Annotated in this window: 84 protein-coding genes and 1 rRNA gene; 49 read left to right on the top strand and 36 right to left on the bottom strand. The window is 39.7% G+C overall.

Translation table 11 applies throughout. The annotated features are described in order from the left end of the window. A 16S ribosomal RNA gene (locus ACRD69_RS00005) occupies positions 1-93 on the bottom strand; the annotation flags it as partial. Between the two features lie 1,020 nt (positions 94-1,113). Here ACRD69_RS00005 and ACRD69_RS00010 point away from each other — a divergent pair. Further along, on the top strand, positions 1,114-2,706 hold the full coding sequence (locus tag ACRD69_RS00010) for an OstA-like protein (RefSeq protein WP_430812997.1): 1,593 nt from the start codon (positions 1,114-1,116) through the stop codon (positions 2,704-2,706). A gap of 39 nt (positions 2,707-2,745) precedes the next feature. On the opposite strand, the gene ACRD69_RS00015 is transcribed toward ACRD69_RS00010, so the two are convergent. The 3 genes from ACRD69_RS00015 to ACRD69_RS00025 all read right to left on the bottom strand — a co-directional run bounded on the left by ACRD69_RS00015 (position 2,746) and on the right by ACRD69_RS00025 (position 4,735). Then, positions 2,746-2,967: a DUF2795 domain-containing protein gene (locus tag ACRD69_RS00015; RefSeq protein ID WP_143304314.1), complete on the bottom strand. Its 222-nt coding sequence runs from the start codon at positions 2,965-2,967 to the stop codon at positions 2,746-2,748. A 199-nt stretch (positions 2,968-3,166) separates the two neighbouring features. Further along, positions 3,167-3,871, bottom strand: a complete 705-nt coding sequence (locus ACRD69_RS00020; protein WP_430812998.1) for an ABC transporter ATP-binding protein — start codon at positions 3,869-3,871, stop codon at positions 3,167-3,169. 75 nt (positions 3,872-3,946) lie between these two features. Beyond that, entirely contained in the window at positions 3,947-4,735 is a 789-nt protein-coding gene (locus ACRD69_RS00025; protein ID WP_430812999.1) for an O-methyltransferase, read from the bottom strand. Between the two features lie 86 nt (positions 4,736-4,821). On the opposite strand from ACRD69_RS00025, the gene ACRD69_RS00030 reads away from it, so the two are divergent. Both ACRD69_RS00030 and ACRD69_RS00035 read left to right on the top strand, forming a co-directional pair. After that, the gene (locus ACRD69_RS00030) at positions 4,822-5,256 is read left to right on the top strand and encodes an FKBP-type peptidyl-prolyl cis-trans isomerase (protein ID WP_430813000.1); all 435 of its coding nucleotides are present in this window, start codon (positions 4,822-4,824) and stop codon (positions 5,254-5,256) included. 83 nt (positions 5,257-5,339) lie between these two features. Further along, entirely contained in the window at positions 5,340-6,578 is a 1,239-nt protein-coding gene (locus ACRD69_RS00035) for a hypothetical protein (RefSeq protein WP_430813001.1), read from the top strand. Positions 6,579-6,864: 286 nt separating this feature from the next. Here ACRD69_RS00035 and ACRD69_RS00040 read toward each other — a convergent pair whose 3' ends face one another. Together ACRD69_RS00040 and ACRD69_RS00045 are read right to left on the bottom strand one after the other, a co-directional pair. Next, a complete protein-coding gene (locus ACRD69_RS00040; protein ID WP_430813002.1) occupies positions 6,865-8,070 on the bottom strand; it encodes a hypothetical protein in 1,206 nt (401 codons plus the stop codon). After that, positions 8,060-9,178: a hypothetical protein gene (locus ACRD69_RS00045; protein WP_430813003.1), complete on the bottom strand. Its 1,119-nt coding sequence runs from the start codon at positions 9,176-9,178 to the stop codon at positions 8,060-8,062. The genes ACRD69_RS00040 and ACRD69_RS00045 overlap by 11 nt, the downstream gene beginning before the upstream one ends. A 356-nt stretch (positions 9,179-9,534) precedes the next feature. On the opposite strand from ACRD69_RS00045, the gene ACRD69_RS00050 reads away from it, so the two are divergent. The 4 genes from ACRD69_RS00050 (at position 9,535) to ACRD69_RS00065 (ending at position 16,307) form a co-directional block, all read left to right on the top strand. Further along, a complete protein-coding gene (locus ACRD69_RS00050) occupies positions 9,535-11,109 on the top strand; it encodes an arylsulfatase (protein WP_430813004.1) in 1,575 nt (524 codons plus the stop codon). A gap of 276 nt (positions 11,110-11,385) precedes the next feature. After that, complete coding sequence (locus ACRD69_RS00055) at positions 11,386-12,900, top strand: arylsulfatase (RefSeq protein ID WP_430813005.1); 1,515 nt, start codon at positions 11,386-11,388, stop codon at positions 12,898-12,900. A gap of 350 nt (positions 12,901-13,250) precedes the next feature. Further along, a complete protein-coding gene (recG, locus tag ACRD69_RS00060; RefSeq protein ID WP_430813006.1) occupies positions 13,251-15,350 on the top strand; it encodes an ATP-dependent DNA helicase RecG in 2,100 nt (699 codons plus the stop codon). 138 nt (positions 15,351-15,488) lie between these two features. Further along, the gene (locus ACRD69_RS00065; protein ID WP_430813007.1) at positions 15,489-16,307 is read left to right on the top strand and encodes a CPBP family intramembrane glutamic endopeptidase; all 819 of its coding nucleotides are present in this window, start codon (positions 15,489-15,491) and stop codon (positions 16,305-16,307) included. Between the two features lie 230 nt (positions 16,308-16,537). Here the strand turns inward: ACRD69_RS00065 and ACRD69_RS00070 are convergent, their stop codons facing one another. The 4 genes from ACRD69_RS00070 to ACRD69_RS00085 form a co-directional block, all read right to left on the bottom strand. After that, positions 16,538-18,502, bottom strand: coding sequence for a DUF3858 domain-containing protein (locus ACRD69_RS00070; RefSeq protein ID WP_430813008.1), 1,965 nt, complete (start codon positions 18,500-18,502; stop codon positions 16,538-16,540). 141 nt (positions 18,503-18,643) lie between these two features. Beyond that, a complete protein-coding gene (locus tag ACRD69_RS00075; RefSeq protein ID WP_430813009.1) occupies positions 18,644-20,488 on the bottom strand; it encodes a DUF3857 domain-containing protein in 1,845 nt (614 codons plus the stop codon). Between the two features lie 129 nt (positions 20,489-20,617). Further along, positions 20,618-21,307, bottom strand: a complete 690-nt coding sequence (locus ACRD69_RS00080) for a head GIN domain-containing protein (RefSeq protein WP_430813010.1) — start codon at positions 21,305-21,307, stop codon at positions 20,618-20,620. Positions 21,308-21,379: 72 nt separating this feature from the next. Further along, a complete protein-coding gene (locus ACRD69_RS00085; protein WP_430813011.1) occupies positions 21,380-22,732 on the bottom strand; it encodes an alanine/glycine:cation symporter family protein in 1,353 nt (450 codons plus the stop codon). A 259-nt stretch (positions 22,733-22,991) separates the two neighbouring features. Here ACRD69_RS00085 and ACRD69_RS00090 point away from each other — a divergent pair, with 259 nt between their 5' ends. The 6 genes from ACRD69_RS00090 to ACRD69_RS00115 all read left to right on the top strand — a co-directional run bounded on the left by ACRD69_RS00090 (position 22,992) and on the right by ACRD69_RS00115 (position 28,935). Beyond that, entirely contained in the window at positions 22,992-24,596 is a 1,605-nt protein-coding gene (locus ACRD69_RS00090; protein ID WP_430813012.1) for a fumarate hydratase, read from the top strand. A gap of 104 nt (positions 24,597-24,700) precedes the next feature. After that, positions 24,701-25,237 (top strand): methylated-DNA--[protein]-cysteine S-methyltransferase, encoded by a 537-nt coding sequence (locus tag ACRD69_RS00095; RefSeq protein ID WP_430813013.1) that lies wholly within the window; start codon positions 24,701-24,703, stop codon positions 25,235-25,237. 470 nt (positions 25,238-25,707) lie between these two features. Continuing rightward, positions 25,708-27,324, top strand: a complete 1,617-nt coding sequence (pckA, locus tag ACRD69_RS00100; protein WP_430813014.1) for a phosphoenolpyruvate carboxykinase (ATP) — start codon at positions 25,708-25,710, stop codon at positions 27,322-27,324. A gap of 253 nt (positions 27,325-27,577) precedes the next feature. Beyond that, complete coding sequence (locus ACRD69_RS00105) at positions 27,578-27,805, top strand: hypothetical protein (protein WP_430813015.1); 228 nt, start codon at positions 27,578-27,580, stop codon at positions 27,803-27,805. Between the two features lie 124 nt (positions 27,806-27,929). Beyond that, the gene (locus ACRD69_RS00110) at positions 27,930-28,544 is read left to right on the top strand and encodes a DEAD/DEAH box helicase (protein ID WP_430813016.1); all 615 of its coding nucleotides are present in this window, start codon (positions 27,930-27,932) and stop codon (positions 28,542-28,544) included. Position 28,545: 1 nt separating this feature from the next. Next, on the top strand, positions 28,546-28,935 hold the full coding sequence (locus ACRD69_RS00115) for a YchJ family protein (protein ID WP_430813017.1): 390 nt from the start codon (positions 28,546-28,548) through the stop codon (positions 28,933-28,935). Here the strand turns inward: ACRD69_RS00115 and ACRD69_RS00120 are convergent. Further along, entirely contained in the window at positions 28,932-29,387 is a 456-nt protein-coding gene (locus ACRD69_RS00120) for a nuclear transport factor 2 family protein (RefSeq protein WP_430813018.1), read from the bottom strand. The two genes, ACRD69_RS00115 and ACRD69_RS00120, sit on opposite strands and share 4 nt — an antisense overlap. A 209-nt stretch (positions 29,388-29,596) precedes the next feature. On the opposite strand from ACRD69_RS00120, the gene ACRD69_RS00125 reads away from it, so the two are divergent. The 7 genes from ACRD69_RS00125 to ACRD69_RS00155 all read left to right on the top strand — a co-directional run bounded on the left by ACRD69_RS00125 (position 29,597) and on the right by ACRD69_RS00155 (position 35,145). Next, positions 29,597-29,869 carry a DUF493 family protein gene (locus ACRD69_RS00125; RefSeq protein WP_430813019.1) on the top strand — a complete coding sequence of 91 codons (273 nt, stop codon included), beginning with the start codon at positions 29,597-29,599 and terminating at the stop codon, positions 29,867-29,869. A gap of 167 nt (positions 29,870-30,036) precedes the next feature. After that, on the top strand, positions 30,037-30,801 hold the full coding sequence (locus tag ACRD69_RS00130) for an SCO family protein (RefSeq protein WP_430813020.1): 765 nt from the start codon (positions 30,037-30,039) through the stop codon (positions 30,799-30,801). A 10-nt stretch (positions 30,802-30,811) separates the two neighbouring features. Then, positions 30,812-32,425 carry a cytochrome c oxidase subunit I gene (locus ACRD69_RS00135; protein WP_430813021.1) on the top strand — a complete coding sequence of 538 codons (1,614 nt, stop codon included), beginning with the start codon at positions 30,812-30,814 and terminating at the stop codon, positions 32,423-32,425. Further along, a complete protein-coding gene (locus ACRD69_RS00140; RefSeq protein ID WP_430813022.1) occupies positions 32,422-33,030 on the top strand; it encodes a cytochrome c oxidase subunit 3 family protein in 609 nt (202 codons plus the stop codon). Before ACRD69_RS00135 ends, ACRD69_RS00140 begins: the two co-directional genes overlap by 4 nt. 11 nt (positions 33,031-33,041) lie before the next feature. Continuing rightward, the gene (locus ACRD69_RS00145; protein WP_430813023.1) at positions 33,042-33,329 is read left to right on the top strand and encodes a cytochrome C oxidase subunit IV family protein; all 288 of its coding nucleotides are present in this window, start codon (positions 33,042-33,044) and stop codon (positions 33,327-33,329) included. Between the two features lie 2 nt (positions 33,330-33,331). Then, positions 33,332-34,285 carry a cytochrome c oxidase subunit II gene (gene coxB, locus ACRD69_RS00150; RefSeq protein ID WP_430813024.1) on the top strand — a complete coding sequence of 318 codons (954 nt, stop codon included), beginning with the start codon at positions 33,332-33,334 and terminating at the stop codon, positions 34,283-34,285. Further along, positions 34,282-35,145, top strand: a complete 864-nt coding sequence (locus ACRD69_RS00155; RefSeq protein ID WP_430813025.1) for a protoheme IX farnesyltransferase — start codon at positions 34,282-34,284, stop codon at positions 35,143-35,145. Before coxB ends, ACRD69_RS00155 begins: the two co-directional genes overlap by 4 nt. A gap of 218 nt (positions 35,146-35,363) precedes the next feature. On the opposite strand, the gene ACRD69_RS00160 is transcribed toward ACRD69_RS00155, so the two are convergent. The 14 genes from ACRD69_RS00160 to ACRD69_RS00225 form a co-directional block, all read right to left on the bottom strand. Beyond that, positions 35,364-35,813 (bottom strand): GatB/YqeY domain-containing protein, encoded by a 450-nt coding sequence (locus ACRD69_RS00160; RefSeq protein ID WP_430813026.1) that lies wholly within the window; start codon positions 35,811-35,813, stop codon positions 35,364-35,366. Between the two features lie 46 nt (positions 35,814-35,859). After that, positions 35,860-37,353 (bottom strand): cell division protein FtsZ, encoded by a 1,494-nt coding sequence (ftsZ, locus tag ACRD69_RS00165; RefSeq protein ID WP_430813027.1) that lies wholly within the window; start codon positions 37,351-37,353, stop codon positions 35,860-35,862. A gap of 19 nt (positions 37,354-37,372) precedes the next feature. Then, positions 37,373-38,713 (bottom strand): cell division protein FtsA, encoded by a 1,341-nt coding sequence (gene ftsA, locus ACRD69_RS00170; protein ID WP_430813028.1) that lies wholly within the window; start codon positions 38,711-38,713, stop codon positions 37,373-37,375. Positions 38,714-38,718: 5 nt separating this feature from the next. Next, entirely contained in the window at positions 38,719-39,447 is a 729-nt protein-coding gene (locus ACRD69_RS00175; RefSeq protein WP_430813029.1) for a cell division protein FtsQ/DivIB, read from the bottom strand. Between the two features lie 98 nt (positions 39,448-39,545). Further along, positions 39,546-40,931, bottom strand: coding sequence for a UDP-N-acetylmuramate--L-alanine ligase (murC, locus tag ACRD69_RS00180; protein ID WP_430813030.1), 1,386 nt, complete (start codon positions 40,929-40,931; stop codon positions 39,546-39,548). Between the two features lie 4 nt (positions 40,932-40,935). Beyond that, on the bottom strand, positions 40,936-42,030 hold the full coding sequence (murG, locus tag ACRD69_RS00185; protein WP_430813031.1) for an undecaprenyldiphospho-muramoylpentapeptide beta-N-acetylglucosaminyltransferase: 1,095 nt from the start codon (positions 42,028-42,030) through the stop codon (positions 40,936-40,938). Beyond that, on the bottom strand, positions 42,005-43,213 hold the full coding sequence (locus ACRD69_RS00190; protein WP_430813032.1) for an FtsW/RodA/SpoVE family cell cycle protein: 1,209 nt from the start codon (positions 43,211-43,213) through the stop codon (positions 42,005-42,007). Before ACRD69_RS00190 ends, murG begins: the two co-directional genes overlap by 26 nt. Before the next feature lie 14 nt (positions 43,214-43,227). Then, a complete protein-coding gene (murD, locus tag ACRD69_RS00195) occupies positions 43,228-44,565 on the bottom strand; it encodes a UDP-N-acetylmuramoyl-L-alanine--D-glutamate ligase (RefSeq protein WP_430813033.1) in 1,338 nt (445 codons plus the stop codon). A gap of 5 nt (positions 44,566-44,570) precedes the next feature. Next, positions 44,571-45,803 (bottom strand): phospho-N-acetylmuramoyl-pentapeptide-transferase, encoded by a 1,233-nt coding sequence (mraY, locus tag ACRD69_RS00200; RefSeq protein ID WP_430813034.1) that lies wholly within the window; start codon positions 45,801-45,803, stop codon positions 44,571-44,573. A 10-nt stretch (positions 45,804-45,813) separates the two neighbouring features. Further along, positions 45,814-47,271: a UDP-N-acetylmuramoyl-L-alanyl-D-glutamate--2,6-diaminopimelate ligase gene (locus tag ACRD69_RS00205; protein WP_430813035.1), complete on the bottom strand. Its 1,458-nt coding sequence runs from the start codon at positions 47,269-47,271 to the stop codon at positions 45,814-45,816. Positions 47,272-47,274: 3 nt separating this feature from the next. Next, a complete protein-coding gene (locus tag ACRD69_RS00210; RefSeq protein ID WP_430813036.1) occupies positions 47,275-49,377 on the bottom strand; it encodes a penicillin-binding protein in 2,103 nt (700 codons plus the stop codon). Continuing rightward, on the bottom strand, positions 49,378-49,758 hold the full coding sequence (locus ACRD69_RS00215; protein ID WP_430813037.1) for an FtsL-like putative cell division protein: 381 nt from the start codon (positions 49,756-49,758) through the stop codon (positions 49,378-49,380). After that, complete coding sequence (gene rsmH / locus ACRD69_RS00220) at positions 49,755-50,663, bottom strand: 16S rRNA (cytosine(1402)-N(4))-methyltransferase RsmH (RefSeq protein ID WP_430813038.1); 909 nt, start codon at positions 50,661-50,663, stop codon at positions 49,755-49,757. Before rsmH ends, ACRD69_RS00215 begins: the two co-directional genes overlap by 4 nt. A gap of 5 nt (positions 50,664-50,668) precedes the next feature. Then, a complete protein-coding gene (locus tag ACRD69_RS00225) occupies positions 50,669-51,136 on the bottom strand; it encodes a division/cell wall cluster transcriptional repressor MraZ (RefSeq protein WP_430813039.1) in 468 nt (155 codons plus the stop codon). A gap of 241 nt (positions 51,137-51,377) precedes the next feature. Between ACRD69_RS00225 and glsA the strand changes: the two genes are divergently transcribed. From glsA to ACRD69_RS00300, 15 genes are all read left to right on the top strand, one after another. After that, positions 51,378-52,214 (top strand): lyso-glycine lipid O-acyltransferase GlsA, encoded by an 837-nt coding sequence (gene glsA / locus ACRD69_RS00230; protein ID WP_430813040.1) that lies wholly within the window; start codon positions 51,378-51,380, stop codon positions 52,212-52,214. 31 nt (positions 52,215-52,245) lie between these two features. Beyond that, positions 52,246-53,193 (top strand): glycine N(alpha)-acyltransferase GlsB, encoded by a 948-nt coding sequence (gene glsB, locus ACRD69_RS00235; RefSeq protein ID WP_430813041.1) that lies wholly within the window; start codon positions 52,246-52,248, stop codon positions 53,191-53,193. Positions 53,194-53,282: 89 nt separating this feature from the next. Then, positions 53,283-54,782, top strand: coding sequence for a dihydrolipoyl dehydrogenase family protein (locus tag ACRD69_RS00240; protein ID WP_430813042.1), 1,500 nt, complete (start codon positions 53,283-53,285; stop codon positions 54,780-54,782). Positions 54,783-55,181: 399 nt separating this feature from the next. Continuing rightward, on the top strand, positions 55,182-56,429 hold the full coding sequence (locus ACRD69_RS00245; protein WP_430813043.1) for an aspartate aminotransferase family protein: 1,248 nt from the start codon (positions 55,182-55,184) through the stop codon (positions 56,427-56,429). A gap of 2 nt (positions 56,430-56,431) precedes the next feature. Further along, entirely contained in the window at positions 56,432-57,415 is a 984-nt protein-coding gene (locus ACRD69_RS00250; RefSeq protein ID WP_430813044.1) for a CoA transferase subunit A, read from the top strand. A 19-nt stretch (positions 57,416-57,434) separates the two neighbouring features. Then, the gene (locus ACRD69_RS00255; RefSeq protein WP_430813045.1) at positions 57,435-58,208 is read left to right on the top strand and encodes a CoA-transferase subunit beta; all 774 of its coding nucleotides are present in this window, start codon (positions 57,435-57,437) and stop codon (positions 58,206-58,208) included. A gap of 58 nt (positions 58,209-58,266) precedes the next feature. After that, entirely contained in the window at positions 58,267-59,091 is an 825-nt protein-coding gene (gene kce / locus ACRD69_RS00260; protein ID WP_430813046.1) for a 3-keto-5-aminohexanoate cleavage enzyme, read from the top strand. 78 nt (positions 59,092-59,169) lie between these two features. After that, positions 59,170-60,210, top strand: coding sequence for an L-erythro-3,5-diaminohexanoate dehydrogenase (kdd, locus tag ACRD69_RS00265; RefSeq protein WP_430813047.1), 1,041 nt, complete (start codon positions 59,170-59,172; stop codon positions 60,208-60,210). A gap of 55 nt (positions 60,211-60,265) precedes the next feature. Beyond that, positions 60,266-61,549, top strand: coding sequence for a lysine 2,3-aminomutase (kamA, locus tag ACRD69_RS00270; RefSeq protein ID WP_430813048.1), 1,284 nt, complete (start codon positions 60,266-60,268; stop codon positions 61,547-61,549). A 59-nt stretch (positions 61,550-61,608) separates the two neighbouring features. Next, complete coding sequence (locus ACRD69_RS00275) at positions 61,609-62,484, top strand: hypothetical protein (RefSeq protein WP_430813049.1); 876 nt, start codon at positions 61,609-61,611, stop codon at positions 62,482-62,484. Continuing rightward, complete coding sequence (kamC, locus tag ACRD69_RS00280) at positions 62,474-64,057, top strand: lysine 5,6-aminomutase reactivase ATPase KamC (protein ID WP_430813050.1); 1,584 nt, start codon at positions 62,474-62,476, stop codon at positions 64,055-64,057. The genes ACRD69_RS00275 and kamC overlap by 11 nt, the downstream gene beginning before the upstream one ends. 12 nt (positions 64,058-64,069) lie before the next feature. Further along, positions 64,070-65,632 (top strand): lysine 5,6-aminomutase subunit alpha, encoded by a 1,563-nt coding sequence (gene kamD, locus ACRD69_RS00285; protein WP_430813051.1) that lies wholly within the window; start codon positions 64,070-64,072, stop codon positions 65,630-65,632. Positions 65,633-65,636: 4 nt separating this feature from the next. Next, entirely contained in the window at positions 65,637-66,371 is a 735-nt protein-coding gene (gene kamE, locus ACRD69_RS00290) for a lysine 5,6-aminomutase subunit beta (RefSeq protein WP_430813052.1), read from the top strand. Between the two features lie 154 nt (positions 66,372-66,525). Continuing rightward, entirely contained in the window at positions 66,526-67,707 is a 1,182-nt protein-coding gene (locus ACRD69_RS00295; RefSeq protein WP_430813053.1) for an acetyl-CoA C-acetyltransferase, read from the top strand. 476 nt (positions 67,708-68,183) lie between these two features. Continuing rightward, positions 68,184-69,443, top strand: a complete 1,260-nt coding sequence (locus ACRD69_RS00300) for a M28 family metallopeptidase (RefSeq protein WP_430813054.1) — start codon at positions 68,184-68,186, stop codon at positions 69,441-69,443. A gap of 743 nt (positions 69,444-70,186) precedes the next feature. Here the strand turns inward: ACRD69_RS00300 and ACRD69_RS00305 are convergent. The 3 genes from ACRD69_RS00305 to ACRD69_RS00315 form a co-directional block, all read right to left on the bottom strand. Continuing rightward, the gene (locus tag ACRD69_RS00305) at positions 70,187-72,088 is read right to left on the bottom strand and encodes an amidophosphoribosyltransferase (protein ID WP_430813055.1); all 1,902 of its coding nucleotides are present in this window, start codon (positions 72,086-72,088) and stop codon (positions 70,187-70,189) included. 114 nt (positions 72,089-72,202) lie between these two features. Beyond that, the gene (locus ACRD69_RS00310; protein WP_430813056.1) at positions 72,203-72,685 is read right to left on the bottom strand and encodes an SPOR domain-containing protein; all 483 of its coding nucleotides are present in this window, start codon (positions 72,683-72,685) and stop codon (positions 72,203-72,205) included. Positions 72,686-72,689: 4 nt separating this feature from the next. Beyond that, positions 72,690-73,532, bottom strand: coding sequence for a universal stress protein (locus ACRD69_RS00315; RefSeq protein WP_430813057.1), 843 nt, complete (start codon positions 73,530-73,532; stop codon positions 72,690-72,692). Positions 73,533-73,745: 213 nt separating this feature from the next. On the opposite strand from ACRD69_RS00315, the gene miaB reads away from it, so the two are divergent. Together miaB and ACRD69_RS00325 are read left to right on the top strand one after the other, a co-directional pair. Beyond that, positions 73,746-75,107: a tRNA (N6-isopentenyl adenosine(37)-C2)-methylthiotransferase MiaB gene (gene miaB, locus ACRD69_RS00320; RefSeq protein ID WP_430813058.1), complete on the top strand. Its 1,362-nt coding sequence runs from the start codon at positions 73,746-73,748 to the stop codon at positions 75,105-75,107. A gap of 125 nt (positions 75,108-75,232) precedes the next feature. Continuing rightward, the gene (locus ACRD69_RS00325) at positions 75,233-75,580 is read left to right on the top strand and encodes a carboxymuconolactone decarboxylase family protein (RefSeq protein ID WP_430813059.1); all 348 of its coding nucleotides are present in this window, start codon (positions 75,233-75,235) and stop codon (positions 75,578-75,580) included. 20 nt (positions 75,581-75,600) lie between these two features. Here ACRD69_RS00325 and ACRD69_RS00330 read toward each other — a convergent pair whose 3' ends face one another. Continuing rightward, positions 75,601-75,945 carry an STAS domain-containing protein gene (locus ACRD69_RS00330; RefSeq protein WP_430813060.1) on the bottom strand — a complete coding sequence of 115 codons (345 nt, stop codon included), beginning with the start codon at positions 75,943-75,945 and terminating at the stop codon, positions 75,601-75,603. 234 nt (positions 75,946-76,179) lie between these two features. Here ACRD69_RS00330 and ACRD69_RS00335 point away from each other — a divergent pair, with 234 nt between their 5' ends. Continuing rightward, a complete protein-coding gene (locus ACRD69_RS00335; RefSeq protein WP_430813061.1) occupies positions 76,180-77,322 on the top strand; it encodes a 1-acyl-sn-glycerol-3-phosphate acyltransferase in 1,143 nt (380 codons plus the stop codon). 76 nt (positions 77,323-77,398) lie between these two features. On the opposite strand, the gene ACRD69_RS00340 is transcribed toward ACRD69_RS00335, so the two are convergent. Beyond that, positions 77,399-78,076, bottom strand: a complete 678-nt coding sequence (locus ACRD69_RS00340) for a VOC family protein (protein ID WP_430813062.1) — start codon at positions 78,074-78,076, stop codon at positions 77,399-77,401. 227 nt (positions 78,077-78,303) lie between these two features. On the opposite strand from ACRD69_RS00340, the gene ACRD69_RS00345 reads away from it, so the two are divergent. The 8 genes from ACRD69_RS00345 (at position 78,304) to ACRD69_RS00380 (ending at position 88,586) form a co-directional block, all read left to right on the top strand. Then, positions 78,304-80,172, top strand: a complete 1,869-nt coding sequence (locus ACRD69_RS00345) for an ABC-F family ATP-binding cassette domain-containing protein (protein WP_430813063.1) — start codon at positions 78,304-78,306, stop codon at positions 80,170-80,172. A 57-nt stretch (positions 80,173-80,229) separates the two neighbouring features. Continuing rightward, on the top strand, positions 80,230-82,287 hold the full coding sequence (locus ACRD69_RS00350) for an ATP-binding protein (protein ID WP_430813064.1): 2,058 nt from the start codon (positions 80,230-80,232) through the stop codon (positions 82,285-82,287). A gap of 337 nt (positions 82,288-82,624) precedes the next feature. Next, positions 82,625-83,524 carry a prephenate dehydratase gene (locus ACRD69_RS00355; RefSeq protein ID WP_430813065.1) on the top strand — a complete coding sequence of 300 codons (900 nt, stop codon included), beginning with the start codon at positions 82,625-82,627 and terminating at the stop codon, positions 83,522-83,524. Between the two features lie 4 nt (positions 83,525-83,528). Continuing rightward, on the top strand, positions 83,529-84,707 hold the full coding sequence (locus ACRD69_RS00360) for a pyridoxal phosphate-dependent aminotransferase (protein ID WP_430813066.1): 1,179 nt from the start codon (positions 83,529-83,531) through the stop codon (positions 84,705-84,707). A gap of 2 nt (positions 84,708-84,709) precedes the next feature. Further along, the gene (locus tag ACRD69_RS00365) at positions 84,710-85,807 is read left to right on the top strand and encodes a chorismate mutase (protein WP_430813067.1); all 1,098 of its coding nucleotides are present in this window, start codon (positions 84,710-84,712) and stop codon (positions 85,805-85,807) included. A 105-nt stretch (positions 85,808-85,912) separates the two neighbouring features. Beyond that, complete coding sequence (locus ACRD69_RS00370) at positions 85,913-86,689, top strand: prephenate dehydrogenase/arogenate dehydrogenase family protein (protein WP_430813068.1); 777 nt, start codon at positions 85,913-85,915, stop codon at positions 86,687-86,689. A 267-nt stretch (positions 86,690-86,956) separates the two neighbouring features. Beyond that, positions 86,957-88,003 carry a tRNA 2-thiouridine(34) synthase MnmA gene (gene mnmA, locus ACRD69_RS00375; protein ID WP_430813069.1) on the top strand — a complete coding sequence of 349 codons (1,047 nt, stop codon included), beginning with the start codon at positions 86,957-86,959 and terminating at the stop codon, positions 88,001-88,003. Positions 88,004-88,052: 49 nt separating this feature from the next. Next, positions 88,053-88,586 carry a peroxiredoxin family protein gene (locus ACRD69_RS00380; RefSeq protein ID WP_430813070.1) on the top strand — a complete coding sequence of 178 codons (534 nt, stop codon included), beginning with the start codon at positions 88,053-88,055 and terminating at the stop codon, positions 88,584-88,586. A gap of 71 nt (positions 88,587-88,657) precedes the next feature. On the opposite strand, the gene ACRD69_RS00385 is transcribed toward ACRD69_RS00380, so the two are convergent. From ACRD69_RS00385 to ACRD69_RS00395, 3 genes are read right to left on the bottom strand one after another with little or no spacing between them, the layout of a single operon-like run. Then, positions 88,658-88,984 (bottom strand): hypothetical protein, encoded by a 327-nt coding sequence (locus tag ACRD69_RS00385; RefSeq protein ID WP_430813071.1) that lies wholly within the window; start codon positions 88,982-88,984, stop codon positions 88,658-88,660. Between the two features lie 24 nt (positions 88,985-89,008). Next, the gene (locus tag ACRD69_RS00390; protein WP_430813072.1) at positions 89,009-89,629 is read right to left on the bottom strand and encodes a thioredoxin domain-containing protein; all 621 of its coding nucleotides are present in this window, start codon (positions 89,627-89,629) and stop codon (positions 89,009-89,011) included. Continuing rightward, entirely contained in the window at positions 89,622-92,615 is a 2,994-nt protein-coding gene (locus ACRD69_RS00395; RefSeq protein ID WP_430813073.1) for an AsmA family protein, read from the bottom strand. The genes ACRD69_RS00390 and ACRD69_RS00395 overlap by 8 nt, the downstream gene beginning before the upstream one ends. Positions 92,616-93,036: 421 nt before the next feature. On the opposite strand from ACRD69_RS00395, the gene ACRD69_RS00400 reads away from it, so the two are divergent. Next, complete coding sequence (locus ACRD69_RS00400; RefSeq protein WP_430813074.1) at positions 93,037-94,671, top strand: hypothetical protein; 1,635 nt, start codon at positions 93,037-93,039, stop codon at positions 94,669-94,671. 456 nt (positions 94,672-95,127) lie between these two features. On the opposite strand, the gene aspS is transcribed toward ACRD69_RS00400, so the two are convergent. Beyond that, the gene (aspS, locus tag ACRD69_RS00405; RefSeq protein ID WP_430813075.1) at positions 95,128-96,885 is read right to left on the bottom strand and encodes an aspartate--tRNA ligase; all 1,758 of its coding nucleotides are present in this window, start codon (positions 96,883-96,885) and stop codon (positions 95,128-95,130) included. A gap of 194 nt (positions 96,886-97,079) precedes the next feature. Between aspS and ACRD69_RS00410 the strand changes: the two genes are divergently transcribed. After that, the gene (locus ACRD69_RS00410) at positions 97,080-97,526 is read left to right on the top strand and encodes a nucleoside deaminase (protein ID WP_430813076.1); all 447 of its coding nucleotides are present in this window, start codon (positions 97,080-97,082) and stop codon (positions 97,524-97,526) included. A gap of 90 nt (positions 97,527-97,616) precedes the next feature. On the opposite strand, the gene ACRD69_RS00415 is transcribed toward ACRD69_RS00410, so the two are convergent. Next, positions 97,617-107,711 (bottom strand): DUF8693 domain-containing protein, encoded by a 10,095-nt coding sequence (locus ACRD69_RS00415; protein WP_430813077.1) that lies wholly within the window; start codon positions 107,709-107,711, stop codon positions 97,617-97,619. Positions 107,712-108,162: 451 nt separating this feature from the next. On the opposite strand from ACRD69_RS00415, the gene ACRD69_RS00420 reads away from it, so the two are divergent. After that, the gene (locus tag ACRD69_RS00420) at positions 108,163-108,519 is read left to right on the top strand and encodes a response regulator (RefSeq protein WP_430813078.1); all 357 of its coding nucleotides are present in this window, start codon (positions 108,163-108,165) and stop codon (positions 108,517-108,519) included. A gap of 597 nt (positions 108,520-109,116) precedes the next feature. On the opposite strand, the gene ACRD69_RS00425 is transcribed toward ACRD69_RS00420, so the two are convergent. Further along, positions 109,117-114,987 (bottom strand): DUF8693 domain-containing protein, encoded by a 5,871-nt coding sequence (locus tag ACRD69_RS00425; protein WP_430813079.1) that lies wholly within the window; start codon positions 114,985-114,987, stop codon positions 109,117-109,119. Positions 114,988-115,343 lie beyond the last annotated feature (356 nt).

Below are 115,343 nucleotides of genomic sequence, written 5' to 3' on the forward strand. Positions count from 1 at the left end.
CGCCTGTAGCAAGCTACATCGTTACCCCTCGACTTGCATGTGTTAGGCCTGTCGCTAGCGTTCATCCTGAGCCAGGATCAAACTCTTCGTTGTATTAAAATTTTAAATATCTCTAGAAATTTTAATAGCTCTAATTGACTTCAGGTTTCACTTTTTACCTTTTCTATTTTATCGTTTAAAATAGGTACTATCCAATATTTTCAAAGATCTTTTGAGCTTTTCGCTCTTGTAAAAGTGAGTGTTTCACCACTGTCCTTTTCTTTTCATTTCAACCTCTCTCGTTTGAGAAGCGGCTGCAAAGGTAAGAAGTTTTTATTCTATTTTCCAAAATTATTTTTGAAAATTTTTTGACTTATTTTTTGACGCGAACTTGCAAGATAACATACCCGGCTTTTGTTGTCAATACTCCCTTTCACTTTGCCTGTCATTATGTGTCGATAAACGAGCTAAATCCCTTATCAACTGGGCCTTTCAGATGAACCGTTGTTCTCAAAAGCGGGTGCAAAATAAGGGAGTTTTTTCCGTATCTCCAAATGTAAAATCACATTTTTTTGAAGGAATCTTTCCCGGTCGGCGCTTAAGAGTTGATTTGATGGTGATTATCGGTGGAATATTTTTTTTAAGAAATTTGAGGGTGCTTGATGGAGCCTTCTTCAGTCAGCTTATCAATGCTGTTTTTAAGAGCTAGTCGCCTGTTAGTTCTTTCCAATTAAACTCAAATTAAACTCAGACTAAACACATACCAAACTCAGACTAAATTCGACTCAGGCTGAATTTAATCTGTATTTGGTATGTGTTTATTATGTGTTTAAACTGGGTTTAGTCAGAACGAGAATGAAAAGTACCCCCTATGGTCAAACAATAAATTGATCGGACATCTGAATGAATAATAAACAGTAAGATCAATTTTTCAGTTCCTATCTAAAGGGTGATCTTCTCTGTTTGAAAACGAATTATTGACTATTTATTACGTGTATCTAATGAAGTAATGGTCTATAAATTAAGCTTAGGAATTAAAAAGTAGTTGTATGCAGCAATATTGATAACATGATACAACTTTAAATAACGCATAATTTTTAGCAACTTTACACCCTTCAAATAATATCAGACAGAATGCAGATAAGACTTTTATCTATACTTACAGTAATAATTACTCTTGGATTTAACTTCACTATAAGCGCTCAAAAGAAAGGCAGAGTAACCATTGAACATGCCAACTCAGGAGGTGGCAGACCAGATTTGGGTAAAAACGTTACACTGCTAACAGGCAACGTAAAACTTAAACATCAAAACACATTGATGTATTGTGACAGCGCCTATCATCACAATTACAATGATTCGACCTTCATTGAAGCATTTAATAATATCCATATCATACAGAACGATTCCATTCATTTGTATGGTGATTACCTAACTTACAACAGCAACGAAGGGATTGCCAGGGTGAGGGAAAACGTTCGAATTGAAAAGCAAGACATTACTGTATTAACTGAATTTCTTGATTACGATCGTGTCAATAACTTTGGTTATTATTTTAACGGCGGAGAAGTACTGAGTGGCAATAACACATTAATTAGTGACCTGGGCTATTATTACCCGAATTTGAGTGAAGTACATTTCAAAGATTCTGTTGTTGTTCACAATCCAAAGTATACAATTTTCTCTGACACTCTTAAATACCATACGGTCACGGAAGTCGCCAGCATATTAGGCCCGACCTTTATCCACAGCGATGAGAACCTGATCTATAGTGAAAACGGAGAATACGACACTATGAATGATAAAGCAAAGCTCTTTAAAGGAGATACTCAAAGCTATGTTCAGGGCAAAGAAAATCTGCTTAAAGGAGATACTATTTATTATGACCGTCGCGAAGGCTTAGGTGAAGCCCACCAGAATTTTGAATTACATGACACAACCAATAACATGATAATTACAGGAGACTATGGTTTCTACAACGAATTATCACAATATGCCTTAGCAACTAAAAAAGCCCAGCTACTCCAGATTTACCAGAACGACACCTTATACCTTCATGCAGACACGCTGCAGGCAATACCATTACCTGAAGAACAGAGCAGACTGGTAAAAGCATACTATAATGTGAAGTTTTTCAGACCTGATATGCAAGGACGATGCGACTCCATGGTTTACGACATGCGCGATTCGACCAATACATTTTACAACACTCCGGTCATATGGGCACAGGGCAATCAAATGACTGCTCAGACAATTAAGATGTATAGCAGAAATAACGCATTGTATAAGACTGAACTCATTAATTCGGCATTTATTATTGCCCCGGAGGATAGCCTTAGCTTCAATCAAATTAAAGGCCGGAACATGACCGGTTATATTAAAAACAACCAACTATACCGGATTGATGTTGACGGCAACGGACAAACCATATATTACCCTAAAGACAGAGAAGCTGTCATTGGTGTTAACCGTGCTGAAAGCAGCTCATTAACTCTATTCCTTAAGAACAGGCAAATAACAGGCATAACGTTAAAAACAGACCCTAATGGCAACCTGAATCCTCCTTACCTATTGCCTGATGAAGATGTAAAACTAAAGGGATTTGTGTGGCTTGAGTTGATACGACCCAAAAACCGATGGGACATTTTCAGACATGTTGAAATGCCTAAGATGGACGCCCTGGAAAATGACTATGATGAATATGAATTTGGAGACACAGAAAATTAAATAAAAAAAGGGGCATAAGCCCCTTTTTTTTTTGCTCTCTTAATATTCGTCTTCATTGAAAAAGAAGTCTTCTTTACTAGGATAATCTGGCCAGATATCCTCAATACTTTCAAAAACTTCCCCTTCATCCTCTATTTCTTGAAGATTCTCGATTACTTCGAGAGGTGCACCTGAACGAATTGCGAAATCAATCAATTCATCCTTTGAAGCTGGCCATGGCGCATCTTCCAGTTTAGAGGCAAGTTCGAGTGTCCAATACATAGCAACTCAATTTAACATTAATAAAATTGTGTTCTTTCTTGTTTTAGTTATCTGCGAATATAAAAAAAAATTCCAATCCTACAACTTCGTATTGAATGGAATTTCTTCTACGGCATAAATGTTTGATTAATGAAGCTTAATCAGGGTTAAAAAAAGCTCTTTAATAATTTTCCACGACCTGATAAATAAAAATTACTACTTATAAGGCCATTACATTATTATTAACCAGGTCTGATTCAATAAGCCCATCGCGCAGTCGAATAATACGGTGTGCATGTTGTGCAATATCCTCTTCGTGCGTAACCAAAATAATGGTATTCCCCTGTTGATGTATTTCATCAAAAAGGCGCATAATATCTACCGATGTTTTTGAATCCAGGTTTCCGGTTGGCTCATCGGCAAGGATAATGGAAGGATCATTGATCAATGCACGGGCAACGGCAACACGCTGCCTTTGTCCACCAGACATCTCATTGGGTTTGTGATGCATCCTGTCAGTAAGGCCAACACTTTTCATAACGCTTTTACCACGGGCAAGACGCTCATTTTTCGAAACACCTGCATATATCAATGGTAACATTGCATTTTCGAGTCCCGAATAACGGGGCAATAAGTTAAACGTTTGGAAGACAAAGCCTATTTCTTTATTGCGTATTTCGGCCAGGTTATCGTCTGTCAAATAACTAACATCTGTTCCGTTTAACACATATCTACCTCCGGTTGGTGTATCAAGTGCTCCGATAATATTCATCAGTGTAGATTTACCTGAACCAGAGGGTCCCATAATGGCAACATACTCTCCCCTGTTAATAGTCAGTGACACTCCTTGCAGCGCCTTCACCACCTCTGTTCCTACCTGGTAGAATTTTTTAATTTCGTTGATCTCAATAACTTGATCTTTCATCAGCTCAAGAATTTTCAGTTGTTAGGTATTAAGCTTAATTATTACAAATATAACTTTTTACGTAAGTATAAAAAGTCAATAACGAACAACGAAATGCTGCTTCTGACATTCTTTCCTGAAAAAAACTATACCCAACTGAAACAGATCCATGGAAACAGTAACATTTGGATGCGAACAAATAATCTCCCATGCTTCCTCCATCCCCTTTGACCAGTGTATGTCATCGAATACAAATACAGAATCATTGACAGCATATGGTAAACAGTTATTAAAATAATTAAGGGTCGCATTTTTTTCATGGTGTCCATCAAAAAACACAAAATCAAGCTGTTTCAATTGTGCACACAGGTCTGGTAAAACATCCTGAAATTGCCCAACCACCTGATTAACATTATGGCAGGCCATATCTTCAAATGTATTTTTCGCGACATGGGCGGTATTGTCACATCCCTCTATGGTATACACCGGTCTTCGTTTGTCAGATAAGGATAAATAAAGAGAGCTTATACCAATTGAGGTGCCAAGTTCTAAAACACTTACAGGTTTAAACTCCTGCAGTAAACGAAACAACAGTTCCCCATATTTTCCTGCAACAGAAGACTTGTAAACCATATCAGATACCTTTCTTGATTTATTGTGAAAGGCAACACTACCGGCACCATAATCGACCGGTTCAATTTTAACATCAGACTGTTTCAGCTTTTCCCGGTAGTCATTAATGCTATCAAACGCATAATACCTGTATGTACTGTAAAACACTTCGCGAACAAGATTAAACACAAACGGACTGTGCAAGCCATAGCCTTTTTTATAGCGAGCTTTAAGCCGGTATTTTATATAACTTTTTATCTGAAATAAATTCATTCGAGGCAACTATTTGAAAGTATAATCACAAGCCCTTTTTATTCAATTATAGAAAGCACTTATCTTTGCACCAAACTATATATTAAATGGGAAAAGGCAAAGGTAAAAAACAAAATAGTGGTTCAGCCGGTCAAAACCGTAAAAAGTCAGAAGAGTTTTTAACACAAAACAGAAATAAGGATGGTATTTTTGAAACATCCTCTGGTTTGCAGTATGAAATAATCAAAGACACATCAGGAACTAAGCCTCACTCAAGCTCCACCGTTAAAGTTCATCAGCGCGCTATGCTTCTTGGCGGAAAAATGCTGGACGACACTTATAAAGATGCTACACCCCTTGAATTCAATTTAGAAGAAACAATCGAAGGATATGCAGAAGGCTTGCAAATGATGTCAGAAGGAAGCCGTTATAAATTTTACATTCCATCGGAATTAGGCTGGGGTAAAAAAGGGTCGGGCGGAAGAATTGGTCCCTACGCCTTAACTATTTTTGATGTTTCACTGCTCGAGGTCATCGACTAATTGCACTTCTTTTCGCTCGGTTTTAAACACTTTCAGGCAGGAGTTGTTTAGCTAATAAGAAAACCGAGAATAGAACAACCTGAATGAATACATATATTCAACAATTATTAGAACTTATAGAGGAGGCAGAAAATAAAGCTGTAAAAAATGGCAAAGAACATGAACTTGAGATCGAGCCACATTTTGCTGAAGAATTCCTGCAGGGTAAGCCAGAGATGATATCATCAGTGGTGGGCATTGACAAATTTAACTTTCCCGCGCCTGATAAACTATCTGAGACACAACTATCAACCCTGCTGCAGGCTATTGAAAAACTGCTACTGGCCTACAATTGGGAATTCATGTTTCCGGAAAACGTTACTGACACGGTTAAATATGAGTTTATTATCGACCACTGGAGCTCAGAACATGTATATTGTCAGCAAGGCATTGTTCAAATAGAAACATGTAAGTTTGACGAGAATAAATGCCCCTTTCCAGGACATTGCAATGTTTGCCAGAGCTTTAAAGATGATTCGGACTGCAACCATCACTTAAGTAAAGGACTGATAGATTTCAACAACCTGATTCCTAATTATTCTGAAGAAGAAGAGGCTTCTATGCGTGAAGATATAGAACGTGTAAAGTCAATCATGAAAGAGCCTCGGGCTGACCATTTTATCACTGGCATTCACAACTATTGCGATGGTCGATGTAAAAATTGTTCCTTTACAGATCGCTGCAGCTCGTATTCGTTGAATACTGAAATAGATAACCTTCATCAAAACGATAAGGCAGAAAGCGAAAAACAACTCAAAGTTATTTTCAAGGCAACAACAGAAATTCTGGAAGAAGAGCTTAGCAGACAAGGTATCACCATTGATGACGCCCTATCAGAAATGGATGATGAAAACATTGTCACAAAACCAAAGCATGCGCTCGAAAAGCAGGCTGAATCATATGCCGAAAAGGTAAAAAGGTGGTTGGAATCTAACCAGATGGAGCTGGAAAGCAGAATTATTACACACTCTGATTCCAGCATAGAAAAAGACACGGAAACGGTCACCTGGTTTCAACTTTTTATTCCGGCCAAGGTTAACAGAGCTATTAACGGCTTGGCTAACGAAAACGACCTTGAGCATTATGACGCTAAAGGTTCTGCTAAAATTGCGTTAATTGCCATTGATGAATGTATTTGCGCCTGGGAAAACATTATGGGATACATACCCAACAAAGAAGATAGCGTATTGAACCTTCTGAGGCATTTATCAAAATTAAGAAACGAGCTTGAAGAATTAATTCCTGATGCAAGAGCATTTGTCAGACCAGGATTTGATGAATAAAAAAATCTGAGAGAGGCTTTAGTGGAAAATTTAAGAATTACGACAAATTCTGTTTGCATCTCTCAGATATTATCGCATTTAATAATGCGAAAAAAATTACCTCCCGTTGCAGGTAAACCAATGACACCATTGGATACGGTTATTTTTAAACCGATGTAAAACTATCATTTTATTTGAGAGTTCAATAGCTAAAATGTATTTTTTTGTATAAAAAAATTAAAAATTCATGATACTTGTCACCTTTTGAATTTAAACGGCCCTAATTCGCAACTTATACTCACGCTACTCAAAGTCTGTCAAGGGTTTGCTCAATGACATCAAAAACCTGGTGATCTTTCTCAAACACCCTTTCAAAATCTTTCTTCGCCTGTTTGATCATACTTTTAGCTTTTCTTTTTTCACCACTTTTATAAAGCAACTTTCCATAATGGAAACGTATATTTCCGCAGGCTTCATAATTGCCTATGATACCGTCAAGCACCTCATCGTAAATAGAGCTTAGGAGTTCCCCCCTCTCTTCCTTTAAAAATAAACTGTTGAATTCTTCGGGAACTTCAGGCGAGTAAGGGGACCTTATTAATATCTCAATCCCTAGCTTTTCACAAACTGAATCGTTACCCATTAACAATGAAGACTTTAACAAATACATTTGATTGGGTTTATAATTGGGATGAAGTAAATCTGCCTTTTCAAAGTAATCATTAGCCAGCTTAAGCTGTTGATTCTTCATATATAAGATCCCCGTTATGCGTGCGGCATCTGACTTGCTTATTGAATCATTATAAAGCTCATAGGCCCTTCTACTAAAGCTTATTCCTTTTTGCGGTAATCCGTCAAATAAATATGTTACTGCGAGGCTATAGTTTGTCAAAGCCACATCAGGATTCATTTTTAATGACTTGAGAAACCAATTCTGGGCTTCAAAATAATTTTGAAACACCGACTGAAAATAGCCCAGTGCATACAGGCTGTAATAATCAAATACACCGTGCTCATAAGCCTGCATATAATAGCTATTACTTTTTTTGAGCAATGCTTCTGCTCGTTCGCCCCAACTATCGCCAAAATCATAATACACACGGTTATAAAAATCACCTAATGCCTTGGCGACCCTGTGATCATTGGGGTAGCTATCATATAGTGCCAGCAAGGCAGTATCGACATGAAACTTTACCGGCGTTGCTCCATAAACATTATCTTTTCTTAGTTCGTCAAGGCGCTCTCCCTGACGTAAATCCGCAAATGAAAATTGCCGGTAATACTGACAATTCAAATGGTAATTCATGGCCAGGTCAACCTTTTTCAGGCTTTGGTCCAGACTCAATGAATCAGCATTGTTCAGACGCTCAAATGCAGACAGATACTGCCCCTTTGAAATAAGCGAGTCAACTTTACTTTGCGCTTCGGCATACCTTGATGACAAAAGTGCCATACAAGCTATCAACAGGTATTTTATCCTGCTCTGTATACGGTTGTTTTTTTTATAATCCAAATCGGTATTGTAAACCTAAAATAAGTTGTTTCCGTGCTCCCAGAAATCCAGTTTCGGCCCGTAACATTATATTTTTATTATACTGAAATTGTGTACCAACAATAAAATTCCACATTTTCTCCGGACGTTTATCCAGGTCATACTGAACAGATTCGGCACGAGAGGCAGCATCAAGTGCTGTTCCGGCCAAACCAAGTTTGGCTTTCGTAGTGGTATAAGTGCGAATATTTTCAGGCAACAGTCGCTCCCAATCCCTTAATCCGTTCCACCATTCATCAACCTCCTGGTGTCGCTGATCGACTTTTTCAAGACCAGCATTAACCATATCTTCAAAACCAGGAATTAACTCATTGATCAATAATGAACCACTGGTTCCTGAATTCATCTTCACTCTAAAGCCACCAACCCAGACAGCAATACTTTGTCCGGGTTTCCTGAACTGGAAGTTCTTTCCAAAACGAGGGCCAAAAATAAAGATCTTTGCGGGTTTATCAAGCTCCGGGATATCAGTCCATGTAAAATTCATATCCAGAGCCAGGAAACCACCTCCAACACCCATGGTAGGAGTTATTCCAAATCCAAAGCTGGTGGCATCAAATTTAGCTGTTGTACCTGTTTCCAATACACTGGTCCACTCCCAGTTAAGCTCGCCGTCGACAAGCTCAATGTTTCCTGGTGCATATACACCAAAATCTACCGCCGTTTGATTTTCTGATTTAGCGAATATACCATATATGTTTAAGAAGGGGAAAAGCCAGAAATCGGGGCGAAAGTTCACACCGTTTGTGATTGCCATAGCATTACTAAAACGAACTATTTCATCTAAGGCGAACAATTCTCCATTATTAAACCCGACTCTTAAATTATCGATTAAAATATCCGACTCTTGCCAGACGTATTGCACACTTAAACCTGCTGAATAAGGCAATTCAAATCCCATTTGAGCTACTTTTTCGCCCCAAATGGGTAATAAATAGGGATAGCTGGTAGTACTTAAACTGTCAATTTCTTCAACATTTTCCTTCCCCACTACTTTATTACTAAATGTTTGGGCCTGCGCAACAACAACCGCCAGCAGTAAGATGATCAATAAGAAGCTTTTTCTCATAGCCAAATAATTTTTCTAAACTACAATGTCTGTTAAAAGATTAGATTAATCAATTCTAAAACTAAAAATCAGTTTTCTGACATATTAAATTTCAAGGTTCTGACAGATACTTAATGATGAAAGAAAGACATGAAAGCTCACCTTAGCTCACCCAACACGCTTACTAATCGACTTGTTATATCTATATCATACATTCACGTCACTTATATTTAATGATAGCAGGCATTATTATTTTTTATCCTTTAAAATATGCAATGCTTGACAATTACTGCATTTTTCATCTACCTTAAATAACTAAATGAACAATCAATATTCGTAATCGTTTAATTATCACTATTAATATAACTTTTAGCCACATGAAAAATTTAATAATTCTGGTCGCTGTTTTAATGATGGCACCATTGATGAACGCCCAAAAAAGCAAAAAACCAAACATATTAGTTATTTGGGGTGATGATGTTGGGCGCTCCAATATCAGTGCATACACAATGGGAATGATGGGATACACCACACCCAACATTGATCGCATTGCAGACGAGGGAATAATATTCACCGATTATTATGGTGAGCAATCGTGTACAGCAGGGCGCTCAAGTTTTATAATGGGTCAAAGTGTATTCAGAACAGGTCTCTCAAAAGTTGGCTTACCAGGCGCTGAACTTGGCATGCAGATAGAGGATCCGACAATTGCAGGCCTGCTGAAGGATAAGGGCTATGCAACCGGTCAATTTGGTAAAAATCACCTTGGAGACCGCGACGAACACCTGCCTACCAATCATGGCTTTGATGAGTTTCTGGGTAACTTATACCACCTTAATGCAGAAGAAGAGCCTGAAAATGAAGATTACCCGGGTGATATGGTTCTGGCAGACGGCACAACCTTCCGCGAAAAATTCGGTCCTCGTGGCGTCATCAAATCTTCAGCCGACGGAAAAGTAGAAGATACAGGTCCTTTAACAAAAAAGCGCATGGAGTCAATTGACGATGAAACGGTTTCCGCGGCTCTTGATTTCATCCGTCGCCAGGAAGAAGCAGGGATTCCTTGGTTTGTATGGTGGAGCGGTACACGTATGCATTTCAGAACGCACGTGAGTGAGGCAAAAATGGCTCAGATCAAAAAGCAATATCCCAATGCAGACGAGTATACATGCGGTATGCTTGAACACGATATGCACATTGGTCAGTTTCTTGATTTACTCGATGAATTAGGCATCGCTGACAACACGATCATACACTATTCAACAGATAATGGTCCTCATTATAACACATGGCCTGATGCTGCTGCCACGCCATTCAGGGGCGAAAAGAATACCAACTGGGAAGGCGGATGGCGTGTACCATGTATGGTGAGATGGCCAGGCGTTGTTAAGCCGGGCTCAATAAGTAACGGTATTGTTCACCATATGGATTGGCTACCAACATTCCTTGCTGCTGCAGGAGAGGATGATATCAAAAGTAAACTGCTTGAAGGTCATGAGTCAAAAACATTAAACAGAGATTATAAAGTACATCTGGATGGTTATGATCTTACTGAGCATCTTAAAAATCCTCAGGGTGTACCAAGTCCGCGAAAAGAAATTTTCTACTTTTCAGATGATGGTGACCTTACCGCTTTACGCTATGAACAATGGAAGTTGATCTTTATGGAACAACGTGTTGAAGCGACATTACAAGCCTGGATGGAACCATTTGTACCTTTACGTGTTCCTTTGATCCTGAATTTAAGAAGAGATCCGTACGAAAGAGCACCTATAACATCAAACACCTATTATGACTGGTTGATAGACCGGGTATTCTTGTTGGTTCCGGCACAAACCTATGTGGGTAATTTCTTAATGACATTCCAGGAGTATCCTCCACGTCAAAAAGCCGCCAGCTTCTCTCTTGATCAGGTTATGGAGAAACTCCAGACCAGTTCGGGTTCGAAATAGCAAACAATAAAAATTACGTATAAAGATGCCTGGTTAATCAGGCATCTTTTTTTTGCTATCACATTACCTTAGGTTAAAGGTCGCATAAACATCATTTAACACAAAAACAGTTCTCATTAATTGACATTTACAGTTCGTCTATGGAAATTTATTCTCCTTAAATTAAATTTTTGTTTAATCCTGAGTAATAATTATCTGATACATCTCTTTACAAAAGGCACAACTACCAATACACAATTACCCTTCAGATAATCATTCATCTCAAATACATGTACTATGAAGAAAACACTTTTCCTTCTTGCATTAATCGCAATTGGTATAAGCATTAATGCTCAAAAAAACCAAAAGCCCAACTTTCTGGTTATATGGGGTGACGATATTGGCTGGGCTAATATCAGTAAATATAACCATGGCATGATGGGCTATAAAACGCCCAATATTGATCGCCTGGCTGAAGAAGGTGCCATGTTTACCGATTGGTATGCACAGCAATCATGCACTGCTGGTCGTGCTGCTTTTGTATTGGGTCAGCACCCGTTCAGAACCGGTTTATTAACCATTGGAATGCCAGGTTCTAAGCAAGGCATACAGGATAATCAGGCAACAATAGCTGAGCTATTACGCCCACTGGGTTATACATCCGGTCAATTTGGTAAAAATCACCTTGGCGACCGGGATGAACATTTACCTACCAATCATGGCTTTGATGAGTTTTTTGGCAACCTGTACCACCTGAATGCTGAAGAAGAACCAGAAACTTATTACTACCCCAAGAATCCTGAATTCCATAAAAAATATGGTCCTAGAGGTGTTTTACATTCTTATTCTGACGGAAAAGTGGAAGACACAGGTCCACTTACCCGCAAACGAATGGAAACGGCAGATGATGAGTTTACTGACGCGGCCATTGCATTTATTGAAAAAGCCCACAATGAGGGCAAACCTTTCTTTGTTTGGTTAAGTGCTACCCGCATGCACGTATGGACACACCTTAAAGAAGAAAGTGTAGGTGTAACCGGCATTGGCTTATACCCCGATGGTATGGTAGAGCACGATAAACAGATCGGTCGCGTATTGGCCAAACTAGAGGAGCTTGGCATATATGACAATACCATGATCATGTATTCTACAGATAATGGTGCCGAGAAATTTACCTGGCCCGATGGCGGTACTACTCCTTTTGCAGGGGAAAAAGGTACTACCTGGGAAGGTGGCTTCAGAGTTCCATGTATGATCAAATGGAAAGGCGTTATTGAACCTGGCACAATATTCAATGATATTCATTCCCATGAAGATATGCTGCCAACAATGTTAGCTGCTGCAGGTGTTAAAGATGTGAAAGAACAACTTCTCACCGGCTATCAAGCCGGAGACAAAACTTTCAAACTCCATCTGGATGGTTATAACATGCTAGATTTCTGGCAAGGCAAAGCAGAAGCATGCCCACGCAAAGAGATATTTTACTTTGATGCCGGTGGTAATCTTAATGCGGTGCGATATAACGATTGGAAACTGCACTTTACTTTAATGGAAGGCTCCATCAACGAAGCTTACAGAAAAACTCCTTCCTGGCCAATAGCTATCAACCTGAGGGCCGATCCTTACGAAGTATCATGGAAATCTGCCTTATACATCCGCTGGTTTGCTGACAACATGTGGTTATTTGTTCCGGCACAGGATGTTGTAGGACAATTTCTCGCTACCTTTAAGGAGTTCCCTCCAGTAAGAGGTTCATCACTGGGCGTTGACAAAGTTGTTCAATCTATGACCGCGCATCCTAATGCACAATAGTCATTCGAAAGCTTTAACAAAAAAGTACTTTACAACAATTCTTAAAAAAGGTAGCTTTTAAGCATCACTTTATTGCTGTGCAATATTGACAATTATTGATGTAGACATCAGGATCACTAAGACTTAAACTTGGTGCCCTGATGTCTTCTCTGCATAATACCATTGATCAAAAAGGGATGTATCGATAGAAGCACTCTCCTGAAATAAAGTTATTGACACAATGACGGCTTTAATAAATATAAGGACAAAAGCCTGATATTAATATTGATTGGCAGCAAACAGCTGTTTGACTACTGGCAAAAGCAGACAGTTCTTATCAAGAAAATCGAATAATTATTATTTTTGCATCAATGTCAGACCTCTCGATGCAAAATATCAATTACCTGCCAGGCGTGGGACCAAAAAAAGCCGAGCTATTGAAGCAAGAGCTTAAAATTGGATCGTATGAGGATTTGCTATATTACTTCCCTTATAAATATGTTGACCGAAGTAAGTTTTACTCTATCAGGGATATTAACACCAAACTGCCTTATATTCAGGTCAAAGGACGTTTCACTTCTCTTAACACAGTTGGTTCCGGGAGACAAAGCAGGATGACGGCAACCTTTTCTGATGGTACCGGCATATTGGAGTTAGTTTGGTTCAAAGGGCATAAATACGTTAAGGAGGGTATTAATTCTGAAGCCGAATACATTGTTTTTGGCAAACCTACAGCCTTTAATGGTAAAATAAACATTGTTCATCCGGAGCTTGAGAAAGTAAACGAATCTCAGCCTAAAATATCATCGGCACTTCAGGCTTTTTACAATACAACTGAAAAGATGAAGAAAGGCTTTTTGAATTCAAAGACGATTCAAAAACTTCAGCAGAACGTATTTCTGTCTTTTCAGGGTAAAATACCTGAGAGCTTGCCAGCCAGCATAATTGAAAAATATAAGTTTCTGAATCTGAATGACTCACTTAAGGCCATTCATTTTCCACCCAATGCCCAACTGCTTGAAAAAGCCCAACTGCGCCTTAAGTTTGAAGAGCTGTTTTATATACAGCTCAACATACTTCGCCAACGCAACCAGCGAAGTAAAGCCATAAAAGGCCACCTGTTTGCTACAGTTGGTGATTTTTTAAATGAATTCTATTCACAAAAGATACCATTTGAACTGACCAACGCTCAAAAACGGGTTATTAAAGAAATAAGGCGTGATATGGGTTCAGGCAAACAGATGAATCGCCTATTACAAGGAGATGTTGGCTCGGGAAAAACATTAGTGGCATTGATGGTAATGCTGATTGCTCTTGACAACAGTTTTCAGGCATGCCTGATGGCTCCAACTGAGATATTAGCTACCCAGCACTTTGAAACCATCAGTGAAATGGTGGAGGGATTGGGTATCAAAGTAGCTCTTCTAACGGGCTCATCAAAAAAGAAAGAACGTGAACTAATTGATGCCGACCTCCGTTCAGGTGAACTGCAAATACTTATTGGAACCCATGCTTTGCTTGAAGACAAAGTTGTATTTAAGAACCTTGGTCTGGTGGTAGTTGATGAGCAACATCGCTTTGGCGTGGCACAACGAGCCAGACTATGGAAAAAGAACAGCCAACCACCTCATGTTTTGGTCATGACAGCTACTCCAATCCCACGTACCCTGGCCATGACCATCTATGGTGATTTGGATGTGTCGGTGATCGATGAACTTCCTCCCGGACGTAAGCCCATTGAAACGGCCCATTATTTTCATAACCGCAGAAACAACCTTAACAAGTTCATCCAAGGTGAATTGGATAAAGGTCGTCAGGTCTACGTTGTATATCCATTGATCGAAGAATCGGAAAAGATGGACTTCAAGAATCTGGCTGAAGGGTACGAATATATGCAACGTGTTTTTCCCGATCACAAAGTGAGTATGGTACATGGCAAACTAAAGCCGTCCGAGAAGGATGCCGAAATGCAGGAATTTGCCTCTAACCGTTCACAAATCCTGGTGTCAACAACTGTTATTGAGGTGGGTGTTAATGTACCTAATGCATCGGTTATGGTAATTGAAAGTGCTGAGCGCTTTGGCTTGTCTCAATTACACCAGTTACGTGGGCGTGTTGGTCGCGGGGCCGACCAAAGCTTTTGTATATTAATGACTGGCTATAAACTGTCTGAAGAAACCAGGAAACGTATGGATATCATGACACGCTCAACCGATGGCTTTGAAATTGCTGAGGCCGACCTTAAATTGCGCGGCCCTGGTGATTTGGAAGGAACACAACAATCAGGCCTTCCATTCTCTCTTAAAATTGCCAACCTCGGGCGCGACGGTCAAATACTCCAGTTTGCACGTCAGGTTGCAGAAGCCATATTAGCTGATGATCCCCTGCTTGAAAAGCAGGAAAACTTCATTCTCACTAAGCAGCTGAAAAAACTGGCCAGTGAAAAAATGAACTGGAGCATGATAAGTTAGAAAATTAGAGTTAACAGATGATGATTTATGGTGTAGGTTTGAATAATTGAGCATAATTGATACGAACCTGATGTCAAAATTTAATGTTGAACTCAGGTTAATAACTATCTTTAGTTCCATTAACAAACTATTATGACAATGAACAGTACAAAACCATACCCAAGTCTGGCCCAGAGCTGGGGGATTACAGGAATTGTTATTCTCTGCATGCTTTTATTTACACCTGTCAATACCGTTTTACTACCTATTATAGGTAAAGAATACGCCATGATGACATATTACATTCTAATGATGGCTGTTGCTGCCTTTATTGCCTATCTCATCCGTAAAAATGCCAGTGGAATAAAAAGCTATCCTTTCAAAATAGAAAACGGCCGTTTGTTACCTATAATTATTTTGGGAGCTATAGGTTTACTGTTTGGCATCGTTAACCCGATTAGTAGTCTCATCCCAATGCCCGATCTGATTAAGGAAATGTTTAAAGAGATCGCATCGCTTAAAGGTTTTGGAGCCTTTATTATGTTGGTAATAGCTGCTCCTGTTTTTGAAGAATTCATATTCAGGGGAATTATATTAGATGGTATGTTAAAAAAGTACTCACCCGCTAAAGCCATATTCTGGTCATCGTTTTTATTTGGCTTTGTACACCTTAATCCCTGGCAATTCGTAACAGGACTGGTTATTGGTGTTTTTATCGGCTGGGTTTATTTCCATACCAGAAGTCTATCCATCAGCATGCTCATTCATGCTGCTGTTAATTCATGTGCGTTTTTCTTAAAGTTCTTCATAGACGAAGAAGCAATGTTTGATCAGTCATTTGCTGAATCGTTTGGAGGAATAACCAATGCTATTGCAGTAACCGGATCTGCACTACTTATTGCAGCAGTGTGCCTTACAGTATTAAAACGAGAGTTTGGTAAAACGGATTCAACGGTGCGGTTAAATCAAACGGAATAGTTTAGAATGCCTTTGATATAAAGTGCCATAAAGACAGCTCACTTTTATTAAATAGCTGGAAATAAATGTTTTAAATTTACACTTCAAGATAAGGCCGCTAAGAATTACGCAAAGCTCACAAAGTATATAAGGTTACTTTGCGTGCTTTGCGTGAAATATCTTTTAATTTGTAGATTCTCTTTTCAATTAGATTATCCCTGGGACGACTTAAAAGCAATCTCCCTCATCTCCTAAAGGGTTGCAACATTATCTTCTTTAGTCAAAATAATCTTAGAATTTACTTTCGATGTCACCTCATTCATAAAGCGCTTCAATTCCTTATAGCTCGATGAAGGATAACTTTGCTTTTTAAAACTATAATCAGCTACAATCTGAATACTATTGCCCCGTACTTTGGCAATGTAATTAAAGGACACATTATCCGTGTTTATTCTACGTTGCGATGGCAACTCATCCACTTTATAGCCTTCGGGTATCACAATTGTCGCTATATATCGATTTCCAACCAGGTATACCATATCAATTGGCAATAAGCGCTCTTCCTGCTTAAACGGATTCTCCTTCTCGGCGATATTTACAAATGGCGATACAATCAACTGATTGTCTATTTGATCAAGTGACTGTGTAAAATCAAAGTTATACTTAAATGGCAATGTTTTTTCGTACAGATTTACAACATTTATTTCATCAACTATATTAATCCCTTTATTCATAAAGGCCTTTTCAAATTCCTCTTTATCGCGATGATAACCTTGTCGTTCAGCCAAAGCCATGTAGCCGGTTGTTTTTGACATGCAACGTCCTTCCACCTCTCCTTCTTCCGGATTAATTTGCAAAACAAGATTAAATTCTTCAAGCGATAGGGCATTATTCGATATAGTTACCCATTCTTCACTATCCTCTTCAATAATAAAGCCTTTGCCATTGATACAGCGTGAAGGAATTAAATAGTTCGGACACATACTTTCGGTTGCATCAACCAGCCGTTTTTTGCCATCCACCTCTACCAATACTACCACATAGTTGAACAGGTTGGAATACGGAAAACTATCACTGACCTTACCATTATTCCGGGTACTGATAATAACGGGAGAAGCATTTAAACCAACTGCTCGTAGTGCACCTGTCGTACTCAGGTTAATATTTCCGACATTACCCGTCAGCTTCTCATTAAATTCTTTAAACGATGAATAAGCATTTTTACCATAGTAACCATCCCATTTATACGTTTTTTTCATATAGTTTAACACTTCATCCAATCGTTTTTCCTCAGGCTTATCAGCCAAGGAAACTAAAGTTTTAGCACCCCATTTTTCAGCTTTTTTCAGGTATTTACCAAAACTGGTTCTGTCAAGCATTTCGTTGGCCAGCGAAGGCCAGGTATTCATGTATTGCTTTTTATATCCCCCTGGGTTATTAATTTCCGATATCTGAAAATCAATCTTTTTAATGTAATCATTACGTGAAGAGATGAAGCTTTCGTCTTTAAAAGATGGTACATTTTTCAAACCAAATTCATATACCATATCCTTGAATGTTATACCGGCAAAACTACGTTCAATCCCACCTTTTTCATAACTCTTAAAATGATCCATGCGACTACTACCCTGAATACGATAACGGTATGAGTAGAAAGGAATCATATTCACTTTGTATTCACTATATAAGGTTGGTATATCCGTTTGAAATTCCCAATCTTTAAAGTGGATAAAAAATGGTGAAAATACTGAATATGACACATCTATTATGCACCCCTCTTTAACATTAGGCATGGCAAATTTTTTCAAATACATATACTGGTTATAGTCCTCTGAATAAACGTTCTTAGTATCAAGTGCCACTTTTTTGATTTGCCCACCTTCAATATTGAAAGTGAAGCCCTTTATTTCATCTACTTTTTCATTTCTGTCATCACCTTTATACAATAGAATTTCAAACTCCCCTTTATCAAAAGCAGCCTCGTTGAATATCTTAATTCTGACATGTCGGTCAAATCGAAGGACAAACCCCTCATCCTCCCTTACAAACCAGGAATTTCCTTTGTCGAAAATAACAACAGCTGGTGCGTCCTTTTCAAATTCGCACTCTTTTAATTCAACATCTGATGGCTTTAAAACACCAAACTCTGTTTGTTGTGCATTTGATAGAGTGACGACCCAAAATAGTAGAATTATAAATGGGAAAAATGTTTTCATCTGTTTATAGTTTATTTTTAGTTCTCAGAACCTGTTCGGACTTTTACCTTTTAAACACTCTTGTAAAGTTTAATCAATCTCGATTTGTCAATTGCGATTAACCTGCACATGACAGCTTTACCAGGTATTGAATAAATGTTATTATTGATAGTTTACCATACCCTTTTGAAGCTCCTTGTTCCTGCAATCACGGATGAACGCATATAAACCAGCGTATTCACTCAATTGATAAACGCCGGATTGAATGATGATATGCCTGATGATCATAAGCTCATTACCTTCAAAACTTACTTCACGTTTATAATGTCCGTAATCCGATTCAATAAGCTCATTTTGTATTCCTGCCACGCTTTTTATCATTCTCGGCAAGGTATATTGAATCGTATCTGTAACATTAAAGGGATAGGCAAACCGAAGTTCTTGTGTTCTCTTTTCAGGTTTTTCCAACTTGAAGTAAAATGACCGCAACGGCTTTATTAAGGCTCTTGAACCAATGGGTTCCACGTTATTATTTAATGCCGCGTTTATTTCCAAAGTCAAATAAGTTGAATCGCGATCAGTCCGATTAATATTAAAATCACTTATATCAGCTTGCTCAAACAACTCCAATTCATCCAGATAGTCCATTTTTTCGCGTTGAGGCAAAGCATCATTCACACCTTTTAAATAGTCAAACACCGGCCCTTTTATAACAGCAACACTCGACATTTTCTGTTCGCCATCCTTATTAATTGTAACCTTGGTAGAGTAATTGCTTGCAACATCAGTCAACTTTAAAGCAGGTGTTCTGGTCAGTTTACTTTCATTGCCATCAACCAACAGCACTGTGCGGTTTTGAGTAAAAGATCCCAAATAATTAAATGGTGCTGTATTATCAGTACATTCGAGCCAAATCGTATCATTTGGCTGCGGCACACACAATATTACATGATTAAACTGTTGCGATGGAAATTCTTTGTTAACGGGAACAGGATAACGATCGGCATATACTTTGGTATATATTGAACGAATACCAGCTTCTTTCAGCATTGTATACATGTAATTTGTTAAAGCCTTACAATCACCATATTTATTTTTACATACATAGGCTCCCGTCTCCGGCTTTAAACCACCAATATCCAATGACACATTTATATAGCGAGTATTATCCTGCATGTATTTATACAGGACATTGATTTTTTCTACATCACTAATACAATCTTTCGTCAATTCCATCACCTTCTGCTTTTCATCATCGGTAAGGTAATCCGTGTTTTCTTTTAAATCACTTGACCACTTTCCAAAATCCACCCAACTTTTGGAACTTCCTTTTACCCCATATTTAAAGTGTTCGGGTATAATAACTACATGTGGCTGTAATTCTATATATTTTGGGCCATATTTTTGTCTTTTAACATATTCCACATCTTTAGCCGTCCAATTATAAATATACGCATCCTGATTTCGTTTTATCACAGCCGAATCAAGCCCATACTGAATCAATCGTATGGGAAAATCAACAGGTAGGTTAACTGTAAGCGAAGCATTTTTTACAGGTGCTTTCTTATACCACCTCGGATACCAGTTAGCGATGTACAAATATTCATTTGTATCCTCTTCATAACTGTATTTGACGATATAAGGATAACGGTTATGAATCATTTCGAATGAAAGTTTCATATCATCACTATGGAATGATGCATAGGAAAATACATTTGAACGAAGGATATCTTTATTCTTAAGGCTACGAATCTTTTTCCCAAACAGATCATAAATACCCGCCTCCAACTCCTTAATATTATTCCCCTTGGTATAAGGGATCTCAATTTCAGCATAATCCGTTCCTTTTGCCGAATTAATCTGTAATTCTATTTCGGTAAGTTTAACTATTTTATTATTCCTTAGAATTACTTGTCTATGATAGTTGTTAACCTGACAATCGGGCACTTGTGCACAGACACTAACCATTGTTGTTAACAACAGGTATAAAATGAGGGATAGGCGCATTAGAATATTTTTTTATGAAGATAATATTTTTACCTATACATCATAAAGAAGACTAATTATTTTGATAATATCTACATAATAAAAAAGCCGCAACCAAAGGGATGCGGCTCATTTAAATATCTGTTAACCTTAGCGATGACTAATATCACCTGCTCCGGATTCGTTTAATTGTTTTATTTCAGGATTACCGTAATAAACAATATCACTTCCTCCACTGGCATTGGCTGTTATTTCTTTTTCAGCCCATACAATGGCATCAGAACCACCCGAAGTGGTTACTTTGACACTTTGTGCTTTTAATTCACGGGCATTAATATCAGAACCACCGCTGGACGAAGCAATCAACTGCTTTGTTGTTCCTTTTATTTTAATATCAGAACCTCCGGAAGTTGTCAGCTTTAATTCGCCGGTCTTAACCTCTACGTATATATCAGCCCCACCACTGGTGCTAACTTTCAAATACTCCTGTTCTATGGTATTTTGTCCATAAATATCAGAACCTCCACTGGCTACAATTTTTTCCAATTGCTTAAATGACAAATATACTTTTGGCACTGATTTACTATTCCAGTTCCAGCTACCGTTCCCTTTCATATAAATTTTTAAGGTAGATCCCTCTACTTCAGTTCTCAATTTATGAAGATCATCTTTAAGGCATTCAACTTCCAGAGCTACTGCATCAGACTGGGTTAAGTACAGATCAATACCAGATGAAACACTTACAGCGGTAAAATCACCAACACTGCGTTTTTCTTTTTCCTGGGCAAAAGTAAGACCTGTAAAACATGCGATCAGGGCAATTAGTGTAATCTTTCTCATATGCTAAAGTTTATGTGTTTAGATAATAGGACGCTTGCCTTATTAATATAGTTACAAGTTACAGCTAATTCTTTATTTATGACGATTGAAATAATCAATTGTAGCACGCTTTACATGGGGTGCCAGAAGCAGCGCAGCAATCATATTGGGAAATGCCATCAAGGCGTATGCCGAATCAATAAAAGCAATCACAACATCGATAGACACAACAGCTGCTATTACAGCACTTAAGACACTTACCACATTGTATATATTCTTCGACTTTGTACCGAATAAATAAGATGAACACTTATTGCCGTAATAAGGGAATGCAAACAATGTTGATAAAGCAAAAAACATGACACACAATATTAACAAATAAGGCCCGTATGTTGGAATCGCTTTATCAAAAGCCAAAGCTGTCAGCGTGATACCATCTGCATCGCTTGTTTGCCAAACTCCTGTAACCAAAATGGCCAGTGCTGTCATGGTACAGACAATAAGCGTATCAACGATGGGACCCAGCATTGCAACCAAACCTTCGCGCACCGGTTCATTTGTTTTAGCAGCACCATGTGCCAAAGGAGCCGTACCGATACCTGCTTCATTGGAAAATGCAGCACGCTTTATACCGGTAATAATTATTATTCCAACAGCTCCACCCAACACAGCCTGGGCTTCAAAGGCATCTTTAAATATCAATAAAACAGCATCGACCAGTTGATCAGGGTGAGAAAATATAATAAACAAAACTATTCCAACATACAACAACACCATAAACGGAACGATGCTCGCCGTTACTTTACCAATGCGTTTGATACCCCCAAATATTACTGCCGACATGGACAGAGCAATGATAATACCGGTTATCAAATCAGAAGTAAAACCTGTTTTTATACCATTCGGTTGTAACACAATATCACGAAACACCTGAGTCAACTGATTACTCTGAAATACCGGAAACACAGCAAACATAGCTGCAACCGCAAAAAATACAGCCATGGGTTTCCATTTCTTTCCTAAACCCTCAGTAATTATATACATCGGACCACCCTGTATTTCTCCCTTATCATCCTTTGCCCGAAACATAACTGCCAGTGTTCCCGTAAAAAATTTCGTTGAAACCCCCAGCAAGGCACTGATCCACATCCAGAAAATAGCTCCGGGACCACCTGCTGTTATAGCAACCGCTACTCCACTGATATTCCCCATTCCAACAGTTGCAGCCAATGCGGTGGATAAAGCCTGAAAGTGATTGATATGCCCTGCTTCTTTGGGGTCGTCATATTTACCCCTTAAAATGTCAACCGCATGAGCAATGTAACGAAACGGCATCAGTTTACTGTATATCATAAAAAAGAAACCTCCGCCAAGGAGTAGAATAAGTAGTGGAGTTCCCCAAATAAACTCACTAAATTTGATGATCAGGTTTTCAATATTTTTCATTTTAGAAAGATAGAAAAAGTGTGAAGCCTTACAAAAGAATATAAAGGTCATCGCTTTAAAATTTTTTAACGCTAATTATTGCAAGATTTCTTTAATTCATGTTGAATTAAGTTTTAGATTTGCAACCATTCATAATTAATGAAGACAACAAACATCAACTAATAATCAATAACATAAATTCTGCTTAAGCCAATAGTCGCCTCTATCATTATCAACACACTGACGACTAATGACTTTTGCTTATTAAGCAAATTACACTATGGCTGATTTTAAATACCAAAAACCTTTTCCAATCCTTAAGGATACTACTCCTTATCGATTAATTACTAAAGATTATGTTTCTACCATTGAAGTGGATGGTCGAAAAATACTAAAGGTAGACCCCAAAGGCTTAGAGCTTTTATCCAAAGAAGCATTTGCAGATGTTTCTTTTTACCTGCGCCCAACGCACCTTGAAAAATTAGCTCACATATTAAAGGACGAAGAATCGTCAGATAATGACCGGTTTGTTGCCCATACCATGTTAATGAACCAGGTTGTTACGGCAGAGGGTGAATTACCGACCTGTCAGGATACCGGAACTGCCATTGTTTTGGGTAAAAAAGGTGAAAACGTGTACACCGGTGCCAATGATGCCGAGCATTTGTCACGTGGTGTTTATGAAACATACCGCGACCGAAACCTTCGCTATTCACAGGTTGTACCATTCTCTATGTTTGAAGAGAAAAATACAGGTTCTAACCTTCCTGCACAAATTGACATATACGCCGAGCAGGGTAATCAATATGATTTCTTGTTTATGACAAAAGGTGGTGGTTCAGGTAATAAAACATTTCTGTACCAGCAGACCAAAGCTTTATTAACAGAAGAGAACCTGACTAAATTCGTTCAGGATAAAATTAAAGACCTTGGTACTTCAGCATGCCCTCCTTATCACCTGGCTTTGGTAATAGGCGGTACATCGGCCGAAGCAACACTGGCTGCTGTTAAAAAAGCATCCGCAGGATATTTTGACCACCTGCCAACCGAAGGCAATGAAGGAGGTCAGGCATTTCGTGATTTAGAGTGGGAAGCCAAAGTACAGAAGATTTGCCAGGAAAGTACAATCGGCGCTCAGTTTGGGGGAAAGTACTTTGTTCATGATGTACGCGTAATCCGCATGCCTCGTCACGCGGCTTCCTGTCCTGTTGGGTTAGGTGTTAGCTGCAGTGCTGACCGTAATATCAAAGCCAAAATCACCGAAGAAGGAATTTTTGTGGAAGAGTTGGAGAAGAATCCGTCTCGTTTTGTTCCTAAAGAAGCACCTCACATGGCTCCTGCCATTGACATTGATTTGGACCAGCCTATGGAAGATGTTCTTAATGAACTTAAGAAACATCCGATCAAAACGCGTTTAAATCTTTCAGGAACACTTATTGTAGCACGTGACATTGCACATGCTCGCATCAAACAAATGCTGGATGAAGGTAAGCCAATGCCAGACTACTTCAAAAACCATCCTGTTTACTATGCAGGACCGGCAAAAACTCCTAAAGGAATGGCTTCAGGAAGTTTTGGACCAACAACAGCAGGCCGTATGGACCCTTATGTTGACATTTTCCAGAAACACGGTGGTTCGATGATTATGGTAGCCAAAGGAAACCGTTCACAAGCTGTAACTGATGCCTGCAAAAACAACGGAGGTTTCTACCTTGGTTCCATTGGCGGACCAGCTGCCATTTTAGCCAAAAACAGCATTAAATCTGTTGAAGTAGTTGACTTTGAGGAATTGGGCATGGAAGCAGTACGTAAAATACGTGTGGAAAACTTCCCGGCATTCATCATTGTTGATGACAAAGGCAATGACTTCTTTGCAAAGCTTTAATTGAGTTTTTAAAACTTAGTAAACATACACAAGGTGCGAATTATTCTACTATGAATAGTTCGCATCTTTTTTGTTTGTTATATTGCGAGCATAATCCTCAATCTATGTCACATATATCCATCCAATACTATAAAAGTCCTTGTGGCGAATTGATCCTTGGCTCATATAATAATCAACTTTGTCTGTGCGACTGGCGCTATCGTAAAATGCGTCAATCGATAGATAATCGTATTACAAAATCTTTAAAAGCCACATATAAAGAAGAACCATCTTCAGTAATCAATGAAGCTATTCAGCAACTCGAATTATATTTCAAAGGTGAACTAAAGGTTTTTAAATTGCCCCTACTGCTTGCCGGTACAGAATTTCAAAAAAAGGTATGGAATACATTGGCAGAAATCCCCTGGGGAACAACCAATTCCTACCTGGAACTAAGTAAATTACTGGGAAATAACAATGCCATAAGAGCAGTTGCCTCTGCCAATGGAGCCAATGCTATTTCTATTATCATACCATGTCACAGAATTATAGGCAGTGATGGCAAATTAGTTGGATATGCAGGTGGTTTGACTGCTAAAAAGAAACTTTTAGAGCTCGAAGGCTGCTTCCGGGTCAACAACCAGCTTAGTCTCTTCGATTAATAAATATTGGACTTTTAAAACGTTACTCCATAAAAAGTACCAAAAATAACACTCGTCTAAAAAGCAGCTATTTACAAGCACCTCCTCTGCAATTAAAAGAAAAAATTCCGTAAAAAACCGCCACTTAGTTACAGTTTAAAACCTTTATTACATATATTTTTCTTTATATAATTTTTTCCACCTGTACTACAGCCCTTTACGAAACTTACGAAAACATAGTTGCTGTTTTATTTGTTTATTTTATAACATTTTACAAATCTTAGCATATCAATTCACAGCACATACTGATATACTTCTTAATTAGCTGATAATAAAGAACTATTTCAGTATTTTTATTTGTACTTTTTTGTTATTATTTGTTTTATTTAGTTAATATTTTAAAGATATACACATTCTTTTATCACATTTAAATCACACAGAAACCACAATTAGTTTCAATTTGTAAGTAACCCCAATTAACAACAAACAAAATGGAAGCAGTAAAATCTATGGTAGACTTGAAAAAGTATGGAATTGTTAACACTCCCACAATCATATACAATCCATCCTATGAAGATTTATACTTAGATGAATTAAATCCTGAATTGGAAGGATATGAAAAAGGGCAATTAACGGAAACGGGTGCCATTAACGTAATGACTGGAAGATTCACCGGTCGTTCACCTAAGGATAAGTATATTGTATACGACGACGTTACAAAAGATACAATCTGGTGGACTTCGGAGCACTCTAAAAACGATAATAAACCTGTTTCAAAAGAAACCTGGAGCCAGTTAAAATCAGATGTTTGCACACACCTGTCCAACAAAAACCTTTATGTTATTGACACTTTTTGTGGCAGCAACACCAACAGCAGGTTAAAGGTTCGTTTTATAACTGAAGTTGCCTGGCAGGCTCACTTTGTCAAAAACATGTTCATTCGCCCTTCAGACGAAGAGTTAGCCAACTATGGAGAACCTGACTTTGTAGTCATCAATGGCTCTAAAACAACAAACAAAAACTGGGAAGAACAAGGACTCAACTCAGAGGTATTTACCATGTTTAACCTTAGTGAACGCATGCAGATCATTGGCGGCACATGGTATGGAGGAGAAATGAAGAAGGGCATCTTCGCTATGATGAACTATTATCTTCCTCTTAATGGCATGGCTTCTATGCATTGCTCTGCCAACAAAGGCAAAAATGGCGATGTGGCTATTTTCTTCGGTCTTTCCGGAACAGGTAAAACAACACTTTCAACAGATCCGAAAAGAGAATTAATTGGCGACGATGAACACGGCTGGGATAACGACGGTGTTTTCAACTTCGAGGGCGGATGTTATGCCAAAACAATTAATCTTGATAAAGAAAGCGAGCCAGACATTTATAATGCCATCAGAAAAAACGCACTGCTGGAAAACGTCAGCGTAGATGAAAATGGTAAGATCGAATTTACAGATAATTCAGTAACGGAAAATACCAGGGTTTCCTATCCAATTCATCACATCAATAACATTGTAAAGCCAGTTTCAAAAGCAGGACATGCCAATAAAGTTATCTTTTTAACAGCAGATGCTTTTGGTGTGATGCCTCCGGTATCAAAGCTCACTCCTGATCAGACCCAATATCATTTCCTTTCAGGTTTTACTGCCAAGTTAGCAGGAACTGAATTGGGAGTTACTGAACCACGTCCAACATTCTCAGCATGCTTTGGCGAAGCTTTTCTGTCATTACACCCTACCCAGTACGGAGCGGAACTGGTTAAAAAGATGGAGCAACATGACGCAAAAGCCTACCTGGTAAATACCGGATGGAACGGAACAGGGAAACGTATCTCAATAAAGGACACCAGGGCAATTATCGATGCCATACTGGATGGTTCTATTGAAGAAGCAGAAACATCACACATTCCAATTTTTAATCTGGAAATTCCTACTTCATTGCACGATGTAAATCCTGAGATCATGGATCCAAGGAACACATATAGCGATAGCAAAGATTGGGAAGAAAAAGCGAAAGACCTGGCATCAAAGTTCATTAATAACTTTAAAAAGTACACTGACACGCCAGAAGGTCTGGCACTTGAAAAAGCAGGACCTGAAATTTAAACTCCTAATAACTACCAAATAAAGAGGTGCTGACCAGCTGGTTGGCGCCTTTTTTTTATTCAACGACATATAACTACCAGCAAAATTTATGGCACGCTAATTGTTATATTTTGATTGGAATTAATTTCCAATGGATTAAGGCTGACTTATTGCAGTTACACTACAAACGATAGAACGTTATTAATTGTTAAAAACGCAACCTTAATCAATTCTATAAGTAAACTAGTCAAAATTAACTTTAAAAATGTGAGCTATGAATCTTCGTATAACCAAAAATGCTAAGAATAAGCAGATTTCATTTTTAATCGCATTAGATAACTTTCTTACAAAAAGAAATAATACGAAAGCATCAATATTAATGCAACGGTTAAATCAGTTTTTAGAAAAGAAGAATCCTGATTTCAGTTTCGAAGCGCAAGAAGGTTCCGATAATAACATTGAGATCTTTGCAGGAAAAAGACTAATCGCGTATTACGCATAAAACTAATAAACAGCAGGGAACAATTACTTGCTGTCATTTCATTACAAATGGCTCTTTTAATACAAAAGAGCCATTCTTGTTTGCATTCTTTTCTACATCTTTGCGACTTCAAACATTCATTAGCATGAAACTGAAGAAACTCATCCCCCAATTAGCGTCAAACATTATTGATTTACATTTTGACACTGAACCGAGAGCGGTTCAAAGCCAGAGTATACCTAAAATTAAATCAGGAGCTGACATATTTGCCATAACTCCAGAAAAGACAGGTAAGTCAACCGCGCTTTTAATTGGCATCATTCAACAACTCAAAGAACCTTTTGAGGAAGCTCCAAGAGCCATTGTACTGACATCAACACGGGAAAATGCATTTGAATTGGAAGAGCAGTTTCAACTATTGGCAGCCAAAACAAAACTCAGAAGCTTTGTAGCCTTCGATCAGGGAATTCTTCAATACCAGAAAGATGAAATTTACGATGGTCTTGACGTTCTTTTCTGCACACCCAAAAGACTTATGGAGTTAGTTAACATCAACGGTGTTCCGATGACAAAGGTGAAGATACTGGCTGTAGATGAAGCTGACACTGTAATCACAAATTCTCATCACGCCATTATCTATAGAATTGCCGATGGAATCAAAAACCCTCAACTCCTGTTCTTTGCTAAAAAATGGCACCAGAGTTTTGATACGGTTGAAGAACGACTAATGAAGAACCCACACTATATTGAAATTGAATAACATGAAATGCCCCTGCTCCTCAGGTAACAATTACAACTGCTGCTGCCAGCCTTATTTAGAAAACAAACAGGATGCTCCAACAGCATTACAATTAATGCGATCGCGCTATACAGCTTTTACTCAGGGCAACATTAATTATTTAATAAAAACCCACCACATCAGCACGCGCCCCTTAAAAGAAAAAGAAGACATAGAACAATGGGCGCGATCAGTACAATGGATGGGACTCACCATTATTAACTCTGAAAAAGGACAAGCAACAGACACTGAGGGAATGGTCGAATTCAAGGCCTTATTCATAGAAAACGGTCAATTGCAGGCCATACATGAAAAATCCCTTTTTCGAAAGGAAAAAGGGATGTGGTTTTATACTTCAGGGCAACAATATTAATCTTCGAATTTATAATAGATCTTACTTACCAGCTTCCAGCCATCGTCAAATTTATACAACGAGATATAATCAACATATTTAAGTTCCCCGCCAACATAAAATTCAAACTTAGCCACCGCAGCTGTACCTGTCACATCAACCGATAAAAACTTAACACTAATCAAATTATTCTTAGGACGAGGTAATTTCCCCTCTTTTTTACGCTGAATGACTTTCTCTTTCCATTCTGAAATGGATAATTTCCATATGGCTCCCTTTTCTCCTATGCCCAACAAATTAAAGTCAGGATGAATACCGGCATCAATTTTATCAATATCCCCTTCGTTTTGTATACCTTCAACATAGGCCGACTGGATAACTTTTTTGATGGCTTCAATTTCCTTATTATTCTCCTGTGCTTGTGCTAATAATGACACAGCAAAAAACACTAGTAATACATGTAGTTTTCTCATATCTAATATTCTTGATTGGGTTTGAAATTTCTTTAAAGAACCACACTATGCTAATCAATTTTGTCTAATCTGCGAACTTAATTCATTCAAAATAACCCACAGAAACAAAATCTAAACAGTTTCTTTTATGTTTTAAATATACAACAATTCATTTTTACTTTACCCACTCCACTTTTTAAGTTATTTTTGCAGCCGTAAAAGCAAATGATATGTCGATGCAGGAGTACGAGAAGTTAAAAGAACTATTGGCTAAAAACAAGAAGTGGCCAATGCTATATATGTTTAAATTTATTGTCCCTAATACAGATGGTAAAGTACAACAGGTAGTTGATTTACTTCCAAAACACGGAACAGTTACATACAACCACACAAAGAATCTTAAATACGTATCTGTTACCTGTCGCGTTAGCATGAAGAGTGCCAACGCCATCATTGAAGTCACAAGCAAGATAGCCGCTATTGAAGGCGTTATGAGCCTTTAGTGCAAAACAATATAACCATTAAAAATGAGAGGGATACAGCCCCTTCTACTCTTAACAACCCAAAACTACATAATGGTAGCGTTTTGTTATTGAAGTTTTTAAAATAGCATTGCCTTTTACAAGATAATGAGGTATTTTTATACTTTATCACACTCATTATCGCCATTATGAAGCAAATATTAGCAACCTTTATCCTGGGTTTATTAGCACTATCATATGCTAATTCTCAAAATCAGAAAATAGGGATTATTGAGCATCTCGATGAATACCTGCCTGAGGATATTCATGTTATCGACATCAATGGAGATACGGTTCTGTTATCTTCCGTTATCCAGAACAAACCAACTGTTCTAAACTTTGTCTATTACCGTTGTCCCGGCATATGCACTCCCCTAATGGATGGCATAACCGAAGTGGTTAACTTATCTGATATGCAACTAAGCCAGGACTACCAGATAGTAACCATCAGTTTCGACTATACAGAAAACCACGAACTCGCTCTCAAAAAAAGAAACAACTATTCAATGATAGTTGAAAAAGAAGGTATGGAAAAAGGCTGGTTGTTTTTCACAGCTGATAGCAGCAATGTAGCCCACCTTACAAAGGCTACGGGCTTCAGTTATAAAAAAACAGGCAATGATTTTATACACACTGCCGGATTAATATTGATCAGCCCCGATGGTAAAATCACAAGATACCTGAATGGCACCTACTTTCTGCCCTTTGAATTCAAACTAGCGGTAATAGAGGCTTCAAAAGGCATTCCGGGACCAACCGTCAATCGCATTCTTCAGTTTTGCTACAGCTACGACCCGGCAGGCCAGGCATACGTATTAAACATCACCAAGGTAGCCGGCATACTTATTATTGTTATAGCCGGATTAGTGCTGTTAGTGCTCACCATTAAACCAAAGAAAACAGTAAAAACCTAAATCTCAAAACATGTCAAACCAACCCACAAACAGTTTCAGAGAAGTAAAAGGTAAATACAAAGGGATATTTGCCTGGATATTTTCAACTGATCACAAACGTATTGGCTTACTATATCTTTACTCGATCGTCAGCTTCTTTTTGATAGGCGTGCTTTTAGGCATTGTTATGAAGCTTGAATTAATGGCTCCCGGCAAAACGGTGATCGACCCGGCAACCTACAATGCCATATTTACTCTTCATGGTGTTATTATGATATTTCTTGTTGTGGTCCCCGGATTACCAGCCATTTTTGGTAATTTCTTACTCCCAATCATGATCGGAGCCAAAGATGTGGCCTTCCCCAAGCTCAACCTGCTTTCATGGTGGATATATGTTTTCGGAGCCATTATCGCTCTGTCTTCTCTCTTCATGGGCGGTGGACCACCAGATACGGGCTGGACATTTTACGCACCATACGCCTTCAAAACCAACACCAATATGCTACCGGCAGTATTGGGTGCATTTATACTGGGTTTCTCATCAATCCTTACCGGCATCAACTTCATTGTAACAATACACCGTATGCGTGCCCCGGGCATGACCTGGTTCAAAATGCCCCTGTTCCCATGGACCCTTTATGGCACAGGCTGGATTCAAATACTGGCTACTCCCATTGTTGGCATCACCTTACTGATGATAGTCGGAGAACGCGTGCTTAACATTGGCTTTTTCGATCCTGCATTAGGAGGCGATCCCATTTTATACCAACATCTGTTCTGGATATACTCCCACCCGGCTGTTTACATTATGATATTACCGGCCATGGGTGCGATCTCCGAGATCATTCCAACTTTTGCCAATAAATCTATATTCGGCTACAAAGCCATCGTTATTTCAACCCTGGCCATTGCTTTTGTCGGCTATTTTGTATGGGGCCATCACATGTTTACCTCGGGCATGAGCGGCACTGCCTTATATACCTTTTCACTGCTCACATTTATTGTAGCCATACCAAGCGCCATCAAGGTATTTAATTGGGTGGGCACTTTGCATAAAGCGTCCATTCAGCTGGAAACACCTTTCTTCTGGGCAGCATCGTTTTTATTTGTGTTTATGATCGGAGGCCTGTCAGGGCTCGCCCTTGGTGCACTGGCCACCAATGTTCACCTGCATGACACTGCTTTTGTTGTTGCACATTTTCACTTTATTGTATTTGGCGGTGTTGGTTTTGCATTTATGGGTGCCATCCATTATTGGTTTCCAAAAATATGGGGAAGGATGTACAACAGCAAACTGGCCACATCGGGCTGGATTATATTCTTCATTGGCTTCTGCACACTTTATTTACCAATGTTCTTTTTAGGTGTGACAGGTATGCCACGTCGATATTATGACTATGTGGAGGATTTCCATGGCCCCAATATCGTTTCAACAATTGGCTCATGGGTTCTGCTTCTTGGACTGATCATCATCATCTACAACCTGGTAAACGCCGCTTACAAAGGAGAAAAAGCCACAAAGAACCCGTGGGGTGGCCGCACCCTGGAGTGGACTGTAGATTCACCTCCATCACTTGAAAATTTTGAAGAGATACCAATAGTTGAAAGAGGGCCATATGATTACCGCAAAAACAAAGAGTCATGAATAACATAGCACATACACACCGCGATGACGAAGCCTCTAAATTAGGAATGTGGTTATTCATATTCACTGAACTTCTGCTTTTTGCAGGACTCTTCATCGTATATGGCATTTATCGCTACCTCAATCCTGTCGCCTTTCACCTGGCAGCAGAAGAACTGAGCGTTACCGTTGGAACGGTCAACACCGTTATCCTTCTCATAAGCAGTGCCACAATGGCCATGGCAAGCACCGCCATCCGACTTAAAAACAAACAGTTCACCATTCTTCTTTTGCTCATCACCTTATTTATTGCGTTTATGTTTATGACCAATAAATATTTTGAATGGAAGGGAAAATTCGAACATGGTATCTTCCCAGGAAGTGAAGACCTGTTAAGGCTGGGGCATGGCGACACACTATTCTTCAGTCTGTATTTTTTCATGACAGGGCTGCATGCTTTACACATAATCATAGGCTTTGTGCTGATCACCATCGTTTGCTACCGGGTCAACAACAACACTCTCACATACAAAAATCCGGTATTACTTGATAATTCAGGACTTTACTGGCACCTGGTTGACCTGATCTGGATATTTCTTTTTCCCTTATTCTACCTTATCACTTAAAACTGCGCGCCATGGACAACCATAAATCCGAACATATTGTACCTTACAAACTATACCTGATTGTATTATCGGGCCTGATCCTGCTCACTTTAATATCCGTGGGGGTTACTTACATTGAACTTGCGAACCTAACAGTATTTACGGCCATACTACTGGCTTCTGTCAAGTCAATATTGGTACTGGTATTTTTTATGCATTTAAAGTTTGACAACAAGCTGCTTCAAATATTGGTGACTGCTGTGTTTATTTTGATCACCCTTGTTCTTTTAATCACTTTCCTCGATTATAATTTCAGATAGCTATGAATGAAGATATAACAAATAAGGCCTCCAATTTCGTCTCACAGGTAGATTCTGCTTTTGTATACATATTTGGCATATCCATTTTGTTCCTGGTGGGTATAACAGGGTTTATGGTATACTACATACTCAGATACCGTAAAAGCAAAAATGCTGAAGCAAGCCATATCGAAGGCAGCAATACACTGGAGATTATATGGACAGTCATTCCAACCATACTGGTTTTATCAATGTTTTATTATGGCTGGTCAGGCTGGCGAAATCAGCAGGAAGTACCGGAGGATGCCATACCTATCAAAACAATTGCCCGAATGTGGAGCTTTACCTTTCAGTACGAAAACGGACTGATCACCGATACCTTATATGTGCCGATCAACAAAGCAGTGAAACTTGACCTGGTTGCACTTGATGTTTTACACAGCCTTTACATCCCTTCTTTCAGAGTAAAACAGGATATGGTTCCCGGAAAAGAAGCCAACATCTGGTTTGAATCAGGAAAGGAAGGAGAATATGAAATATTTTGCGCTGAATACTGTGGATTACGCCATTCTTACATGACCTCGGTCGTTAAGGTTATTCCGGCCGAGCAGTTTGATGAAATGACCAAAATCGATTCATCAGCCCTTGCCACCAACAACACAGTGGTTGACTCAAGACAAGCAGGCATAAGTATTACCCGCAAATATGGTTGCAATGCCTGTCATACAGCAGATGGCAGCAAGCTTGTCGGACCGTCGTATAAGAATATTTTAGGGCGCATGCGAACAGTTATCAAAGATGGTGATGAAATAGAGATGATGGCCGATGAAGATTACATTCGCCGTTCAATATATGATCCCAACGCAGAAGTGGTTAAAGGTTATGAAAAAGGCCTTATGCTGTCATATAAAGAACAGGTGACAGAAGAAGAATTTCAACAATTACTCGACTATTTCAGATACTTATCGGGACAATGAAAAAAGCATTCAAAAACATAGCCATTTTTGGCAAATTCAGCATTTCTCTTCCAATAGCACTAAGTTGCTTTATTGCCTTTGTTTTGTTTAATGAGCAACTAAGCTGGGAAGGGGTGCTTGCAGCAACAGGCATATTTTTCATGTCTGCCGGTGCTTCGGCCCTCAATCAGTTCCAGGAGCAAAACAGAGATAAACTAATGCGAAGGACCCAGGACCGACCACTTCCACGGGGTATCTTCAGCAAGAAGAAAGCCCTATTGACTATAAGCTGTTTTTGCATCACCGGCACAACCATACTATCAACCTTCAACCTTTCGGCAGTAATCTGGGGATGGGCTGGCATTATCTGGTATAACCTTATTTACACACCCCTTAAAACCAAAACAGCTTTTTCTGTTTTTCCAGGCGCTGTTGTAGGAGCCATTCCTCCAATTGCAGGCTGGTGTGCTGCCGGTGGTTCCATTGTGGATTTTCGCATCCATTTCATTGCATTCTTTTTCTTTTTGGGCCAAATGCCTCACTTCTGGCTCCTCGTATTAAAGTATAAAAACCAATATAAAAATGCCGGCTTTCCGGTTATTACAGATCACCTGTCAAACAGCCAGGTGGTGCGTATTAATTTAATATGGTTTATTGCAACGTTTATTTCTGCCTTGTTTTTACCAATTCTCGATATCATAACAAAGGAAGCCACAAGCTGGATCGCTTTTCTTGCAAGTATAATAATGATTATTTGGGTAGTAAAAAGCACCATGGAAACAATTCAGGCTCGATCGCCCCAGCTCCTTAGAAAGCAATTTATTTACTTCAACTCATTTTATTTATTGATAATGTTATTGGTAATTGCGGATAAAATTTGATGCTATTATATTCTCATACTCTACCATTAGGGTGGCAGACATGCTACCATTATCGGCGTAGATTCCTTCCGCTTATCGCCGGAGATATGTTACGCTTACTTACGTTCGATACGAACACTTAATCATACCAGTCAGTAGTGTCGTATTTATACATGAAACTAAAAAACCGGTACCTGAATGGTCAGGTACCGGTTTCATTTATTTTGACAACTATATTTTTATCCCAATAACTGCTTCACTACAGCTGAAATATCTTTTCCATCGGCCTTACCTGCTAATTCCTTAGAAGCAACACCCATTACTTTACCCATTTCTTTCATGGAAGTAGCACCTACCTTTTCGATAATTGCTTTTACGATCGGCTCTAATTCCTCTTTGGTAAGTTGAGCCGGCAGGTAAACACTGATCGCTTCAACCTCTTCCAGTTCTTTCTCAGCTAAATCTTCACGATTCTGAGACTTGAATAGTTCGGCTGCATCTTTTCGTTGCTTTACCATCTTCTGAACAATCTTCATCACATCAGCATCAGTTAACTCTTCAGCAGCACCCTTGGAAGTCTTGGCTTCAATTATTTCTTTTTTCACTCCTCGCAAGGCTTCCAATCTGATACGATCTTTTGCCTTCATTGCTTCCTTGATATCATTGCTAATCTGCGCCTCTAAACTCATAATATTTGATCTTGTATAACTATTTCTAATTTAATTCACACTACTGCTAGTCCACATTATCGTGCAAATAAGGATTATCCTTACTTATTTGCGGACCATTTTTCGGGTCATCTGACAGAGAAAAACGGCTTACTTTCCTCTCCTGACTCACTCTTCTGTTGGGTTGATTCTCAACCGGCATTTTCCTGCGCTTATAAGCCGGTACGTTCTCGATCTGTTCAATGAATCGCTCATCCTCCATCTCTTCCTGACTTAAATGCGATGTATAATAACTGGCACCGGCCGTACTAAAGCCTTCGTCAATAAAATTATCGTTTGATGGATTATAATGATCAACCTCCGACTTTCTGCTTAAAGGCACAACAGGCTGATAAAACGAATCTATCCGCTCTTGCTTTTTCCTTTCAACCGCCTCAAAATCAACCACCCGTCCTTTTTCTTCACCTGGTTCGGCACAAAAATCAATCACCTCTTCATTTTCCGGAACATTAACTACCTCACCTTCTTCATCCAATGAAAAACGAGTAACCTTGTCCTGATTTTTCTTAACCCGGTGTTCGATAAGCTGCTCAGATACAAATCCGGTAGCTATAATTGTTACACACACCTGTCTGGCCAAACCATCGTCATTACCTGTACCCCAGATAATAGATGCGTCTTCACCGACCACCTCCTGAACGTAATCGGTTATTTCACCCACTTCGTCCATCGTGATCTCTTCAGTACCCGAGGTGATATTCAGAAGAATATTACGAGCCCCTCTAATCTCATTATTATTCAACAATGGCGATTCAAGTGACGCCTGAATAGCATCCAGGGCGCGTTTTTCACCTTCTGCGTAGGCAGAACCCATAATTGCCACTCCACTGTCTTTCATAACGGTTTCGACATCGGCGAAGTCGACGTTTATATAGCCGTGAACAGTAATAATTTCTGCTATACCTTTTGCAGCCGTTGCTAACACATCATCAGCCTTCGAGAATGCATTTGATAATTTTAAATCACCAAACATCTCTCGCAAGCGTTCATTATTTATTATCAGCAATGAGTCGACATTCTTCTCCATTTCAGCAATGCCGTCCAGTGCCTGGTTAATTCTTAATTTGCCCTCAAACTTAAATGGAATCGTAACAATACCTACTGTCAAAATCCCCATTTCCTTTGCCGTTTTGGCAATGATGGGTGCAGCACCGGTACCTGTTCCTCCGCCCATTCCGGCAGTTACAAATACCATTTTGGTATTTTGCTTCAGAACATCAACAACATCTTCGAGGTTTTCAATGGCCGACTCTCGCCCTTTATCAGGTCTGTTTCCTGCACCTCTGCCCTCGGTCAGCGATTCTCCTAATTGTATTTTAACCGGGACAGGACTGCTTTCCAATGCCTGGGCATCGGTATTACAGACCACAAAGTTAACGTCCTTTATACCAAGACTATACATATAATTGACGGCGTTACTACCTCCACCACCAACTCCAATTACTTTTATTATTGAAGATTCAGATTGCGGTATATCAAAATTCATCAACTCTTCACTCATATCCGTCCAGTTTTACCTTCTACATTTCAACATCCTTCTCGTCGAATATATTGACAAGTCCGTTTTTAATGCCACTAAACAGGTTACCTGTTTTATAGCTCGACTTTTCTTTTTTGATTTTCTCGCGTTTCGAGCTTGCTTTACGCTGCGACTCTTCCCATTTAGGTTCCACTTCACCAAATAATTCAGGCTCAACGATTGCGCGTCTTGGGCGTTCCATTGCGCTTAATATTAAACCAATACTGGTTGAGTAGTTTGGTAAATGCGCTGAAGGTGGCACATCGCCATCCAGACAACGATCAGGCAAGCCAATTCTTACATCAAGACCGGTACGTAATTTAATTAACTGAGGCAGGTTCTTAAGCAATGCTCCTCCCCCGGTTAAAACAATACCGGCACCAACTTTATCCATACAACCAGAGTTTTCGATCTGATACATGACATAGTCAATGATTTCTTCCATACGGGCCTGAATAATGTATGCCAGACTTCTAAAAGAAATTTCTTTAGGCTCCCAACCCGCCATACCCGGGATAGTTACCACCATATCTTCACGGGCCATATCTCCCATGGCTGACCCAAACTGTACTTTTAATGATTCTGCTTGCTTATAAAGGACTGAACAACCTTCTTTGATATCAGATGTCACCACATTGCCGCCAAAAGGAATCACGGCTGTATGACGAATAATACCATCATAGAACACAGCCACATCGGTTGTTCCACCACCTATATCAACCAAAACCACACCAGCTTCTTTTTCTTCTTCGGTTAACACACTTTTTGAAGATGCCAGTGGTTCAAGTATCAGGTCATTCAATTGAAGTGCTACACGTCGAATACACTTCTCTATATTTTTAACAGATGCTATACGTCCAAGTACAATGTGGAAATTTCCTTCAAGGCGGCGACCCGACATGCCTACAGGATTTTTAACACCCATTTCATTATCCACAATATAATCCTGTGGAATAACATGCATAATCTTCTCACCCGCTTCTACAGGGATCTTATAGTTGTCATCAAATAAATTATCAACGTCTTCCTGCGTTATCTCAAGCCCACCTTCAATAAAACGATACCCCCTGTTACGAAGGCTTTTGATATGCTGACCTGCAATACCAACATATACCTCTTTAAGCTTTATTTCCAGTTTCTCTTCAATGCTCGCGATAGCTTGTTTGATTGAAGCCACCGTTTCGTCAATGTTCAAAACAACCCCACGTTTGACACCTATCGAAGGCACCTTTTCCATACCGAGAAGTTGCAATTTTCCATTATCGAGTTTACGACCGGCAATAGCCACAATTTTTGTGGTACCAATGTCAATCGCGGCAATTAGATTAGGTTCGTGGTTCATAACATCTATCCTTTTGTACAAACAACTTGTCCTTTATATTTCAAACTTACTTTCTTATATAAATTCCACTCACGGGAATCCCACCCCTGAGTATAAAGTGCTTTCAGATTACGAAACTTAGTATCTACGTCTTCAACTTTTCCAAATTCGATCAAATGATCTCCGACGCGTGGCACTAAAGTCAATTCTCCTTTTTCATCAACATAAACCTGCTCGATCTGTGCTTTCCAAAACTCGTCAAAGTAAATCGCTTCGGCAATTGTCTGCAAGTCATTGTCAGATGATAATCGCTTAATAAATCCACTGGCCACCAACACATGTGCCGAATGATTTTTGAATATGGGCATCTTTTCGCCATTCATATCCAGGTAATACGAAGATCCGTTGTCAAAAACACGTACCAATGGTTCACGCTGAGTGACATCGAGGTGCAAAGTACCACCATAGGTGTAATACACCTCACAGTTTTCTATAGCCGGATGTTTCTGAAAAAACTCCTCCATTTGATTGCAATCAACCTCCTTGAGTTTACGGCCAAGAATTCCCGGGTATTTTCCCAAAGCAATATCAGAAAGTTCTTGGGCTGTAATAAATTGATTATCTACACTATCACAAATTGACGGAGCTATTTCCCCACAAACAACTTCACTTTTATTAACAGCTACAAATGAGAATGTTACCATAATATACACTACGGCAATCCCTAAAAACAATATGCTTTTAAAACGTTTCATTTGTAACTAAACCTTATAATTCCGTTTAAATATAACTTTTTCACCCTACTATCAACCGTGTATTTATTATTATTTATTAACAATTTGTTAAACGTATACTAATTGCTGATAAACACCTTTAATTTCTCCTCTAAAATCGGCACTTCTTTGTCAATATCTCCGGCTCCCAGCGTTAACACAACTTCCATTTTCTCACGACATAATTCTTCAAACAATCCATCTTTGCTCACAACCTTAACAGCCTTGTTAGTCATCAACCCGGCGATCATAGCAGAATTAACACCTTCAATTGGCAACTCGCGGGCAGGATAGATATCAAGCAACAATACCCGGTCACAAACATCAAGCGAACGTGCAAAACCCTCTGCGAAATCACGAGTACGCGTGTATAAATGAGGCTGAAAAACAACTGTAATATTCGATTCAGGATAGATAGCCTTAACCGATTTTAAGGTAGCGTTAATCTCTTCAGGATGATGTGCGTAATCATCAATCAAAACTAACTCTTCACTCTTAATGCGATATTGGAAACGACGGCGTATTCCCTCAAATGCAGGTAAGGCTGTCTTTATTTCGTCAGCCTCTACTCCACCCAACAATGCCAGACCGATCGCCCCCACAGCATTTTCAACGTTTACAAGGGCCGGAACCCCCATTTTTAAGCCTTTTATCGTACCGAAAGGTGACTTTAAGTCGAACTGATAAAGCCCATCAATCAACTTGATATTAATGGCACTAAAATCAGCTTTCTCTTCTATCGAATAAGTAAATACCTCAATTTCGTCGCTAACATCCTCAACATCCAATCCAGCCTTATGCAAAAGCACTCCACCAGGTTCAATTCTATCAACAAACTCCAGAAAAGCCTCATTTATGGATTCTTTATTCCCATAGATATCCAAATGATCGGCATCCATAGCAGACAACAATGCAAAATGAGGTGATAAATGCAGGAATGAACGATCAAACTCATCGGCCTCGAGGATAACATATGATGAATTGGCGTTGTGTAAAAAATTTGTTTTGTAGTTATTTACAATGCCACCTAAAAAAGCGTTACAACCTACTTCAGATTGCTTATAGAGGTGTGCTGTCATGGATGATATTGTCGTCTTTCCATGTGTACCTGCCACACAAACACTATTCATTCCGCTCGAAATAAGACCTAAAACAGCAGCACGCTTACGAACATCAAAGCCTTTATTACGAAAATAACTCAACTCGGTATGATCGTCCGGAATAGCAGGTGTATACACGACCAAAGTCGATGCCTTATCCCTGTAGTTCAAGGCTATCTGCTCAACATCATCTTCATAATGGATAGACACCCCCTCACTCTCCAGTTCTTTTGTAAGAACAGTAGATACCCTGTCGTAGCCAGCCACATGTAAGCCCTCGTATTTGAAAAATCGGGCAATGGCACTCATTCCGATGCCGCCAACACCTACAAAATAAACACTCCGTATATCTTTTAACTGCAACATCTCCTTATTTTTGAGCAAGTTTAATCACTTCTTCCGCGATATCATCAGCAGCATCAGGCCTTGCAAACTGCTTTATATTTTTTGCCAGCTCTGCCAGCTTTTCGTCCTGACTTAGCAATGCAGCAGCTTCATCCAGCAAGCTATTGACCTGTGCATCTTTCACCAAAACAGCAGCATCCTTTTCAACAAGAGCCATTGCATTCTTAGTCTGATGATCTTCAGAAACATTAGGTGAAGGAACAAAAACAGTTGGCTTACCCAATATGGCCAATTCAGATATCGAACTGGCACCAGCACGAGACACTACCAGATCAGCAGCTGCAAAAGCCATATCCATTCGACTGATGAAATCAGTCACAACAACCCTACCCTTTAGTTCAGATGGCAGCTTTTCATTCATCTCACTGAAATAAAACTTACCCGTTTGCCATATTACCTGTATACCGGCTGGCAAATCACTTATGGTATTGATGATACCATTATTGACAGAACGGGCACCCAGACTACCCCCTATCACTAATATCGTTTTTTTATCCTGAGCAAGTTTCCAATGAGAAAGGGCCTCTTCTTTTGATATGTCAGAGAGCAAATCGTTACGCACCGGATTACCTGTTATCAGTATTTTATCTTTAGCAAAGAATCTTTCCATTTTGTCATAGGCCACACAGATTTTAGCGGCTTTTTTGGCAAGCAGGCGATTGGTAATGCCCGGAAAGGAATTCTGCTCCTGCAATAAACTCGGAATACCCGATTGAGAAGCAATTCGCAACACAGGACCACTGGCATAGCCACCTACACCCACCGCTACATCGGGCTTAAAATTCCTTATGACACTTTTGGCCTTAAGTAAACTTCGAAGCAATTTAAAAGGAAAAGCCAGGTTACGCAGGGTTAACTTTCGGTGTAATCCGGCAACTGGCAATCCAACAATTTCAAAACCGGCTGCCGGTACTTTTTCCATCTCCATCTTTCCCTCTGCACCAACAAACAATATCTCGGCGTCAGGACGACTGGCTTTAACAGCATTGGCTATTGAAATGGCCGGAAAGATATGTCCTCCTGTTCCACCTCCGCTAATTATTACTCTTATCGGACTCATAGTTTTCATTTTCAGCTTCTGCAGCTAATTCCTTTTCTTCCATATTATTTCTACTGACACTAAGAATAGCGCCAAATGCAAGACACGTAAACAAGGTAGAAGTACCACCCATACTAACCAAAGGCAAGGGCTGACCCGTTACCGGCATCACACCGACAGCCACACCCATATTAATAAATGCCTGTACAACCAGCAAGGTCGATAAGCCGACGACCAGGAAGGCCGGAAAGGTTCGACTGCTGGCCCTGACAATTACACCCGCCCGAAAAAGCAATATCAAATAGGCAAACATGATCAAAAATCCGCCAATCAATATCCCCCATTCCTCTATAATTATTGCATAAACAAAATCACTATAAGGGTGTGGCAAAAAGTAGCGTTGTTGACTATTTCCGGGACCACGCCCCCAGAAAACACCTCCCGTTGCAATGGCCATTTGTGATCGTTCCGACTGATAATCGGCTGAAACCTCCCCTGCAGTATTATCCTCTCCTCCAATAAATCGTTCAACACGAGCTTTCCACGTACTGGCGCGATGTAAAAAAGGCACGTAATCAGACAAGGAAATTACAACAGTAACAAAAAGCATAACTGCCGCTACAGTTCCCAAGAGGTATTTCATTGATACTCGCCCTATCATCATTACCAACCAACTGGTAAAACCTATCAGAGCTGCAGTTGAGAAGTCATCCTTAAAAATCAAACCACATACAATGGCCACATGTATCATAATGGGTTTAAAAGCCTCATCTGCAGTTCTGTCATTTGCCTGATACTGAGCCAGTACTTTAGCGATATACATCATTAAAGCCAACTTTGCGATCTCAGATGGCTGAAAGGAAATACCAACAACAGGTACCGTCAGCCAACGACTGGCCTGGTTTAAACTCACACCAGAAATAGCCGTTATAACAAGCAAAACTATGGAGACATACAGAAACACCGTTGCAAATCGGGCAAACCATTTGTAATTGATATGATGAACCGCAACGATTATCCCCAGCCCTACCAGTAAAAACTTAGCATGGCGAAAAAGATAATACACGGCATTTCCATCCTGATGCTTGTATGCCAGGTTACCGGTTGCACTATACACTACCAGGCATGAAAAGACAGATAGCAACAGTATCACATACCAGATAATCCGGTCACCCTTTATATATTTCTTTAATAATTCGTTCATCTTACATATTTGAACTACAACTTCCTAACACTCTCCTTAAAAAGATCACCACGCTGCATATAATTATCAAACAAATCGAAGCTTGCACATGCCGGCGACAACAAAACGACATCATTTTTCTTGCCCATTCGATAAGCCATATTCACCGCATCTTCCATCGATTGCGTTTCTTTAATTACCGACACCTTATTACCAAAAGCATCCAGCAATTTCTGATTATCCGTTCCGAGACATATCAAGGCCTTGACTTTCTTTTCAACCAACGGCATCAGCTCATTATAATCATTTCCCTTATCAACACCTCCAGCTATCCATATAACCGGACTTGACATGCACTCAAGTGCATACCATGATGAATTAACATTAGTGGCTTTTGAATCATTGACAAATTCAATTCCCCTTACCGAGATCACTTTTTCAAGACGATGCGCCACTCCTTTAAAACTCAAAAGGCTTTCGCGAATTAACTTTTTTCTGATGTTTAATACTTTTGCTACAATACCGGCCGCCATAGAATTATATAAATTATGACGCCCTTGCAACGATAAGTCCCGAGAAAATATACTCATAGTTTCATCATTATAGTTAATAATTAATTCGTCAATGGTAGAATAAGCGCCTCGTTTCAGAATATCTGTTTGTGTAAACGGCAATAATTCCGACCTGAAAATGCGCTTGGGTAATTCACTGGCAATTACCTCATCATCCTGACAATAGACAAATACATCCTCTTCGGTTTGATTTTGAACAATTCGAAACTTACTGTCGATGTATTTTTGCATTTTATATTCATACCGATCCAGATGATCGGGTGTAATATTCAATAGCACCGCTATATCTGCCTTGAAGTTATACATGCCATCCAACTGAAAGCTACTCAACTCTATAACAAACCATTCAGGGCATTTCCCATCTGCAATCTGGCGAGCCAGACTCGTACCCACATTACCAGCCATCTCAACATTCACACCTGAATGCTTTAGCAAATAATGAATAAGCATGGTTGTAGTCGTTTTTCCATTGCTACCGGTAATGCAAATGGTTTTAGAATCGGTATAGCGACCTGCAAATTCAATTTCAGATATAACAGGTATATTACGTGTATGTAACTGCTGTATCATTGGTACCGAATCAGGAATGCCCGGACTTTTCACGACTTCATTGGCTGCAAAAATCAGCTCTAAGGTATGTAATCCCTGCTCCCACTTAATACCTGCCTCATCCAGTTCCTTCTGGTAATTTTCTTTAATGACACCACTATCAGAAACAAACACATCCCATCCCTGCTGCTTTGCCAATAAAGCTGCACCGACTCCACTTTCTCCTGCACCTAATACGACCAGTTTTTGCATGATCTCTATCTAACTTTAAGCGTTACAATTGTTAAAACAGCCAGTATGATTCCTATTATCCAGAAACGGGTTACGATTTTCGACTCCGTATACCCTATTTTCTGATAATGGTGATGCAAAGGAGCCATCTTAAACACACGACGACCTTCACCATATTTCTTTTTTGTGTACTTAAACCATGAAACCTGGATCATAACGGACAGATTCTCCACCAGGAAGATTCCACAGAGAATAGGAATCAATAACTCTATGCGCAGTAAAATCGCAAATACAGCTATAATACCTCCAAGTGTGAGACTACCGGTATCACCCATAAACACCTGAGCGGGAAATGAGTTATACCATAGAAATCCTACGGTAGCTCCGATAAAGGCAGCCATAAACACCACCAACTCCTCCGAATGAGGTATATACATGATATTCAAATAGTCTGCATAAATAACATTACTCGACAAATAGGCAAAAATACCCAGTGTAACACCAACAATGGCTGATGTTCCTGTCGCCAGACCATCCAATCCATCTGTTATATTCGCTCCATTTGAAACAGCCGTAATAATAAAAATAACAGCGACGGCAAATATTAACCACCCCCATTTTTTGGCCTGGTCTCCTAAAAACCAAAGTACCGATGAATAATCAAACCTATGATTCTTTAAAAAAGGGATATTGGTAACGGTCGATTTTACTTCACGGGTTACTGCCCGCTCAACTTCCTGGCCATTATCCAACTGTACCTTTACTGTTTCTCCGGGAATTTTTTCCCGAATTACCACATCACCACTCGAAAACAAAGTAATGGCAACAATGAGTCCTATACCAAACTGACCGGCAATTTTAAAACGCCCTGCCAATCCTTCTTTATCTTTTTTGAAGACCTTGATGTAATCATCAATAAAACCAATTGTCCCCAACCAAAGTGTAGAAATGATCATCAGGATAATATATATATTATCCAACCTGGTAAACAATAATACTGGAATCAGAATAGAGGCGATTATAATAACACCACCCATTGTTGGAGTTCCTTTCTTCTGATATTGTCCCTCAAGGCCCAGATCACGAACAACTTCACCAATCTGCTGTCGCTGTAGCATTCTAATAGCCATCTTACCAAAAATAGTTGCCGTTAGCAAAGCCACTATTACCGATAAACCAGCGCGGAAAGTAATATACTGAAACACACCTGCTCCAGGCATATTTATCTTTTCAAAGTATTCAAATAAGTAATACAGCATGATTCAGGTTTTATTCTTCGTTAAATATTTCATTTACAATTTCTCTATCGTCAAAATGATTTCTATGTCCTTTGATTTCCTGGTAGGTTTCATGTCCTTTACCCGCAATAAGAATAATATCACCTGACTGCGCCACCATGCAGGCTGTTCGAATAGCCTCACGTCGATTAACAATCGACAGCACCTTTATGCGTTCTTTAAAACTTACCCCTTCCATCATCTGTGAAATAATCTCTTCAGGATCTTCACTACGTGGGTTATCAGATGTTAAAATAACCTTTGAACTACCACCAACAGCCTCTTTCGCCATCTCCGGACGCTTCATCGGGTCGCGATCACCTCCGGCTCCTACAACTGTTATTAGCTGTTGCTTCGGCTGACGAACCTGATTAATGGTTTCAATTACATTCTTTAATGCATCAGGTGTATGAGCATAATCAACAATCGCAGTCTTTCCTGAGTTAGACCGTATGGTTTCAAAACGTCCATCAACAGGCTTTAACTGACTCAATGCCACCTGCACCTCTTCTTTTTCAAAGCCAAGCAAACAGGCAGCACCATATACAGTCAATAAGTTTTGAGCATTAAAATCCCCCACAAACCGCGTCCATATTTCCTGACTGTCAATTTCAAGCTGCATTCCCTCAAACATACTCTCTACGATCCGCCCCTTAAAGTCTCCCATTCCCCTTAAGGAATAATTGTACTTTTCAGCCCTGGTATTCTGAAGCATTACAGCACCATTCTTATCATCAGCGTTTGTCAACGCAAAAGCCTCCTTATTTAAGTGATCAAAGAAAGATTTCTTAGCTTCAATATATGCTTTAAAAGTAAGGTGATAATCCAGGTGATCATGGGTGATATTTGTAAACAAAGCGCCGGCAAAATTCAAGCCTGCCACCCTTTTTTGGACCAAAGCATGGGAACTCACTTCCATAAAACAATACTCGCAGCCGGCATCCACCATTTCAGACATTGTTTTGTTAAGCGTCACCGCATCCGGGGTGGTGTGCGTTGCATCAACTTTTGCACTTCCAATATAATTGGCCACTGTCGAAAACAAACCTGCTTTGCACCCCATATTCATAACCAGGTGGTACAATAGGGTTGCAGTCGTTGTTTTACCATTGGTACCGGTAACCCCTACCAGCTTTAACTGTTCTGATGGATTATCATAAAATGCAGATGCCATCTGACCTAATGCATAAGAACTATCTTCAACCTTAATAACAGTTGTTTCTTCTGAATATTCAGAAGGTACATCTTCACACACAATGCATTTACAGCCATTATCCATTACCTGGGAAATGAACTGATGCCCATCAACCTTTGGCCCACGCATGGCCACAAACACTGTTCCCTCCCCTGCCTTACGGGAGTCAAACACGATCTCTTTCACATCACAATCAAGAAAGTTGAATTGCTCAACAGCTGTAACATCATTAATTATTTCAGATAACTTCTTCATCTACTAGCCCATTTTCAAATAAATCGTTGAACCTTTTCTATAATTTTGCCCTGCTGTCATTGACTGCTGTTTAACCCTGCCTACACCACTTAAAACAACCTTCAAACCCATATTTTCCAATATGGCAACAGCATCTTTAGCTCCCATACCCTTGACATTAGGAACAATACCCACAGGAAAACTTTTACTTCTTAAACTAATATCGTGCTCCCGTGCAGAAGTTGAGATCCATTCCGATTCAACCTCCTGCCCCTGGACCATCACCCCTACATCGGTGAGAACCTTCACCAGTTCATCTTTTTTTCCACCTTTTGAATAAGGCTGATGTTCTGCGAGCAGCACTTCATGCTCCGTTTCAACATCGGAATGATTATAGCTTTGCGCATAAACGCGGTCTGATATTTCCTTAAAAACCGATCCGGCTACCACATTGGCATAATACACATTATTAGATGGTGCATTTACTACCACTATACACGAATAGAGCGGACGGTCAGCAGGAAAGTATCCCACAAAGGAAGCTTGATGCTTTTTATCTTTGTATGATGTTTTTTCATTAGATATTTGAGCTGTTCCGGTTTTACCTGCTATCTGATAACGTTTACTTTTAATATTTCTAGCAGTACCTGCCTCAACTACACCGACCAACATTTTATGAACCTTTTCTATTGTTTCTAAAGAACATATGGATGGATTAATTACAGTTGGTTTCATTTCCAAAATAGTCTCACCATGATGTTGAATTTCTTCCACAAACATTGGCTTGACCATTTTTCCATTATTGGCCACAGCATTATAAAATGTCAATACCTGCAAAGGGGTTTGTTGAATTTCATAACCGATAGACATCCATGGCAAGGTTGTACCCCACCAATCTTTTTCTCCTGGGTATTTCATTACCGGTCGCCCCTCACCTTTAATTTCAATCCCTAACGACTCCTTCAGGTTCATGGAATAAAGGCGATCAACATAACGACGCGGATTATCACGGTAATTATCGAAGATTATTTTTGAAATACCCACATTGGATGATTTTTCAAACACCTCTTTCACCGAAAGCGTTCCATATCCTCCATGATGACTATCTGTCATAATGCGATCATAAAAACGACATCTTCCATTTCCGGTCTCAATACTATCTCCCAGTTGCACAACACCATCTTCAAGCGCTACAATCATCGAAGCCAGTTTAAAAGTCGAACCTGGTTCCGTTGCTTCACCAATGGCATAATTATATTTTTCAGAATAATGCCCCGTTGTCGTCTGTCCCAAATTAGCAATGGCACGAATCTTTCCTGTTGCCACCTCCATTAGAACAGCACAACCATGATCTGCCTGATGCTTTTGCAACTGCTGCAAAAGAGCACTTTCCGCAACATCCTGCAAACCAATATCAATGGTCGTAACAATATCATGCCCATCTACAGGCTCAATTTGTTCTTCCACAACCCAGTTTCCGCTTACACGGGTTCTTGTACTGACACCGGCCACACCTTTTAAACTTGTATTGTAAGCCATCTCAAGCCCAAAACGTCCACCCAGATCTTTCTCGGCATACAAACTTCCGACCGTTCGCGATGCCAATTCTCCAAATGGCAACTTACGGTTCTCATATTTTTTAGGAATAAAACCACCCTTATTGGCGCCTAATCGGAAAATAGGAAATTCCTTAACCTTTTTTAGCTCTGTAAATGAAATTCGGCGCGGGTGAACACGATAGTAGCGCTTACCTTCGGCGCGCGCTCTTTTCAAACCTGATTTAAAAGAGGCCTTAGAGCGATCGCCGTAAAACCGGGAAAGCAACAAGGACAAACTGTCAATATTGGCATTAAACACCTCATCTGTTAATCCATGCGCCAGCATATCCATGTATATTCGGTAAGTTGGAACTGAACAGGCTAGTTTCCGGTAGTCTGAGGCCAGTATATCACCCCGGTTGGCATCGATAACGATATCTTTATTATTATGCTCCTCAACAACCTCTTCCCACTTGTTTCCCTCAACAACTCGCAGATACAATGCCTTACCCAATATCACCACTGCCAAAACAGCAATACCAATATACAAAAGGCCAAAGCGCAATATGATACTCCTTTTAATCTGCATTTACTTATTCACTTTTAATCGCCTCGGTGGCTCGGTTAACTCCTCCAGGTTAAGATCTTTAGATTTTATTTTTTTCAGCACTTCACTCTGCTTACTCATAAACATCAGTTCAGATGAAGTGGTAATAGCTTCGTAACGTAAGGACTTTAATTCCTTATTTAATACTGCAACTTCACGCATCTGTTCTTCCATACGGTAATGGTTACCTATGTACAGAAAAGCAAAAAATGCCAAAAACAACGCGAAGGGCAACTGATTGGCAATTAGGGAACGTGTAAACAAACGACCATTAATAACATCTTTCAAAGAGATGTTTTTCAGTTCATCAACATCTTCTTTCGAAAGTATAAACTCTGGTATTTTATTCATTTTCCATTTCATACTCTTTCTGCTATTCTCAGTTTAGCACTTCTCGCCCTGTTATTGCGCTCTATTTCCTCATCATTTGGAATGATTATTTTCCTGTTTACAGCTTTGAATGGAACATCAGACTGTCCGAATATATCTTTGTCGGGCTGATTTTTATCGCAATCACCCGAGCGAATAAAATTCTTAACCAGCCGATCCTCCAGGCTATGATAAGATATAATAGATAATCGCCCGCCAGGCTTGATAGCATTTGTACTTTGCATCAACACTGACTTCAATACATCCATTTCCATATTAACCTCAATTCTAAGCGCCTGAAACACCTGTGCCAGAAACTTAGACTGCTCTTTCTTTGGCCCTATTTTTTCAGCAAGCACCTTTAGGTCAGTTGTTGTTTCAAATGGTTTGCCCGCACGCTGCTTAATGATCTCAGATGCTAACTTATAAGACGACTTGATCTCTCCATACTGCCAGAAGATACGCTTTAGATCATCCAACTCATATGTATTGACCAAATCCGCGGCGGTCATCTTTAAGCCCTGCCCCATGCGCATATCAAGCTTTCCTTCAAAACGAAAAGAAAATCCTCGCTCAGCTGCGTCAAAATGATGAGATGAAACACCGAGATCTCCCAATATTCCATCAACCGCATCAATATTCAGATAACGAAGAAAGTGAGATAAGTATTGAAAATTATGACGCACAAACAGCAAGCGTTCGTCATCCGGCCGATTCTTATACGCATCTTCATCCTGATCAAAAACAACCAATTTCCCATACTCACCCAAACGACTTAAGATCTCACGGGAATGACCACCTCCTCCAAAAGTTAAATCCACATATACACCATCAGGTTTAATATTTAAACCATCGATTGATTCATTTAGTAAAACTGGTATGTGATACCCCTGTTCCATATTCCTTAATTTTCTTCTTCGCCAAAGTTACCACCAAGCAACTCTTCTGCCAACTCTCCTATCTCCTCACTTTCCAAACCATCATCCTCAAACTGTTGCTTACTCCACAGTTCAATATTACGTCCTACACCCAACAGAACAACTTCTCCGCTTACTGAAATCATCTCCATTAAGCGCTTCGGAATTAAAAAACGACCATTGCCATCTAAAGTCACCTCAGCGGTCGAACGATACAAAGCCCTTTTTAAACGTTGATCTTTTTGTCGGAAGCCACTTAACTTTTTATCAATTACCTGAACTTCCTTCTGCCATTCATTGTGGGGTATTAAATCAAGACAGTTATCAAAGAGATTTTTACGTACCACAAAGACAGACTGACTGTCTTCACTCATCACTTTTTTAAAGAGTGAAGGCAATACAACACGCCCTTTTGCATCGGGCTTACAAATGAAATCGCCTATAAATGTGGTCATTACTAAATACGTATTTACTTTGGTAAAGGTATAAAACTTTAAAACCACTTCCAACCACTTTACACCACTTTATGACACCTGTTGATAAATTTTTAATAGCCAAACACTCCCATTACAACCTAAGTCACGTCCTAAGGGTCAAACAGAGTTATTTCAGCATAGCATAAAGCCAGAAAATTTAGTTAATTCCCGCATCTTTCATAAATATTTCCTAAAATTGACCTCAATATTGAATGAATACATGGAACAAGGAAAATTAGAAGACAAATTTATAGATATTGATAAGGTTTTTCATGACAAAAACCCAAAACTCAAGCGTTTTATTCCTAAATTTTTAATCAATTACCTAAAAAGAATTACGCATCAGGAAGAAATAAATGAGTTTATAGCCAATAAGAAAACCATTTACGGCATTGAATATGCCGAAGCCATTGTTGCCAACTTCGGATCCAGATACGAGATCAAGGGTGAGGAAAACATCCCAAAGGATGGACGGTTTGTTTTCGTCGCCAATCACCCCCTTGGTGGTATGGACGGGATGGTTTTTGTAGCTGCCGTAGGAAGATACTTTCAAAACCTTAAATTTCCAGTCAATGACATATTGATGAACCTGACCAACCTGCGTGATATTTTTTTACCGATCAACAAACACGGAGGCCATAGCAGAACAGCTGCCAGGGCTATTGAAGATGCCTATGCCAGTAACTCTCAAATACTCATGTTTCCGGCCGGACTTGTTTCACGCAAAGGGAAGAACGACATCATAAAAGACCTGGAATGGAAACCAAGTTTTATAAAAAAAGCCATAGCCCACAACAGAGACATAATTCCGGTTCATATTTCAGGACGAAACAGTAAGCGTTTTTACAACCTGGCCAACTGGCGTAAAAAACTGGGCATTAAGGCAAATATTGAAATGCTCTACCTCGTTGATGAACTTTATTTACAGCGCAACAAAACAATAACTATTACTTTTGGGAAACCAATTAAAATAAGTGACGTAAAAAATACCATGAAGGCTAAAGACTGGGCACAAAAAATAAAGGATGAAGTCTACGCCTTATCAAAAAAAAATTAAATTTGTAGCCTACTGATTAGAAATTCACCGAATGAGAGTAAAAGAAATCATACCTCCTGTACCAAGGGAAGAATTAGAGGCCGAGCTGACTCAGGAGACCTTCGTAAGAAACACCAATAAAGGCGATAATAAAATCTACGACTTCACCGCACAACAAGCCCCGGCTTTAATGCGTGAGGTTGGTCGACTCAGGGAAATTACTTTCCGCCTTGCCGGTGGAGGAACTGGTAAAGAAACTGACATTGACGACTATGATACCGCCGAAGTACCTTACCGTCAATTGATTGTTTGGGACCCTCAATCAAAAGAAATCCTGGGAGGATATCGTTATTTACTTGGAAGTGATATTCCTGTTGACCAGTTGGGTAATGTAAAATTAGCCACATCGCGACTATTTCAGTTTTCTGATAAGTTTGTCAAAGAATATTTACCATATATGATAGAACTGGGACGTTCATTTGTCCAGCCCACCTATCAATCATCAAAGGCAGGAACAAAAAGCCTGTTTGCCCTTGACAATCTATGGGACGGACTAGGCTCACTGATAGTCAGCCATCCTGAAATGAAATATTTCTTTGGTAAAGTGACAATGTATACACACTTTAACCGTTACGCCAGGGATCTTATCTTAGGCTTTATGCAGAAATACTTCAATGATCCTGACAGATTACTTTACCCTCATAAACCTGTGGAAATCGATTTAACTGAGCAGGATTTAAAAGAAATATTCTGTGGTGAAAACTACCAGGAGGATTATAAGATACTTACACGTCGTGTTCGTGAGTTTGGTGAAAACATTCCCCCACTCATTAATGCGTACATGAATTTATCACCTTCAATGAGAACTTTCGGAACAGCGATCAACGACCGCTTTGGTGATGTTGAAGAGACAGGCATCATCCTCACGATCAACGAACTGTATAAGCAAAAAATCAACCGCCACGTTGATACATTCAATCCGAATGAACCACACGATTAAGAGATAATGAATAAGTTATTCATATAAAGAAGAGTTGCAACTAAACAATTGCAACTCTTCTTTTTTATAGTGTTATAAGTTTTGAACCTATGACAAACAGTTACGACCTAGTAGTAATTGGCAGTGGACCTGCCGGATTCTCATCGGCCATCAGAGCATTGGACTATGGCTTAAATGTATGCATAATTGAAGGAAAGCACCTTGGAGGCGCAGGCATTATGAATGGGGCCCTGACCTCAAAGACAATGTATGAGCTTTCAATGGATTATGCCATTGCAGCACGCATAGACAGGGGATACAGAGTTGGCTCACTAAGCGTCAACTTTGAAAAGGTTAAAAAAACTGTTATTCAGGCAGCAAAGGAAAAGCAATATCAAATGCTGAGCCAGATAGAAACATTCTCTCCCGCTCAGAATAAAAAGGGATCGTTAACAATAGAATATGGTTGGGCCAGCTTCAAAGATTACGATCACATTGAAGTAAAAGGTCAAGACGAAACCAAACTCATCAAAGGAAAAAACTTTGTAATTGCCACAGGTTCTCGTCCGCGCCTGTACGATGGAATCCAGATTGATGGTGAAAGAATAATTACATCAGATGGCATATTAAACCTTAAAGAATTTCCTGAACGTATGCTTATTATTGGCTCAGGAATCATAGGCTGTGAGTTTGCGACCATTTTCTCAAACTTCGGGCAAACAGAAGTACATTTGCTGGACCGTTCACACCGCGTATTACCATATGAAGATAACGACGTAAGTAGTTTCGTATCCCGCAACCTCGAAAACAACGGGGTTAATATTCACCATACAGCCACACTGCGCCACATAAAAAAGCACCCTGAACACCTTGAGGTCGTTCTTGACTATCAGGATGGGCACAGCAAAGTAATTGAAGTTGATGTAGCACTTGTTGCCATTGGCAGGGTCCCTAATACGGAAGGCTTAAACCTTGAGAAAATAAGTATTGAATTACACAAAAACGGTACCATACCAATCAAAGACGATTGCTTATTGCGCGATGGTAAAGGCAATTGCCATGTATATGCTGCCGGCGATGTGACCGGACACAGTCAATTATATAGCGTTGCAGAATTCCAGGGGCGATTAGCTGCTGAAAAAATTGGCGACATCCCTCAATACCCGCTCGACTACTCACACATGAGCACATTAATGTTCTTTAAACCCGAGGTAGCAGCAGTAGGTGCCAACGAAAAAATGCTTCAACAAAAGAAAATACCATACAAGGCAGCCTACTATTCCAATAAACTAGTTAACAGAGCAATTGCCATGCGCAACACAAACGGTTTTGTAAAAATACTGGTAAGTAATGATGACGAACAACGAATACTTGGAATGCGGGCTGCAGGACCTCAGGCCTCAGCATTCATTGTGTCAGTAGCACACCTGATCAACCAGGGCAATAGCTTACATGAGGTTCTTAAAATATTCTATCCACATCCAAGTATTCCTGAAGGCATACAGGAATGCCTCAGAACACTTAGTGGCAAATCCGTGTATAAGCCGGAAGCTTTCCCCGATTTAATAAACATCAGGGAGTGGACACCAGGCAATGACAATGAAGCCTGACTTTAAATTTCCGCAACTATCAAAAACAGAACAACAAAGCAAAACTTATCACCAACAACAGGCCTTACAAATCACCTCACTTACGATTTAGAATAAATATAAATTAGCTTCCAGACATGGTTTTTGATCAAAATCATGCGCTTTATCATGTTGTATTTTTAACTCTAGTAATATATTTGTGTATATTTTAACATTATTAATTGACTAGTGTTAATTTACACAATGGAAATCTGGGTATATAAACATATTTTTGACAAGTTCGAACGAATAGAAGTAACTGACTTCTAAACATTACTATTGGCGCTCCCCAAAAGCCAATACTGTTTGCATACCCCCTTACCTCTTATCAACAACGTTCATTGAACGTCTTATTTTGCAAAAGTCCAAAAAAATATAGTTATGGAAGCTAAAAAACTACAACTTGACAATTCATTAAATGAATTAGAAAAAGGTAAAACCTTAATTCCTGGTGGCGTTCTTGGTATTCGCCGTCCTTACAATTTTGTTGAAGGTGAATTCCCTGTTTATTTCGATGAGGGAAAAGGTGGTCGCGTAACAGACATTGATGGTAATGAATACATTGATTACCTATGTGCCTATGGCCCTATGATTTTAGGTAATCGCGAAAAAGAGGTTGACGACGCTGTTATTGAACAGATCCAGAATAAGGGTTTCTGTTTCTCTTTAACACAGAAATACCAAAACATGCTTGCTGAAAAAATGAATGAGCTGATCCCATGTGCCGAGATGAGTTTATTTGTTTGTACCGGTTCCGATGCCACTTCTACAGCCATCCGTTTAGCGCGATCATATACTAAGCGCACCAAAGTAATGCGATGCGGTTATCATGGCTGGCACGACTGGTGTGTTGAAGTTAAAGGTGGTGTGCCTGAAAAGCTTTACGAAGACGTGTTTGAGTTCAGGTACAACAACCTGGAATCACTTGAGAACCTATTAAAAGAACATGGTGATGACACGGCGGCTGTTATTATAACCCCGCTTGGACACCCATTGGCAGCACCAATTACCGAACCCAAAGAAGGATTCTTAGAGGGTGTTAAGGCACTTTGTGAAAAGTATGGTGTTGTTTTGATTTTTGATGAGATACGTACCGGTTTCCGTGCCAGCATTGGAGGTGCTCAGAAACTTTATAAAGTAACCCCTGACCTTGCTGTTTTCGGTAAAGCCATGGCTAACGGCTATCCTATTGGTGCAGTAACAGGTAAAGCAGAAATTATGAAAGAAGGTGAATCAAATGTATTTATCTCATCAACTTTCTTCCCGAACAGCCTTAGTTACGTAGCTGCTTTAAAAACAATTGAAATTCTTGAGCGCGATAAAGTTCTGGATAAGATCTGGGAAAAAGGTGAAGACTTTAATGCCAGGATTGCAGCTCTGCTTGAAAAATACCCTGTTGGTGCCCGTATCAGTGGCATAGCGCCAATGATGTTCATCACCTTTGACAAAAACGAAGATGGTTCATACAAAGCAATGCGTAAAGATTTTTATACGCAGTTAATTCGTCGCAAGGTCTTTTTACAACCTTATCACCATGGTTATATCTGCCACCGACACAGTCAGGAAGACTTGGATTACACGGTCAATGCAATAGAAGAAGCTTTACAGTACCTAACTGAAAAATACTAATTATGGGCGATTCAAAATTAAATAAAGGTATTGGCGAGTTATTTATGTCACCCAATGCCGATGATATGAGAGGCTTTTTCCGTGAGAAGAAAAAGCAAATGAAAAACAAATTAACAACTGTTTCTGATGCAGTTGACACATATATTAATGACAACGACTACCTGGCCATCGGTGGCTTTGGCGGAGTTCGGATTCCAACTGCCCTGATCCATGAGATCATTCGCAAAGAGAAGAAGAACCTGGGATTTGCCGGTCATGTTTCAACTCATGACTGTCAGTTGTTAAGTGCCGGTAAATCTTTTAATCGTTGTGATGCTGCTTACATCGTTGGTTTGGAAGCAAGAGGCTTATCTAAAAACTCACGCCGCATGTTCGAATCCGGTAATGTAAAGGTTACTGAATGGTCAAACGGAGCATTATCATGGCGCTTTAAGGCGGCAGCTATGGGCTTACCTTACTTACCATCACGTGTAATGCTTGGTACAGACACATTTAAGCATTCAGCAGCAATGGAAGTAGAATGTCCGTTTACCAATCAGAAACTGGCTGCATTACCAGCCCTTTATCCTGATGTAGCAATTATTCATGTGCACCGTGCCGATATATATGGCAATTGTCAGATTGATGGCATCCTGGTTGCTGATGATGACATTGCCAAGGCCTCAAAACGCGTTATCATTACAACTGAGAAAATCATCTCAAACGAAGAAATTAGAAGAGAGCCTTCAAAAACAGTTATTCCTTACTGGTGCGTTGATGCAGTTATTGAAATGCCTTATGGCTCTTATCCGGGCAACATGCCAGGCGAATACTTCTCTGACGAAGAACATTTAAGAGACTGGTTGGTAGCTGAAAAAGACGAAATGCAACTGGAAGAGTTTATCGGTCACCACATTCTTTCATCTAAAGATTTTTATGAATACCTGGAGAAAAACGGTGGTATGAATAAGATGAGAAAATTAATGCAAGCCGAACATTTGTACTAACCTTTTAAAAGTCGATTAAATGGAAACTACATATAATCCAATGGAATTAATGATAACCATTGCAGCCCGTAACCTTGAAGATGGTGCAATGGTAGTGGTAGGTACTGGTGTTCCGGTTGCGGCGGCCATGCTGGCACAAATGACTGATTCACCGAACCTGACCATTATGTTTGAGGCCGGAGGTATTGCCCCGCTTCTACCTACAATGCCAATTTCTGTTGGCGACTCGCGTACAACACACAAAGGACTAAAAGCCACATCAATGGCTGAAATAATGGAACTTTGCCAGGCAGGCGTAGTTGATTATTGCTTTTTAGGTGGTGCGCAAATTGATAAATATGGCAACCTTAACTCCACTTTAATTGGAGATAGTTACGATAAACCCAAAACCCGATTCCCGGGTAGTGGTGGCGCCAATGACCTCGCTTCACTTTGCTGGAGAACCATGGTTGTTACTCCACAAAACCCAAAACGCTTCGCAAACAAAGTCGACTTCATCACTACCCCGGGATTCCTTGAAGGCGGAACTTCACGTGTTGATGCTGGTTTACCGGCCAATACCGGCCCATACAAAGTAATTACTGATATAGGGGTATATGGATATCACCCTGAATCTAAAGCGATGATGCTTTTATCACTTCACCCGGGTAAAACCATTGAAGACGTAAAAGCCAACGCAGAATTTGATATTATTATTCCTGATAATTACGAAATAACAATTGAACCAAGCGAGACTGAATTAAAAATTCTACGTGAAAAGGTTGACCCTGCCGGTGTTATAATCGGTCGATAACATTCCCTTCTTCATCAATTAAACCTTAACAACTATCTACAACTAAAAAATTAAAGAGATGAAAAAAATGATAATAACATGTGCAGTTTGTGGAGCTGAAACCACTCGCGAGCACAACCCAAATTTACCGCTTACCCCTCTTGAAATAGCCGATGCGACCTATGACGCATACAAGGCAGGTGCCTCAATCGTGCACTTGCATGTACGCGATGAAAATGGCGGTCCTACGCAGGACCCGGAAGTTTTCAAAGAAGCTATTCGTTTGATCCGTGAGCGTTGTGATATTGTCATTGAAATTACAACCGGTGGAGCTGTAGGTATGACCGACGATGAGCGTGTTGCTGTTATTAAAGAGCTTCAGCCTGAAATGGCGTCATTGGACTGTGGCACCGTTAATTTTGGCGATGAGTACATTGTCAACACCCTGCCAACAATGCGTCGTTTTGCAAAGGAAATGAATAAATACAATGTTCGTCCTACCCTTGAGTGTTTTGATATTTCACACGTTGCAGCTGCAGACATCCTAATAAAAGAAGGTCTGTTAAAGCCTCCTTATCACTATGGTTTCGTAATGAATGTGCCGGCGGCAATTCCTTATGACATTGAGTTACTTAACCTGTTGGTAAGCCGTATTCCTAAAGGTGCCTTCTGGACTGTGATGGGAGTTGGCCGTGCATGTGTACCTGCTCACTATGGAGCTTATGCCATAGGTAACGGTTTTATCCGCGTAGGGTTTGAAGATAATGTTTACTTCGAAAAAGGGGTGTTAGCCGACAGCAATGCTCAACTGGTAGAGCGTACAGCTAAATTATCACGTGATGCAGGTTATGAAATTGCTACACCTGCGGATGTCAGAGAAATGTTAGAACTCAAAGGAATTTAAGAAAGCTGACAGCTGTTGGCTTACAGTCAACAGCTCTTTTCTTATCAATAAACGAATTAAGCTACTAGCTATAAAGGAATGAAGACAGGTAATAAATACGGAACACACCGTGTAATTGAGCCACATGGTGTTTTACCTCAACCAGCTACAAAGGTTGATAACAATATGAGTCAATTATTCAATAACGAGATTTTAATCGATGTTGATGTACTAAATATTGACTCGGCCAGCTTTACACAAATCAAAGAGCAGGCTCAGGGCGATACGAATGAGATCAAAAACATCATCCTTGACATTGTTGCCAAACAAGGAAAGATGAAAAATCCGGTTACAGGCTCAGGGGGTATGTTAATTGGTTCCATCGAAAGGATTGGTGAGGCACTTAAGGGTAAAATTGACCTTGAAGAAGGCGATCGCATTGCCACATTGGTTTCACTTTCATTAACTCCTCTGCACATTGAGGAAATAATTGATATTAAACCAGAAATTGACCAGGTAAAAATTAAAGGTAAAGCCATTTTATTTGAAAGTGGCATTTACGCCAAGCTGCCAAATGATCTGTCAGAAACTCTTTCTTTGGCCGTATTAGATGTATGTGGCGCTCCTGCTCAAACTGAACGATTGGTAAAGAAAGGTGATACAGTGGTAGTTCTTGGCGCAGGTGGTAAATCAGGCATTCTTTGTTGTGCTGTTGCCAAAGAGATGGTTGGTGAAAACGGTATGGTGATAGGCGCTGATTACAGCGATGAAAACATAGAGCGATTGAAACAGGTCGGTGTTTGCCATGAAGCAATTAAACTGAACGCTACAGACGCTCTTCAATGCTACGATACCATTAATGACTTAAGCAAAGGTCAAATGGCTGATGTTGTTATTAACAACGTTAACATTCCAAATACAGAAATGGGAACCATCCTGATGTGCAAAGACCGCGGTACCGTTTATTTCTTTAGCATGGCTACTTCATTTACAAAAGCGGCATTGGGAGCGGAAGGCGTAGGAAAAGACGTGGATATGCTGATCGGTAACGGGTATGCGATCGGACATGCGGATATGGCCATAGACATCCTAAGAAAGAACGACAAGATCAGAAAACTATATGAAGAGTTATACACATAAGCTGTGCACTTTTCATCATACACCAATCATTAAAAAAAAATAAAAGATCTACATAATGAAACGACAATTTTCAAACGTTGACTATAAGAGCATCCCATTGTTCAAGGATGTGAGTGAGGAGGATTGGAACAACTGGAAGTGGCAAATGCGTAATGCTATCCGCGACGTTCCAAGTCTTGAAAAGGTATTGCCGTTAAGCGATGAAGAGCAAGAACACCTGGCAAAGACTTTGAAGAAGTTCAAGATGGCTATTACGCCTTATTATGCAGCCCTAATGAGTAAAGAAGACCGCGACTGCCCAGTTCGTAAACTGGCTGTTCCGGTACTCAATGAATTACATATTGCCGAGTCTGACCTTAGCGACCCTTTACACGAAGATGTGGATTCTCCTGTTCCGGGATTAACTCACCGTTATCCGGACAGAGCTCTTTTATTGGTTACTCACGAATGTTCGATGTACTGTCGCCACTGTACCCGTCGTCGTATTGTTGGTGAAACGGATGAAGATATGGCTAAAGGCCATCTGGAAAAGGCATTTGAATACATTGCTAAAACACCTGAAATCCGCGACATTGTAATTTCTGGTGGTGATCCTTTGATTCTTAGTGATAGCCGTATCGATTATATTTTAACAGAGCTTCGTAAAATTGAGCATGTTGAAGTGATTCGCATTGGTAGCCGCATGCCGGTTGTATTACCTCAACGTATTACCGATGACTTGTGCAATATCATCAAAAAGCACCACCCTGTTTATGTGAACACTCACTTCAACCATCCAAAAGAGATAACTGAAGAAGCTCGTCAGGCATGTGAAAAGCTGGCTAACTCGGGTGTTCAAATGGGTAACCAATCAGTATTGCTGAAAGGTGTTAATGACTGCTCAAACATTATGAAAGCTTTGATGCATGATCTGTTGCGCATCCGCGTGAAACCTTATTACATCTACCAGTGCGATTTATCAGAAGGTATATCACACTTTAGAACAACCATATCAAAAGGTATTGAGATAATTGAAAACCTACGTGGTCATACTTCAGGTATGGCAGTACCTACCTTTGTGGTTGATGCTCCGGGTGGTGGTGGTAAAATACCCGTAATGCCTGATTACCTTATCTCTCAAACAGAGAAGAGAGTGGTATTGCGTAATTACGAAGGCATGATCACCAGTTATACTCAACCATCTGACTACCAGGGCCACCAAAAAGATGACTGTGAATTCTGCAGCAATGATGCTCTTGTAGCAAAAGATGGAGTAGCCAAGTTACTTAATGAAGGTGGAACGATCCGCCCCCAGGCTTTGCGTCGCGAAACGCGAACCAACGGGAACGGAAAACACTAATGTCTCTTAAACAATCCATATACAACTAAGGCCATAGGCCGGCCCTGAAAAGCCGGTCTATGGTAACTTTAACAATGACAGCAAACGCAGCAACATATCGTTTTATTAACACCACTACCTTTGTAATGGGCAATCGTAAAAATGCCGGCAAAACAACCTTTATGAACTGGGCTTTAAACCAGATCAGAAAAGTTGAATCTCCTGCATTTGCGAGCATTGGTATCGATGGTGAAAACAATGATATGATTGACGGCAGAGTAAAACCACAGATCAAAGCCCTTAAAGGTGATGCTATTGTTACAAGTACGAATATGCTTTCTAAAAGTAACGGCTTGTTTACCATTGAAAAAGCATTTCCTATTCATACCCGGTTAGGGCAAATTGTTATTGCCAGAACGATCAGGGATGGTAATATTGAACTGGTCGGACCCGAATACAATGAACAATTAACCCAGGTTGTGAACCATCTAATTAAAGAACTGGGTTACAAATCAATTATCATTGATGGTGCTGCCAGCCGGATAACCCCGGTTAACAGCATTCCCGATGCAGGTTTCTATTACCTGGTTAACATAGACCATCGCAACCTAAAAAAAACAATAGAACAGATGCAGTTACTGTCTCTGTGCTCAAGGTTTGAAACACCTGATGCTGACACTGATCATTTCAAGATAGACGGAGCTTTGACCGCATCAAAACTAAACAGCATCACAAGCGACTACAGCACCCTATTAATTAATGACTTAACATCCGTTTTTATTAATTATACCCAACTTCAAAAACTAATGCAACATGTTGACATAAGGGTAAAAAACAAGCTGAATCTAAAAGGTTTTGTTGTCGTTTTGAAAGACATAGAACAATCAGAGTTTGATCGTTTGATCACCAACAAAAGCATTGACGCCGAAATAATATATAACCCGTATGTGCATTAATAAAGTCATAGAATTCACTGATTTTTTGAGCTTTTACAAAAGGTATAAGCCCTTAACGCCATATGGAACGACTGAGAAAGACAGCAAGCCGTTTTTTGTAAGTACCAAAGATATTGATCGAATCCACAATATAACAGAGCAATTATCCGAATTTATAAAGCTTGATGAAAATAAGGTTTTAAAAATTGAGCATCATTTAAGTCGCATTGATCGCTTAAACACTCTTGATAAATCTGATCTTGATACAGTAGACCTCCAGCTCATCAAAAAGTTTCTGATCCACTTTAAAGCTGTTGACAAACTACTATCCTCGTCCATCAAAAAAGTAATCGATCTTGAATTCAACTTGCAAGACCTGTGGGAGGCTCTTGTAATTAATAATGATCATGATGAATCATTTTACCTTTCATCGGCTTACAGTAAAGAACTAAAAGAACTTCGAGATCAAATTAATTTAGCTGATCAACAACTCAATACCATCCGCCAGGATGCTCTTATGACGATCAAAAAGAAGTATCAGATCGATTTTAAAGGGCGTGAGTTCGTTTTGCTTGATAAAAAGCAGCTGGTTGAAATGGATGTCAATGAACTTATCCATGAATTTTACGACTCAACACTGGTTAAAATAAAACCAGCCTTTGGCAAGCAGTATCTCGACAAACTTGTTGAGAAAGAACAACTACTCATTAAAGAAGCTAAAGCTGAGAAACAAGTATTGACAGACCTATCCCATGAAGTTAAAAAGGCCAAAAACAAAATAATCGCTGCTGTTGAAGCTGTAAAAAATCTGGATGTACACTTGGCCAAGGCACGGCTGGCAATTGATCTGAAACTTCAGAAACCAGGCATCAAGGCAAAGAATATATCTGTTACAAATGGTCGCTATTACCCTCTTTGGGAAAAACACACAAACAAAGGATTAGGCTATACCCCATTAACAGTTTCATTCGCAAGTAATGCCATTTTATTGTCCGGCTCCAATATGGGTGGAAAAACAGTTTTATTTAAGACCCTGGCATTTTTGCAATTACTAACTCAAATGGGCTTTTATGTTCCTGCTGAGCATTATAACACGAGCTTATTTGAGCACATCCATATATTGGGAAATGAACTAAGTGACAGCGTTGAAGGTCTTAGTTCATTTGGGCAGGAAATCTATCAACTTACCCAGGCGCTTGATCATTCACAACAACGACTGGTTATTGTGGATGAATTAGCCAAAACAACCAACGCTACCGAAGCCAAAGCGATCTTATATGCAGTATTAAAATACGTGCAAAACAGTGAACAGATAACCGGCTTCTTTTCAACGCATTTTATTAATGTACCTGAAATCAGTGGTGTTTCAAAATACCGGATGAAGGGACTTGACAAGAAGGCATATGCGGCCCACTGTAGCCAACAGTCAGATGACCTGAATGAAAAGATCGGTCTTATCAACACTTTTATGCAGTACGAAATAACAGAGGATACAGACGTAATCAAATCTAACGATGCTCTGACCATTGCCGGAATGCTTGGATTAAATGAAGAGATATTAACGAATGCTAACAACTACCTGGAAAGAAATTAAAGACAAAATAACATGACAGAATCAAAACTAAATCTGGATAAACAAAAAATCAGCAGAGCGCGCGAGCTGTCAAAAGACATTGCACGCCCTGTTAATGATTATATAGAGTTGCACACTACTGTTGCCATTGAACGAGCCACACTTCGCATGCTCGGAGCTGACGGTGTTACTGCTGATGATGTGCCAGTACCCAATGCCATAGTCAATGCATTAGGTGATAAAATTCAATATGGTGCGTCACTATACTATGTCAATGCAATGGTTCGCAAAGGCCTGACTGCCGAGCAATTGAACGATGAAATTGCGAAGGGGCTCGACATCTCGACAATTGAGCTGACTGATAAAAAGGCGATTGAAGAAAAAGCCGGCGAATTGGTAGCCGCATTCTCACATCGTGTAAAAGGTAATGTAGCTTACCGCACATCTAAAGTAGCAGAATACAAAGAGAAGGAAAACTCACCCCTGCTCTATCTGATCGTTGCCACCGGTAATATTTACGAAGATGTAAAACAGGCACAGGCAGCCGCACGACAGGGTGCTGATATCATCGCTGTTATCCGTACGACCGGGCAGAGCCTGCTCGATTTTGTACCATATGGTGCCACAACTGAAGGATTTGGTGGAACCTATGCCACCCAGGAAAACTTCAAAATTATGCGTAAGGCATTGGATGAAGTTGGTAATGAAACCGGCAAGTACATCCGTCTTGTCAACTACTGTTCTGGTTTGTGTATGCCCGAAATAGCTGCTATGGGTGCATTGGAACGACTGGATATGATGTTAAATGATTCGATGTACGGTGTTCTTTTCCGCGACATTAACATGTACCGCACCTTTGTTGACCAGAAATTTTCACGCATGATCAACGCCTTCGCAGAGATCGTAATAAATTCGGGCGAAGATAATTACCTGACTACTTCTGATGCCTATGAAAAAGCCTTTACCGTAACTGCATCTCAGTTTATCAATGAGCAATTTGCATATGACTCCGGCCTACCTGCCAGGCTAATGGGCTTAGGTCATGCCTTTGAGATGAACCCTGAGATCGAGAACGGCTTCTTATATGAAATGGCACAAGCACAAATGGCACGTGAGATATTCCCTGAAGCTCCATTGAAATACATGCCTCCGACAAAATACATGACCGGAGATGTATTTAAAGGTTACATCATGAATGCAATGTTTAATTTCATTGCCAAATCAACCAATCAGGGTATTTTACTTCTTGGCATGCTAACAGAAGCTATTCATACACCTTTTATGCAAGATCGCTTCCTGGCTGTTGAGAACGCCCGGTATATTCTTAATAACACAAAAGATTTTGCCAACGACATTGAATTCAAGAAAGGTGGTATTATGCAAACCCGTGCTCAAAGTGTGTTAGATGAAACCATTGAGTTCCTTGAGCAGATCAATGAAAAAGGTTTATTCGATTCCATAGAGCAAAAAATGTTTGCCGAAGTAAGTCGCCCTAAACATGGCGGTAAAGGCTTTGATGGCGTTTATGAGAAAGCAGCCGATTACTTCAACCCTGTTTACAGTTATTTGGAAGTTGAACTAGGATTAAAAAAGTAAAGTGATGGAAAATATGATACGCCCATATGGCGATACAATGAATGATGGTGCAGTACAGCTGTCATTTACTCTTCCGGTAGCACATTCAGCCAAGGCTGACGAAGCTGCCAAGCAATATGCACATAAATTAGGTTTCCAGGAAGTGGAAGTTGTTCACTCTAATCCTCTTTCTGAGAACTTCTCGTTTTTTGTTGTTTATGGTAAGTCGCAACTACAACTTGATTATGATAAAATTGAAGTGGAAGCTGTAGAGAAGTCTATGGACTTTTACGAAGTAAACAATTACATTAAAGAACACATTAAGCGAAAAGTTGTGGTTGTTGGTGCATGTACCGGTACTGATGCACATACTGTGGGAATTGATGCCATTATGAACATGAAAGGCTTTGACCAGCACTACGGCCTGGAGCGCTATCCAATGATGGAAGCCCATAACCTGGGTGCACAGATCCCTAATGAGGAATTGATCAAAAAAGCCGTTGAATTAAACGCTGATGCCATACTTGTATCCCAGGTAGTAACTCAAAAGGAAGTGCATATTCAGAATATGACAGACCTGATTGAGCTATTAGAGGCAGAAGGCTTGCGATCCAAATTAATTGTTTGCGCAGGTGGTCCTCGCATTAGCAATAAACTGGCGCTCGAATTAGGGTATGATGTTGGTTTTGGGCGTGGCACCTACCCTGAAAATGTAGGTTCGTTTATTGTTGAAAAAATGGTTGAAAGACAAAATTCATAATAAAGTACACTGTGCCCGGCGCTGGCGCCGATTTACAGACTGTGCTTTTCAATATATTAGATGGCACGGATGACAAATCCTCGCCAGCTATGAATGAAACAAAGTAATCAAACTTCGGAATCCGGACTTCGGACTCTGAACTAAAATATTAATCATGAAAGAAATTTATATTGTTGATGCTGCCCGAACTGCAGTTGGAAATTTTGGCGGAACCTTATCAACTATATCTCCGGCTCAAATGGGTTCAACCGTCGTTAAGTCATTATTGGAGCGCAACAACCTAAATGGCTCAGAGGTTGATGAGGTATTAATGGGTAGTGTGTTACAAGCCGGCCATGGCCAGAATGTAGCGCGTCAGATAGCCATGGGAGCAGGTATTCCAAAGGAAAAAACAGCCATGACCCTTAACATGGTTTGTGGTTCAGGTTTACGCACAGTTGCAGCTGCTGCTCAGGCCATTAAAGCTGGCGATGCCGAATTAATTATAGCTGGTGGTGCTGAAAACATGTCACAGGCTCCATATATTTTACCTAAGGCTCGTACCGGATATCGCATGGGCGATGGTACACTGGTTGATACAATGGTATACGATGGCCTGACTGATATTTTCAATAACTATCACATGGGTATTACCGCTGAAAACCTGGCTGATAAATACAACCTGACTCGCGAAGAGCAGGATGCTTTTGCGGCAGAATCACAAAATAAAGCGGAAAAAGCTATCAATGAAGGTCGTTTCGAAGATGAGATCGTGCCTGTTGAGATACCGCAACGCAAAAAAGACCCGATCATTTTCAAGCAAGATGAATTTGTACGCTTTGGCGTAACAGCCGATTCGCTGGCTAAGCTTCGACCTGCCTTTAAAAAAGATGGAACGGTTACTGCAGCCAATGCTTCGGGTATTAATGATGGTGCTGCTGCTGTTATTGTTGCCAGCAAAGAGGCTGTTGAAAAATACGGATTAAAGCCTATGGCTAAAATTGTGTCATATGCATGGCATGGCACCGAGCCATCTATTATGGGAATTGGCCCTGTTGAGGCTGTTCGTAAAACATTGAATAAAGCAGGCTGGAAGAAAGAAGAATTGGAACTTATTGAGGCCAATGAAGCATTTGCAGCTCAATCATTATCTGTAATGAAAGAGTTGGAACTTAACCCTGATATTACCAATGTTAATGGAGGAGCCATAGCCATCGGCCACCCTATTGGTGCCAGCGGAACACGCATCTTAACCACACTGGTTCACGAAATGAAGAAACGTGAAGTTAGCAAAGGCCTGGCTACCTTGTGTATTGGAGGTGGTATGGGTATTGCCATGTGTATTGAAAGAGTTTAATGGATGTATACGTACCTGTTCATATCAATGAACAAACACACAGTTTGAACCCTTGTTATTTTAGAAGTTTATTGTCCTATTTATAAACTTTAACCTTTAGTCTATTTGAAGGGCTCGCCAATATCAGGCGGGCTCTTTTATTTTTATAAATGATCAATGCTGATGTATTTAGCATTTTAATAGTTCAACTCCTCATCTTATTAACTTTTCAACAGGTTAAAAGGTTAACGGCTAAATAAAAGGAACAGTTAATCAATTCGACAAATAGACTAACAAGCAATTTCACAAGGGATGAAACAAGTACTATCGGGTATTCGCGCGTTTAGTTATTAAGAACTCCCATTCTGCGGTGAACGAGCAAGGCATTCTCCCTCATCTCAATCGTTAATAAAAATTAAACATGATAATGGTTGTTGTATGCCGAAAGGTGTATTGGTTATTTTGCGGGTCGGCAAACAAGTAAAAGTAAATCAAAAATGAAACAACTATTTAGCGGAGCAGTTATGCTCCTGATCTGTTGTGCCTGTATGCAGGCGCAAAACATGAAACGTGTAAAAAAAGTGGTTGAAGAGCTTAGCTCACCAGCTTATTATGGAAGGGGATACACCAATAAAGGTGATAGCCTGGCTGCAGATTACATTGCGCATCAACTCAAAAAGACAGGCGTAAAACCAATAGGCAGTTCGTACTTCCAGCGATTTAACATGAGTATTAATAATTACATTGGTAATCCATCACTGGAAATTGGTCAACGGCAATTGGTCAATGGAATGGACTGGGTGGCCTACCCTACTTCTCCTACCATTCAGGGAAGCTTCCCCCTAATTTGGATAACCAACGACATGCTGACAAACAAAAGTCAACTTAAAAGTTTGCTGGCTGAAGATCTGAAGAACAGCTTCATTTGCTTTGATTCAACTGTTATTAACAACGCTGAACTGTATTATTTTGCACGCAATCTTTTTACCACCTTACCATTCATGGTCAGAGGAGTCATTGACCGCGTTGAAACACCCAAATATTCGGCACGCCGTTATGTAAATGAATACGGGACCATCCGTGTAAAAAAGGATTTTGTCACACCTGATGATAAGTTCATTGACATTGATCTGGTAAGTGATTTTAATACAGACTATCAAACACAGAATGTCAGTGGTCTAATAAAAGGAAAAACTGACACCTGCATAGCCCTGATAGGGCACTATGACCATATGGGTATGTTTGGTGAAGCCATGTATGGCGGAGCTAATGACAATGCAAGTGGCGTGGGGATGATGCTTGAGCTGGCAGATTATTTCATGAAAAAACAACCCCATTACAGCATCCAGTTTATCTTCTTCGCCGCCGAAGAAGCCAGTTTCTATGGCTCTGAATATTACGTGGCCAATCCGGTGTATCCGTTAGACAAAACAAAGCTGGTTATTAACTTTGATATGGTGGCAACGGGGACCCAATGGACAGAATTGATCCATGCTAATCTTTATCCGGATATTAAAAGGCAGTTGATGACTATTAATAACTCAAAGAGCTATATTGATCATCTGAAACCAACCGGCTATGAAGACACGTCTGATCATTATCATTTTCATGATGCAGGTATTCGGGCTCTTTTCTTCTGGACAGCCGGAGGCAACGACAATTACCACGAACCATCTGACACTGCCGACAAGCTAGAATATCCGGTGTTTGAGGGAATATACCAGCTGGTTATTGACTTTATTGAAGAGTACCATTGATCTGTAATCACCGCCATGTCCCGTTAACTCATCTGATGACTAACAAAGTTCATCTTTAGTCATCGGATGAACCAGCATTCGATTTTACGATTCTAATATGAAGTTCGTTCGATGTTCGTTCAATGTTCGTTCAATGTTCGTTCAATGTTCGTTCAATGTTCGTTCGATTATAATTGAATAAACATTGAAGATAATATGAGCAATTAATGGTTTAATTATGAAGCCATATACAAGTTAATCAATTAATGCTTCCTCCCTTATCCTTGATGAATTTTCCCGTCGTGATGAAAGAACCTGGTGTAATTACTGAACCTGGCGATCGCTTATCCCGGCTCAGAGGGGAGACAGACCATCGTTAGTTGTGAATTGTATAAAATCAATCCCGAAGGAATTAATCCGTGTCATCCGTTTACCCGATATCATCAGGCATGGTATTATAATAACCTGAATTCGACAGAGCGCATCTAATTCCAATGCATTTAATCCACGATTTCATCCATAAAAAAAATGGGATCTAAACCGTTGCCTAGAATCCCATTTACTAACCTAACCCAAATCTATGAAAAAAATCTATCGACATAATTGCAAGTCTTGTACCAAAAGTCCTTTATATATGTTATTGAAAACTAATAAAGGTTAATTAATCTACATATTTACATTCATGAATGTGTTATATAAAAAAAACGCCCCTCAGCCATTTTTGTTCAATGCCGGGGGCGTTTATTATTTCTTAGCTACGGTGCTTAGTAAGCCCTTCCGCTATTACCTTCCACAAAATTAATAAATGAGGTATTTACGACTTTGTTTCCACCAGGAGTAGGATAATCACCTGTAAAATACCAGTCGCCATTATCATCAGGGCAAGCGGCATGCAGGTTTTCAACACTTTGGTACACCAATTCAACACTTGCATCAATATCTTCAGGACGAAGCATTTCTGCAATCTTGGTTGAAATTTGCTCTGGTGTAAAAGGACGATATATTTCCTTTACATGGTTTACGATCTCTTCTTTTGGCAAGAACTGTTGCTCTTTACACTTCTTATATACCTCATCAATGATATGGACCTGGTCATTATCATGCAACAATTCTATAGCTGCAGAAAAGGCACAGAAATCTTTCAGCTTGGCCATATCGATACCATAACAATCAGGGTAACGAATCTGCGGTGCTGAAGACACTACAATGACCTTCTTAGGGTGTAAACGATCTAAAATACGGAGGATACTTTTCTTAAGAGTAGTACCACGTACTATTGAATCATCAATGATCACCAGGGTATCAACCCCATTTTTAACAATACCGTATGTTACATCGTAAACGTGTGCCACCATATCATCACGGCTATCATCATCAGCGATGAAAGTACGCATTTTAACATCCTTGATGGCGATTTTTTCAACGCGTGGCTCGCGGCTTAGTATTTCATCCAGTTTATCAGGAGTGATATCTGATCCCAGGTCAAGAATCTGTTGTTTTTTAACCTGGTCCATCTCACGACGCACACCTTCCATCATCCCATAAAAAGCTGTTTCAGCAGTGTTCGGAATGTATGAGAAAACCGTATTCTCGATATCGTAATCTACTTTCTCAAGTATCTTTTTTGCCAGCAAGCGGCCTAATTCTTTACGCTCTTCATAAATCTTACGATCACTACCACGAGAAAAATAGATGCGTTCAAAGGAACATGAGCGACGCTCCTGCGGCACACGAACCAATTCTTCAGTCACCTTGCCATTTTTCTTGATGATAAGCGCATGTCCGGGCTTCAATTCTTTTACCTGTACCGATCGAACATTCATAGCCGTTTGAATCACCGGGCGTTCTGATGCAACCACCACAATTTCATCGTCGGCATAATAACAGGCCGGACGAATACCCCATGGGTCTCGTGTTACGAAGGCATCTCCATGACCAACCACACCTGCAATTGCATAGCCTCCATCCCATCGTCTGCTTGACCGTTCAAGTATTTCACGAATATTTAATTCTTCTTCAATACAATCTGATATCTCCCTGTTTGATTTTCCTTCGTTCTTGTATTTTCTGAACAGAAGTTGATTCTCCTCATCCAGGAAGTGACCAACGTTTTCTAGTATGGTAACTGTATCGGTATAATCTTTAGGATGCTGTCCCAGTTCTGTTAAAGACTGAAAAATTTCATCCACATTGGTCAGGTTAAAGTTACCTGCAAGTGTCAGGTTGCGCGAACGCCAGTTGTTTTCGCGCATCACAGGGTGCACATAGTCAATACTATGATTCCCGAAAGTACCATAGCGTAAATGTCCAAGGTATAGCTCACCTGCAAATGGCAAATGCTCTTTGGCATACTGCGGATCATTTAATAATTCTGCATTTTTCTCCTGCTGCTTGATAAATGGCGCATTTATCTTCTCAAAAACATCCTTAATAGGATTAGCCTTATTGGAGCGGTGACGCGAAAAATACTTCTGTCCCGCAGGCTGATCTATTTTAAGATTAACAGCTCCTGCCCCGTCTTGTCCGCGGTTATGCTGTTTTTCCATCAAAAGATACAGCTTGTTTAAGCCGTAACGCCATGTACCGTACTTCTCCTGATAGTACTCCAGTGGTTTTAATAAGCGGATAAGAACAATCCCACACTCATGCTTAATCTGATCACTCATGATATTTCCCTCTTAAAAATAAGTCGCAAATTTATTTCTATTTTTTTAATCGCCCAATACGATTTAAAAAAGAAAAAAGCCGGAATTATTCCGGCTTTTTTCATCTTATATTATTTATTCAAATTTATCCATTTTAACGTATCCGTCCTTCACAATATAACAGTTCGGAAAAATCGCTCGCAGCTCATTCAAAAGCTGAAGAGCTTCGTGTTTATGTCGATAGTTACCTACCCTAACCCTCCAAAAGGGCGATGTAAAAGACAAGTCAGCATCCTGGTCGGGAAAATTACCTAAGAATTTTCCCTTTACATTTAAAGCACTTCGTTTTCCCTCCGGTCCGGAACCTGAATATAGTTGTATGCGCCAACCTTCTACCCCGCCAATGCGTTCGTTGACTTCAACCTGAATATTGACCAACTCTTCAATTCCGTCTTCGTCATAGATCGTAATAACACCTTCTCCTTCAACCCGCTCCTGCAACTTCCCCGCAAGAGAGGTATCTTCCTGTGCATTAGTAACTACCGAGAAAAACAAGCATAAAAATAATAACTGAACTTTCATGTCGCTTAAAACTTTTAGTGCGACAAAGATAATCATTAGATTAATCTTTTGTAGGAATTACTAATACAGGTTTTAAAGATTTATTGATTAAGTCGTTGGTAAAGGATTGAAAAACCCTGACAAAAGGATTGGCAGTATGGTGTACATGCGTTGTTAACAGATCAATGTTAGCATCCATTGCATACTCCATCAGATTATCGGCATAGCTACGACCGGTTAAAACAATATCATTCACTTCGACTTTTGCCTTATTGATAACATAGTTTTTAACCTGCCTGACATAGCTATGCATTTCATTATTCATCCAGACCAAATCAGATGACTTTAAACCAACAACATGAACATTGGCATTGAACAGGCGAGCCACACCTGCAATTTCAGGAACTTTTTTGCGGCTGGCAATGCTGTAATCAACAGGTAAAGCAATACTGCCAATTTCATGTTTGAGTTTCATACGTTTATTAACAACGATAACAGGACATGGAGAATGGGCCACTAGTCGGTAAGCAGGACTGCCAACCCACTTCGAACTGACTGAAGCGTCATCATGCGACCCCAGAACGATAATGGTTGAGTCACCATATTTAGCCTGGTTACACACTTCTTTAACAACATTTCCTTCACGTATCTTAAAATCGAAATAACCTCCTTCTACCTTATACTCCTTTGAATACCGATCATAAAGTTGATGAGCCCACACATCAACATCCTGATTTAACTTATCAGAATAAGGGTCGGTCGTAAAAAAAGGAACAATAACAGAATCTGTTTTAACATGTATAACACGTACGTTGGCTAACAGGTGGTTAGCTAAATCAATCCCATAATCTAAAGCAATCAGGGATTCTTCTGAGAAATCTACAGGAATCAATACTTCTTTCATGGTGAGGTTCTTTTTGTTTTCAGTTAGACTAAAGTTAAGAAAAATAACTTTTTAAATCATTACAAATGAAGCAACAACCACTACTTTCCAAAATTTGGAAACACCCTGACAGATTTAAGTAATTCAGAGCGATTATACTTGTCATTAAAAATTCAAGCATTAACTTTGCTGCTCCTAAAAAAATGACAATCAATTAAAATAATCCTTGATAAAATGATGGAGTTTAGTGAAGTAAAGCCTTTGATCAGCAGTAAGAGCGGGAAAAAACTCTTTATTGAAACCTATGGATGCCAGATGAATGTGGCTGATAGTGAAGTAGTGGCATCTGTAATGGAAATGGATGGTTATGGCGTTAGCTATGATATAAAGGAAGCTGATGCGGTATTTATCAACACCTGTTCCATTCGTGATAATGCCGAGCAACGCGTCTTAGGTCGTTTGCAACAGCTAACTGCCATGCGCAAAAACAAACCCAATTTAATTATCGGTATTATTGGCTGTATGGCCGAACGCGTTAAGGACAAGTTATTTGAACAAGGTGCCAACATAGTGGTGGGTCCAGATGCTTATCTTGATCTGCCTAACCTGATTGGCATGGCCGAGAGAGGCGACAAAGCCATTAATGTTGAACTATCGACCAACGAAACCTATGCTGAAGTTATTCCTTCGAGGATAGGCAAAAATAAAATATCGGGTTTTGTGTCAATCATGCGGGGCTGTAACAATTTTTGTTCCTATTGCATTGTACCATACACACGTGGACGTGAGCGCAGCCGTCAGCCCGAAAGTATTAAAAAAGAAATTCAGGACTTATACAATAAAGGATTTAAAGAAGTAACTCTCCTGGGGCAGAATGTTAATTCATATCATTATGAAGGTGAGAATACCAACATGTCCTTTCCTGATCTGCTTGACTTTGTTGCTCTTAATTTTGCTGATATGCGTATTCGCTTCACCACGTCTCATCCTAAGGACATGAGTGATGAAACCCTTGAAGTAATGGCTAAGCATACTAATATTTGCAAGTTCATACACTTACCATTACAATCAGGCAGTTCGCGCATTCTTAAATTGATGAACCGCAAATATGACCGTGAATGGTACATGGATCGCATTGAAGCTATCAGACGTATACTGCCCGGATGTGGATTATCGACAGATGTATTCTGTGGCTTCCACAGCGAAACAGAAGAAGACCACCAGGAAACATTAAGCCTGATGAAGTGGGCCGGATATGATTCTGCTTTTATGTTTAAGTATTCTGAACGCCCGGGAACTTACGCGGCTAAAAACCTGGAAGACAACGTTCCTGAAGATGTAAAAGGTCGTCGCTTACAGGAGATCATTGATCTGCAAAACCGATTATCGTTCGAGAGTAACCAGCGCGACATTGGTCAGACTTATGAAGTACTTGTTGAAGGCACATCTAAAAAGTCAAAAGATGAACTGTATGGCCGTACATCGCAAAACAAAGTTGTTGTATTCCCGAAGAAAGATTACAAAACAGGCGATCTGGTGCAAGTTGTTATTAAAGAAGCAACCCAGGCCACTTTAAAAGGTGAATCTGTAGAGTAGTAAAAAGATTAACTGTGGGAATATTGACAATAGGTTTGTCAACATTCTCACTTTTATTTTTGACAAGCTGCTACCTACCCCCTTTATTGCTCTCCTGCAATTATATAACTAATTAACTTACAACTATGAATGAGAAAGTAAAAGAGTTTCGTGAATATCGTGAGGCGATGAATGAAAAGATTCTGGCAGCCGACAATAAAGTGATGAAACGTATCTTTAACTTAGATACTAACACATATATGGAAGGTGCATTATCAACCCGGGTGAAAGAGATGTTGGGACTGGTAAGCTCAATGGTTCTTCGATGCGATGATTGCATTAAATACCATTTGGAAAAATGTCATGAACAAGGCGTTACAACAGATGAAATGATGGAAATATTCGCTGTTGCCAATTTGGTAGGAGGAACAATTGTTATTCCTCACACACGCCGTGCTATTGAATATTGGGAAATTATAAACCAGGAGGCCTAAGCCTCCTGGTATCCTTAACTTTAAACCATTAATAGGTCATCAGAAAAGGGCTTTGGACGGTCACAAAAGAAAAAATAGCTGTCGAGGTCGTACTTTTTCATTGATTTCAGTACTCCCTCCTTCACGTTAAACAAGCTCAGCTGACTTTGATTCATTTCCGACAAACGCTGACCTGCCATTAAAGTATTCAATCCCTCCGCATCAACATTTTCTACCTTCTCTAAATCCACAAACAGATTCGTAAAAGGTTGCTTTAATATATCCATCATTCGATTTTTGAATTGCTTAGATGTTTGAAGATCTAAACTCTCCTTCTTATCGAAGGATATTAACGTGGTGTTTTTAAAAACTTTTACTTGTATCATAACTTTGGGTGTTTCGTGCCAAAGATACTCCAATGGCCGTGCCACGTTTTCTATACATCTGTTTTACTGGTGTTTACATTTTTAGCACTTCAAATATCGTCCAAATAAAATACTCCATTCCATTATTTGGAATATATCCACCTGTAATACTCGTCCTAAATCAGTTAATTGATTATATAATTTCATAAACACAATTGTTTGCCGTAATTTTGCCACAAACATTATAGAACAGAAATGGGAAAAGAATTAAACTTTGATTCAATTCGTCCATACAATGACGAGGAGATTCATGAAGTGTTTGAGCGCTTAATTAATGAAGTCAACTTTTTGGAATTAATTAAATTCCTCTACCCTAATTTCTCAACAGAGCAATTCCTTAACAAGCTTTTAAGCATACAAACTATCCGCGAGTTTCAGACCGAAGTGATCTATCCATACGTAAAAGAAGTACTTAGGACAACAACTAAGGGCATTACGCACTCGGGCATGGATAAACTAGACCCTAACGGGCACTATTTATTTATTTCAAACCACCGCGATATAGTTCTGGATTCCGCCATATTAAATATACTAAGGGTGGAAAACGGTTTTAATACAACAGAGATCGCTATTGGTGATAACCTTTTGATCTATCCCTGGATAACTGATTTGGTAAAACTTAACAGATCATTTATTGTACAAAGAAATTTGCCGGTGCGCCAAATGATGGAAAGTACTAAACGCTTATCTACTTACATCAGGCAGTCTTTAACCGAGCGCAACCAAAGTATCTGGATAGCTCAACGCGAAGGACGTTCTAAGGACGGTGACGACCGCACACAGGTTAGTCTTTTAAAAATGCTTAACATGAGTGGAAACGGTGATTTCGTTAAAAACTTTGAGGAGATCAACATCGTGCCATTATCAATCTCATACGAATATGATCCCTGCGATTATTTAAAGGCTCTGGAGTTTCAAATGAAACGTGATAATCCGGAATACAAAAAAACCCAGAACGATGATTTAAAACACATGGGTGCCGGTTTGAGAGGTAGAAAAGGACGTGTACATTTTGGATTTGGAACACCAATTAAAGCTGAGCTTAATGAACTAAAGTCAATGGCTAAGAATGATCAGCTACAGGGACTGGCTGAAATAATTGATAAGCAAATTCATAATAACTATAAATTCTTCCCTGGTAATTTTATCGCCGATGATATGTTTACCAATCATACACGTCATATAAATAAGTATACCGACGAAGACAAAAGTACTTTCCTCGCTTATTTAGATGAACACTTATCCCGTATTGAAGGGGATAAAGAGTTTTTACATTCGTGCCTGCTGGAAATGTACGCTAATCCGGTTAAGAATTTTTACACCAACGATGATAAATAATAAAAAAGCGAGCTAAGGCTCGCTTTTTTTATTTTCTTTTTGGGACCAGCTATACCTGAATCTATTTATTACTGTGTCATTTCTTCAAGACAATATTACTAACCCTGTCTGCCGGGTCTCCATCTTTTCCAATAATAATATTACCGGTGGAGGTTTTAAATTCACTGTTATTGGTATTAATCTGAAGCAATCCAATATCTGACATGAATTGACATACAGAGTCATTTCCATGCACATAAACAGACTTGAAACCATTACATCCATTGGAATGCTTATACATTTCCGGTTCTTTTTTCATTTCATAATGGTAATCTATGAAAAAGAAGCTCCGTAACACCGTATTTTCAGGAAAGGATATGTAACTCCAGGCTTTTCCTTTGCTTATAATAAAATCATACCCTTTTTTATTGAGCAAGTTTTTCAGCTTATCTATATCAATGCCGCTTAAGCAAACAAAGGCTCCACCCTCTCCTTCTGATAATATATTTTTGTAAGTCTGGGCAAGTTGATCTTTTGGCTCACCAACCAGGCTCATCAGTTCTAATGATGAACCATTTGAAAACTTAATATGAGCATTTAGTAAACCATTAGCATGAAGCCTTCCTGGTTTTATCGTAAATCCTTCTTCCTTATAATACTGAACAGCTGAATCAAGGTTATTGACAACTTTAATAACATGGTCAATATATATTCCTTGAGCATTGGCTTTTACCATAAAGCCCAGTATGATCAGCAAGCCAATCATGAATCTCATAATCCTTTTTTTTAATGATAAAAATAACAAAGCAGGCATTAAAATCCGTCATTTATTATCGTAAGTGTTGTACCCTTTTTTCATTGAGTTTAGGCTATTAAACTGCAACAAACTAATCAATTATTAAGTTTATTTACAACACGGGTAGGCAACTTGCCAAAATAAGCAAAAGGATAAAACTTAAACAGTTTCTAAATATTACCTTTGTCATTCGATAAAAACAGGCTATGATTAATTATTTATCAGTAGAGAATCTGACTCAGCATTGGGGCGACATTCGCCTTTTCAATGATATTTCTTTTGGTTTAAACGAAGGTCAAAAAGTGGCGTTAATAGCCAGAAACGGAGCCGGCAAAACAACCTTATTAAATATTCTAGGTGGTAAAATTCCTGCCAATGAAGGTAACATTACCTTGCGTAATGGAATAACAATGGGGTATTTATCGCAAGATCCATACCTTAATAAAGAACACACCGTTATTGAAGAAGTCTTTAATGTTGACAATGAAACTGTTCAAACCATCAAGGCTTATGAGCAGGCTCTTGAAAAGAACGACCAACAGGCCTTAGGTGCTTTAATTGAAAAGATGGATGTTCTTCAGGCCTGGGATTATGAACAGCGCATTAAGCAGATTTTATCGCAACTGAAAATCACCCGCTTTGACCAGTCTGTTTCTGAACTATCAGGCGGTCAGCAAAAAAGAGTTGCCCTTGCAAGTATCCTTATTAGTGAGCCTGAATTATTGATCCTCGATGAGCCTACCAACCACCTTGACCTGGAGATGGTAGACTGGCTTGAACAATACCTTTCAAAGTCAAAAGCGACTTTATTAATGGTCACCCACGACCGCTACTTCCTGGATCGCGTCTGCAATGAAATCATTGAATTGGCTGATGAAACCATATATCGCTATCAGGGCAATTATTCCTATTTCTTAAAAAAGCGCCAGGAAAGACTGGCCAATAAAAAAGCAGAAATAGAAAAGGCACGAAACCTGCTTAAAACGGAGCAGGAATGGATGAACAGGATGCCCCAGGCACGTGCAACCAAAGCCAAATATCGCATCGATGCTTTCTACGATTTAAAAGATAAAGCTCACCAAAACATTAATGAACAGAACCTGGAATTAGGTATTGCGCAAGCACGACTGGGTAAAAAAGTCATTAACCTTCATGGTATTTCCAAGGCCTTTGATGACCTGCAACTCATCAAAGATTTTTCATACAAATTTGCACCATATGAGAAGGTTGGGATTGTTGGTAAGAACGGAACCGGTAAATCAACCTTCCTGAATATATTAACAGGCGCACTGCAACCCGATACAGGGGAAGTTGAGAAAGGCGAAACGGTCGTGTTTGGTTATTATCGCCAGGAAGGCATTAAAATTGACGACAATAAAAAAGTCATTGAAGTTATAAGTGATATTGCTGAAGACATATCACTCGGAGAGGGAAAACGCATGTCTGCATCCCAGTTTTTACGTTATTTCCTGTTTCCTAATGAAATGCACTACGTGCAGGTTAACAAATTAAGTGGAGGTGAGAAAAAACGTCTTTTATTAATGACGGTTTTAATCAAGAACCCAAACTTTTTAATTCTTGATGAGCCTACAAACGACCTGGATATCTTCACACTCAACGTACTTGAAGATTACCTGGCCAACTTCAAAGGATGTGTAATTGTTGTATCACACGACCGTTATTTCCTTGACAAGGTAACCGACCACCTGTTTGCATTTGAGGGCAATTGTCGCATCAAAGATTTTGTGGGCAGCTACAGTGATTACAACAAGCAGAAAAAGCAGGAAGAACGGCAGGTTTCAAAGGCGGTAAAACAAGAGAATGTTGTTGAAAAGCCAAAACCCGCCAGCAAACAAAAGAAACTTAGTTACAAAGAAAAAAGAGAGCTTGAACAAATAGAATCAGAACTTCAGATACTTGAAGAGAAGAAAGAAAGTTTGCAAAACGAGTTAAATTCCGGCAGCCTGGCATCAGAAGATTTAGTCCTAAAATCAAAAGAGCTTAATGAAATAATGGATACTCTTGATGAAAAGGAAATGCGCTGGCTTGAGTTAAAAGAGATAGAAGACAACTAGAAACCATATAGTATATCGATTGCAAAACACTATATTTGTGTTGCTTTACCTATTTATATGCCTAAAAATATTAAAATAATCCTAAGCCTGATTCTATGTTTCTGCTTATGCATTAATGCTTCGGGCAATGCTGTTGAAACAATTAAAGTAGGAGTTCACTATAATCCTCCCCTATGCAATATTGATTCAACGAATCAGGCCAATGGTATATTTATCGATATATTAAATAAGGTTGCAACTGTCAATAACTGGCACATCGAATACATTCCGGTTCGCTTTGCTGATGGATTTGACGCCCTTAAGTATGGTAAAATCGACTTGTTAACGACCGTTGCCAGAACAAAGGAACGGGAGCAATTTGTGAACTTTTCAAATGAAACCATTTTTACCAACTGGGGCATTGTTTACACTGGCAAAAACAGTAAAATAGAGAATATTACCGATTTACAAGGCAAAACACTCGCGCTTGAAAAGGGTGACATTCATGCTAATGCTCTCATTAAGTTATTGGCAGACTTTAAAATTGAAGCCAATATTATCTGGTGTCAAAACCTTAATGAGGTATTTGATAAGATCAGAAGTAATGAAGCCGATGCCGGTGCTGTTAATAAATTATTTGGTTACCAGCAAAACCTTGATCAAAAACTAAAGGTAACATCTATCTTATTTAACCCGGTTAATGTGAATTATGCCGGCGGACCAATCTCACAGCCTCTTTTGAAAAAGGTTGATGAAGCACTGCTGATAATTAAAGCTGAAGAACCTGAACTATATCAAAATACGATCAACCGGTGGCTGACCAAAGATGTAAAACAACCTGCAACATGGGTTTTATATCTGACTTATGCCTTATCCGGCCTCAGTCTGATCCTTATTATTGTATTAATCATTCAGCAAATCATTGTTAAAAAACGTACCAACAGTCTTGCTGAAGCGAATAAATTAAGTGACTTAAGGGGAAAGACAATTGAGCAGATCGAGCACGAAAAAACACTGATCCTTAACAGCCTTGAAGAGCAGGTTGTGTTTATGGATAACGATTACAATGTAATCTGGGCCAACGATGCGTTTAAAAAATCGTCCAACCAGCCCTTTGAAAAATCAATCGGTAAAAAGTGCTATAAGACCTATTTTAATCGCGACACTCCCTGTGATTTTTGCACCTATGAAACAAGCATTGTAACAAACCGAACAGAGGTGAGGGAACACATAAGTGAAGTATCTGGCAAGGTATTTACCCATAAAACACATCCGGTTTTTGACAATGAACATAAACCCATTGGTTTTGTAGAAATATTATCGGATATCTCTGAGAAAAAGAAACATGAACAGGAACTGATCAGGGCCAAAGAAAAAGCAGAACAATCTGATTACCTTAAGTCAGCATTCCTGGCCAACATGTCGCATGAAATACGAACACCAATGAATGCCATCATTGGATTCTCTGAACTTCTTGAAGATGAAACATTATCTGCTGAGGAAAAGAAAAACTATCTTCACATCATACAATCCAATGGCAATCAGCTCTTAAAGTTAATTTCCGACATACTGATTTTTTCACAGATCGAATCTGGTCATGTCAATTTACAATTTAGTTCTATTAAGGTTCACAGCTTATTAATTGAAACCTTTGAACAGTTTAAAAGTGAATTGACAAAGTACGATAAGAATCTGGAAATATTCTTTGAATCTAAAATTGACGAATCCCTTGTAATTGATTCGGACCAGGTTAGAATCAAACAGATAATCTTCAACCTGATTACCAATGCTATTAAATTCACCGAGAAAGGCAGTATCACAATTGGTGCATACAGTGATGATAGCCAGTTAACCATCTTTGTAAAAGATACTGGCATAGGTATCCCTGAAGATAAGCACCAGGAAGTATTTAAACGTTTTTCACAGGTCGAAAACAACCAGATGAAAAAAGCAAGCGGCTCTGGTCTGGGCTTAACCATAGCCCATGATCTGATTAAGCAATTAGGTGGAAATATTAAACTGGAGTCACTAGTTGGCGTAGGAAGCACCTTCTACCTTACACACCCGCTAAAGCACAAAAAAGAACTATCAGGTCCTGCTATTTTTAACAACCAGGTGCTTAATTCGAGAAAGTAAAACTACCGGGGGAAATACTTTAATAAAAAGCTTTTTGAGAAGACAAGAGCATTGCCCCAAACAACCACTTATAGGTTGTAAGAATATGCATCAAATTCGTTTCAGATTAAATTTTCATTAAAATATTTACTCACAGTTTTGCATTTGCAAATATATTCCTACATTTGCATCAACATAAACAAAGCAATGATGGCTCACATTTTCTTTTATAACTTTTATTATTTCTTTTTTAGCAACAGTTAAAGAGGTGGGCATTCTATGATATAAACTAAACGATACAAAATATTTAAAACCCGCCTCTACAAGGCGGGTTTTTTTATGACCATAATTCAGAACCATGAAGCAAGCAAAGAAAAAAATAGCAATACAGGGATGGCCGGGAGCAAACCACGAAATAGCTGCCAAAGCCTATTTCGAAGATGAAAACCTTGAGGTAGTGCCCTGCCTGACATTTCCAGACCTGTTTGAAACACTTAAGCAGGATCGTGATTGCTATGGCATAATTGCTATTGAAAACACTCTGGTTGGCAGTCTCTTACCTAACTACACCATGCTAAAAGACAGTGACCTGGTTATTATCGGCGAATACAAGCTGCGCATTAAACACCAGTTCTTAGCTTTACCCGGACAATCCATTGAAGATATAAAAGAGGTTTACTCTCACCCGATGGCAATTGCACAATGTGAGGCCTTTTTCAAACAATATCCTCATATTAAACTGATTGAATCAGAAGATACAGCCTTAAGCGCCAAGCGTATTGCAGATCAACAGCTGAAAGGCATCGGCGCCATCGCTTCTGAATTAGCGGCCGAAATGTATGAACTTGAAACATTGGCTAAAAACATAGAAACAAACAAAAAGAACTTTACTCGCTTTCTTATTGTATCAGACAGAGGCAAAACGGAGGTTGATAAGCTCTTACTTGAAAACAGGGTTAACAAATCTTCAATTGTTTTCTCTCTTCCTCATGAAGAAGGAAGCTTATCGAAGATCCTGACTATCCTGGCATTTTATAACATTAACCTGACTAAAATACAATCACTGCCGATTGTCGGACAGGAATGGGAATATCTTTTCTATGTTGATTTAACATTCACCGACTATAAGCGCTATTTACAGTCACTCGATGCCATCAGACCATTAACCAGTAAGTTAAAATCACTGGGTGAATATGAAAAAGGCAGACAGTCATACCCTGTTAACAATGGACATTTAGAAACAGAGAAAGCAGTATAGAAAGATGCAAACAAACAACCAGATACAACCAGCCAACAGAATTGGCACCGTTGAAGAATATTACTTCTCAATTAAATTAAAGGAGTTGGAAAAGCTTCGCCAGGCAGGTAAGCCCATTATTAACATGGGCATAGGAAATCCTGACCTGCCTCCTGCCCCTGAGGTTTTGGAAGAATTAAATAAACAGAGTTCAGCTGAGAACAACCATGGATACCAAAGCTATGTGGGTATACCTGAGTTGCGCGAAGCCATGAGCAGATGGTACAATAAGCATTATAATGTTGCCATAAATGCCACCAATGAGGTTTTACCTTTGATGGGTTCAAAAGAAGGCATCATGCACATTACCATGGCTTTTGTTAACCCTGGCGATAGTGTTTTGGTACCTAATCCTGGCTACCCAACCTATGCCTCTGCCAGTAAGATCGCCGAAGCCAATCTTATCCATTACGACCTGGATGAGAATAACAACTGGTTACCAAATCTGGATGAGTTGGAAAAGCAAGACCTGAGCAAGGTGAAGCTAATGTGGATCAACTATCCGAATATGCCAACAGGAGCCAATGCAAGCAAGGAATTTTTTAAAAAGATCATTGCTTTTGGTAAGAAGCACAGTATTGTGATCATTAATGATAATCCATATAGTTTCATCCTTAATGATAATCCTCAGAGCATTATGAACATTGAGGGGGCCAAAGAAATTGCCATCGAATTGAACTCTTTAAGCAAATCGCACAATATGGCAGGCTGGCGAGTTGGTATGGCCGTTTCAAACCCACAGTTTATCCAGTATATATTAAGGGTAAAAAGCAACATGGACTCTGGCATGTTCAAGCCACTGCAGTTAGCTGCCGCCAAAGCTCTTGAACTTGATACTGACTGGTATAACACTGTTAACAGCGAATACAAAAAACGACGTGTTCTTGTACATGAAATAATGGACTTGTTAGATTCCAATTATGACAAGAATCAAACAGGCATGTTTGTGTGGGCCCGCATACCTGAACAATACAAAGATAGTGGTGAGTTATCCGATGAGATCTTATATGGATGTGATGTGTTTATTACTCCGGGATTCATTTTTGGTGATAAAGGGAAACGCTATATCCGCATCAGCCTGTGCACCAATCAAACAGTACTAGAAGAAGCAAAACAACGTATTAAAGCATTAAAAACTAAATAACCATGGAACATAAATTAGACTTACAACCACTTGCGCTACCGGGATTGGAATTAAAGCGTCCAATTATAATTGCCGGACCCTGTAGTGCCGAAACAGAGGAACAAACTCTTGAAACAGCCCGTCAGCTGGCTGCTCAGGGTGTTAAAATATTCAGAGCCGGTATATGGAAGCCACGAACAAGACCAGGTGCCTTTGAGGGTGTTGGTACAGTTGGTCTGCCCTGGCTTAAAAAAGTAAAAGAAGAAACCGGCATGTTTGTGGCGGTGGAAGTTGCCAATGCACACCATGTATACGAGGCCTTAAAATTTGGTGTTGACATGTTGTGGATTGGAGCCCGCACTACAGCCAACCCTTTTGCTGTGCAAGAAGTCGCAGACGCATTAACAGGTGTTGATAAACCGGTGCTAATTAAAAACCCGGTCAATCCGGATCTGGAATTGTGGATTGGTGCTATTGAGCGTGTAAACCGTGCAGGCGTTAAAATGATAGGCGCCATACACCGTGGCTTTAGCACATACGACAAGAGTCAGTACCGTAACAACCCTGAATGGCAAATCCCAATTGAGTTACGCCGACGCATTCCTGAGTTACCAATCATTACCGATCCGAGCCATATTACCGGCAAGAGTGAAATGATCGCAGATATCTCTCAGGAAGCACTTGACCTTAACTTTAATGGCTTGATCATTGAATCACATATGTGTCCGTCAAAGGCATGGAGTGATGCCAGTCAGCAGGTTACACCAGAGCGCCTAGGTGAAATAAAACAAAACCTGGTTGTTCGACGTTCGGCAATTGGCGATACACCTCGTGTAACACTTGACGAACTGCGCCAGAAAATTGATCAGATCGATAAGCAGTTATTAGAGACACTCAAGTCTCGTATGAAGATTTCGGAAGCTATTGGTAAATACAAGCACGAGAACAACATTACCATCCTTCAAACCCGTCGCTATGATGAAGTTATGAACAACCGTCGTCTTCAGGCTGAAGAGGTTGGGCTTAGTCCTGAATTTGTGGTGAAGGTTTATGAGCACATTCATGAGGAATCAATTAATCGCCAAAACAAGGTGATGAATAAAGAGCTCGCAAAGAAATAAATTAGACAAGAGACATGAGTACAGAGATTCAGGGCAATGCCATAATGCACAAGACCCTGAATCCTTTATCTTTTTTCTCAAGTTTTGACACTTGATACCAATAAAATGAAAATTTGTATTCTTGGAGCCGGAAAAATGGGTACCTGGTTAACAGATGCCTTGTGCCTTCAGCATGAAGTGGCGATCTTTGACAAAGACATTGCCAGGCTTCGATATGTTTTTAATACGCAACGACTGACAAAGCTGGACGAGATAACAGAGTTTGGTCCGGAGCTTCTGATCAATGCAGTAAGTCTGAAATATACTTTAGCGGCTTTTGAAGAAGTACTACCATATTTACCTAAAGATTGTATCATATCAGATATATCATCGGTAAAAACTGGTTTGCAGGAATTTTATGAGAATAGTGGTATGCGTTACGTTTCCACTCACCCCATGTTTGGGCCAACCTTTGCCAACCTGCAGGACCTGCGTATGCATCATGCTATCATCATAAGCCAAAGCGACCATTTAGGAAAAGCCTTTTTCAAAGATTTCTATGCCTCACTCGGACTTAACATTCATGAGTACAGCTTTGACGCACATGATGAAACAATTGCTTATTCTTTATCCATTCCTTTCTCATCATCGCTGGTGTTTGCCGCATGTATGAAACACCAGAAAGCTCCCGGTACGACATTTACCAAGCATATGAATATAGCTAAAGGCCTGCTTTCGGAAGAGGATCATTTGCTCACTGAGATCTTATTCAACCCTTTTACATATGAACAGGTGGAGAATATACGTTTCCAGTTAAAACATTTACTTGAATTGATCGATAAGAAGGATTCTGAAGGTATGCAGGTCTTTTTAAATAAAGTAAGACAGAACATAGAAGAGTAGCACTAATAATAGTGATAGGCGAATGCCCGTTAATCGATATGGATTGGCGGGCATTTTTTTCATTACTAAGCTCTTAAAATAATACGAACCTTAGTCCAAAGCTAAGTGTTTCGCTTATAACTATTCATTTTCATCGTCATATATGTTCACAATAGCTCGCTTTGCTTTCACAGACATACCTTGAAACTAAACTTTTATAAGCGATTTGAGCCAAAAATTTTATATCGAACTCAGGTTATTAGTAAATTCGCAGCAATTTTAGCACATATGGATAAAAAGCGTGTATTATTAGGAATGAGTGGTGGAATGGATAGCTCCATGTCGGCAGTTCTGTTGCAGCAAGAAGGTTACGAAGTAGTTGGGTGCACCTTGCAAACACACACTGACGATTCAGACGCCAGTATTATTGCCGCAAAGAAACTGGCTAAGGAGCGAAACATTGATCACCATGTGATTGATTGCAGAAATGAGTTTCGTGAAACTGTTATCCGCTATTTCGCTGATGAGTATTTAAATGGGCGCACGCCAAACCCATGCATTAAATGTAATGAAACCATTAAATGGAAGTACTTACTTGAAAAAGCCGCTGTATTAGAATGTGAATTCATTGCCACTGGTCATTATGTACAGAAGGCCTTAGTTGATGGCCGTTATTATATTCAAAAAGGTGCCGATCCCAATAAGGATCAGTCATACTTTCTCTGGAACCTGTCACAGAAAGTAATAAGTAAAGCCATATTTCCACTGGGCGCTCTTCATAAACAGGAAGTGCGTGATCTTGCCCGTCAACTTGGCTATGGTGAAATAGCCGACAAAAAAGAAAGCATGGGTGTATGCTTTTTAGCCGGCACCGACTATCGTAATTACCTGACTGAACTACTATCTGAAGATCATCCAGCTCTATCGGCCGGTGAGGTAATTGACGAAAACAACAAAATACTGGGACATCATGATGGTTTTCCGTTTTATACCATTGGCCAAAGACGCGGCATTGAAGGCATAGCAAAAGGGAAGTGTGTTGTTGCCATAAACCCTGAGAAGAAACAGCTGATTGCTGGTGAAAGAGAATCATTGAACGCGAGATCATTAACACTTACAAGCTTTAGCATCTGTGATGATGAGTCGCTGTGGAAAAATAAACAATTATTTATTCGCATACGCGGATTGGATAGTGTACCCGGATACTGGGGCAAAATATCAGTTACTGACGGTAGCTTACATATTATTTTTGACGAAGAAGTTTGGGCTATTACTCCCGGTCAATCAATTGTTATTTACACAAATGACATGATTATTGCAGGAGGAATAGTTTAGTTGATGCGTTAATTAATTGCTTATCTTAGTAAACGAAAATTAACCCGATATGAGAGTATTCATTACATTTATATTAGCCGGATTACTTTTGTTCCCTGCTGATATTGCGTCTCAAACCTATCAGGTAGGTGATATAGCGCCTGATTTTACGCAAAATACGCCCAATGGGAAATCCATATCCCTGTCTTCACTAAAGGGGCAGATTGTGCTGATAGATTTCTGGGCTTCCTGGTGTGCACCCTGTCGCAAAGAAAACCCGCATTTGGTTGAAGCCTATAAGCTGTATAAAGACGATGTATTTGGCAATGCCAAAGGCTTTACCATTTTAAGCGTATCACTGGATGTTAAAGAGGACGCCTGGATAAAAGCGATTAAAGACGATAAGCTGATATGGCAGCATCATGTAAGTGACCTGAAAGGCTGGCGAAACACAGTTGCCAAACAATATGGCATTCGCAGTGTACCGTCGAGCTTTTTAATTGATGAAGAGGGTGTTATTATTGCGCTTAACCTGCGCGGCGATGAATTGGATAAAAAACTGAAGCGCCTCAAACGTAAAGGCTGGTATCGCTTTTGGGAATGAAGAGCTGCCAGATAATTTATAAAGCCCGGTTAACAGCTGTTAACCGGGCTTCCTTTTTTAGTTTCAATATCTTAGTCACAAAGAGCGGCAGTGCGCGCTTCGTTGATAAGCTGTTGTGTAATGGCATCTAATTCCATCTCAATAGCCTTCAACTGCATTGCACTTGAAGATTGACACACTGCAGCTAAATCTCCTGCTGAGGCATACTCCGTTCCTTGATAAATAAAATAACAAGAACCTGAATCATCACAACATGCAGTAATGTCATCTGCAGAACATGTACCGATGTTAGAATCATTCTTATTACATGTCTCTTCTGAATCATCATCACTACATCCAACTATTGATAAAGAAAACATCAACAATACAGCAGGTAAAATCTTAACTAGCTTATTCATATCATCCATTTTAAAGTTAAAGTTCTAATTTAATATCTTCTTAAAAAAACTAAAGTCTTTAAGACCTACGATTATCTCATCGTCAATTACAAATGTAGGAGTTCCTTTACTTTTTAACTCCTGAAATTGATAAATATTGCGTATTACATCATTCTGATCAGAGCTTAAGATGCACTCTCCCAGAAATTCATTACTACTGATATATCCTTCTACCAAATCCTGAAATTGGGTAGAATATATGATGTTACTCTGATGCAAAAGCAACTTGTGAAGCTTGCCAAAATTACCGTACTTATTAATACATATAGCTGTTTGATAGCCCAACAGCGCCTTTTCATCATTACCACTACAAATCAGCCGAAGGGTTAGTTTCGCTTTACCGGTTTTAATATATTCCTTGTCTAATTGCGGATACACCTGCTTGAAAAATTTTTTACAGTATCCACAGTTATAATCAAAAAACAATATAATATTCTTTGGTGCATTATAATCACCAAGCACAATATCATTCTCCAATTCAGTATTTAGCTCATCTAAAAGTTTTGCATTATTATAGTGCCTTAAAGTAGTAACACCTGCGATGCCAGTAAGCAAAGTCACTATCGCAATCAACCATATATTTTTTCCCTTAATACCCTTACTCATTATCAACTACACCTGTATTATACTTTACAATTAATGGATGAAACTCCAGTTCCGCAAATTGCTCTTTCACATATATTAAGCTCTTCATCTTTTTTCTCATTTGAGAATCTTTACCTTCTAATGAACTCTTAACCGTTTTACCATTTTCTATCTTATAAACTGCAAACAATGATGTTAATCCTTTCGTACCGCCATAATCATCCTGTTTCCCTTCCTTTGACTGCTTACGTTCTAATCGGTTGGTCTTTCCTTTTCGAAGGATTTCCTTTAGATAAAAACGAATATGGTATTGACAATCCAAATCAAACTCTTGTTTACCAAACAGGCTTATATCAAAGGTGTTGGTTTTAATATTTGTTAATGGTGCATATATCGAACCTCCTGTTACAAATAGTTTCGTGTTTAACGTTTTAAACTGCAGATCATCCAGACCATCAATATTGTAATCCTCCCCCATCTCTTTGGTTATAGGATAGCCTCTTAATCGTCCATCTTCCAATGTAAGATTAGCTTTTAACTTAACTTTTCCAATATCTACAGAGTCACCTGCTATAATAAACTGCCCGCTTAAACTATCAGTATTAAGAACACCACTTAATTGCTCATGACTAATATATACTTCATCGGTATAATCCATAAAGTCGTCAAAGTCATATAAAAGCTGGTTGATATCGAGTCCCCTGGTACTGTTTTTAAAGTTAATCTTCATTACATCGTCAGGCAGCATTTCCACTTTAACCGAACTATTCATCTGTCCTTTAAACGCATCAACCTTTATTTGATCGGCTATGTATAAGCTATCTGATACATTATACAGCGCGCTCATGTTTTCAAGCAGTGCATTGCCATACCAGAAGCTTTGGGCTGTTACTTTTCCTTTAGCTGCAAAATGGTAGCGGGCCGGCTCCGATACAGCTTCATCATCAACTATCTCTGCCTCTTCGTTTTCTTCAACAGCCATAAACGGTTCAAACATGGCATAGTCAATATCACCTAAATTCAAATAGCCCTCTGCCTTAATGGTATCGGGCTGGTTCAGCCAATAGGCTGAGTATATATTCTTTACAAAGGTTGAATCGGTATCAAATGCTATTCCATTAAAATCGCCCGATATATTATCCATATGAATGGAATCAGACTGCAAACCCACCGTACCCGAAAGCTGACTTATTGTTACCGGATAGCTTTCCATCTCAATACCAACATTATTTAACTCTGCCTTTAAAGCGCTTTGGGTAAATAGGGTTTTCATCATATTGTCGGCAATGGAATCTAAATGCAATTGCCCCCCTGTTTTAACTGAAGCAGCAACTGTACCTGTCATGGACTTAAGTTGAGATTCGGGCACAAAAGCCATGAACTCGCTTAGCTTAATCTGTGCATCCGCATCCAGCTTATAAAGCGGGTAATCCGGATTATTAAAACTGGCCTCTCCCTTTAACCAGCTGTGCGTTGTTGCAATATCAAAATTAGAGATGTTAATACCCAATGAACTCAACTGTGCAAGCTGTCCTTCATAATCGGCATTAACATCAGCCCTGGTTAATGTCAAGCCATAATCGGGTAAGACCATTGAAAGGTTATCAATTTCAAAAGCCTGCTTCTTATAGGCCAGCTGACCATTAACATCATCCAGATTAAGTAGTGAATCCATTTGAACATCCACATTTGTCAACTGCATATTTAGCTCCGTTCTGTCCAATATATAATCGGCAAATTGCTCATCAAACTTATTTGGTAACACTCCATAGCTTGAAGCATTCAGTTTAAGCTGTCCGCTGAGGTCGTTAAGAAGCGTATCGGGCAAGTGAGCAAAGATATCATCCAGATCGAGCTGTAAAGCTGCTTTGGCCCTGTAGCTTATTTTATCAAGGTTTTCAATGCCACCACTCAAAAAGCCATGACTTGCTCCTGCGCTAAAAGACAAGGTATCTATATTCACATGGGTAGTTTGTGCATTCATCAGCGCTCCATTGCTATAATCTCCTGAAAAGCCGATGCCATTAAGAACCGGATAATCACCTATAGCGATACGGCCTTCTTTAAGCCGAAGACCGGCATCGATGCGGGGCATGACACTATCATTGTAAATACCCTTAATATCTGCTTGCAGGCTTGCTAAACCTGATACATAACGCACATCATAGTTACTTAATAAAGTATCGGGAATGTATTTACTTAATTCCTCAAGATCAAAATTTGCCGATGATACACTCACATCTGTATAAATGTCATCACCTAGTGCAATTTCACCACTCGCCTTTACATTGGCTCCATCTGTTTCAATAAAACAATTACTAACAGTTAGCTTGTCATTAAAATAAGTCACATCCAGTTCCACCCTTATCTCCTCCATCAAATGCAATTTACTTTGCGGATACTTGCATTGATTAGCCCTTAAGGCACCATCAAAGGCTATCTTTTGGTTCTCATCATCGATGTATACACTTGTTAATCCTTCATCGATGTATAAGCAGGCATTAATATCATCGGGAATATCGGTAAAGGAGAAAAATATATTATTCAGTTCCAGGTGTTTCAATGATAAGTATAGTTGGTTGCTTGTGGTATCTTCCGCCTGCTCATCTTCCGGCACAGCTAAAAAAGCATCGAAGTTGGTTTTCCCTGCACTATCGATCTTATAGTTTAGCCAGCCGCCTTCAAGAGCTATTTCAATAATATTAAAGCGGTTTTTAAATAATGGCATCAACTCTGCCGAAATATACAAACGATCAATCCGGGTTAAGGTATCACTGACCGTCGTTACTTCAACATTACTAAATTCAAGCGTAACATCAGGCAAATTGGCGATAAGGGATAAGTCAATGTTTTCAACGGCTATAGTAGCATCTACATTTTCATTGATTGTTTTTAATGCAATACCTGCCACTTTGTTCTCAGCCAACTCTGCTATAAGGATCAAGCCCAATAGTAATCCGATAAACACCAGTGAAAATATACTTAGAACTCTTCGTAATCGCTTCATATTCAAATAATCATTACCAGGAAGTAATCTATTTACTTATTGTTAAAGACAAATTTATGATTTAAAGCTGTTATGCGCCCTATTCAACCCAAAAACTTAGTTTTTTTTAATATTTAAGTAAAAAAGTTGCTAATTATGTTGACAGACCCTGTTGCTTATCGTAAATTGAAATTGGTCTCGAGGATGAGATTTCGAATTCAGTTATGGAGCCAAAAGCTGTGGCACCTCGCTATAATAAGGGTACGAGGATCCTGGTGAAAGTATTACCGTTTGCGGGATAACGAGAGATGAAACGGCTTTTAGCTCTTTTTTTGTGCCTTATTGTTCAGTATCCCTTCTTTTCACGAAACATTGCCTACTCCATGGCGTATAGGATGCTCAGGTTAATATCGTATATTCGTCTTAAAAATAACTTATTTCCATGTTATACTGTTTACTGAGTCTTGTTCGCACCTGGTACAAATCCAGTCTGATTGTATTTACCCTTACTTTAATTTCATGCAGTGCATTAAATGCACAATCAATTAGTCATTACGAAGATCCATACTATTCTCCCTTTGAAAGGTACGTATACAAACCTGGATCAGGTTTTCATACTTCAGTGCGACAATACCGCATGGATGAACTTAACGCCATCATTAATACCGACTCTGTTCTATATGATGGTTTACGTATTCCGGAGGGTAAACTGAACTTTTGGAAACGTATCTTTCATGATGATCTGTTAAAGCTTGACAAAGACGATATAAACATTGTAGTGAACCCCATATTTGCCTTTGAAGGTGGACGTGAAAACAATGAGGGCATAACTACCTGGAAAAATACACGTGGTCTTTTTATCAAAGGTAACATTGGTAAACACCTCTATTTTTATACCGATTTCATGGAAAACCAGGCTGTAGTTCCCAATTACATTAACCAGTTTGCCCGCGAAACAAGCATGATGCCTGGCGAAGGTCAACGTAAGGACTTTGGTTCTGACGGTCATGATTATGCGCAGGCTACGGGCTATATTGGTTTTAACTTTGCTAAATACTTTAACTTCCAGCTGGGTAATGGCAAACACTTTATTGGCGACGGACACCGCTCCCTGCTATTATCAGATGGCGCTTTTAGCTATCCATATGTAAAGTTTACAGCAGACTTCTGGAAGATCAAATATATGATCATGTGGAATAAGATGCTTGAATTTGATCAATTCAAAGCTGATAATGACTACCGTTTTGATGGCAAATATGGCGTACATCAGTATTTAGACTGGAATGTTAACAAACGCCTGAGTGTTGGCTTTTATGCAAACGTTACATATGCTGAGCAGGATACAAGCGGGCACAGGGGCTTTGATATGCATTACCTGAACCCCTTCGGATTTTTCAGACCGGTTGAGTATAACCTGGGGTCGCCCGATAATGTGACCATGGGTCTGAACGCCCGCTACATTGCAGCCGATTGGTTAACTTTTTATGGACAGTTTGTTTTGGGAGAGTTTAAGTTTGACGAAGTATTTAGTGGCGATCAATGGTGGGCCAACAAACATGGATTTCAGCTAGGGGCACGAACCTTTGACCTGTTTGGCATTGAAAAACTTGACCTGCAAGTGGAGTATAACCAGGTCAGACCTTATACCTATTCACATTATACAAGTATTTATGCCTATGGGCATTTAAATCAACCTATGGCACATATTCTGGGTGCCAACTTCCGCGAAGGACTGGCCATTCTTAAATACAGAAAGAACCGCTGGCACTTCAAGGCAGAGCTAATGGCAACCAAATATGGCGATGACTTTGATGATGGAGTAAGCTGGGGAAAAAATGTTTTGATGCCAAATACTCAACGCCCCTATGATTATGGTCACACCATAGGCCAGGGTTTGGAAACCAATGTTTACAATGCTGATGTTAACATCTCCTTCCTGATCAACCCACGTAACATGTTTAATATTGTGGCAGGAGCACGTATCAGAAAGCTCGAGAATGATACAGAAACAATGGATACCCAACACTTCTATTTTGGAGTTCGCACTTCATTGAAAAGTTTGTATTATAATTTTTAAATACCTGATAATAAACAAGCGTCTTAAGATCAAAGACAAAGCATGAAGTGAGATAGATGCCTGAGCAGGTTAATAGATTAATTAGCCCGTTAAATTATTAGGGAATTCGACTGTTAATGGGTTAACAAGTAATCTGTCTGTTACTATACTTTAAGTCTGAAACATTTAACCCGTAAAATATAAGAAGAGTCAAAAGCTTAAACCTTTTGAGTGCAAAGCTTAAACCTTTTAGGCTGAAAGCTTAAACCTTTCGGTTGCAAAGCTTAAACCTTTCGCTACATAAGCAATATCCATCAATCCCATTGCTCCTTTACATCATAGAAACAGTAGCAGCTGCAAGGTTTAAATCCGGGTAAAAAAAATCCATACGCATGGAGTAAAACTCCTGGCGTATGGATATATTCTTGTTTCCCCGGCCTTTGTATTTAAGGCACCGTGGATAGGTGATTTTGAATCTTACTGCTCTTTCAGATTAAGAGCAATACTTAAATCATTTAATTGCTCCTGTGCAACCGTTGATGGTGAATCGATCATCACATCACGACCTGAATTATTTTTAGGGAATGCAATTACGTCACGGATCGAATCTAAACCTGCAAACAATGATACCAGGCGATCGAAACCAAATGCCACACCACCATGCGGAGGTGCACCATATTTAAACGCATTCATTAAAAATCCAAACTGGCTTTCTGCTTCTTCCTCAGTAAATCCTAATAGCTTAAACATTTTTTGCTGCAGCTCATCATTAAAGATACGTACAGAACCACCACCTATTTCAACACCATTGATTACCAGGTCATAGGCATTGGCACGAACATCACCGGGAGCACTGTCCAGTTTATCCATATCTTCTGCCTTCGGAGAAGTAAACGGGTGGTGCATTGCATGGAAACGGTTTGAATCCTCATCCCACTCCAACAATGGGAAGTCAACAACCCAAAGAGGAGAGAATTTATTCTTATCGCGTAAGCCCATTTGCTCACCCATCTCAAGACGCAGCTCACAAAGTGCCGTTAAGGTCTTATTAAGTGCACCTGCCAGTATCAATACCAGGTCGCCATCCTTAGCGTTAAATTTAGCACCAATTTCTTTTAGCTGTTCTGCTGAGAAGAACTTATCGATTGAAGATTTTACAGTACCATCGGCATTGAATTTGATATAAATTAAGCCACCGGCACCAATCTGTGGTTTCTTAACAAAGTCAGTCAATTTATCCAATTGCTTACGTGTGTATGTTGCACATCCGTCGGCACAAATACCACCTACATACTCCGCCTCATTGAATAATTTAAACTCAGAACCTTTAACATCATCAGTTAAATCAACAAACTTCATTTCAAAGCGTGTATCTGGTTTATCTGAGCCATAGTATTTAATTGCATCTGCATATGACAAGCGTGGGAATGTATAATCAATGTCCACGTTTTTAATTGTCTTGAACAAATGCTTGGTCATTCCTTCAAAAGTATTCAGGATATCCTCCTGTTCAACAAACGACATTTCACAGTCAATTTGTGTAAACTCAGGCTGACGGTCAGCACGTAAATCCTCGTCGCGGAAACATTTCACAATCTGGAAATAGCGGTCAAAACCACTGACCATTAACAACTGCTTAAATACCTGCGGCGACTGAGGCAAGGCATAAAACTGACCTTCGTTCATTCGTGACGGCACGATAAAATCGCGTGCACCCTCAGGAGTAGATTTTATTAAAACAGGAGTTTCAGTTTCAATAAAATCTTGGTTATTAAGATAGTTACGTACTTCGAAACCGATTTTATGGCGAAGTACCAGGTTTTCACGTACCGGGTTACGACGTAAATCCAGGTAACGGTACTTCATTCGCAATTCATCACCTCCGTCAGTTTCATCTTCAATGGTAAACGGTGGCAATTCCGATGAATTTAATATCGTTAACTCCTCAGCCAATATCTCAATATCACCAGTAGGAATTCTATTGTTTTTATTGCTTCTTTCAGCAACCTGACCCTTGATCTGAATCACATACTCACGGCCAAGTTCAGCTGTTTGCTCACATAGCTCTTTATGTGTTTCTTCGTTAAAAACTAACTGGGTAATCCCATATCGATCTCTCAAATCGATAAAGGTCATTCCCCCAAGGTTTCTTACCTTTTGCACCCAACCACTAAGTGTTACCGATTGATTGATGTGCTCAATTCTTAATTCTCCGCACGTATGTGTCCTGTACATTGTAATTCTTATTTATCGTTGCCAACTGGCAAATGTATGCAACGATATTGACGTTTAAAATTATCTTTGCGAAAATAGTAAGAAAAAGCATACAAAAAAGCTGTTGAGAGTTTTAGGTCGGAGTTTTTTAAACAAAGACCCCAATAGATGACATTTATCATCTAATTTGCAGCCTGTTGATAAAAGAACCAAGCATGAGTGAAATAAATTTTTCTGACCAATATTTTATGAAACAAGCTTTTGTGGAAGCACAAAAAGCGAAAGAAAAGAATGAAGTACCTGTAGGTGCCATCATTGTATGTAACAACCAGATAATCGCCCGGGCACATAATTTAACAGAAACCCTGAATGACGTAACAGCTCATGCCGAGATGCTTGCCATAACATCGGCTGCTGAATTCCTGGGTGGCAAATACCTTAACGAATGCACCTTATATGTCACATTGGAACCGTGTGTTATGTGTGCTGGAGCCCTTAACTGGTCGCAGATAAAACGGGTCGTTTATGGTGCAAGCGATGAAAAAAGAGGCTTTGCCCGGTGTCACCCCTCCCTGATCCACCCTAAAACCGAAGTGTCGGTGGGTATTATGAAAGATGAATGCCAACAGATTATTCAGGACTTTTTCAGAGAAAAAAGATAGTAAGGTCATATAGTTACCCAGCTAAACCAGCATAAAAAAAGAAAGCCTGATACGCGATTGCATATCAGGCTTTCTACTTCAAACTAAAACTTATTTTACAAACACTTTTTGTTCATGCTTATCATTGTCACCAATGATCTTCACCACATAAATACCTGGTTTCAGGTGCAGGTCTTTCGTATATAGCTCACCCCTGAACTCATCAGTAGATACCATGCGACCATCAAGCGTAAACAGGTAAATCTGCTTATCACCTGACCACTCACAATTCACTACCAGTTTAGATGAATTCTCGACATATACTTTCACATTGTTATTTGCGTTTGTCAACTCATCATCAATATCGGTGGCTACGTCGGTTTTACCAAAATGCAATACAAAGCGATCATTGTTCTCTGCAGCTTCATTGACTGTAAATGCATATTCCGAGTTGGCATCCATTTCCACCTTAACTCCCATTACTTTATCTTCTAATATAAGCGGGTAGTCAATGCTTAATGTATTCAAGCCATCAAAACGAATGCTATGGTTACCAGCTTTAAGGTTAACACCCAAAGCAACCTGTTCTTTATACATCTCCATTGGCAAGGTGTTGATAACCGCTTTAGTGCCATCAACCATTGAATAGATATATGAAATATTGGTACCGTTATAATAGCGTTGTTCTGAATCCATTCGACTCATCTCCATATCTCCTTTCTCCCGCAATGCGATCACTGCCTCATCTTCCAAACCAAAGTCATTGACCATTTTAATACGAAGAATATCTTCTTCGGCATCTTGTGAAGTTGACTTCAGGTTTGTCTTGTTCACATCGTGGAAGCGATTTGAAGCACTCATCAGCAGCTGATCAACACCCGGTGTTGATGTGGCGGCAGTTTGGATATAGAATGCCTGCGATGGTGCCAATATACCTTTAAAGCTTGCCGGAGAAGAAGTTCCCAGGGCAACATTATAGGTTTCAAATGATTTGGTTGCATTGGTAGCCGATACCGACACATAAACTGTTCCTGTTGAATGAGCTAAATCGCCAGTTCCAACAGCTGCCTGCGGAATTTTATAATACGACGGATATGGATTGGCCATTATTTGCCAACCATCCTGAGTAGCTCGACTATAAGTCGCATCATTATTCAGTGTTCCGGTATGCGAAATCGTCTCAGGCAATATGAACTTAAGCTGGTAACCACGCAACTCGTCATTTGCAGTAAACTCATGACTGCCACTTGCCAGGTTAACAAAGTTTCCTCCATCCTGGTAATCGTACAATGCATAACTTTGACCCGGTGTTGCTCCAGGTATATCGCGGTAAGTTTGCATTAGCGGATTACTGATTGAATGCCCGATAAAGTACCAGTATAACTCACCATATGACCAGCTCACATCAACATTGCCTGTTACTGTACCATTGGTAATCAAAGAAGCCGGATCGGCCGCTGTATTGACAATATAAAGTCGGTCGTTGGTTACCAGGTCACCGTTAACTGTCATTTGAGAACCAGCCTGCAGTGTTAAACCACCCAGGTGATCAATTGTCAGGTCATTAACACTGGCTGCTGTAGAATTATTAATAACAGGTGCCTGACCCGTATTGGAAATGGTAATATTAGTACCTCCGCCTGGTACGACTCCGCCCTTCCAGTTGGTTGTTAAGAACCAATCATTGGTAAGACCTAACCAGGTATATGTTGGTATTAAAATCGAACCAAACGTAAAGTAATTGCCTTCTGAAGCGAATTCGTTAAATGTAATTCTACTGCTTGTTCTCACTGTACCTGCAGTGCTGTTTCCTACCGGAGCATCAATTGATACTTCATTCCAGTCTGATGTGCTTTGCCAATCAACAACTCTGAAGTTTGCGTCAGGTGTCACACCACTAATATCATCCCAGCGCAGGGTTACATTAGCCTCCGATGACGCCGGTCCTTCAATACGCCAGTACTCGTTTTTACTCACAAACTGTACATCGCCTGCTACGCTGTTAGGATCTTTGCTATCATTACCCGGATTATGGTTAAAATACTCGGCCGACCACAATTGAGCGCCCGAAGTAATGGTATTACTGATCAGCACATCGCCCAACCTGTCGGCGTCACCAACAGGGAAGCTGAAGCTGTCACCGTTATTCACCAGTTTTGTTAATGGTCCTTGAACATATGAACTGGCTCCTCCTCCAATTACTGCAGCGGCAAGGTTACTGTTGACAACAAAATCATTGCCATAAGTATTGAAAATAATACCATTATTTAAATTCAGATAATTCTTAATGTCAACGTCCACCTCAACTGTTAAACCGTTACTATTATCAATTTCAAAATAATCAATACCATTAGTTCCGGTAAGGTTAGAGGCGCCATTAATGGCTTGTATGGCCGAACCACTGAATATAACGCGGGCACCGTTATCTCCCGAGTCAAAACTACCCGCATCAAAGCTTAGGTTTTGCTTCAGAATAATATTCTTATCATTGGTATTCACAACATCGGCACCATTGATCAACAGATTTCCTAATATGGTTAAGTTGTGGTTTGGCAGTCTTCGTTCACTTGTACCTGTAAAGGTCAGATTGTTGACACTTGTCAGATCACCTAATACAGCATAATCTGTACTACCGGTATACTCAAGTGTTCCTCCGCTTGCTGACACAAAGCTATCGTAAACACCCGCAGGCATCACACCCCATTCAGCCGACAAAGTACCTGTTCCGTCAACATCTCCCAAACGGTGAGCTGCTGTAGTACCTAGTAATAATGTACCATTAATGCTTGTTTGATAAGATGAAACCGCATCGGCAGATACTGTCACATTTGTTCCACTATCAATGATTACGATTGAACCGCGGGGACCTCCGGCAGGTACACCTTCTCCTGCTGTTGGATAAGTATCCCATGTTGATGCATCATTCCACAGACCATCAGTAACCGAAATATAAGTAGGCACCTGGTCTGGAATAGCCGCGTCAACACCTGCTGTATAATCTCCTGTCAACTCTGAACTTGTAATAGCTGTTCCGTAGGTGTATACCAATTCATCGTTCAACTGGTCAATAACACCGAATGGTTTATTCCATTCTCCTGAACCATCGGCCAGTAATCGGGCCGATATATAATCGTTAATAGTATTACCTCCACTCACCTGAACATCATTCGGATCGTAATTCATACGTATCTCACCGGTGAATCCTGTTATATTTTCTGACTTAAGAATCCAGTGATAATCCAGAACGTTGGTTGGGTCAAGGACACTTGGATGGTATTCATCCGCTGCCTTAACCGTTATATAACCGGTACTTGATGTGTTAGAGTCAATACGTATGCTGACCGGTGTGTACTTTCCGCCAGATCCCATTGGATAAACAAATGTTTTAGGTGTTGTATTAAAGTACTTTCTCACACCATTATCAGTAAACGATATATTGGTTTGGATCATGTTGCTTGATGAGAAAGGACTTACCGCTTCAATTGTACTTCCTTCATTCATAATCAACAGGTTCTTATCAATATTGAATACTCCACTCTCTAATCTCAGACTTTTATTAATGGACAACTGATTACCCAATGGCACATCCACACCGTTAATATTGTTGACACTTAAAATATCAAAGGTTCCGGCCCCTGATAAATTCTGAGCAAGGGTACCATTTAGTATTAATCCGTTTCCACCTGTAATAAGCTGTGTACCATCAAAAGATACGTTGCGTTGCACCTGAACTTCATTGGCATTTGAAGTTAAGGTACCACCTGCAAACGTAAAGTTATTATCGATATCAAGATTAGCACCTGCCGCATCTAATACCAACTCCTGAGTTCCGCTCTTCTCCAGGTTATAGAAATTAACATCGCCATAAATGGTTTGAGTGGCAGAACCGTTAAGATAAGTTGAGTTACTATTAGGTATAAATGTTCCTGTAGCAGTTAAATCTCCGCCAATGTATAAGTCCAGCCCGGCAGCATCATATTGAGTATTAGCATCTATCTGAAGACCACCACTTAGCGTTAAGCTTCTTACTACTTGTTGCGCCATCGGATTATTTCCACTGGTGTTATCAACAACAAGGTTGTTTAAAGCCACTGCTGAGTTAATTCCTATTGTTTGTCCGGCACCGGTTGATGCTCCGCCAATATGCACTGAAGAAGAGGCTCCTATACTACTTGTTTCCGGTTCAAGTAAAACAGCCGCAACAGTAGCTGAAGCCTGCGCATTTTCAATGCTTAAAGTTCCGCCTGTCTGATTAAACTGACTACCTGTTCCTAATATTTCGAATACTCCTCGGTTGGATGCTGTTGCTGAACTGGTACCAACTCTTACCGCACCTCCTGTTTGAGTGAATGATAAGATACCAACATCAGTAACGGTACCTCTTCTTATCTGACCTCCGACAATCAGGTTACCGGCATCAATACTTAACGCAGCACTACCCGATGCTGAATATACAATTGGATTATCAGCCCCGTGCATGTTAACCGTTCCATTTTCAATGGCCAGTCTTCCATCCAGATAGATACCTGACGTACCACTGGCATTTACAGTGGCTCCACTTTGTAATACTAAAGCAGTTGTAGAAGGAATATCAAAGTTATCACTTCCCGTAGTCAGGTTAATATTTATATCAGCATGATTTAAAGTCAGTGTTCCACTTTGCAAATCAAGTGCTTTTGTATCACTTGTGCCATTGGTTTCGCCATTGAGATTGAAATCGCTGTTAAAACTTGCCGAAACAGTTTGGTCTGTTCCTTTATTAACAATAACCCTATATAAATCAGGTGTAGTGGATGCGGCCTCAACATCAAATGTCATATTATCTGTTCCTTCCAGATAAAGCGTTACATGCTCAGCTGTATTTGATGTCCACAGATCAAGTCCATCTCCTGATTCAGTTTGTTGAATATTTCGATTAACATATAATCTATGATCAAGTTCTGTACCTCCAGAGCCTGAAATATACAAGCGGTTTCCAGTGTTACTCATTACAATATCACGACCAACTGTCACAGTTCTTGCTGTACCTGAGTTTTGATAGAAAAGTTGAGCACCGCCACCACTTGAGCGCATAAACATTAGCAAGTCACGACCAATGGTTATATCACCAGTGGCTCCATTGTTCAACTGAACATTTCCATCACCCAATATTTCAAAGTTACCATTGGTTACAATGTCTTTAGTAAAGGTAAATGTAAAGTTGGATCCTCCCCATCCGCTTGTAGCAACTAATAGGTTTGGAAAAACATCTGGTGTATTATTAAGTGTCGAAGCTGTGATCTCATAAAGAACGTAAGAACTGTCGTTGGCAGCAAACTCCCCTAAATCCATTGTACTCATATCCGGATCTGACTGACGATTCCAGAACATTCCTTCACCGCGAACCATATTTGCTGTTAAAGAACGTCCATTATTAATACATATCGTTGGTCTGAACTGGAAGTTATATCGATAAGCTCGTGGAACAGGGTTACCACTGGCATCCTGCATTTGATTAAACACTATTTCAGCACAGGTTATGTTACCGTCTGCATCTACACCGTGTGGCATACCATAATAAGCAGAAAGAGAAGCATCTGCATCCCAGGGCACCCATCCAATAACTGCTACATCACCAGGTCCCGGAACAGCATCTGCCTGTGCCTGGCGGCTATCATGCTTGCCATAGCTGGCATTTTCACCGTATGTCCAGGTACTGGTATTGGACCAGTTAATGTTATTACCGTCCCCATCTCGCCGTGAATAGAAAATCTTAACAGCACCCTCAAAACGTCCGATCACCCCAGCTGTGTAATTGGCTTCTTCAAGTGTAAATCCTGCTCCAGTATTACTAATCACAATTGGGTTTCCATCTGCGTCATCTGTTGTTGTTTGCGAATCGTTAAACGTAATTGTATTGTTAGTGGTATTTACATTTGATTGAAGTCCTTCATGGAATCGGGTATAAGGCGAGTCATCCAAAACTTTACCTGGGTAAAAGTTGGCCTTATCACCGGCTAGGTCATCAGCATCATTAAATGTAAATTGATATTGTGCTGTCGGTAAAGTGGTAAAATCGGAATATCCAACGCGCCAGTAATAATCTAATAAGTTACCGCCACTTAAATTAGTTGTTGTCAACTCTCCCTGTACAGGACGAATGGTTACATAGCCATTATTGGCATAGTTTGTTACGGTCAGTTCTGCAGGCGTATATTTACCTGACACACCAATCGGATAAGCATATGTTCCATCGGCATGAATTAACACTGACAGACCGCCATCTGAAGCGTTCCCTCCTGTTATGAACATCTCATCTGACTCCCTACCGTCAGACACTTCATAGGGGGTAAGCGTTCCTCCTTTGTGTATATAGTCAACCTTTAAATTATACGCACCAAGGTTCATACGACCGTGGTGGTAACTTATCCGCTTAATGACCACATCACTTGTCAGATCAAATATCTTATCCTGTGGTGCCGGATTCATTTTAATATTACCTAATTCAGCACCCGTTTCGGTTGTAATGCTAACAACATCTTTAACCATCACCAATGCATCCTTATGTGTTGTTCCCGGTTCGTATATACCGCAAACACCATCTGCTCCAACAAACAAAGGACCGTACATTCTTATGGCCTGATCTCCCTGATCAAGAATACCACTCTCAACCCTTAGGTCATTCTTGACCTGAATAATACGAGCATACCACAGGTTAGATGGCTCGTTGGCCTCAACATAAGCGGCCTTTTTTTCAGGACTCGAGGCAACAGTTAAACGTTTACCTACAGGCTTATTGATCGTTAAATTATTAATAACCAACTCATAATTATCGGTATATGGATGACCAATATAGAATGTGGCATCTTCAGTACCATTAAAGGTTAAGGTGTTATTGGTTGTTGAGTAACCATGATTATTGGCTCCGTCGGCAATGGTAAAATTGCGCCCGATAGTCACACTTCTTCCTCCATGGTTTATAAACGCTCCATCATTAACACTAACATCATTGCTGGCAATTAATGGCTGCGACAGGTCTAATTCCCTATTTCCCGACTGTGTATTAATAATCAGGTTATATAAATTGGCTGTACTATTAAGTGTGCGATCTGCATTCAGCTCAAATCTGACAGTACCACCTGTTACACTGTAATTACCTTCCTTTGATCCGATAATAAAATCACCGTTTCTTAATTCTATTTCTCCACCTGACATCTGGAAAACAGCATCTTCACTACTCAGGTCAAAGTGACTATCATTTACTGCCAAACTACCACCTGTCTGAATAAAGGAAACAGGTCCTGATCCAACCTGGTAAAGTCGACCAACAGAAACCACACCTCCATTAATTTCGATAAGAGGGTTGGCAGCAGCCCAATAAACAAAACCATAACTGTTACGTGTATCAAAAACACCATCATCTATCTGGAAGTCGCCAAATAATGACATGGCACTGTGACTACCGCTGGCGTTAACGCCAATGGCTGATGACTCAAAACCTGGAATCTGGCTTTGCGTTTCTGCAGTTGAGTATACCTCCACATTGGCACCTGATATAATCATTTTGCCATACTCACCAATGGCATAGTCACCATTTCCACCACTTAGATTCCCCTCACTTAATGTTGGAATATGGATACTACCTGTAAGCTTAAGCGTTCCCTGGTGGATCCAAAGTGCTTTTCGTACTTCAGGATTAGAGCTGGAGTAGGGAGAACTTTCTACTCTTCCCACATTATTAGCGCCAAATAGTCTGAAGTATGTCGCATTATCAGCATATAATTCCAGTTGATAGGTTTTATCAACTCCTTTTTCAATTACCAGATTATACAGATCTGTTGTACCATAAAGACTCATATTGCTATTAGCTGCTCCCTGCATTCTTAAGGTAGCTGCTCCAAGGTAACTAAACTGATCATAGCGTGGTGCCGTTTCGTTGCTTAAACGAACATTTCCACGGTTGATAAAATCACCACTGATGATAACCTGGTGATAAATACCGTGGTATTGCCCCACAGCAGGCATTGTTCCGCCTATTGCATATGTACCGGCTGTATTCCCCTGTCCTACTGTAAGGGATGCATCAGCCTGAACATCAACATTACCAGTCACATTAAGATTTAACACACTTGTTTCCGTGTCATCATTGATTCTTAAAATACCGGTTTTCAAGGTAAGGTTATTATTAACCGTTAAATCGGCCAGCATCGTTATTTGAGCTATAGTATTGGTCAGTTCTACCTCAACATCATAAAAAGTATGAGCAGTACTGATCGAATAACCGCTTCCCTGGAATATGGCTGTACCTTCACCCTGGTTTTTAGTGGCAAAGTGAGTAGCATCACCTGCCGGGAAGTTATCCGCTTCCATGTATACCCGACCGTTACCAAGTATTTTGCTGAATGAATGACCAGAAGTTGTTCCCAATCTTAGTTCACCTTCAATGGTTAAATAGTTACAGTTAACATTGTCTATGTCCATTGTCACTTCCCGGCCACTTTTAATGACAACATTATCAGAGGCTACCTGTGGATAATAGGTATTACCAGGAATTGGTAAGGCCCCTGAGGGGTCATTGGTCCATATGGAAGGATCGCTCCAGTTACCGGTTTTTAAGGTATACCAGGCAACAATTGGTTCTTGAGCGGTCCAGACACCCTCAATAACAGAACTTCCGCTTGTTGATAAGATATTAGTTCCAGTATCCACAGACGCGTTAGCCGGATCATTCCAAACAGTTGTGCTTGTATCGTCTGCTCTTTTAAATTCATATTTAGACTCATCGCCTGCTACATCAGTGTCTGCATAATAGAAGTCTATATCTGCGCTTACCGATAAGAAATTAGTTTCGGTAACCTCCCAATACCTTAGCAAATCAAGTGCATTACCGTTAGGGGCATTGGTATTTACTAGTTTCACATTCACTTCAGCAGTTCCCGAAATAGAACCTGTCAGGTTAGAAATAACCATGGGCGTATACTCATATACCCCCCCACCTGCATTATATGTTCCCAGCGGAAGCGTCATGTTAAAGCCTGCCAAGGAAGCACTTTGCCGGGTAACTGAAGCTCCGTCAACCACAATCATATGGTCGCTGTCAAAAGTCCCGGTCACCGTTGCTCCATCCTCAAGTATTAAATCATTACTGCCAAGTATTAAACTTCCACCCTGCAGGTTGAGGTTAGAAGAAATAGTCATTGGATTATTAACCGTCAAATTCCCTGGAAATTCAATGCTTAGTTGATTGACAGTTGCCGGTAATCCTGTACCTGGCACCTGGGCAGCTGTGCCATTGTATATATAATTGGCTAATGTACTGTAAGTACGGTTATCCAAAAGAATATTACCAATATCGGCAGTTGCCTCAATTCCACTGGCATGCCCAATGCCTAATGTAGCTCCGTCATTAAGTGTAAAAGTAGTGGAACCATTGTCCATAAGTTGATATCCGCCAAGGTATAAGTTTGAATTAGCGCGAACTATACAACTTACATCAACATTGATATTACCGGCCAGTACTTTTTGAGCATTGCCGTTAAACTCTACATTTTCGAAGCGGTAGGAATCAATCGTCTGTGTACCACTTGTACCATTGAAGTTAACCGTACTACCACTATTGTTACTACGATCAAAACGACCGCCGGTCATGCTTCCTCCGACATTAAGCGTTCCTCCTCCATCAAAATTGACGTAATTTCGATCATAGCCTCCCAGCATGATTATATCTCCTGATACAGTAACTGTACCGGTGCTGATACGTAGTTGGTGATCGGAACTGTTTTGATCGGTATCAGCCATATTTACTGATCCGCAATTTAATATACCAGCATCGACATAAATATACTGATCATTACCACCTGAAGGATTTGTAAAATTAACAGCTCCGGTAACGTTTAATGTGCGACCGCTGCTGAAATAAAGCCTTATCCTGCTGCCACTCCCTGTTTCAAAATTTAGTTCTGCAACAGAGTTAGCGGGTGAAACATCTACAGTGACGTCATCCCCGCTCATTAAGGTAACAACACCGGCATTACTGTTTTCTCCCGGGTAACCCTCAGCCACTAAAGGTGTTTCCCACGAATCACCATCCCATCGAACCCATGTGGATAAAGCAGACCAATCTCCATCGGCAGCTGATTGATAATCTCCAATATTTTGACCATAAACACTACTTGTTAACACTAATAGCAACAAGCATATAATTCCATTAGTAGAAGTATATTTCATAAAATCGAGTTTTCAAGCGATGTAAACTTTGGGTGTATAGTCTGCTGCACAGACCATATAAGAACACAAAAATATAATTATTCCGCTTTATAATACTGACATAACGATGGAAGGTTATAAGCTATATAATATTAAAAAAAACTTTAATCCCTATCAATCTGTCACTTATAGGCTAAAGATCAGTAAACTAACAACTTTAAATATTTGACCAACAGCTCAATTTGTTCGACAAATGACTATAACAGCTGATATACTTTACAATTTCTTTACAGTCAGTTACTTTTATGACCAGTGACAATATTTTGGTGACCAACTTAACTTTTACAAGGACCGATGTCTGTTTTGACCAGAAACACTTACTCACTATCAGTTATTTATCAGGTGATTAAGTAAATTTTTGTTAGTATTTTTAATAAGAGAGAATCGAGTATAAACTAGTAAATTTATAATGGTGAAGAAGATATTAATTGTTGATGATGCTGCTGATAGCCGATTAATTTTAAAAGGCATGTTACGCAACTACGATGTTGATGTTTTAGAGGCTAATGATGGTATAGAAGGCTGGAAGAAAATAGTAGCTGAACAACCGGATTTAGTCTTACTTGATTTACACATGCCAAATAAAGATGGCTTTTCAATTCTGGAAGATCTGGAAGAAGAATGGATGGGCATTCCGGTTGTAGTTGTTTCAAGTGATACAGAAGAAGATACCATTAGTGCCTGTGAATATTACGGAGCAAAGGCCTTTTTAAAAAAACCGGTTGTTTTAGAAGAATTTAAACAAGCCATTAAAGTAGTTCCTCTATAAACTTATAAGAATAAATAAAAATTGCCCGATGGCAGAATAAGCTATCGGGCTATCAACATGCAGGCACATTACACCTGTGTGTATAACATCCTGTTTCATTATATTTCCGGTTTAAAGGGGCAAATCCTCAATTTGTATCGATAACTTAAATCGCAAGGATCTGATCGAAAAATGGTATTTTATATGATCAGTACAGCTCTCAAGCGAGGCCCCATATCTATCAAAACAGATAAAATAACACACCTTTTTTTCTTCCTGTTAAAAAAGCACCTGCTTCCTACCATATAAGGGTCTTCTTCGGGATCAACCTCGCTGACAGCGAGGTTGATCCGAAGCAATACCGAAGAAATACCGAAGAGGTACCGAAGAATTACCGAAGAAAAATCAATGAAATTTCAATACCTAAAGGCATTATTAATGACAATAACACCTCATTTGAAAAGGATGAACATCAATGTTCTTTTTTTGAAGTGAGCTAACTCTGGCACGCTTAATTTTTCACACTTCATAAGCAAGTTTATAATAGTGAAAGGAATACAAAAAAAGCTGTCTCAAAAGATTTTGAGGCAGCTTTTCTATGAATAGATATCAACTCAGCTATTTCACAAACACTTTTTGCTGATAGCTGTGCTGTCCTCCGTTTACTTTAACGATATAAACACCAGGTTTAACGTTCAGTTCTTCTTTGTAAAATTCACCTTTAAATACCTCATTAATAATTAAAGAACCTGTCAGATCATATACCTCAACAGTTTTGTCTTTCACACCCCATTCACATGCAATAGTGAGAGTTGAATGATCTTGTACATATATACCAATCCCTTTGACATCATCAACATCACCTATGTCGGTTGGTATATCAATACCCTTGTCTTTAAAGTGTAAAACAAATCGCTCATGATCAATACCTTCCTCAGCTTCAAACTCGTAAGTAACCGAACTGCTCATGGTTGTTAATGTCTCCTCCTGCTTATCTTCCAGCACAATTTTATAATCAACTTTCAGCGCTTCAATGCCGGTAATTTTCAAATACTGCTTTCCTTTCTTTGCCTGAACTCCCAAGGCTTGTTTATAATTAACCAGCTCATCTGGCAACACATTGATCACAAGCTTAGTACCTTCTACTATTGAATAAATATATGAGTAGTTGGTTCCACTGTACATCCTTTGCTCAGAATCTCTGTTTGTTATACCTTTTTCTCCATCGGGGAACAGGGCAATTACAGCTTCATCACTCAGGTCGAATTCATTTCGCAGATGCAGGCGTATTACATTGTCATCACTCTTACCCGACTTCAATGTTGGTTTGGAGCCTGCATTACTCAGGTTGTTTGCATCCATTGTTATGGTAGCACCTGTACCATATTGTCCGGCTGCAGTTTTTATATAAAAGGCCTGATTTGGTGCAATAACTCCATCAAACGATCGTGGTGAAGCTATGCCTGCAAATACATTATAGGTATCAAAATACTTACTGGCATTTGTTGCTGAGTTTGATACGTAAGCCGTTCCCTCCGTTGCTCCGAAATCGCCTGTATTATCAGCCACTTCAGGAAGCTGATAGTAGGCTGGGTAAGGATTTGCTATGATTTGCCATCCATCCTGCACGTCCTTTGAATATGAGGCTTCATTATTTAATTGACCTACATGTTCAAGCGTAACAGGTTTGATGGTCTTAAACTGGTAACCACGAATACGTTCACCTGAAAGAGGATCTGTATTAAACCCGGAAGTACGAATCAGCTTGCCTGCATCGCTATATTCATACAGGGCATACTTATTGGTATTGTCATTAACCGGGATATTGGTATAGGTACTAATAGCGGGGTTGGAAATACTGTGCCCGGTAAACCACCAGTGCAATGGAGCATAGGTCCAGCGAACCCTTACATCGCCTGTAATTGTTTTAGCAGGATTTGTAATGACAGATGCTGGTTGTGCGTTGGTATTTTCAATGATAAGATCACCATTATTGGTAATGGCTCCGTTAATGGTGACTAAACTTCCTGCGCGAACTGTTAATGATGCATTATTTGAAATTTCAAGGTCTTTCATCAAGGCTGTTCCGTTAATAATTGGAAATGCATCGTTATATAATGGATGTTCAGGGATATAGATATCTGTTGTTCCATCAGGTACTGATCCTGTTGACCAGTTACTTGAAACATTCCAGTTAGTATTTTGACCTAACCAACCTTCAGAGGCCACATTAACAGAATAATCCTCCACTTCTCCATTTGAATCATTACAAGGGTTTGATGTACTGCTTCGCTGAGAGAAACGCACCCTCATTCGTGTAATACCCGATGTCGCATCAGCCGGCACAACTATTTGACCAGATATAACACGAGTACCAGTATTACTTGTATTACCGACTGAAAAGCTCTCTGAACTTTCGAAAGACTCATTACCATTCCAGTCTACCCAAACAATGGCATAACCTGTTCCGGTATTATTTCTTACCCCTATACTAATATTATAAGTTTCACCTTTAGCAAGTGCACCCACCTGATCAAGAAATTCGGCGTATCCACCATTATCTCCGCTGGCATTATTAATACTTTCAATGATGACATTACTAATATAACGATCGGCAGAGTTATTGGTCGGTTGGCAATAATTGCTAATGGTGACCGAATTTGAAACATCCGATGTCCAGCTACCCGATATGGCCGAAAGGGTCACAACTCCTGTTTCAGTAAACGCTAAATTGACAAATGAGGCTACTCCTTTAACAGGTGTAACTGCTTCATTGATCATTCCAACCGAGCCACTTGCTCCATCATCATTACCCATTACAATAGCTGTTGAAAAATCAACATCGACATTGCCATTTAAATCAGTAGCAGCAACTTCAGGTATTTGTCCCAAAACGCTATTAATAGTTGCATTGGCTGATGGCTGCTGAGTAAAACGTAACTCTGTTGCCACAACAGCAATAGTAATAGCTCCACTTGTCACTTCATTTAATTTAATGAAATCATCACCTAAGCCTGTAACCATGTTTTTTCCTGCAAGAACAAAGTCGAATGCATCTCCGTCAATAATACCATTAGTATTTAAATCTGTCTTTAGCCATATTTTTAATGAATACGTTTCAGCGACATTTTCATTTTCCAATAAGATCATATCAGTTGCCGTAAAAGTAATTCCAGAGCTGGATATTACACCATCTAAACCAGCGGCATCAAGATCCGGCCCAAACAACCTGGCTCCTTCAATAACAGAACTCCAATCACTAATTGTATTTGCAGTACCTTTACTTAATAGTAGTTGTTGTACACGGGTAATGTCAGAATATTGTGATGGTTTATCTGTCAGTTCAAAAGAAAATACCTCCACAGCATCAGCAATAGTATTTGAAACAGACGACACAGAAGCTGATACTTTAAGCCCGTTTGATATGGTTGAAGTTGGCTCGTAAATACCCCCTATTTCAATGTTATCTATACAAAAAGCCGGAGAATAATAGGCCGATCCTGTACTATTCCATCTAAACTCAATAGTTTGAACACTGCCTACATAAGCATCGAGGCTAATAGATTCTTTTGACCAATTGGTGCCTTCACCTGAGTACTCCTGCCCCAATTGTGTAGTGCCAATATATACCGAACCATAATCATAAGACGGATTACCAAGACTTAACCAGTCAAAGGTAAGGTTAGCTGTATGTAAATCTGACAAGTCTACTGTTACAGACAGGGTGGCCGAATAGGTTCCTCCCGACTCAGCATATCCTGCAGTTGTACCATCAGCCGTTATATAGCCTGAACGAAGTCCAGTGGACACAACATCGGCACCTCCCAATAACCATGATGCTGAGCTGACATCTGAGTAAGTTGAAGACCATTCAGGATAAGCATCAGAGTTATCTTCCCAATCTTCAAATAATACCGACACTTTTGCAGGAGTATTAGCACTTGCCTCAATTCCCGACGAATAAATACCATTTCGTGATGAAAAGGCTTTATAATAATATACCGACCCATAATTGAGCGGTGAATGCACATAACTTAATAAGTCACCAATGAACAGCACTGTGCCACCTCCGGGTATAACATCACCCTCATCATATATCACACCTTCTTCCGGAGTACCAAAAGTTCCGTCGCCTGACCACACTACAAGCACCTCATCACCGTGTATATTCTTTTCCCAATTCAAATTATTAAACAAATCATTGGGATTTGTTGCTGTAAAAGCATCGGGATTAGCTATAGTACCAGATATTTTTACGTTATCAACACAAAAGCCCGGATTCTGTGAAGAGCCTGATGTATTATTATACCATCTGAATCGTATGGTTTTTATTCCATTATAATTTGCATTTGTTCCATCTAATGTCACCGATTCGGATTGCCATGTGGTTTGATCGTAATAACGTCTTGAATTATAGGTATCTGTTGAACCATTAATTTGTACATCCTCAATATAAACACGACCGGAATTATTATAGCTTCCATTAGATTTCCAATCAAAGCTCAGTGTTATTGTTTCATAATTTCTTAAATCAGCTTCTAATTCAAGGTAGGTATCTGAATATATAGAATTATTATAGCCAGCAGTAATGCCAAGATCATTTGATATATATGCCGACTGTGTTCCTCCATTAGCTTCAGCTTTACCCCTTACCCATTCATTGTCAGCTCCACTGTTAAACTCCCAAACACTAATATCATTTTCAAAGCCATCTTCAAATGGCAATGAAACCGGAAGTTTTACTGTCGTTGACAGAGTAGATGAATAAATATCATTTTTTACTGACCAGATGGAGTAGTTTAATTCATCGGTGAAAGCACCCGAATGCTCAAATGAATTTGCTGAGCCAATATAAATCACCTGCCCTCCTCCATCTAAATAATCACCAACCGAATAACTTGTCCCACTTTGCGGACGGCCTATTGAACCAAATGTAGAATATGCAATGATAACATTATCATTATCAACACTTTTTGTCCAGTCCAAATTAACCTGTGAGGTTGATTCTGCCACGCCTGTAAAACTCTGAGGGCGCGCCACTTCACTACCTGTTATCCTAACCTCATCAATACATAAGGCCGGATCCTGACCTGCACTCCAATCGAAATAAAACCAAAATCCCAACTCAAAAGAAGCATTTAAATAGTCAGTAATATCAATGACCTTTTCTTTCCAAACTTCTTGCCCTGACAGCTCTAAATCGCCTGTTAAGGTCGTGTTTGTTTGGTTATCATATACAATACCTCCATCATACCCTGGTTCTGAGACGCCCTTCCAATAAAAAGTCAGTTCCAGGCTTTTAAAAGAACTATATTCAGACGAAGACAGGTCAATAGTTTTCTCAAAACCAACCCATCCTGTGCTTCCTGTATTTTCATTATAACCGGCTACGGTCCCATCATCTGAAACATATGCCGAACTGGCGCCCATATATGCTTCCGATGAACCAATTACCCAGGTATTACCCCTACTTGATGTTATTGTCCAGGCATTGGTGTTTCCGCTTTCAAAGTCTTCATAAAAAGGTGTTGAAGACGAAAGCATATCTACAGTCAGTTTAACTGCCCGTGAATAATCACCGGAACTGTTAACCGACCAAATGGTAAAGTAATTGTCTATTCCTTCCGTTATACTAACTCCGGTTTGAGGAGAAACGGATCCCACATAAACAACTGTAGCTCCGTCAATATTATCACCTATTGAGTAGGTAGTGGCATCGACCGGGTTAATGGTCAAATCACTTGTGGCTATTGTGATAAGCACGTCATCTCCGTCTGCATTGGCTGTCCAGCTAAGATCAACATTAACATCTGATAGGTTTGCGTAAGTAAAGTTTGTTGGTTCATCAACACTACTTATTAATCCAACCTGTTGAACTGCATCGTTAAGTGAAGTATTTCCCGACTCATTGTTAACAAAATCTGTTTCATCACCAGTTGTAACTCCCATCCAACCAGGAATGCTGATGGTTGCATCAGGGTCCAAAACATAGATATCTCCAGATGCACTACTTCCTCCTGTCATGGTAATATTTCCTCCTACCACAACATTACCAGAGCTGCGTATTGATGTATTTCTCAGATATGCATCTCCTTTAACAACAATATTGCCGGCTAAACGTGTGGCACCACCCCCGTAATTATAAAAATCGCCATGCACTATAAGTGTCGCCCCATTTTGTACTCTTAATTCCTGACTGGCATATAAGTTTCCAAATATCTCAACGACAGAACCGCTAATAAATCGGTCCCTTGACCATCCGGAATGAGTATAATCTCCATTCACTGTAAAATTCCCATTAACGGTTCCGTCTGCTGCTGATGTAAAATTACCTGCTGTACTTACTGAAGTACCAGCAGCAATCGACCATCTTGCATTTACACTTGTTCCCCCGGGTATAACAACCCCATCCGAATATGGATTAACCTGCGCTTTTACTCCTGCCCCCAACAGAAGTAAAAGCGTTAAGACAATGTAATTGTATTTCATTTTTTTCGTTGTGTGAGTTCCCTTGGTTCGAATCAAAACATTCGACCAATTGGTTTGTACGTTTTAAAATGTAAATGTTACATTTATTCTAACAATTAACATCTTTTAAGTACCTGATGTATTAAATCGGCCGCAAAGAAAGCCATCTTAGAAGTAAATAACCAACTTTTTATGATAATTACCCCAAAAAAATTGATGAAAAAAGGGACTAACTGTTGTTGTGCATGCTAATAGTTCATGACCATGAATAATGGTATGAAATGTGATGCTTTCCTATTTTTCTATACTCTTTGGATGACTGACGAAAATCGTCTATGGTAATCCGATAAATGAGAAGCTAAACCTGTTTTATTAAT

The organism is Carboxylicivirga agarovorans, assembly GCF_050589845.1.
GTDB lineage: Bacteria > Bacteroidota > Bacteroidia > Bacteroidales > Marinilabiliaceae > Carboxylicivirga > Carboxylicivirga agarovorans.

Bases quoted from the DNA above. Each gene is read 5' to 3' on its own strand.
- ACRD69_RS00410 (WP_430813076.1), top strand. From the start codon at position 97,080: ATGAGTGAAATAAATTTTTCTGACCAATATTTTATGAAACAAGCTTTT.
- ftsA (WP_430813028.1), bottom strand. From the start codon at position 38,713: ATGAACCACGAACCTAATCTAATTGCCGCGATTGACATTGGTACCACA.
- ACRD69_RS00105 (WP_430813015.1), top strand. From the start codon at position 27,578: ATGAATCTTCGTATAACCAAAAATGCTAAGAATAAGCAGATTTCATTT.
- ACRD69_RS00020 (WP_430812998.1), bottom strand. From the start codon at position 3,871: ATGAAAGATCAAGTTATTGAGATCAACGAAATTAAAAAATTCTACCAG.
- kdd (WP_430813047.1), top strand. From the start codon at position 59,170: ATGAAGACAGGTAATAAATACGGAACACACCGTGTAATTGAGCCACAT.
- ACRD69_RS00130 (WP_430813020.1), top strand. From the start codon at position 30,037: ATGAAGCAAATATTAGCAACCTTTATCCTGGGTTTATTAGCACTATCA.
- ACRD69_RS00145 (WP_430813023.1), top strand. From the start codon at position 33,042: ATGGACAACCATAAATCCGAACATATTGTACCTTACAAACTATACCTG.
- pckA (WP_430813014.1), top strand. From the start codon at position 25,708: ATGGAAGCAGTAAAATCTATGGTAGACTTGAAAAAGTATGGAATTGTT.
- ACRD69_RS00050 (WP_430813004.1), top strand. From the start codon at position 9,535: ATGAAAAATTTAATAATTCTGGTCGCTGTTTTAATGATGGCACCATTG.
- rsmH (WP_430813038.1), bottom strand. From the start codon at position 50,663: ATGGAACAGGGGTATCACATACCAGTTTTACTAAATGAATCAATCGAT.
- mraY (WP_430813034.1), bottom strand. From the start codon at position 45,803: ATGCTGTATTACTTATTTGAATACTTTGAAAAGATAAATATGCCTGGA.
- ACRD69_RS00175 (WP_430813029.1), bottom strand. From the start codon at position 39,447: ATGAAACGTTTTAAAAGCATATTGTTTTTAGGGATTGCCGTAGTGTAT.
- ACRD69_RS00075 (WP_430813009.1), bottom strand. From the start codon at position 20,488: ATGCGCCTATCCCTCATTTTATACCTGTTGTTAACAACAATGGTTAGT.
- ACRD69_RS00325 (WP_430813059.1), top strand. From the start codon at position 75,233: ATGAATGAGAAAGTAAAAGAGTTTCGTGAATATCGTGAGGCGATGAAT.
- ACRD69_RS00155 (WP_430813025.1), top strand. From the start codon at position 34,282: ATGAAAAAAGCATTCAAAAACATAGCCATTTTTGGCAAATTCAGCATT.
- ACRD69_RS00340 (WP_430813062.1), bottom strand. From the start codon at position 78,076: ATGAGATTCATGATTGGCTTGCTGATCATACTGGGCTTTATGGTAAAA.
- ACRD69_RS00135 (WP_430813021.1), top strand. From the start codon at position 30,812: ATGTCAAACCAACCCACAAACAGTTTCAGAGAAGTAAAAGGTAAATAC.
- ACRD69_RS00120 (WP_430813018.1), bottom strand. From the start codon at position 29,387: ATGAGAAAACTACATGTATTACTAGTGTTTTTTGCTGTGTCATTATTA.
- ACRD69_RS00395 (WP_430813073.1), bottom strand. From the start codon at position 92,615: ATGAAGCGATTACGAAGAGTTCTAAGTATATTTTCACTGGTGTTTATC.
- ACRD69_RS00355 (WP_430813065.1), top strand. From the start codon at position 82,625: ATGAAGCAAGCAAAGAAAAAAATAGCAATACAGGGATGGCCGGGAGCA.
- ACRD69_RS00350 (WP_430813064.1), top strand. From the start codon at position 80,230: ATGCCTAAAAATATTAAAATAATCCTAAGCCTGATTCTATGTTTCTGC.
- mnmA (WP_430813069.1), top strand. From the start codon at position 86,957: ATGGATAAAAAGCGTGTATTATTAGGAATGAGTGGTGGAATGGATAGC.
- kamD (WP_430813051.1), top strand. From the start codon at position 64,070: ATGACAGAATCAAAACTAAATCTGGATAAACAAAAAATCAGCAGAGCG.
- ACRD69_RS00240 (WP_430813042.1), top strand. From the start codon at position 53,283: ATGACAAACAGTTACGACCTAGTAGTAATTGGCAGTGGACCTGCCGGA.
- ACRD69_RS00045 (WP_430813003.1), bottom strand. From the start codon at position 9,178: ATGAGAAAAAGCTTCTTATTGATCATCTTACTGCTGGCGGTTGTTGTT.
- murD (WP_430813033.1), bottom strand. From the start codon at position 44,565: ATGCAAAAACTGGTCGTATTAGGTGCAGGAGAAAGTGGAGTCGGTGCA.
- ACRD69_RS00360 (WP_430813066.1), top strand. From the start codon at position 83,529: ATGCAAACAAACAACCAGATACAACCAGCCAACAGAATTGGCACCGTT.
- ACRD69_RS00015 (WP_143304314.1), bottom strand. From the start codon at position 2,967: ATGTATTGGACACTCGAACTTGCCTCTAAACTGGAAGATGCGCCATGG.
- ACRD69_RS00125 (WP_430813019.1), top strand. From the start codon at position 29,597: ATGTCGATGCAGGAGTACGAGAAGTTAAAAGAACTATTGGCTAAAAAC.
- glsB (WP_430813041.1), top strand. From the start codon at position 52,246: ATGAGAGTAAAAGAAATCATACCTCCTGTACCAAGGGAAGAATTAGAG.
- ACRD69_RS00300 (WP_430813054.1), top strand. From the start codon at position 68,184: ATGAAACAACTATTTAGCGGAGCAGTTATGCTCCTGATCTGTTGTGCC.
- ACRD69_RS00055 (WP_430813005.1), top strand. From the start codon at position 11,386: ATGAAGAAAACACTTTTCCTTCTTGCATTAATCGCAATTGGTATAAGC.
- ACRD69_RS00415 (WP_430813077.1), bottom strand. From the start codon at position 107,711: ATGAAATATACTTCTACTAATGGAATTATATGCTTGTTGCTATTAGTG.
- ACRD69_RS00065 (WP_430813007.1), top strand. From the start codon at position 15,489: ATGAACAGTACAAAACCATACCCAAGTCTGGCCCAGAGCTGGGGGATT.
- kce (WP_430813046.1), top strand. From the start codon at position 58,267: ATGAAAAAAATGATAATAACATGTGCAGTTTGTGGAGCTGAAACCACT.
- kamC (WP_430813050.1), top strand. From the start codon at position 62,474: ATGTGCATTAATAAAGTCATAGAATTCACTGATTTTTTGAGCTTTTAC.
- glsA (WP_430813040.1), top strand. From the start codon at position 51,378: ATGGAACAAGGAAAATTAGAAGACAAATTTATAGATATTGATAAGGTT.
- ACRD69_RS00385 (WP_430813071.1), bottom strand. From the start codon at position 88,984: ATGAATAAGCTAGTTAAGATTTTACCTGCTGTATTGTTGATGTTTTCT.
- ACRD69_RS00205 (WP_430813035.1), bottom strand. From the start codon at position 47,271: ATGAAGAAGTTATCTGAAATAATTAATGATGTTACAGCTGTTGAGCAA.
- ACRD69_RS00255 (WP_430813045.1), top strand. From the start codon at position 57,435: ATGGAAACTACATATAATCCAATGGAATTAATGATAACCATTGCAGCC.
- ACRD69_RS00085 (WP_430813011.1), bottom strand. From the start codon at position 22,732: ATGAAAAATATTGAAAACCTGATCATCAAATTTAGTGAGTTTATTTGG.
- ACRD69_RS00400 (WP_430813074.1), top strand. From the start codon at position 93,037: ATGTTATACTGTTTACTGAGTCTTGTTCGCACCTGGTACAAATCCAGT.
- ACRD69_RS00190 (WP_430813032.1), bottom strand. From the start codon at position 43,213: ATGAACGAATTATTAAAGAAATATATAAAGGGTGACCGGATTATCTGG.
- recG (WP_430813006.1), top strand. From the start codon at position 13,251: ATGTCAGACCTCTCGATGCAAAATATCAATTACCTGCCAGGCGTGGGA.
- ACRD69_RS00025 (WP_430812999.1), bottom strand. From the start codon at position 4,735: ATGAATTTATTTCAGATAAAAAGTTATATAAAATACCGGCTTAAAGCT.
- ACRD69_RS00095 (WP_430813013.1), top strand. From the start codon at position 24,701: ATGTCACATATATCCATCCAATACTATAAAAGTCCTTGTGGCGAATTG.
- ACRD69_RS00250 (WP_430813044.1), top strand. From the start codon at position 56,432: ATGGGCGATTCAAAATTAAATAAAGGTATTGGCGAGTTATTTATGTCA.
- kamA (WP_430813048.1), top strand. From the start codon at position 60,266: ATGAAACGACAATTTTCAAACGTTGACTATAAGAGCATCCCATTGTTC.
- ACRD69_RS00370 (WP_430813068.1), top strand. From the start codon at position 85,913: ATGAAAATTTGTATTCTTGGAGCCGGAAAAATGGGTACCTGGTTAACA.
- aspS (WP_430813075.1), bottom strand. From the start codon at position 96,885: ATGTACAGGACACATACGTGCGGAGAATTAAGAATTGAGCACATCAAT.
- ACRD69_RS00210 (WP_430813036.1), bottom strand. From the start codon at position 49,377: ATGCAGATTAAAAGGAGTATCATATTGCGCTTTGGCCTTTTGTATATT.
- ACRD69_RS00345 (WP_430813063.1), top strand. From the start codon at position 78,304: ATGATTAATTATTTATCAGTAGAGAATCTGACTCAGCATTGGGGCGAC.
- ACRD69_RS00010 (WP_430812997.1), top strand. From the start codon at position 1,114: ATGCAGATAAGACTTTTATCTATACTTACAGTAATAATTACTCTTGGA.
- ftsZ (WP_430813027.1), bottom strand. From the start codon at position 37,353: ATGAGTGAAGAGTTGATGAATTTTGATATACCGCAATCTGAATCTTCA.
- ACRD69_RS00315 (WP_430813057.1), bottom strand. From the start codon at position 73,532: ATGAAAGAAGTATTGATTCCTGTAGATTTCTCAGAAGAATCCCTGATT.
- ACRD69_RS00275 (WP_430813049.1), top strand. From the start codon at position 61,609: ATGGTAACTTTAACAATGACAGCAAACGCAGCAACATATCGTTTTATT.
- ACRD69_RS00225 (WP_430813039.1), bottom strand. From the start codon at position 51,136: ATGACCACATTTATAGGCGATTTCATTTGTAAGCCCGATGCAAAAGGG.
- ACRD69_RS00115 (WP_430813017.1), top strand. From the start codon at position 28,546: ATGAAATGCCCCTGCTCCTCAGGTAACAATTACAACTGCTGCTGCCAG.
- ACRD69_RS00070 (WP_430813008.1), bottom strand. From the start codon at position 18,502: ATGAAAACATTTTTCCCATTTATAATTCTACTATTTTGGGTCGTCACT.
- ACRD69_RS00330 (WP_430813060.1), bottom strand. From the start codon at position 75,945: ATGATACAAGTAAAAGTTTTTAAAAACACCACGTTAATATCCTTCGAT.
- ACRD69_RS00335 (WP_430813061.1), top strand. From the start codon at position 76,180: ATGGGAAAAGAATTAAACTTTGATTCAATTCGTCCATACAATGACGAG.
- murC (WP_430813030.1), bottom strand. From the start codon at position 40,931: ATGTTGCAGTTAAAAGATATACGGAGTGTTTATTTTGTAGGTGTTGGC.
- ACRD69_RS00380 (WP_430813070.1), top strand. From the start codon at position 88,053: ATGAGAGTATTCATTACATTTATATTAGCCGGATTACTTTTGTTCCCT.
- ACRD69_RS00215 (WP_430813037.1), bottom strand. From the start codon at position 49,758: ATGAAATGGAAAATGAATAAAATACCAGAGTTTATACTTTCGAAAGAA.
- ACRD69_RS00080 (WP_430813010.1), bottom strand. From the start codon at position 21,307: ATGAGAAAGATTACACTAATTGCCCTGATCGCATGTTTTACAGGTCTT.
- ACRD69_RS00140 (WP_430813022.1), top strand. From the start codon at position 32,422: ATGAATAACATAGCACATACACACCGCGATGACGAAGCCTCTAAATTA.
- murG (WP_430813031.1), bottom strand. From the start codon at position 42,030: ATGAGTCCGATAAGAGTAATAATTAGCGGAGGTGGAACAGGAGGACAT.
- ACRD69_RS00110 (WP_430813016.1), top strand. From the start codon at position 27,930: ATGAAACTGAAGAAACTCATCCCCCAATTAGCGTCAAACATTATTGAT.
- ACRD69_RS00365 (WP_430813067.1), top strand. From the start codon at position 84,710: ATGGAACATAAATTAGACTTACAACCACTTGCGCTACCGGGATTGGAA.
- kamE (WP_430813052.1), top strand. From the start codon at position 65,637: ATGGAAAATATGATACGCCCATATGGCGATACAATGAATGATGGTGCA.
- ACRD69_RS00295 (WP_430813053.1), top strand. From the start codon at position 66,526: ATGAAAGAAATTTATATTGTTGATGCTGCCCGAACTGCAGTTGGAAAT.
- ACRD69_RS00390 (WP_430813072.1), bottom strand. From the start codon at position 89,629: ATGAGTAAGGGTATTAAGGGAAAAAATATATGGTTGATTGCGATAGTG.
- ACRD69_RS00030 (WP_430813000.1), top strand. From the start codon at position 4,822: ATGGGAAAAGGCAAAGGTAAAAAACAAAATAGTGGTTCAGCCGGTCAA.
- ACRD69_RS00090 (WP_430813012.1), top strand. From the start codon at position 22,992: ATGGCTGATTTTAAATACCAAAAACCTTTTCCAATCCTTAAGGATACT.
- ACRD69_RS00245 (WP_430813043.1), top strand. From the start codon at position 55,182: ATGGAAGCTAAAAAACTACAACTTGACAATTCATTAAATGAATTAGAA.
- coxB (WP_430813024.1), top strand. From the start codon at position 33,332: ATGAATGAAGATATAACAAATAAGGCCTCCAATTTCGTCTCACAGGTA.
- ACRD69_RS00160 (WP_430813026.1), bottom strand. From the start codon at position 35,813: ATGAGTTTAGAGGCGCAGATTAGCAATGATATCAAGGAAGCAATGAAG.
- miaB (WP_430813058.1), top strand. From the start codon at position 73,746: ATGATGGAGTTTAGTGAAGTAAAGCCTTTGATCAGCAGTAAGAGCGGG.
- ACRD69_RS00035 (WP_430813001.1), top strand. From the start codon at position 5,340: ATGAATACATATATTCAACAATTATTAGAACTTATAGAGGAGGCAGAA.
- ACRD69_RS00310 (WP_430813056.1), bottom strand. From the start codon at position 72,685: ATGATTATCTTTGTCGCACTAAAAGTTTTAAGCGACATGAAAGTTCAG.
- ACRD69_RS00425 (WP_430813079.1), bottom strand. From the start codon at position 114,987: ATGAAATACAATTACATTGTCTTAACGCTTTTACTTCTGTTGGGGGCA.
- ACRD69_RS00305 (WP_430813055.1), bottom strand. From the start codon at position 72,088: ATGAGTGATCAGATTAAGCATGAGTGTGGGATTGTTCTTATCCGCTTA.